At 42.8% G+C, this 96681-nt stretch carries 94 protein-coding genes, 1 pseudogene and 1 riboswitch; of the genes and pseudogenes, 74 read left to right on the forward strand and 21 right to left on the reverse strand.

The window, feature by feature from the left end:
* Positions 1 to 417: 417 nt before the first annotated feature.
* Entirely contained in the window at positions 418 to 2901 is a 2484-nt protein-coding gene (locus AAEZ00_RS10015) for a putative bifunctional diguanylate cyclase/phosphodiesterase (RefSeq protein WP_124012943.1), read from the forward strand.
* On the opposite strand, the gene AAEZ00_RS10020 is transcribed toward AAEZ00_RS10015, so the two are convergent.
* Positions 2873 to 3841, reverse strand: coding sequence for an alpha/beta fold hydrolase (locus tag AAEZ00_RS10020; RefSeq protein ID WP_124012944.1), 969 nt, complete (start codon positions 3839 to 3841; stop codon positions 2873 to 2875). The two genes, AAEZ00_RS10015 and AAEZ00_RS10020, sit on opposite strands and share 29 nt — an antisense overlap.
* Positions 3842 to 3904: 63 nt before the next feature.
* Positions 3905 to 5710: a DUF885 domain-containing protein gene (locus AAEZ00_RS10025; protein WP_124012945.1), complete on the reverse strand. Its 1806-nt coding sequence runs from the start codon at positions 5708 to 5710 to the stop codon at positions 3905 to 3907.
* 214 nt (positions 5711 to 5924) lie between these two features.
* On the opposite strand from AAEZ00_RS10025, the gene add reads away from it, so the two are divergent.
* On the forward strand, positions 5925 to 6920 hold the full coding sequence (gene add, locus AAEZ00_RS10030; RefSeq protein ID WP_124012946.1) for an adenosine deaminase: 996 nt from the start codon (positions 5925 to 5927) through the stop codon (positions 6918 to 6920).
* 101 nt (positions 6921 to 7021) lie between these two features.
* Here the strand turns inward: add and hemN are convergent, their stop codons facing one another.
* The 3 genes from hemN to AAEZ00_RS10045 all read right to left on the reverse strand — a co-directional run bounded on the left by hemN (position 7022) and on the right by AAEZ00_RS10045 (position 10979).
* The gene (gene hemN, locus AAEZ00_RS10035) at positions 7022 to 8398 is read right to left on the reverse strand and encodes an oxygen-independent coproporphyrinogen III oxidase (protein ID WP_101033495.1); all 1377 of its coding nucleotides are present in this window, start codon (positions 8396 to 8398) and stop codon (positions 7022 to 7024) included.
* A gap of 188 nt (positions 8399 to 8586) precedes the next feature.
* Entirely contained in the window at positions 8587 to 9336 is a 750-nt protein-coding gene (locus AAEZ00_RS10040; RefSeq protein WP_101033497.1) for an NRDE family protein, read from the reverse strand.
* A 56-nt stretch (positions 9337 to 9392) separates the two neighbouring features.
* Positions 9393 to 10979 (reverse strand): metal transporter, encoded by a 1587-nt coding sequence (locus tag AAEZ00_RS10045; RefSeq protein ID WP_124012947.1) that lies wholly within the window; start codon positions 10977 to 10979, stop codon positions 9393 to 9395.
* 319 nt (positions 10980 to 11298) lie between these two features.
* Between AAEZ00_RS10045 and AAEZ00_RS10050 the strand changes: the two genes are divergently transcribed.
* The 3 genes from AAEZ00_RS10050 (at position 11299) to AAEZ00_RS10060 (ending at position 15533) form a co-directional block, all read left to right on the forward strand.
* Entirely contained in the window at positions 11299 to 11898 is a 600-nt protein-coding gene (locus tag AAEZ00_RS10050; protein WP_101033501.1) for a YhgN family NAAT transporter, read from the forward strand.
* Positions 11899 to 12378: 480 nt separating this feature from the next.
* On the forward strand, positions 12379 to 12693 hold the full coding sequence (locus AAEZ00_RS10055) for a hypothetical protein (RefSeq protein WP_351088618.1): 315 nt from the start codon (positions 12379 to 12381) through the stop codon (positions 12691 to 12693).
* On the forward strand, positions 12693 to 15533 hold the full coding sequence (locus AAEZ00_RS10060; protein WP_351088619.1) for an immune inhibitor A domain-containing protein: 2841 nt from the start codon (positions 12693 to 12695) through the stop codon (positions 15531 to 15533). Before AAEZ00_RS10055 ends, AAEZ00_RS10060 begins: the two co-directional genes overlap by 1 nt.
* An 84-nt stretch (positions 15534 to 15617) precedes the next feature.
* Here the strand turns inward: AAEZ00_RS10060 and AAEZ00_RS10065 are convergent, their stop codons facing one another.
* Positions 15618 to 16202, reverse strand: coding sequence for a chorismate--pyruvate lyase family protein (locus AAEZ00_RS10065; protein WP_124012950.1), 585 nt, complete (start codon positions 16200 to 16202; stop codon positions 15618 to 15620).
* A gap of 126 nt (positions 16203 to 16328) precedes the next feature.
* Between AAEZ00_RS10065 and AAEZ00_RS10070 the strand changes: the two genes are divergently transcribed.
* Positions 16329 to 16730, forward strand: a complete 402-nt coding sequence (locus tag AAEZ00_RS10070; RefSeq protein ID WP_124012951.1) for a flagellar basal body-associated protein FliL — start codon at positions 16329 to 16331, stop codon at positions 16728 to 16730.
* The gene (gene rlmF / locus AAEZ00_RS10075) at positions 16730 to 17812 is read left to right on the forward strand and encodes a 23S rRNA (adenine(1618)-N(6))-methyltransferase RlmF (RefSeq protein ID WP_351088620.1); all 1083 of its coding nucleotides are present in this window, start codon (positions 16730 to 16732) and stop codon (positions 17810 to 17812) included. Before AAEZ00_RS10070 ends, rlmF begins: the two co-directional genes overlap by 1 nt.
* Here the strand turns inward: rlmF and AAEZ00_RS10080 are convergent.
* Positions 17809 to 18663: a formate dehydrogenase accessory sulfurtransferase FdhD gene (locus AAEZ00_RS10080; protein WP_124012953.1), complete on the reverse strand. Its 855-nt coding sequence runs from the start codon at positions 18661 to 18663 to the stop codon at positions 17809 to 17811. The genes rlmF and AAEZ00_RS10080 overlap by 4 nt on opposite strands.
* A 346-nt stretch (positions 18664 to 19009) precedes the next feature.
* Here AAEZ00_RS10080 and AAEZ00_RS10085 point away from each other — a divergent pair, with 346 nt between their 5' ends.
* From AAEZ00_RS10085 to AAEZ00_RS10180, 20 genes and pseudogenes are all read left to right on the forward strand, one after another.
* Positions 19010 to 19477, forward strand: a complete 468-nt coding sequence (locus tag AAEZ00_RS10085; RefSeq protein ID WP_101033515.1) for a DUF3305 domain-containing protein — start codon at positions 19010 to 19012, stop codon at positions 19475 to 19477.
* Entirely contained in the window at positions 19474 to 20133 is a 660-nt protein-coding gene (locus AAEZ00_RS10090; protein WP_124012954.1) for a DUF3306 domain-containing protein, read from the forward strand. Before AAEZ00_RS10085 ends, AAEZ00_RS10090 begins: the two co-directional genes overlap by 4 nt.
* Before the next feature lie 167 nt (positions 20134 to 20300).
* Complete coding sequence (locus tag AAEZ00_RS10095; RefSeq protein ID WP_124012955.1) at positions 20301 to 21980, forward strand: 4Fe-4S binding protein; 1680 nt, start codon at positions 20301 to 20303, stop codon at positions 21978 to 21980.
* A 10-nt stretch (positions 21981 to 21990) separates the two neighbouring features.
* On the forward strand, positions 21991 to 22656 hold the full coding sequence (locus tag AAEZ00_RS10100; protein ID WP_101033521.1) for a TorD/DmsD family molecular chaperone: 666 nt from the start codon (positions 21991 to 21993) through the stop codon (positions 22654 to 22656).
* A gap of 50 nt (positions 22657 to 22706) precedes the next feature.
* Complete coding sequence (locus AAEZ00_RS10105; protein ID WP_101033523.1) at positions 22707 to 22901, forward strand: formate dehydrogenase; 195 nt, start codon at positions 22707 to 22709, stop codon at positions 22899 to 22901.
* Positions 22902 to 22917: 16 nt separating this feature from the next.
* Positions 22918 to 25767 carry a formate dehydrogenase subunit alpha gene (locus AAEZ00_RS10110; RefSeq protein ID WP_124013016.1) on the forward strand — a complete coding sequence of 950 codons (2850 nt, stop codon included), beginning with the start codon at positions 22918 to 22920 and terminating at the stop codon, positions 25765 to 25767.
* 25 nt (positions 25768 to 25792) lie between these two features.
* Positions 25793 to 26389: a formate dehydrogenase FDH3 subunit beta gene (gene fdh3B / locus AAEZ00_RS10115; protein ID WP_101033528.1), complete on the forward strand. Its 597-nt coding sequence runs from the start codon at positions 25793 to 25795 to the stop codon at positions 26387 to 26389.
* A gap of 48 nt (positions 26390 to 26437) precedes the next feature.
* The gene (locus tag AAEZ00_RS10120) at positions 26438 to 27454 is read left to right on the forward strand and encodes a formate dehydrogenase subunit gamma (protein WP_124012956.1); all 1017 of its coding nucleotides are present in this window, start codon (positions 26438 to 26440) and stop codon (positions 27452 to 27454) included.
* A gap of 1014 nt (positions 27455 to 28468) precedes the next feature.
* Positions 28469 to 28876, forward strand: coding sequence for a VOC family protein (locus AAEZ00_RS10125; RefSeq protein WP_101033532.1), 408 nt, complete (start codon positions 28469 to 28471; stop codon positions 28874 to 28876).
* Positions 28877 to 28884: 8 nt separating this feature from the next.
* Positions 28885 to 29091 (forward strand): hypothetical protein, encoded by a 207-nt coding sequence (locus tag AAEZ00_RS10130; protein WP_101033534.1) that lies wholly within the window; start codon positions 28885 to 28887, stop codon positions 29089 to 29091.
* A 446-nt stretch (positions 29092 to 29537) separates the two neighbouring features.
* The gene (locus tag AAEZ00_RS10135; protein WP_124012958.1) at positions 29538 to 31244 is read left to right on the forward strand and encodes a BCCT family transporter; all 1707 of its coding nucleotides are present in this window, start codon (positions 29538 to 29540) and stop codon (positions 31242 to 31244) included.
* A gap of 159 nt (positions 31245 to 31403) precedes the next feature.
* Positions 31404 to 31742: a TraR/DksA family transcriptional regulator gene (locus AAEZ00_RS10140; RefSeq protein WP_124012959.1), complete on the forward strand. Its 339-nt coding sequence runs from the start codon at positions 31404 to 31406 to the stop codon at positions 31740 to 31742.
* A 148-nt stretch (positions 31743 to 31890) separates the two neighbouring features.
* Positions 31891 to 32286: a cupin domain-containing protein gene (locus tag AAEZ00_RS10145; RefSeq protein ID WP_101033542.1), complete on the forward strand. Its 396-nt coding sequence runs from the start codon at positions 31891 to 31893 to the stop codon at positions 32284 to 32286.
* A gap of 103 nt (positions 32287 to 32389) precedes the next feature.
* Positions 32390 to 32644 (forward strand): DUF5676 family membrane protein, encoded by a 255-nt coding sequence (locus tag AAEZ00_RS10150; RefSeq protein WP_101033544.1) that lies wholly within the window; start codon positions 32390 to 32392, stop codon positions 32642 to 32644.
* A gap of 786 nt (positions 32645 to 33430) precedes the next feature.
* Positions 33431 to 33820 carry a septal ring lytic transglycosylase RlpA family protein gene (locus AAEZ00_RS10155; RefSeq protein WP_101033546.1) on the forward strand — a complete coding sequence of 130 codons (390 nt, stop codon included), beginning with the start codon at positions 33431 to 33433 and terminating at the stop codon, positions 33818 to 33820.
* Between the two features lie 148 nt (positions 33821 to 33968).
* A complete protein-coding gene (locus AAEZ00_RS10160; protein WP_351078759.1) occupies positions 33969 to 34652 on the forward strand; it encodes a hypothetical protein in 684 nt (227 codons plus the stop codon).
* A 334-nt stretch (positions 34653 to 34986) separates the two neighbouring features.
* A complete protein-coding gene (locus tag AAEZ00_RS10165) occupies positions 34987 to 35160 on the forward strand; it encodes a hypothetical protein (protein WP_232772110.1) in 174 nt (57 codons plus the stop codon).
* 618 nt (positions 35161 to 35778) lie between these two features.
* A complete protein-coding gene (locus AAEZ00_RS10170) occupies positions 35779 to 36489 on the forward strand; it encodes a DUF8692 domain-containing protein (RefSeq protein WP_101033551.1) in 711 nt (236 codons plus the stop codon).
* A 95-nt stretch (positions 36490 to 36584) separates the two neighbouring features.
* Positions 36585 to 36686, forward strand: a pseudogene (locus AAEZ00_RS10175) (DUF1643 domain-containing protein); the annotation flags it as partial.
* 295 nt (positions 36687 to 36981) lie between these two features.
* Positions 36982 to 37563 (forward strand): antibiotic biosynthesis monooxygenase, encoded by a 582-nt coding sequence (locus tag AAEZ00_RS10180; RefSeq protein ID WP_101033553.1) that lies wholly within the window; start codon positions 36982 to 36984, stop codon positions 37561 to 37563.
* Positions 37564 to 38142: 579 nt separating this feature from the next.
* Here AAEZ00_RS10180 and AAEZ00_RS10185 read toward each other — a convergent pair.
* Complete coding sequence (locus tag AAEZ00_RS10185; protein WP_351088622.1) at positions 38143 to 38757, reverse strand: TetR/AcrR family transcriptional regulator; 615 nt, start codon at positions 38755 to 38757, stop codon at positions 38143 to 38145.
* Between the two features lie 111 nt (positions 38758 to 38868).
* On the opposite strand from AAEZ00_RS10185, the gene AAEZ00_RS10190 reads away from it, so the two are divergent.
* The 8 genes from AAEZ00_RS10190 to AAEZ00_RS10225 all read left to right on the forward strand — a co-directional run bounded on the left by AAEZ00_RS10190 (position 38869) and on the right by AAEZ00_RS10225 (position 45820).
* Positions 38869 to 39411 carry a carboxymuconolactone decarboxylase family protein gene (locus AAEZ00_RS10190; protein WP_101033557.1) on the forward strand — a complete coding sequence of 181 codons (543 nt, stop codon included), beginning with the start codon at positions 38869 to 38871 and terminating at the stop codon, positions 39409 to 39411.
* 896 nt (positions 39412 to 40307) lie between these two features.
* Positions 40308 to 40724, forward strand: coding sequence for a GFA family protein (locus tag AAEZ00_RS10195; RefSeq protein ID WP_124012965.1), 417 nt, complete (start codon positions 40308 to 40310; stop codon positions 40722 to 40724).
* Between the two features lie 389 nt (positions 40725 to 41113).
* Positions 41114 to 41905, forward strand: a complete 792-nt coding sequence (locus AAEZ00_RS10200; protein WP_124013017.1) for an EcsC family protein — start codon at positions 41114 to 41116, stop codon at positions 41903 to 41905.
* Between the two features lie 267 nt (positions 41906 to 42172).
* Positions 42173 to 42640 carry a hypothetical protein gene (locus tag AAEZ00_RS10205; protein WP_351088623.1) on the forward strand — a complete coding sequence of 156 codons (468 nt, stop codon included), beginning with the start codon at positions 42173 to 42175 and terminating at the stop codon, positions 42638 to 42640.
* Between the two features lie 149 nt (positions 42641 to 42789).
* Entirely contained in the window at positions 42790 to 43779 is a 990-nt protein-coding gene (locus AAEZ00_RS10210; RefSeq protein ID WP_124012967.1) for an alpha/beta hydrolase, read from the forward strand.
* Positions 43780 to 44078: 299 nt separating this feature from the next.
* Positions 44079 to 44795: a ZIP family metal transporter gene (locus AAEZ00_RS10215; protein WP_124012968.1), complete on the forward strand. Its 717-nt coding sequence runs from the start codon at positions 44079 to 44081 to the stop codon at positions 44793 to 44795.
* 69 nt (positions 44796 to 44864) lie between these two features.
* Positions 44865 to 45251 carry a DUF2306 domain-containing protein gene (locus AAEZ00_RS10220; protein WP_124012969.1) on the forward strand — a complete coding sequence of 129 codons (387 nt, stop codon included), beginning with the start codon at positions 44865 to 44867 and terminating at the stop codon, positions 45249 to 45251.
* Between the two features lie 116 nt (positions 45252 to 45367).
* The gene (locus AAEZ00_RS10225; RefSeq protein ID WP_124012970.1) at positions 45368 to 45820 is read left to right on the forward strand and encodes a GNAT family N-acetyltransferase; all 453 of its coding nucleotides are present in this window, start codon (positions 45368 to 45370) and stop codon (positions 45818 to 45820) included.
* A gap of 54 nt (positions 45821 to 45874) precedes the next feature.
* Here AAEZ00_RS10225 and AAEZ00_RS10230 read toward each other — a convergent pair whose 3' ends face one another.
* On the reverse strand, positions 45875 to 46045 hold the full coding sequence (locus AAEZ00_RS10230) for a hypothetical protein (RefSeq protein ID WP_164839424.1): 171 nt from the start codon (positions 46043 to 46045) through the stop codon (positions 45875 to 45877).
* A gap of 17 nt (positions 46046 to 46062) precedes the next feature.
* Here AAEZ00_RS10230 and AAEZ00_RS10235 point away from each other — a divergent pair, with 17 nt between their 5' ends.
* Positions 46063 to 46932 carry an EamA family transporter gene (locus AAEZ00_RS10235; protein ID WP_101033569.1) on the forward strand — a complete coding sequence of 290 codons (870 nt, stop codon included), beginning with the start codon at positions 46063 to 46065 and terminating at the stop codon, positions 46930 to 46932.
* Between the two features lie 224 nt (positions 46933 to 47156).
* Here AAEZ00_RS10235 and AAEZ00_RS10240 read toward each other — a convergent pair whose 3' ends face one another.
* Entirely contained in the window at positions 47157 to 48107 is a 951-nt protein-coding gene (locus AAEZ00_RS10240) for a LysR family transcriptional regulator (protein ID WP_332871111.1), read from the reverse strand.
* 49 nt (positions 48108 to 48156) lie between these two features.
* Between AAEZ00_RS10240 and AAEZ00_RS10245 the strand changes: the two genes are divergently transcribed.
* From AAEZ00_RS10245 to AAEZ00_RS10260, 4 genes are all read left to right on the forward strand, one after another.
* Positions 48157 to 48987, forward strand: coding sequence for a CmcJ/NvfI family oxidoreductase (locus AAEZ00_RS10245; protein ID WP_124012971.1), 831 nt, complete (start codon positions 48157 to 48159; stop codon positions 48985 to 48987).
* A gap of 159 nt (positions 48988 to 49146) precedes the next feature.
* Positions 49147 to 50271: an alkene reductase gene (locus AAEZ00_RS10250; protein WP_124012972.1), complete on the forward strand. Its 1125-nt coding sequence runs from the start codon at positions 49147 to 49149 to the stop codon at positions 50269 to 50271.
* An 85-nt stretch (positions 50272 to 50356) separates the two neighbouring features.
* Positions 50357 to 51364: a zinc-dependent alcohol dehydrogenase family protein gene (locus AAEZ00_RS10255; protein WP_101033575.1), complete on the forward strand. Its 1008-nt coding sequence runs from the start codon at positions 50357 to 50359 to the stop codon at positions 51362 to 51364.
* 582 nt (positions 51365 to 51946) lie between these two features.
* Positions 51947 to 52279: a DMT family transporter gene (locus AAEZ00_RS10260; RefSeq protein ID WP_101033577.1), complete on the forward strand. Its 333-nt coding sequence runs from the start codon at positions 51947 to 51949 to the stop codon at positions 52277 to 52279.
* 255 nt (positions 52280 to 52534) lie between these two features.
* Here AAEZ00_RS10260 and AAEZ00_RS10265 read toward each other — a convergent pair whose 3' ends face one another.
* Positions 52535 to 53698 (reverse strand): iron-containing alcohol dehydrogenase, encoded by a 1164-nt coding sequence (locus AAEZ00_RS10265; RefSeq protein ID WP_351088624.1) that lies wholly within the window; start codon positions 53696 to 53698, stop codon positions 52535 to 52537.
* 268 nt (positions 53699 to 53966) lie between these two features.
* Here AAEZ00_RS10265 and AAEZ00_RS10270 point away from each other — a divergent pair, with 268 nt between their 5' ends.
* The 6 genes from AAEZ00_RS10270 (at position 53967) to AAEZ00_RS10295 (ending at position 59422) form a co-directional block, all read left to right on the forward strand.
* The gene (locus AAEZ00_RS10270; RefSeq protein ID WP_101033582.1) at positions 53967 to 54836 is read left to right on the forward strand and encodes an AraC family transcriptional regulator; all 870 of its coding nucleotides are present in this window, start codon (positions 53967 to 53969) and stop codon (positions 54834 to 54836) included.
* 70 nt (positions 54837 to 54906) lie between these two features.
* Positions 54907 to 55230 carry a N(4)-acetylcytidine aminohydrolase gene (gene yqfB / locus AAEZ00_RS10275; protein WP_124012975.1) on the forward strand — a complete coding sequence of 108 codons (324 nt, stop codon included), beginning with the start codon at positions 54907 to 54909 and terminating at the stop codon, positions 55228 to 55230.
* Between the two features lie 333 nt (positions 55231 to 55563).
* The gene (locus AAEZ00_RS10280; protein WP_124012976.1) at positions 55564 to 56901 is read left to right on the forward strand and encodes a coproporphyrinogen III oxidase family protein; all 1338 of its coding nucleotides are present in this window, start codon (positions 55564 to 55566) and stop codon (positions 56899 to 56901) included.
* Positions 56902 to 57192: 291 nt separating this feature from the next.
* Positions 57193 to 58038 carry a PfkB family carbohydrate kinase gene (locus AAEZ00_RS10285; RefSeq protein WP_124012977.1) on the forward strand — a complete coding sequence of 282 codons (846 nt, stop codon included), beginning with the start codon at positions 57193 to 57195 and terminating at the stop codon, positions 58036 to 58038.
* Between the two features lie 292 nt (positions 58039 to 58330).
* Positions 58331 to 59023, forward strand: coding sequence for an MOSC domain-containing protein (locus AAEZ00_RS10290; protein WP_101033590.1), 693 nt, complete (start codon positions 58331 to 58333; stop codon positions 59021 to 59023).
* A 39-nt stretch (positions 59024 to 59062) separates the two neighbouring features.
* Positions 59063 to 59422, forward strand: a complete 360-nt coding sequence (locus AAEZ00_RS10295; protein ID WP_124012978.1) for a DUF4870 domain-containing protein — start codon at positions 59063 to 59065, stop codon at positions 59420 to 59422.
* Between the two features lie 95 nt (positions 59423 to 59517).
* Here the strand turns inward: AAEZ00_RS10295 and AAEZ00_RS10300 are convergent, their stop codons facing one another.
* Together AAEZ00_RS10300 and AAEZ00_RS10305 are read right to left on the reverse strand one after the other, a co-directional pair.
* Positions 59518 to 61437 carry a methyl-accepting chemotaxis protein gene (locus tag AAEZ00_RS10300; protein WP_124012979.1) on the reverse strand — a complete coding sequence of 640 codons (1920 nt, stop codon included), beginning with the start codon at positions 61435 to 61437 and terminating at the stop codon, positions 59518 to 59520.
* 412 nt (positions 61438 to 61849) lie between these two features.
* Positions 61850 to 63499 (reverse strand): electron transfer flavoprotein-ubiquinone oxidoreductase, encoded by a 1650-nt coding sequence (locus tag AAEZ00_RS10305; RefSeq protein WP_351088625.1) that lies wholly within the window; start codon positions 63497 to 63499, stop codon positions 61850 to 61852.
* 231 nt (positions 63500 to 63730) lie between these two features.
* Positions 63731 to 63863: riboswitch (molybdenum cofactor riboswitch) on the forward strand.
* Between AAEZ00_RS10305 and moaA the strand changes: the two genes are divergently transcribed.
* The 11 genes from moaA to AAEZ00_RS10360 all read left to right on the forward strand — a co-directional run bounded on the left by moaA (position 63851) and on the right by AAEZ00_RS10360 (position 72422).
* Positions 63851 to 64831 carry a GTP 3',8-cyclase MoaA gene (moaA, locus tag AAEZ00_RS10310; RefSeq protein WP_101033598.1) on the forward strand — a complete coding sequence of 327 codons (981 nt, stop codon included), beginning with the start codon at positions 63851 to 63853 and terminating at the stop codon, positions 64829 to 64831. (Overlaps the previous riboswitch by 13 nt.)
* 86 nt (positions 64832 to 64917) lie before the next feature.
* Complete coding sequence (moaC, locus tag AAEZ00_RS10315) at positions 64918 to 65394, forward strand: cyclic pyranopterin monophosphate synthase MoaC (RefSeq protein ID WP_101033600.1); 477 nt, start codon at positions 64918 to 64920, stop codon at positions 65392 to 65394.
* Positions 65395 to 65458: 64 nt separating this feature from the next.
* Positions 65459 to 65707: a molybdopterin synthase sulfur carrier subunit gene (gene moaD, locus AAEZ00_RS10320; RefSeq protein WP_101033602.1), complete on the forward strand. Its 249-nt coding sequence runs from the start codon at positions 65459 to 65461 to the stop codon at positions 65705 to 65707.
* A 1-nt stretch (position 65708) separates the two neighbouring features.
* A complete protein-coding gene (gene moaE / locus AAEZ00_RS10325; protein ID WP_101033604.1) occupies positions 65709 to 66179 on the forward strand; it encodes a molybdopterin synthase catalytic subunit MoaE in 471 nt (156 codons plus the stop codon).
* A 42-nt stretch (positions 66180 to 66221) separates the two neighbouring features.
* A complete protein-coding gene (gene modA / locus AAEZ00_RS10330; RefSeq protein WP_101033606.1) occupies positions 66222 to 67067 on the forward strand; it encodes a molybdate ABC transporter substrate-binding protein in 846 nt (281 codons plus the stop codon).
* Positions 67067 to 67747, forward strand: a complete 681-nt coding sequence (gene modB, locus AAEZ00_RS10335) for a molybdate ABC transporter permease subunit (RefSeq protein ID WP_101033608.1) — start codon at positions 67067 to 67069, stop codon at positions 67745 to 67747. The genes modA and modB overlap by 1 nt, the downstream gene beginning before the upstream one ends.
* On the forward strand, positions 67728 to 68840 hold the full coding sequence (locus AAEZ00_RS10340; RefSeq protein ID WP_101033610.1) for an ABC transporter ATP-binding protein: 1113 nt from the start codon (positions 67728 to 67730) through the stop codon (positions 68838 to 68840). The genes modB and AAEZ00_RS10340 overlap by 20 nt, the downstream gene beginning before the upstream one ends.
* A gap of 402 nt (positions 68841 to 69242) precedes the next feature.
* Positions 69243 to 69704 (forward strand): hypothetical protein, encoded by a 462-nt coding sequence (locus AAEZ00_RS10345; RefSeq protein WP_232772112.1) that lies wholly within the window; start codon positions 69243 to 69245, stop codon positions 69702 to 69704.
* A gap of 13 nt (positions 69705 to 69717) precedes the next feature.
* Positions 69718 to 70395 (forward strand): response regulator transcription factor, encoded by a 678-nt coding sequence (locus tag AAEZ00_RS10350; RefSeq protein ID WP_101034784.1) that lies wholly within the window; start codon positions 69718 to 69720, stop codon positions 70393 to 70395.
* A gap of 67 nt (positions 70396 to 70462) precedes the next feature.
* Positions 70463 to 71704, forward strand: a complete 1242-nt coding sequence (locus AAEZ00_RS10355; protein ID WP_101033613.1) for a sensor histidine kinase — start codon at positions 70463 to 70465, stop codon at positions 71702 to 71704.
* Positions 71705 to 71744: 40 nt separating this feature from the next.
* Positions 71745 to 72422 (forward strand): TIGR01621 family pseudouridine synthase, encoded by a 678-nt coding sequence (locus tag AAEZ00_RS10360; protein ID WP_101033615.1) that lies wholly within the window; start codon positions 71745 to 71747, stop codon positions 72420 to 72422.
* Positions 72423 to 72555: 133 nt separating this feature from the next.
* Here AAEZ00_RS10360 and AAEZ00_RS10365 read toward each other — a convergent pair whose 3' ends face one another.
* Positions 72556 to 73764, reverse strand: coding sequence for a GGDEF domain-containing protein (locus AAEZ00_RS10365; RefSeq protein WP_351077789.1), 1209 nt, complete (start codon positions 73762 to 73764; stop codon positions 72556 to 72558).
* Between the two features lie 153 nt (positions 73765 to 73917).
* Between AAEZ00_RS10365 and AAEZ00_RS10370 the strand changes: the two genes are divergently transcribed.
* Both AAEZ00_RS10370 and AAEZ00_RS10375 read left to right on the forward strand, forming a co-directional pair.
* Entirely contained in the window at positions 73918 to 74085 is a 168-nt protein-coding gene (locus AAEZ00_RS10370) for a YqaE/Pmp3 family membrane protein (RefSeq protein WP_101033619.1), read from the forward strand.
* Between the two features lie 188 nt (positions 74086 to 74273).
* On the forward strand, positions 74274 to 74405 hold the full coding sequence (locus tag AAEZ00_RS10375) for a DUF2986 domain-containing protein (RefSeq protein ID WP_101033621.1): 132 nt from the start codon (positions 74274 to 74276) through the stop codon (positions 74403 to 74405).
* A gap of 91 nt (positions 74406 to 74496) precedes the next feature.
* Here the strand turns inward: AAEZ00_RS10375 and moeB are convergent, their stop codons facing one another.
* Both moeB and moeA read right to left on the reverse strand, forming a co-directional pair.
* Positions 74497 to 75267 (reverse strand): molybdopterin-synthase adenylyltransferase MoeB, encoded by a 771-nt coding sequence (gene moeB / locus AAEZ00_RS10380; RefSeq protein ID WP_101033623.1) that lies wholly within the window; start codon positions 75265 to 75267, stop codon positions 74497 to 74499.
* Between the two features lie 8 nt (positions 75268 to 75275).
* Positions 75276 to 76529: a molybdopterin molybdotransferase MoeA gene (gene moeA / locus AAEZ00_RS10385; protein ID WP_351077785.1), complete on the reverse strand. Its 1254-nt coding sequence runs from the start codon at positions 76527 to 76529 to the stop codon at positions 75276 to 75278.
* Between the two features lie 134 nt (positions 76530 to 76663).
* Between moeA and AAEZ00_RS10390 the strand changes: the two genes are divergently transcribed.
* Positions 76664 to 76978, forward strand: a complete 315-nt coding sequence (locus AAEZ00_RS10390; RefSeq protein WP_351077782.1) for a GIY-YIG nuclease family protein — start codon at positions 76664 to 76666, stop codon at positions 76976 to 76978.
* Between the two features lie 8 nt (positions 76979 to 76986).
* Here the strand turns inward: AAEZ00_RS10390 and AAEZ00_RS10395 are convergent, their stop codons facing one another.
* The 4 genes from AAEZ00_RS10395 to hslR form a co-directional block, all read right to left on the reverse strand.
* Entirely contained in the window at positions 76987 to 78846 is a 1860-nt protein-coding gene (locus AAEZ00_RS10395; protein WP_351088627.1) for a M14 family metallopeptidase, read from the reverse strand.
* Between the two features lie 190 nt (positions 78847 to 79036).
* Positions 79037 to 80593, reverse strand: coding sequence for a phosphoenolpyruvate carboxykinase (locus AAEZ00_RS10400; protein WP_124012988.1), 1557 nt, complete (start codon positions 80591 to 80593; stop codon positions 79037 to 79039).
* A gap of 252 nt (positions 80594 to 80845) precedes the next feature.
* Positions 80846 to 81706, reverse strand: a complete 861-nt coding sequence (gene hslO / locus AAEZ00_RS10405) for an Hsp33 family molecular chaperone HslO (RefSeq protein ID WP_351088626.1) — start codon at positions 81704 to 81706, stop codon at positions 80846 to 80848.
* A 10-nt stretch (positions 81707 to 81716) separates the two neighbouring features.
* A complete protein-coding gene (hslR, locus tag AAEZ00_RS10410) occupies positions 81717 to 82130 on the reverse strand; it encodes a ribosome-associated heat shock protein Hsp15 (protein ID WP_124012990.1) in 414 nt (137 codons plus the stop codon).
* Positions 82131 to 82393: 263 nt separating this feature from the next.
* Here hslR and gspC point away from each other — a divergent pair, with 263 nt between their 5' ends.
* The 12 genes from gspC to AAEZ00_RS10470 all read left to right on the forward strand — a co-directional run bounded on the left by gspC (position 82394) and on the right by AAEZ00_RS10470 (position 93908).
* Positions 82394 to 83308 carry a type II secretion system protein GspC gene (gene gspC / locus AAEZ00_RS10415; protein ID WP_124012991.1) on the forward strand — a complete coding sequence of 305 codons (915 nt, stop codon included), beginning with the start codon at positions 82394 to 82396 and terminating at the stop codon, positions 83306 to 83308.
* 24 nt (positions 83309 to 83332) lie between these two features.
* The gene (gene gspD, locus AAEZ00_RS10420; RefSeq protein ID WP_351077773.1) at positions 83333 to 85465 is read left to right on the forward strand and encodes a type II secretion system secretin GspD; all 2133 of its coding nucleotides are present in this window, start codon (positions 83333 to 83335) and stop codon (positions 85463 to 85465) included.
* Positions 85466 to 85472: 7 nt separating this feature from the next.
* Entirely contained in the window at positions 85473 to 87017 is a 1545-nt protein-coding gene (gene gspE / locus AAEZ00_RS10425; RefSeq protein WP_372491462.1) for a type II secretion system ATPase GspE, read from the forward strand.
* A gap of 3 nt (positions 87018 to 87020) precedes the next feature.
* Positions 87021 to 88253, forward strand: coding sequence for a type II secretion system inner membrane protein GspF (gene gspF, locus AAEZ00_RS10430; protein WP_101033641.1), 1233 nt, complete (start codon positions 87021 to 87023; stop codon positions 88251 to 88253).
* Positions 88254 to 88353: 100 nt separating this feature from the next.
* On the forward strand, positions 88354 to 88788 hold the full coding sequence (gene gspG / locus AAEZ00_RS10435) for a type II secretion system major pseudopilin GspG (RefSeq protein ID WP_101033643.1): 435 nt from the start codon (positions 88354 to 88356) through the stop codon (positions 88786 to 88788).
* A gap of 1 nt (position 88789) precedes the next feature.
* Positions 88790 to 89362, forward strand: a complete 573-nt coding sequence (gspH, locus tag AAEZ00_RS10440) for a type II secretion system minor pseudopilin GspH (protein WP_101033644.1) — start codon at positions 88790 to 88792, stop codon at positions 89360 to 89362.
* Positions 89355 to 89762, forward strand: a complete 408-nt coding sequence (gene gspI, locus AAEZ00_RS10445; RefSeq protein ID WP_232772114.1) for a type II secretion system minor pseudopilin GspI — start codon at positions 89355 to 89357, stop codon at positions 89760 to 89762. The genes gspH and gspI overlap by 8 nt, the downstream gene beginning before the upstream one ends.
* Positions 89743 to 90417 carry a type II secretion system minor pseudopilin GspJ gene (gene gspJ, locus AAEZ00_RS10450; protein WP_101033646.1) on the forward strand — a complete coding sequence of 225 codons (675 nt, stop codon included), beginning with the start codon at positions 89743 to 89745 and terminating at the stop codon, positions 90415 to 90417. Before gspI ends, gspJ begins: the two co-directional genes overlap by 20 nt.
* On the forward strand, positions 90417 to 91403 hold the full coding sequence (gene gspK, locus AAEZ00_RS10455) for a type II secretion system minor pseudopilin GspK (RefSeq protein ID WP_101033648.1): 987 nt from the start codon (positions 90417 to 90419) through the stop codon (positions 91401 to 91403). Before gspJ ends, gspK begins: the two co-directional genes overlap by 1 nt.
* Before the next feature lie 50 nt (positions 91404 to 91453).
* Entirely contained in the window at positions 91454 to 92659 is a 1206-nt protein-coding gene (gene gspL, locus AAEZ00_RS10460; RefSeq protein ID WP_101033650.1) for a type II secretion system protein GspL, read from the forward strand.
* Position 92660: 1 nt separating this feature from the next.
* Positions 92661 to 93137, forward strand: coding sequence for a type II secretion system protein M (locus tag AAEZ00_RS10465; RefSeq protein WP_101033652.1), 477 nt, complete (start codon positions 92661 to 92663; stop codon positions 93135 to 93137).
* A gap of 9 nt (positions 93138 to 93146) precedes the next feature.
* Positions 93147 to 93908 (forward strand): type II secretion system protein N, encoded by a 762-nt coding sequence (locus AAEZ00_RS10470; protein ID WP_124012994.1) that lies wholly within the window; start codon positions 93147 to 93149, stop codon positions 93906 to 93908.
* Between the two features lie 179 nt (positions 93909 to 94087).
* Here AAEZ00_RS10470 and yrfG read toward each other — a convergent pair whose 3' ends face one another.
* Complete coding sequence (gene yrfG, locus AAEZ00_RS10475; protein ID WP_124012995.1) at positions 94088 to 94753, reverse strand: GMP/IMP nucleotidase; 666 nt, start codon at positions 94751 to 94753, stop codon at positions 94088 to 94090.
* A gap of 77 nt (positions 94754 to 94830) precedes the next feature.
* On the opposite strand from yrfG, the gene nudE reads away from it, so the two are divergent.
* Together nudE and cysQ are read left to right on the forward strand one after the other, a co-directional pair.
* Positions 94831 to 95418, forward strand: a complete 588-nt coding sequence (nudE, locus tag AAEZ00_RS10480) for an ADP compounds hydrolase NudE (RefSeq protein WP_101033658.1) — start codon at positions 94831 to 94833, stop codon at positions 95416 to 95418.
* A 116-nt stretch (positions 95419 to 95534) separates the two neighbouring features.
* A complete protein-coding gene (gene cysQ / locus AAEZ00_RS10485; RefSeq protein WP_101033660.1) occupies positions 95535 to 96344 on the forward strand; it encodes a 3'(2'),5'-bisphosphate nucleotidase CysQ in 810 nt (269 codons plus the stop codon).
* Positions 96345 to 96681: the final 337 nt, after the last annotated feature.

Here is a 96681-nt window from a genome sequence, read left to right on the forward strand (position 1 = left end):
TCGCGCCGATGGTAGTTTGGGGTCTCCCCATGCGAGAGTAGGTCATTTCCAGGCGCCTAATTTACTCGAAAGAGTAGTGAAACAGCCCGCTATTATATAGCGGGCTTTTTTACGTCTGCAATTTAACAGCTTCGCTGCAATTTATGGTGTAGAGTTTGTTACTAGCCAAAACAGGACAGCAGTTTGTCGAATATGCCCATGCGTGAGTAAATCCTTTCTATATATCAGATATGCTATATATGCGTAAATAAAATTACACTTACCAGTCAAACAGGGTAGAGTGTGTAGATCGATTTAAAGCTACTAATAAATAATAAGTTTTTATATTGTATGTGCTATTAGGAGACATAACTGTCTTTACTTATTGATAAGATTACCGCTAGCATATCTTCATATATTTCATTGGGTGGGTTTATTTTGCCTCGTTTGCCGAATCTTTCTCTGACTATACTGGTTCCTGTGTGTATTTTTATCCTTTACCTTGGTTTGGTATGTGGACAGTATTTCTATGAGCATGCGGAGCTAAAAGATCAGCTTGCATCAACACAATCAGAGCAAATTCAGAAAGATTTATTTAGAATGCGTCACGTGGTTGAATCATCTTTATTGATGCAAGATTTTGAACGGTTAGAGCAGGAGGTTGCTTTAGTTTCAACAGATCAAAATATGATGGTGTATGTGATACTTGATTCTGCTAGTGAAATTCAATTCGCTAATCATATTATTTGGCGTGAGAGTAATGCTACTAACGTATTGGAAGGCTATTCTGCTGATTTGCACGGAAGTGTTATCGCCAACAATAAACCTTACTTTAAGGTCAATTTCGATCGATTATCCATACAGGCTTATTATCCTTTAAACGCTAGTTCTCGATATAGTTATTCAAATTCAGTAGATCTAATTTATCTAGAATATGACATTGCCAATACCTTATCAGAATCGGTTGATCGCCTCTTAAAGCGCTTTATTGAGATCTGGGGGATTGGTGCTTTATTTTTGTCACTATTTTGCTTCATGTTGCATTACTTACTGATACGACCGTTAATTCAGTTAAGCCAAGCAGCTAAAAACCTTGATTCTCCGGATTTCAACACTGATATTATGTGTGCATCAACCGAACTGGTTAACTTACGTGATTATCTAAATCAGGTTAATGGTCGATTATCTCGAAGCAAGAAACGGCTTAATGATGCTGAGCAACGTTGGCTTTTTGCGGTTGAGGGCGCGCGAAATGGCATTTGGGATTGGTGTATTTCTACTGGAGATGTGTTTGTTTCTGATCGCTGGAAAGACATCTTAGGCTACCAACCTTACGAGCTTGATAATGACTATTCTGTTTGGGAATCTCGTTTACATCTTAGTGATAAGCTACAGGTATTAAATACTTTACAGAACTACATCAGTAACCAACATGAATATTATGAAAGCGTTCACCGGTTGCGTCATAAAGATGGCCGCTATATTTGGATTCTTGATCGTGGAAAAATAGTTGAGTGGGATGAGTTAGGTCGGCCATCGCGGATTATCGGCACCATTACAGATGTTTCTGGTGATGTTAAAAGCCAACGTGTTGCTAATGATAAGCAAGGTCATAATGGCCTTACCGATTTAATTAATCGTGATGTACTAGCCGATCAACTCTATGATTCACAGGTTTTAAGCCGCAAGACCGGTCAATTCTCTGCGCTATTGATGATTAATTTAGATAACTTTAAATTAATTAATGATGCTTTGGGTCGCCAACTTGGTGACAGATTGTTAATGCAAATAGCAGCGCGCTTATCAGCTACGTTTTCTAGTACTGGTTTAGTTGCACGCCTCGGGGCTGATGAATTCGTTATTCTGGCCAAAAACTTTGGTAATGAAATCGATCAAGCAAACAAGCGTGCACTAGCATTAGCAAGTGAAGTCAGGCAGCTAATTGGTCGTAGTTATACCATTTCAGAGCAAAACTTGTCTATTTCGGCCAGAATTGGTTTAGTGATTTTTGATGGTATTGAGTCATTAGAACCTCAAGTGCTATTGGCTCGTGCTGATAGCGCTTTAGAGCAAGCAAAAGACAGCCGCTCTAATGGTTGCGCCATTTATCGACCTGAGTTTGAGCAGAATCAAGTACAACCTTTTAAATTACAAAATGAACTAAAAGTTGCTATTCACAACCAACAGATGTCATTGGTGTATCAACCTGTTGTCGATCGGGCTGGACAACTTAATAGCGTTGAAGCCTTGATGCGTTGGTATCACCCTCAGTATGGCTATATTAGTCCACGTAAATTTATTGCTGCAGCTGAATTATCCGATTGTATTTTCGAGCTAGAGTTATGGGCATTAGATAAGGTTTGTGAGTTGATACAATTACTTCAACAAACCAATGCAACCATTCCATTAATGTCATTAAATATTTCTTCGCGCCACTTTCATCAAGATCATTTCGTAAATGTCATTATTAGCAGGATTAATGCTGCGCAAATATCACCGAAATTACTTCAATTTGAACTAACGGAAGACATATTTGTGGTCAATGCTAAGGTGGCAAAAAACAAAATTTCCGAGCTACAACGATACGGTATCAATATTGCGATGGACAATTTTGGCGGTGGTTCTTGTGCCGTTCATCAACTGCAAGGTATTGGCTTTTCACAAGTGAAGTTAGCTGCTATTTATCTTGAAGATATAGAATATAACCCCGAAAGCTTTAATATTGTTAGTGCTGTAGTTGAGTTTGCGACCAAATTGAACTTCCCTGTTGTCGCTAAACAGGTTGAAAATAAGCAACAACTCAACTTACTGACACAGGCGAAGTGTACTTGGTTTCAAGGTTATATCATTAGTCGGCCACTAGATCATGACGATATTATTCAGTTAATTAACACTAAGCTATCGTTGAGTGTTGTGCCATAAAATCGATAGTATGAGAAAGTGCAATATTACGCATGCTATCGCTCTCGATAAACACTTCGTGATATGCGCCTTCAATCACCACCTTATGACAATGAGTGCTTAATGTTTGATTTTGCGCCTTATTACAGACAATAGTGTCTTTTTCTGCTTGTAAGATGAGTATTGGGGTTTGGCTATGTTTAGCATAGTTGATACATCTGTGTGCTGCGCTCATTGCTTCAAGCAACCAATGATTGGTCGGTGAGCCTAACTGTACCTCGGTGGTATCCTCGAATACGTTGCGATAGTGCTGGTAGCGAAATGGGCTATGAGTGAGCTTGTTACGCTTAAAACTATCTGGTTGGTAATGCGTTCCACCTAGCACAAAGGTACTGTGTACTTTGCCTGCTTCAATGCGATTATTATCGAGCTTTTGAGCTAACCAACGGACAACCGATTGAGCAAAAGGTAGACGTATAGCAAACATAGGTGCTGAAAATACTGCTGCAGCAAACGTTTGCGGGTATTTATTTAGATAGTCACTCGCGATAGTACAACCCATTGAGTGAGCTATGATAAATAACTCTTCATGCAGCTGTGGGCGCACGACCTGATCAATAAATTGAGCAAAGTCATCCGTATAATCGGTAAATTTCTCAACATAACCCTGATGTGGATTATGGGTGAGTCTGTCTGACAGCCCTTGGCCTCGATGATCTAAAGCGTAAACGCTGAATCCTTGTTGATATAAGTCGTATATCAATTCTTGATACTTCACATAGGATTCGACCCTGCCATTACTGATCACTATTGCGCGTTGATTATTAGGATGTTGGATCATCGCATAAGCAATTTTTATTCCGTTATGGGTGCAGAAACTCGATTGGTGCACTTGTTGCCAAAAGTGTCGCTGATCACTGGTATTGAGCTTTAATTCGGATGAAAATTTCATGTAATGCATTGTTATAAGCCAGCTTGTTATAATCTTAAATAGTGTTTAATTTCGACGCGTTCATCTATATTGTTACACGCTGCTCGCTTCTTTTACCATTGCTTGTTGACGAGCAATAAACTCATCAACCATTTGCTCTAGTACTGACATCGGGATAGAGCCATTCTCTAAAACGGCATCATGAAACTGTCTAATATCAAAATCTTTTCCTAATGATTTTTCTGCTTTAGCGCGTAAGCGTTTTATGGTTAATTCACCAATTTTGTATGACAGTGCTTGGCCTGGCCAAGAAATATAACGATCTATTTCTGTGGTGACGTTGTGCATTGAAAGGGCTGTATTGCTGGCCATAAAATCTATCGCTTGTTGGCGGCTCCAACCTTTAGCATGCATGCCAGTGTCGACGACTAAACGGGCCGCACGCCACATTTCATAGGTTAAGCGGCCAAAGTTACTGTAGGGGTCTTGATAAAACCCAGCTTCTACGCCTAAATATTCTGAATATAAGCCCCAGCCTTCACCAAACGCAGAGATATAACTGTACCGCCGAAAGTTGGGTAAATTAGTCAGTTCTTTATTCAATGATATCTGTAAATGATGCCCTGGAACCGCTTCATGTAAGGTTAATGCTTCAAGCTCGTAAAGCGGTCGCTTATCTAAGGCGTAGGTGTTCACCCAATAATAGCCGGGCTCGTCGTCACGGTTTGAACCTGAGTAGCGTCCCGTTGTGTATTTTGGCGCTATTTCTGCAGGTACAGGTTCAATGCCATAAGGCGTCCGTGGTAATTTGCCAAAATATTTAGGTAATATAGCATCGGCTTTTTTGGCAATAAACGCCGCTTCTTTAAGTAATTCATTAGCTGTTTTAGGATAAAATTGTGGATCGGTGCGCAAAAAGGTTAAAAAGTCAGCAAAACTGCCTTTAAAGCCAACGTCTTTAATAACCTGTTCCATTTCTGCTCTTATACGAGCGACTTCTTGTAATCCAAGCTGATGGACTTCTTCAGCGGTCATTGGCAGTGTGGTGTAATACTCAACTCTGTTTTGATAAAAAGCCGAGCCATCAGGCAAGGCGGAAGCGGCAATGTTTATTCGTGCATTAGGAATGTATTCTTGAGTCATAAAATCATAAAACTGCTGATACAGCGGTAGTACGATTTGCGCTACAGTGGCTCGACCTTGTTGGGTCAGCGATTCTTTTTCTGACGCGCTAAAATGATCAGGGTAATGGGTAAACGGCGTAAAGTAACCGCTGGTTTCAACCGGAACAATAAAAGCGCTAATGCTGTCTTCAAAACCCTTTAAGGTGACTTTTGCTGGGGTGATACCAGCGGCTAAGCCTTGTTTGAGCCAATATATTTGCTGGGTAAAATGGCGTGGTAATTGTTTAAGTTTAGCTAAATAGTGCTGATAATCTTCAACGCTACTGAAGCGAGCTTTAGCAATCGATGCGATATATGCATGGAAACCACTTTCAGCCGTTATAGGTAAATAGTGGTCATGAAAACGATACAGGTCGACTTCATTTTGCAGCTGATCCTGCAAAATTTTAGCATTGATGACATCGGATTTTGATAACGGCTTTCGGTCAAGCTGTTTAAGTTTTTTGAGATTTTCGAGGGTCTGTTGGTATTTTTTCGCTAATGTTTGAGCAGATAAATCGTCAAGCATTCCTGCGGCAGAAGCGTCACCTAAACTGGCTGCTAACATCGGTGAATAAGCTAAATTAACTGCCCAACTCTGGTCTATAATCGCTTGTAAATTGGGATCTATCTGCGTTTGTTGGCGAGTGACGCGGCTATCAATCTGAGTCGTGGTAACACTATTACAAGCCGATAAAGTTAATATTATCAGTGCCGGTAGGATCAGCAAGCGCATTAATAGTCCTTTATTATTTAACCTTTTTGTCAGTATTAGAGTATGCCCGATTTAAGCATAAAAAACACATCACAAATTAGCATGAGTTTTTGGTGTGATAGATTCCAGAAAAAACATTGCTCATCAGAATTAGTCTCAATACATGTTAAACTGAAAACGATTCTCTGACCGACAAAATTAAACTAATGGCAGGGTAAGTTTATAGGGGTTAATTATGATAGATAAAACCATTCCGCTAGTTGATTTACATCGACACTTAGACGGTAATGTTAACGTAAAGACTATTTGGGAATTAGGCCATCAACATGGTATTCAATTACCCGCTAATTCACTAGAAGAGCTTGCGCCATTTGTGCAAATCCAAGGTAAAGAAAGCAACCTAATGGATTTTTTGAAGAAACTAGATTGGATGGTTGCTGTATTAGCCGATCTTGACGCGGTGAAACGTGTTGCCTATGAGAATGTTGTCGATGCAGCATCGCAAGGGTTAGATTACGCTGAATTGCGCTTTAGTCCTTATTACATGGCGATGAATCATAATTTAGCCATTGAAGGCGTTGTTGAAGCCGTTATCGATGGTGTGCGTGCCGGTGTCAAAGAGCATGATATTAACATTAACCTAATTGGTATTATGTCGCGTTCTTTTGGACAAGAGAAATGCCGTTTAGAGCTTGAAGGCATACTCGCTCACCGTGACAGTATTGTCGCGATGGACTTAGCTGGAGATGAACTCGGTTTCCCTGGCGATTTGTTTACAGAACACTTTAAGCGTGTTCGAGATGCGGGATTACAGATCACCGCTCATGCTGGTGAAGCGGCAGGGGCTGAAAGTATTTGGCAAGCTCTTAATGTATTAGGCGCGACACGTATTGGTCATGGCGTGAATGCGATTCAGGATCCTAAATTGATGGAATATCTTGCCAAACACAGGATCGGGATAGAATCGTGCCCAACCAGCAACTTACATACCTCTACTGTTAAAGATTATGCTGTTCATCCACTGCATAAGTTTATGGATGCGGGGGTATTGATTGGACTCAATACTGACGACCCAGGGGTGAGTGCGATTGATATTGCTCACGAGTACCGTGTGGTTAAATCTGAAATGGGTCTAAGTGATGGCCAGCTGGCGACATTGCAACGTAATGGTGTTGAAATGGCCTTTATATCTGATAGTGACCGCAAAGCGTTATATGCCAAAAAAGCGTAGTAGCGTCAACGACGATATAAAAGCAGTCTAATAAGATTAGTTTACAAAAACAGCCAGCAAATGCTGGCTGTTTTTATATTATATTGCTTATAAACAGTTGCTTAGATTACTCTTGAAAACTGTTGTTGACGGGCTTTTTGGCGATAATACACATCAAAGCACATGCAAATATTACGAATAAGTAGTCGACCGGTCGGGCTTATTGTTAACTTGCGATCTGTGATATCGACCAGTTTATCATTGATAAAGGTTTGTAATAATTTCAGATCTTCCACAAAATATTCTTCGAAGTTAATCGCAAACTTACGGTCAATTTTGTCCATGTCTAAATCAAAATGACAGATAATTTGTTTAATCACCGCACGGCGAATTTCGTCATCGTGATTTAAGCTACAACCTTTCCATAATGCATGACCATTGGCATCAATCGATTCGTAATATGGACGAATATCTTTTTGATTTTGGGCATAGCAGTCGCCAATTTGGCTGATAGATGACACCCCTAATCCAAGTAAGTCACATTCTTCTTGGGTGGTATAACCTTGGAAATTACGATGTAATTTACCGGTGTTTTGTAATTTTGATAGCTCATCATTGGGTTTGGCAAAGTGGTCCATACCAATAAATTGATAACCGGCACCCGTTAATGATTCTATTGTTTGACGTAGCATATCTAATTTTTGTTGTGGAGCCGGCATATCATGTTCTTTAATTTTACGCTGTGCAGCAAAACGCGATGGTAAATGTGCATAGTTAAAGACAGATAAGCGATCGGGTGAAAGCTCAATAATTCGGGCTATAGTTTTAGCAAACGTTTCTGGTGTTTGCAGCGGTAAGCCGTAAATTAAATCGACGTTAGTAGATACAAAGCCTAGTGCTTTTGCCCTAGCCATTAAGTCGAAAATAAATTGTTCGTCTTGCTCGCGGTTAACGGCAATTTGTACTTCTTTATTAAAGTCCTGCACACCAATAGACACTCGGTTAAACCCAGCTTCTTTTAAGGTATCCAACATACTTAACTCGATTTCTCGAGGGTCGACTTCAATAGAGTATTCACCAACGTCTGCAAAATTAAAGTGTTGTTTAATTAGCTTGCTCAGTTTAAGGATTTGTTCTGGGCTTAAAAACGTAGGTGTACCACCACCCCAATGCATTTGGGTTACCGTGTAATTTTTGAATAGTGGGGCACGTTTAATAATTTCAGTGGCCAGATACTCAATGTATTGGTCGGCTTTGTGTGAGTGACGAGTAATAATTTTATTACAACCACAGTAGTAACAAAGCTTGGCACAAAATGGAATATGTACATAAAGCGACAGTTTGTCTGATTTACTATTTTTAATTGATGTCAGTAAATTTTGCTCAGTAAAGGCATCGTCAAATTCTAGTGCGGTCGGGTAAGAAGTATAACGGGGACCGCTGTAATTGTATTTTTCGATCATCGACTGATCCCAACTAATCTGAGTGGGCTGCTTCAAGGCGTGTCCTCCAATGGGTAAATTAGCAACATACGAAGTATGCAATGTTCGTAATCAAATAACCTTGATCTAGGTTGTAAAAATGAATGTTGCTTATGGCGACGAGTGAAGTTTAGCGATAGCTGATATGGGATAATGACCAGACTGTGCAACAGATCACGGTTTGTATTTCAGACAAAGTAGATTTTTTAGGCAAGATTAATATGTTGAGTCCCTAAATTACGTGCCTTACCATCGTATCTCACTTCAGTAAATTGCACGTTACCACTGCGGTGTTTTAATACAATGCTGGTTGAACGAGTGCCGTATGCTTCATGTTGGATAAAAATAGAGGACAGTCGACGCTCCCATTCAAGGCTAATGCCCGTTTGAGGTAAATCTTGATCCCTTGGTTGCGAGGTATCGCGCATGATCGCCAGTAATTGGTCTATGCAAGGTGATTGCATCTGGTTGATATAGTTTTGAAGCTGCTGTTGACCTTTAGCCATCTTAGGCCATATATCATCTAATGCCCCGTTGCTCACGGCGTGAAAACCTGAAGTAAGCCGAGTCGTGGTTAACATCTTACTGTTAAAGCAAAAGAGTTGTTGGTGTTGTTCGAAAACTAAATTAAACGGATTGTAATTGTCTGCATGTTCAATGAGCCATTGGCTATTGATATGATGTTTTGTGAGTGCATCAACGACTAATTCACCGCGACTGCGAACGCCATCTTGTTGTTCGATTGAACGAATATTAGTTAACCCAGCAAATTGACCTTGTTCATTGACCCCAATCCATGTTCCGCCGGCTTGTTTATCTTGTCCTGCGATAATAGCTGGCATGGTTGCCCAACGATAGGCGGGTTCGGTTGCTCGGTGATGAAATTCATCGCGATTGGCACAGACGATTAAGGGATAATCTGGATGCGCCTCAACGGCAATAAATAAAATACACATAGCTGCCCCTTTAAATATGTCGACACCATCATCATAACCTAGTTCATAGATCCTGATTAATGATGATGTTTATGTGTCGAAGCTGAGTCGTGATGATGTGAGCCCTGGGTGTCTGAGTGATGGTCTTGATCATGGGTATGTGGTGCTGATTTTAAGTTAATCATCAAACGGCTTAAAAAATCTCGAGGTCCAAGTCGAAGTAAGCTGGCGCCAAACAATAAAACGATCGCCACTAAGCCAATAATATTAGCTGAATCAGGCAGTTGTAATGTTAATGACGAGCTCAGGGGTAATTGATCTGCCACCATTAGCCCTACAAGTAAAATACCGCCTAACATGAGTCCTTGTTTCCAATTCATTAACTTCAATTGGCTAATACTGAGTACGGGTGCGGCCAATAAGGTAAAGGCCACTGCAATTTGGCTCCAACCACTGTAAGCCAAAGCAAGGGCTAAAATCACCGTGCCTAAATTACAAAAACGCATCGGTAAAAAGACTAAGAGTAAAATAAACACTTGCAATGCAGGGTTTTGTAACGGAACCGATGGATGACCGATGAGGTTTGCCAATACTAAGCTGAGGATAATCCATGGTGCACTGCGGTCGACTAATTGGCTAAAACCAAAATGCCATGGTGACTCAGATAAGGTTGGATGCGGGTCCGTCAGATCCACTTGCGTCAGGGTCATTAGTGCCCCAATGGTCAATAACCCCAGCGCTTGGTAAAGCGCAAACCAAGGGCCTAACAGTAATAAGGTAATTAATAATGCTTCTGGTCCAGCTAAACGCTGTAACCAACGCAGCCCTAAGGAGGAATGAGATGGTCGTAATCCTGATGCGAACCGAGCTGTAGCAATAAAGTAACTGCCTAATAAAATAGGTGAAATTGTCAGTAACCAACTAACGAATTGTTCTGAACCATGATTTTGATGAGCATGTTCGTGGCCGCCGGTGTCCATGAGGAGTAATAAAGCCAATAGTCCTAGACCAAGTAAGCTGCCGATACCTGCCTGATACTGATATTGGCCCTGTTTATCTTCATCTTGGTGGCCGTGAGGCTGATGTAACACCACATGTAAAATTGAACCCGTAACAAAGGCTTGCAAGTAAACGGTGTTTTCAAGGCTTAATTGAGTCAATAAATGCTCGCCAGCAAAGTAACCGACACTGGTTAATATCATCATGGCAACTAAAACCACACTAGCCCACCGAGTGCCAACTTGAGGCTTGAGTAACCACCAAATAGCGACACCAACAGGTAAGCGATGCATGATCACGCCTAAAGCAAGGAGTGCCGAATTACCTTCTTGTTGTGCCAAGACCATGGCTCCACCGTCAGTCATGGTATGCAGCAGCAGTCCGCCAATACCTAATGTGAGGGTGATGTTGTGAGTGATCTCTGAATATCGATGAAACAGCTTTTCACTGGCCGTAGGGCCCCAAACGCCAAGCATGACAAACAATAGCGTGATAAACCCACCATGCTCCAATAGTTCCGGCAAAATATGAATGAGGACTAGTCCGCCAAGGGAGACGAAAATAAATCCATCTAAGCCCTTTTGAAGTCCACTACCTGACGAGAAGAAGCGGTAAAAAAGAGGCCCAAACAGTAATGCAATACAGCTAGCGATTAGATAGAGCATGTTATCCAGAAATCAATCGAAAAAAACAACGCAGTATAACATTCTAAACCAGTATTGTAGTGTGTGAATATTTCAAGCTGAAAAAATTACACTTGGTTAGTTGTGAATATAGATCGAGTCATTGAAGATAAAGTAGAAAAAAGTTCATAAGATCATTGCGTTGGTAACTGTTGGCTGGTTATTTATCATGTGAAATTGTTTACAATTATTAGCGGCTATAGCCCTAAAGTCATCAATAAATTGGCTATCTGCATCGCTTATGTTACTGCGTTGAGTATACAATGTAGCCCATATTTCGTTAATTAAAAGATTGTCGTCCATGGATGTTTTTTCTGCAGCCGTCATGCTGTTCTTGATTATAGACCCGCTGGGTAATTTACCTGTATTTGCTTCCATATTGCGCCATCTTGATCCCAAAAAGCGCCGTAAAGTATTAATCCGTGAACTGTTGTTTGCGCTGGTCATTATGTTGTCATTTTTGTATACCGGTGAAGCCATCCTTAATTTTCTGGACTTACGTACTGAGTCCGTCAGTATTGCCGGTGGTATTATCCTGTTCTTAATCGCGATCAAAATGATCTTCCCCTCGCCGGGTGGCGTTGCCGGAATGGCAGCAGGTGAAGAGCCTTTTATTGTCCCGATGGCGATCCCGTTGATAGCGGGTCCGTCTATTTTAGCGGCATTGATATTACTGGCGCACACTGACAACAGCCGTATGACGGATTGGACGATTGCGTTAGTTTCTGCCTGGGGCATGAGTGCGTTTATCTTAATGTTTTATAAGTTGTTTACTCGCATACTTGGTGAGAAAGGTTTAATAGCGGTAGAGCGGTTAATGGGAATGGTATTGGTGATGATATCAGTACAAATGTTACTTGATGGGATATCAAAATACATTACCCACAGTGGCTTAAGCTAATCCTTACCGAGAGATATAACACTGAGTTAACTCTAGGGATACTAAACGATTATCAAGCAGCCGTTTTCTCTCGCTCACTGCGTTGATGTCTCTTGTAATAGACTGACTATTGATAGGTCACCTCAACTCTGGATAATAAGCTGTGTATAAAACAGCCCTTTGTGCCGTGATCGAACGAGTATCGAGTTACAATAGGTCCCTATTGACGCGTCAATACGCCTCGTTAGCAAAAAAATGGCAAGTGTGCTCTGAAATGGATAAAAAGTAAGCCGCTTTTATCAATTTGCCACAGCACTTATTCCCAGTGAAGGTAAAAAGCCGACTCGACAGAGTCGGCTTTTTGTTTGCTGAAGCTAGCTTAATAGCCTTTTTTATTAATTTTTAATCGAACGGATACATTTACATTAAAGAATGTCTAACTTAATTGTAACCCAGCAGTTGCAGCTGTTAATGTTATGTCATTATTGTTTGGGGTGAATTATGAAATACATTATCGTCACGTTGGGACTGGTTTTTATGACCTTGCAAGGGTGTCAAAATCAGTCGGCAGCATCGGCAGACGAACAAGCGGCCACTGTTTTGGTAGTCAAACCGTTAGTTAAAGATTGTGGCCCTAGCGGGATGCCACCTTTACGTGATCGCACTAAATTAACTGAAAATTTGCGGGCCCAAGGGCTAATCACCGCCGATATGGATCAAGCACAAATAGATAAAATTGTTGCTGATTACATCACTAAACGCCAAAAAGCATTTGAAAAATGCCATAAACCAACACCCAATACAGGTAAGTCGTAATGAGTAAGTTGACTAAATATCAAGGGTTAGCCATTTCAACGTTATTGCTTGCATGCACTAGCATGGCAGTACTTGCGGCTCCGCAAACGGGTACACCTGCTGATGGCGGGTTAATTAATGAACAACAAGTGCTGTATTGGTTGATTAAACGTGGTGAAGTGAGCGCCGACGCCAGTGAGGCCGTTAAACAAGCCGCTGTTGATGCCTTTGTGAGTCGAGGTCGTCATACAAGGTTTAAACCTGCCACTATTGAAGTCAAAGCTGAGCAACTGCGCATTAAACGCTCAGCGCAAAAAAACACTAATAGTGCTCAATATGCCGCGGCCAATAACAAAGTCTTAGCCGATCAAGATATCACCAAAACAGTAAAGGTTTTAGCTGTATTGGTGGACTTTCCAGACTTACCACACGATGCTAACCAACTTGAGGCTGGTGATACCGACATGTATTACAGCAGCTTTCCAGCATCCCATTATCAGCAACTATTATTTTCAGAAAGCGGTTTTGTAGGCCCAAGTAATCAAACTCTGCAATCGGCTTATCAGTATTTTCAGGCCGTGTCGGGTAATAGCTTTTATTTTACCGGCCAAGTGCAAGACTGGGTAACCGCAGACAACAATGCCGCTTATTACGGTGGTAATGATGTTGATGAAAATGACAAGGCAGTACCTGAGCTCGTCAAAGAAGCGGTGACCAAAGCCGTGCAAAACATGACTGACCTTGAATTAGCCCAATACGATATTGAAGACCCTTTTGATATAGATGGCGACGGTAATTATGATGAAGCAGATGGTATTATTGATCACGTGATGCTATTTCATTCTAGCATTGGTGAAGAAGCGGGTGGCGGAGTGTTAGGTACTGATGCCATTTGGTCGCACCGTTTTTATGTCGATTCGAATACCAATGGTTATATCATTCCTGGCCGTGGCGGTCTTAAGGTGTTTGGTTATACCGTGCAGCCTATCGATTCTGCTGCAGGAGTATGTACTCACGAGTTTGGTCATGATTTAGGCTTGCCGGATGAGTATGACACCACTAATAGCGGCGACGGTTCACCCGTAGGTTCTTGGTCGTTGATGTCTGGCGGTAGCTGGACGGGTAGCATTGCGGGTGCTCAACCCAGTGGTTTGAGTCCGTATGCAAAATCCTTCTTACAGCAAAAATACAAGGGTAAATGGGTTAATGAACAATATATATCACTGGCCGATTTAACCAGCAGCGGTACCGCTGTGAAGCTTAATCATGCTGTTAATACTGATGCGGTAAACCAGCTATCAATCGCGCTCCCTGCGGAGGACATTACGTTTAAAGCGCCATTAACCGGTCAATATCAATATTATTCAGGTCAAGGCAACCTGATCAATAATGCCATGTCATTTGATGTGACATTACCATTAGCGACGCCGTTATCCTTATCTTTTCAAGCCCATTGGGATATTGAAGATGATTATGATTATGTGCAGGTATTGGTTGATAGCGTTGCCATAGAAGGTAACCACACGAACAATACAAATTCAGTTTATCCTACGGTAAAACATTCGATTAGCGGTAAGTCGAGCGACATCAGTACCGCGTATGGAAGCGATTCTTGGGTGGACCTAAATTTTGATTTGAGCGCATATGCCGGTCGTGATGTGCAAATCAGTGTGGTGTACAAAACCGATGAAGCCGTTGGCGATTATGGTATGGCGATTGATGATATTCAATTAACCAACCAAGACACGGCATTTTATCGCGATGGAGCCGAAACTAACGCCGTGGCAACCTTATCTGGTTTTAGCCGCATTGAAGATAACCTTCCTGGTAAAGCAAGACGTTACATTGTGCAATTACGCAGCCACCAAGGTGTAGACGCTGGGCTGGTTTATGACAACTATGAAGCGGGTATATTGTTGTGGTTAGAAAACTTTAATCAAACCGATAACAATGTGTCATCGCATCCCGGAAAAGGGCTAATTGGTGTGGTAGATGCAGACCAAAACCTGATTGGCAGTCAGCCTACCGATGTGCAAATTCGCGATGCAACATTTAGCTTATTTGCCCAAAGTAGTTATAGCGGTGACAACCACTTAGCGGCAGAATCACTATTTGATGACAATCGTGACTACAGTGCGCCGTTAAAACCTCAGTCAGGTATTATTTTGCCTGAGTTAGGCTTTACCATACAAATCACCGAGCAAGCCAACGACAGCAGTACAGCAACCATTGAGTTTGCCTTGTCTGATAGCAGCGTATTGCCACCCGTTACGCTTACGGCCGACATTAATGCGCAAGCCATTGGTGCTGATGTGAGCTTTAATGCGGTGGTCAGTGGCGGCAGTGATTACACTTACCTATGGTCGTTTGGGATAAATAGTGCCACCAGTACCGATACTGCGCCAAGTTACACATACTCTGTATCGGGCGACTATATTGTCAGTGTTATTGTCAAAGATGGTGCGGGTAATACTGTGACGGCAACAGAAACAGTACGCGTGGTTATTCAGCCTATAGCGGCATTTTCTTTATCTCAAACTGAATTTACTGTGATGTTGACTAACACGTCTAGCCAAGGTTTTGGTCATTTGACTTATCTATGGGATTTTGGCGATAACAGTACTAGTACGGCGCAAAACCCAAGCCATACTTATACAGCAGCAGGTACTTATACCATTACGTTAGTGGCCACAGACTCTGTTGGTAATGTTGTTACGGTCAACCAAGCCGTAAACGTATTAGCGTCAATAGAGACTGTTGCTACGCCAGTTACAACAGACAGTGATAGCGGTGGTGGTAGTTTGGGTTGGTTAAGTGTGTTGATGCTGAGCTTGTTAGGATACTGGCGTAAGCGGGTTTAATCCTAACAATACAAAAACGCCCATAAGGGCGTTTTTTGTTTTAAATTAATAACATTAGATTATGAGATAGGGTTAACGAGCACACTAAGCGCTTTGATTAATATAATCGACCGCCGCAGGCAGAAATATTTCGCTAACAATAAGTTGTGAGTCATGTAAATTAAAGTAGCGTCTACGGCCCCATAAGCTGCTGTTAACGTGTTGATTTAAGCTGGTGGCTAAGGCTGCTAAACGGCCACAGGTTTTAAACTGGGCGACTTCAATATTGCCTGGCGTAATGTCTGGGCTAGTAAACAATAATTCACCCAAAGACCGAGTGCCAAGGCGAGTAAAATCATTGTATTGATTGTCATTGCGCTGAGTGCTTAAAATGGTTTGTGGGATCAGTGTTCGGGCAAATACCCATGGGATACCGTCAAGACACAATAATACCTCACGGACCCAAACAGGGTCAGTCTGAGCCGGGAACTCATCTGCTAGAGGCTCAAGTAAATGCTCGCCTAACACTTTTACTTCAAAATGATTACAGTGTGTCTTAAGGCGCAGGGTCAAACTCCCCGTTGCTAATAACCATTCTTTAAGCTGGCTATCGGGCAATGAATCGATTTTTTGTGGCGAAAACCAATGAATTGATTCACCATAAGGAAAGCTAATACTGGTCACATTCATCTAAAACTCGTTACAATATATCTCAACGGCATTAGTCTATCATGTCAAAGATGAGCAAACACTCTAAGGGAGTGGCCAATATGGCTTATTTAATTAACGTTCCACATTGACGGAGTTTGTTTCACTATGAAAAAATTGGTTTCAACGTTAGTTATGCTGTGTTGTTTTGCATTTAATGTCCATGCAGCAGATGAGCAAGCCCTCGAAGATTATGCTTATTACGGCTTTGAGCCGGACATTGTGACTAACTATATTTCGAATCGAAAAAAGTTAGGTTTTGTTAAAATCAGTGTTGAATTGATGGTAAAAGATCCAAACGATTTAATGAGCTTAGAGCATCACGATCCTTTGCTACGTTCGGCCATTGTTGAAATTTTAGGTAATCAGTCCGAAGAAAAGGTTAAATCCTTATCTGGAAGAGAAGACATTCGCCGTGAATGCTATGAGACGGTCAATAGCCTAATGGAGCAAGAAGTCGGTCGCTCTATTGTGGTTAATTTATTATTCACTAAGTATTTATACGATTAATGACCCGTTCAACGACACCGCCAGTGCGAGCCAAACATGATACCGCTAAGCGTCCGCCAAGCCGGTCGACTGCCAACATTAACCGCGCCTCGGTAAAGTTGAGCAAGCCTGTCTTATCAAAAGCATTGCATCCGCGTAATGCCCATCAACAGGGTTACGACTTTGCCGCATTAATAAGCGCTATGCCAGCGCTAGCCTCTTTTGTACGTCCAAACCCTTATGGTAATGATTCTATCGATTTTGCCGACCCTAAAGCGGTAAAAAGCCTCAATGCGGCATTGCTGCTGAGCGAGTATCACATTAATGGCTGGGATATTCCTGACGGATATTTGTGCCCACCGGTGCCTGGTCGAGTGGACTATTTACATTACATTGCTGATTTATTAGCGGTCAAAGGCAAGGTGGTTAAAGGGGCGCGTATTCGCGGATTGGATATCGGCACCGGTGCAAATGGTATCTATCCGTTACTTGGGATCCAAACCTATGGTTGGCAATTTGTGGCGTCGGATATTGATCCTGTCTCTATCGCTAATGTCGCCAAGATTGCACAACAAAATTCAAAGATTGCCACGCATTTGCAGTTAAGATTACAGCATCAACCCGAGCATATCTTTAACGGTCTGATTGCTACCGATGAACAGTTTGATGTCACTTTGTGTAACCCGCCGTTTCATCGTTCACTCGCTGAAGCATCTGAGGGATCATTACGTAAAGTTAATAATTTAGCCAAAAATAAGCAACAAAACCAGGGGCAAAAATCGCGTAAGTTAGCGGCAAGCCAAGCTAAGCCTACGCTTAATTTTGGTGGTCAAAAAGCAGAGCTATGGTGTGAGGGCGGTGAGCAACAATTTTTAGCTAATATGATCAAACAAAGCCGAGATTATGCTAACCAAGTGCTATGGTTTACCTCATTAGTCTCAAAGTCAGAAAACCTCAAACCGTGTTATCAATTACTCAAACAAGTGAACGCCGTTGAGGTGAAAACCATCGAGATGACACAAGGTAATAAAGCGACCCGCATATTAGCGTGGAGCTTTTTAAGCCCTGCATTACGTCAACAATGGGTCGCATTGCGTCCTTAATCCTTCGCTGCATCAAATGTTATCGTTTCACTGCCGTGATACACCAAAAAGTGCCGCCCTTTGGCGCGAGCAATTAGGGTAATACCCATTTGCTGGGCTAAGTCTAAGCCCATTTGGGTCACGCCACTGCGCGACAGTAGTACCGGTATGCCCATCTTGGCAACTTTAATGACCATTTCAGATGTCAGTCTACCTGTGGTGTAAAAAATTTTATCATGTCCCGATTGTTGATCTAACCACATATCTCCGGCGAGAGTATCGACGGCATTGTGGCGGCCAACATCTTCAACAAAGGCTAAAATTTTCTCGTCTTTGCATATTCCGCAGCCGTGGACGGCGCCGGCATTTTTGTAGGTTTCATTATAGGCATTAATGTTGCCGAGTAAGGCATAAATAGTCGATTGCTTTAATGCCGGTGTCGGCAATGATATCTTATCTAAACCTTCTAAAAACCCCCCATAAACCGTGCCTTGGCCACAACCGGATGTGACGGTTTTTTCGGCTAACTTCTGCTCAATATCCTCAGAGACCTCTTGGGTGATCACCGCAGCTGAGCTGACATCCCAATCAACAATAACCGATTCAAGTAAACTTAACTCACTAATAAACCCTTGGTTTTTTAAGTATCCAAGCGTTAGGGACTCTGGTTTTGCACCCAAAGTCATTAAGGTCACAATGGGACGCCAATTTAAGTACACCGTTAATGGGCGTTCACAGGCGACAAATTTATCGACGACTTGACCTAGCTCGTTTACGGCTTTGACTGCAATGGTCAGCGGTACCTGAGTCTTGGTTTTAACAAATTTTATCGCGTTGCGCTGCAAAGATGTGGCTGAAACAGATTGAATCATAAGCGAGTTAGCCTCTAAGTAGGTGTTTCATTAATGGGAGGAGTAGGCCGTGTTTGCCTGCTTCATCACCTAATAAGCATAGCAATTATTATTCCCTTAACTTAAAACAACTTACCTAAGCGTGATCTGGCGCAAATCTTGACAAATTCAATGTTATTGGCGTGTATTTATGTCCCACCCCAAATTGCATAGTGGACATATTGTCCTATTATTACTAATAATTTCGGGATCTAGTTCAAAGTTATTTTTACTTTCTAGTTGGCATCATTTTTGCTGCTACTTTAATAATAAAGAAATCAATCTAGTGTATTTCAATACACATATTCATGTCAGAGGTAAGCATTCCATGCAACACACCGACACGATTTGGCCAATGTATGTTTCACTCAAAAAAGTGCAAACCCAAGTAGGGCGTTGGACATCAGTCCGTTGGGAGCTTGACCAAATGATTCCTGCCACGCTAGAACAGCCTGACAATGGTGTTTTGGTTAAATTGGCATTACACAAAGATGAACGTGGTAGTTATCGCATCAATCTTGATATGGATAATTCAACACTTTTTATCGTATGCGACGAACTGATTGATGGCACATGGGTTCCTGCGATGATTTCAGCTGACCAATATGTCAGCGCTGGCTGTCTTGAATCAGATACTCCGGTGCTCAATATCCCAATGCCTGGTGCAATAGCTTGTTGGATAGAAGCATTTATCACTCGTCACGGCGAGGTCGAGATCAGTGCCCATAGACGTAAGCATGTTAACCGTCGTAAAAATGAAGGACCCAGCGCTAATCACTCAGGGAAAATGCAATGAATGATAAGGCTGAAGGATTAATTAACCGGTGGGAGCTTAGGCGTCAGCGGGTCGCTGAAGAGGCTGAACAAGAAGCGCTGCTGCAGCACACGCTAGATCATGCTGATGACACAGACACGCTACCAGCGGAAACGCTGCAAGACGTTAGCACAATAGACCATGAGCCCGATGAGGTGACAGAGTCTGAGCCGTTACCTGACCCGAGTACTATTGAAGTTGGCGGCAGTTTTGCGCGTTTTATGGCCAAAAGTGTTGACCCAACGACTAAAGCCGCAGCGCTGCGAGCGTTATGGAAACAACCGCAATACGGTCATATCGATGGGCTACTTGAATATGCGCTGGATTATACAAATCAACCGTTACTCTCTGCGGATGTCTCAGCCGAGTTGGCCAATAAAGTATTTCGTTATGTCATTGAAAAAGAACAGCCTGAGCCAGAATTAGATGCTGACTTAGCACAAACCGATTTAGCACAAACTGACTTAGCGGAAACAGCACTGGCTGAACAAACCGACTCGATAACTGAAGAGGAGCAAATTGTTTTAGCCGATGAAAATGCACCACAGATTGCAGCGTTATCGTCACAAGAACAACCGCTTTGTCACGATGATGACCTGATAAAGCAAGCTGCCGCCAGCGATGAGGCGAAAGCGTAATACCGACAGTCACTAAATAAATGTGACACAGATAAAAGCCGTTATTTAACGATTTAGCACGAGTTAGAGTTAATTAATGATAGTCAATTAATGACCAGCAATAAGCGTCAACAGTGAACTGAGCTACCACTGTTAATGAGGTATAAAAACCGAGAATTGGGAACGCAATGAGTATTAGAAAAAACCAGCCACAGCTGAAACAAGCACGACAACAGGTAATGGCGAATACGCAGATTTTGCAAAATTTAATTCCGCCTACTGTCAGCTATACCACCAAGGGGCATGTGCTCGTTATTGGGCCTGAAGATCTGGCGCGTTTAGCGGCGGACAAATTGTCCACTATGGCAAGCCGGGTTATTTTGGCCAATGAAGCGATCACTAGCCAAGACGAAACCCACCTTGAAGCAGTAATGAATGCGGCCACTGATGTCGAAAGTTATTACAATAAATTGGCCAGCGTTAAAGGTTTTCTAGGACAGTTTCAGGTTAAAGTGGAAGGTGAAAGCGGTATCACAGAGTTAAGTGTGGTCGCCATTCGTCAAGCGCATTTTGATATCGTGCTCGATTTAAGCCACAGTCCCTGCATCAGCCTTGAAATGCTTCCACCGGGTTACTTTTATGTTGGCCAAGACTCCGCGTTACTTGCTGATGCAATTGCCAACATTCCAGACTTAATCGGTGAGTTTGATAAACCGCGCTATGTTCGGGTTAACAGTGATATTTGTGCCCATGACAAACACGGCTTAAACGGTTGTAACCGTTGTTTAAACTTTTGTCCTGCCGATGCCATTAGTAGCGTAGCGCATAAAATTGAAATTGATCCTTATCTTTGTCATGGCGCAGGCAGTTGTACCAATGCATGCCCAACAGGGGCGTTAAGTTACGATTTACCCACCCCAGCATCACTGCATACTTACCTTGAAAAGCTAGTCAGTCGTTATCGCCAAGAAGCACAAACTGCACCGGTTATTTTATTTCATGACAATGAAGCGGGTGCCGAATGGATTACGGAACAGCTCAGTGGTGACGTTTTACCTGTCGCAATGGAAGAAATCACCGTGGCGAGTATTGACCATTGGTTGGCAGCATTAGCTAATGGCGCACGGGAAATTTTAATCTTACAAACGCCGACAACAGCACCAACATTACTGCAAATGCTTAAAGGTGAGTCAGCATTAGCGAATCGTATTCTCGATCAAATGGGCCAGCCACAACGGATCCGGTTAATTACCCCGTCAGAGCTAAGCCAATTAGATGATGTGCTAGCGGTTAGTTTAGCTTGGCCAGTGATAATGCCGATGACCTTAAACGCTATCGAACCTAATACCAATGTGAAACGCAGTATCGTGTTTCAAGCTATTGACCACCTTAATGGCCAAGCCGCAGGTGTTGATGATGTGTTAGCCATGGCGAATATTCCATACGGTATGGTGAGCATAAACAGCGACAAGTGCACATTATGCATGTCGTGTGTGGCCACGTGTCCAACACAAGCGTTAAAGGATGGTGGCGATTCACCGGCACTTAAGTTTGTCGAGCAAGATTGCGTCCAATGTGGGTTATGCGAAGCCGCCTGTCCCGAAAACGTGATTAGCTTAGTGCCACAAATCAACTTCAATCAGTCTGCAAGACAACAAGTTCAAATGTTAAAGCAAGAACCCCCATTTGAATGTATCCGATGCGGTAGCGAATTTGCGACTCAATCAATGATACATAAAGTAATTGAGATGGTGGGTGAACATAGCGCATTTAGCGCTAATATTGAGCGTTTGAAAATGTGTGGCGATTGCCGTGTAAAAGACATGTTTGAAGACATCCTTGACGATCCAGAAAAGCAATTGCAATAAGAGATCTGCTATGACAGAAACAGGAAGAAAAGTAAGTGAGAATGATCAGTTAAGAGCCGATATATATCAGCTACTGGCTGCGTTATTACGCCGCCAACCAAGTGCTGAATTATTGCAGTTTTTAGCTGATTTAGAGGTAGAAGCCGAAGAAGGCAATACCATGAGCCAAGCATGGCATGCGTTAAAACTCGCGGCATCAAACAGTGACACAAACACATTAGAAGATGAATATTTTGCCATTTTCTTAGGCGTTGGCAGTGGCGAGATTATGCCTTATGGCAGTTGGTTTATGACCGGGTCGTTAATGGATAAACCCTTGGCGGCATTGCGTAATGACCTAATGCAACTGGGTTTTGAACGTGAAGATAACGTCAAAGAGCCAGAAGACCATGTCGCCGCGTTATGTGAAGTCATGGGCTGCCTAATTTTAGAGGCGCCAGGTTACCGCCAATTAGCGTTTTATCAACGCCATATTGGCAGTTGGATTATGCATTTTTGTGACAATTTAGCCAAAACACCAAGTGCTATTTTTTACCAAAGCGTAGCACAATTAGCTCAAGCATTTTTCACCGCTGAAGCCAATGAATTTGAACAGCTAAGTTTAGATATTCCGGTGAATTGTCCAGGTAGTGCTGATTTAGATCCGCTTGAACAAGAAGTTGTACAAATTAATTAAACCGGGTGATGGCATATTCTGCCTCATCTTTTTATCAACAAGGAGACAATATGAAGAAGCAAGCTTCCGACATGGGTCGTCGTCAAATGCTAAAAGCATTAGCGCTCGGCAGTGCGGCAGGTGCTGTGGCCAGTGTCAGTGCACCCGCACTTGCGCAAGTCACTAAACCGTCTGCAGAGCCTACGAGCAGTAACTATCGCGAAACTGAGCATATCCTTAACTACTATGCTTCGTTAAGAAAATAACAAAGGAGAGTGTGTGATGCGATTAACCCGCAAAACAGACACGGCCGCCAAAGCTGAAAAGTTAGGCCTAGGTCTCAACCGACGTCAATTCCTCAAGTCTGCCAGTTTGGCAACGGGTGGAATTGCTGCGGCTTCAATGCTTGGCGCTGGAATGATGCGTAAAGCTGAAGCGAAAGATGTACCCCATGATGCACCAACAGAAGTAATACGGACTATTTGTTCACATTGCTCGGTTGGTTGTGGTGTTTATGCCGAAGTTCAAAATGGCGTGTGGACAGGGCAAGAGCCTGCGTTCGATCATCCATTTAACGCTGGTGGACATTGTGCCAAAGGCGCGGCATTGCGCGAGCATGGTCATGGTGAAAAACGTCTTAAATATCCAATGAAACTTGAAGGAGGAAAGTGGAAAAAACTTTCTTGGGAACAAGCGATTGAAGAAGTTGGTCAACGAGCCCTTGATATCCGTCAAGAGTCTGGTCCTGATTCAGTTTACTTTATGGGTAGTGCTAAGTTCTCAAATGAACAAGCTTATATGTACCGCAAATTAGCGGCAATGTGGGGCACGAACAACGTCGACCACTCTGCACGTATTTGTCACTCTACCACGGTAGCCGGTGTTGCAAACACTTGGGGTTACGGTGCGCAAACGAACTCATTTAATGATATTCGTAACTCGAAAGCGATGATGTTCATCGGTTCGAATCCTTGTGAAGCTCATCCAGTTGCTATGCAACACATCCTTGAAGGTAAAGAGCGCGGCGCGAAAATTATCGTTGTCGACCCTCGTTTTACCCGAACTGCAGCTAAGTCTGACGAGTTCGTGCATATTCGTCCTGGTACGGATATTCCTTACATTTACGGATTATTGTGGCATATTTTTGAAAATGGCTGGGAAGATCAAACGTTCATCGACCAACGTGTATACGGTATGGAACGTATCCGTGAGGAAGTGAAGAAGTGGAACCCACAAGAAGTTGAACATGTTGCTGGCGTACCTGAAAAGCAAATGTATCGTGTAGCGAAACTGCTTGCAGAAACTAAGCCAGGTACAGTGGTTTGGTGTATGGGTGGTACTCAACATCACATTGGTAATGCTAACACTCGTGCATACTGTATCCTTCAGTTAGCGCTAGGTAATATGGGTGTTTCTGGTGGCGGTACTAACATTTTCCGTGGTCACGATAACGTTCAAGGTGCAACTGACTTTGGTCTATTGTTCGATACGTTACCAGGTTACTACGGCTTAACCTCCGGCTCATGGGGCCATTGGTGTAACGTTTGGGACTTAGACTTTGATTGGGTTAAAAACCGTTTCGACCAAGAGCAGCATTTAGAGCAAGATCCGATGACGTCTACAGGTATCCCATGTTCTCGTTGGCATGATGGTGTACTGGAAGATAAATCTAAGATTGCACAGAAAGATAACATTCGTATGGCATTCTTCTGGGGTCAATCTGTTAACACCGAAACCCGTGGCCGTGAAGTGCGTGAAGCATTGAATAAAATGGACACAGTCGTTGTTGTGGATCCTTTCCCAACAATGGCCGGTGTTATGCACGAACGCCAAGATGGCGTGTATTTATTACCTGCGTCAACTCAGTTTGAAACTTACGGTTCAGTATCTGCTTCAAACCGTTCACTACAGTGGCGTAGCCAAGTCATTGAACCATTATTCGAGTCTAAGCCTGACCATGTGATCATGTACAAGCTGGCGAAGAAGTGGGGCATTGATGCTGAATTCTGTAAGCATATTAAAGTGAATGGCGATGAGCCGTTGATTGAAGATATGACACGTGAGTTCAACAGAGGTATGTGGACCATTGGTTACACTGGCCAAAGTCCTGAACGTTTGAAAATGCACCAAGAAAACTGGGGCACTTTCGACATTAACTCACTTGAAGCACCTGGCGGCCCAGCTAAAGGCGAAACTTATGGTTTACCTTGGCCATGTTGGGGCACCCCAGAAATGAAACATCCAGGTTCGCAAATCTTGTATCGCACTGACCGCGAAGTTAAATTCGGTGGCGGTAACTTCCGTGCTCGTTATGGTGTTGAGCATAATGGTACTAACATTCTTGCTGAAGGTTCTTTCTCAAAAGGTAGTGAAATCGAAGATGGTTACCCAGAGTTTACTGCAGACATGCTTAAACAGCTTGGCTGGTGGGATGACCTAACTGCTGAAGAAAAAGTTCATGCTGAAGGTAAAAACTGGAAGACTGATATTTCTGGTGGTATTCAGCGCGTGGCAATCAAGCATGGTTGTATGCCTTACGGTAACGCTAAAGCGCGTTGTGTTGTTTGGAACTTCCCGGATGATATCCCGATTCATCGCGAGCCGTTATATACCCCTCGTCGTGACTTAGTGGCTAAGTATCCAACTTATGAAGATCGTATGGTGGCTCGTCTACCAACACTTTATAAGTCTATTCAAGAGAAAGACTTTGCTAAAGACTTCCCTCTTGCAGTAACAACCGGACGTTTGGTTGAGTTCGAAGGTGGTGGTGAAGAAACCCGTTGTAACCCATGGCTTGCTGAACTACAGCAAGAAATGTTTATCGAGATCAACCCAGCAGATGCTGCAGATCGCGGTTTACGTGATGGCGATGATGTGTTTGTCCACAGTCCAGAAGGTGCCAAAATTACCGTTAAGGCAATGGTGACACCGCGTGTTATTGCGGGTGAATGTTTTATGCCATACCACTTCGCGGGTGTGTTTGAAGGCAAGAGTTTAGCCGAAAACTACCCAGAGGGTACTGTGCCTTACGTGATTGGCGAAGCTGCCAATACCGTCATGACTTATGGTTATGACGTCGTCACGCAAATGCAAGAGACCAAAGCTAGCTTGTGTCAGATAAGCAAAGCCTAAACACTTGATGAGGAGATAAGCCATCATGGCAGTCATGAAATTTCTGTGTGACACCAAACGCTGCATCGAGTGTAACGGTTGCGTCACAGCATGTAAAAACGAAAACGACTCTGCTTTAGAGTGGGGTATTCAACGTCGCCGCGTGGTGACACTTAACGACGGCGTTCCTGGAGAAGCGTCAATCTCAGTCGCATGTATGCATTGTACCGATGCACCTTGTATGGCGGTATGTCCGGCCGACTGTTTCTACCGTACCGAAGACGGCATTGTGCTGCATAACAAAGATACGTGTATCGGTTGTGGCTATTGCTTCTATGCTTGCCCATTTGGCGCACCACAGTTCCCTCAAAAGAGTGCATTTGGTAGCCGTGGCAAAATGGATAAGTGTACTTTCTGTGCGGGTGGCCCAGAAGAAGATCATTCAGAAGCCGAGCGCTTAAAATACGGTTCTAACCGTATTGCAGAAGGCAAATTACCCATGTGTGCTGAGCTTTGTTCAACCAAAGCGTTGTTGGCCGGTGATGCAGGCATAGTGTCTGATATTTACCGTCAACGTATGGCCGCTCGTGGTAATCCAAATGTGATTTGGGGCTACAATCCTAAAACAGGCGAAATGATCTAACCCAGAGCAATGGCTGCGATAATTATCGCAGTCATATAAGGAGTGACAATGTTAACTTTAACGTTAAACAAATCACTGCGCAGGATGTTTGCTCTGTTGGTTCTGTGTATGGGATTGGGATTGGTTATGTCGCCGGTGTATGCCGCCGATGAACAATCAAGTCAGCAACAAGCAAAGTCTAAAACCAGTGATGCAGATCTCTGGCGCGCAGTAAAAGCCGGCGAACCAGGATACAGTACAGACAAAGGTCTTGATGCTGATGTGCTGATTAATGTCGCGGGTAATGAAGGTAAGATATTACGAAATACTTACCTAAAACCCGCACTTGGTTTAGCCTTTATAGGGGTTTTTGCGGCCTTTTTAGTGTTTTACTTAGTCAATGGTCCATCAACACTGAGTAAAGGCTTTTCGGGTAAAATGGTACTTCGCTGGAGCAAAAGTGATCTTTGGTTACATTGGACGATGGCGATATCTTGCCTAATCATGATGCTAACTGGATTGGTCATTATGCTTGGGCGGCATGTCTTAGCCCCTTATGTCGGTGACGGCATTTGGGCGGGGGTCATCGCCTTTAGTAAGTTTTCCCATGATTGGTCTAGCCCCATTTTTATGGTGTCTTGGCTGTTGTGCATCATCAAGTGGATGCCACTACAAACCTTCAAAATGTATGACTTGAAATGGTTTTTATTGGTCGGTGGTTACATTAACTTTGGCCCATTTAAAGGCAAGCACCCAGACAGTGGGTTTGCCAATGCGGGTGAAAAAATGTGGTTCTGGACCTTAGCTATTTTCGGTCTTAGCATCAGTGCCACAGGGATAATCTTAGTATTTCCCCTGCTCGATTTACCACGTGAGCTGTCAATGCTCGCACTCCTTGTGCATGGCGTAAGCGCAGTAATTTTAATCGCGTTTACCATCGTGCATATTTGGATGGCGACCGTACTCAGTGAAGGTAGTATGGAGAATATGGTGTCAGGCTATTGCGACGAAAACTGGGCTTCGCAGCACCACAATATGTGGTACGACGAAATCAAAGCAGATGGTTCGTTAAAATACAAAGAGTAAAGCAGTCATACTGGTGTTAACACACTCGTATATTGCCGAAATAAAACACCTTGTTGGGTAACTAACAAGGTGTTTTTTTGTTTAGGTTCTTTCTAAGGGCGGATCAATAGCATTTTGGTGTTGCCCGCAATGTGAAACTGGGCGGTAGCCGTTTATGGGATTAATCTCGCTATTAAAAATAGTCGAGCGTGAAGCTGTTCTGAGGCTGTTGGGTTAAATGCGTAAAATTGAGTGGTGTGCCCTATGAAAAGGCGTGCTTAGTTAATACACAATTAGCTGAGACGACAGCACACATCATTACGCAGGGAAATTATGATGCAGTACAGTAACAGGACAATAGAAAGTGATGAAACAGCTCAAAGCCTAGCTTAAAAGATGTCATCAGAACAAACGATTAGCCGAGTTTTTGTACAAAAACTACCGACAAAAAAGCAAATTTCTATAGCATCTTACGCTAAGTAAGGCGTTACCGATTAATGTGGCTGTGGCATCGGCCAAATCCAATAAACAATGTATGCATCGCAAACAGCGCAACGCATAAATACTAGAACGTTAGGGTTCTAAGGGTGGGATCATTTGAGTGAATTTATTACCGCAATTTGGCCATTACTCTGTCTTTCGATGTTTCCTTTGGCTTTATAGTATTTGGTGGCGGCTAAACGTGTTTTAAATCTCTTGGAGTCTGCCCCTCCGAAGTTTGGCTTGAACGGGGAAACCTTCAACTTATCAAAAATAAACCCATCAGTAACTCTTATAAGTTTATGGTGTTTATACTAGAAGCAGATTACAGTTTGCTCAAGGATGAAAGCTATCGAGGAAAGGTCATTTACTCAGGCCTCTTTTAATTAGCGGGCGTTTGATCCTAGTTTTTGCATTTATAGCACCAATAGTCATTGGCCGACAATAAATATAACACGCTGCTAAATTCATATTCACTAAGGCTGTTATGCCGTTTGCTGAGCAAATCGCCCGCCAGCACTTGGTTCACTTATTAGCAGGGCGTTAGACCCTAAAATGAGAAATAAAATCATGAAGATAATGAGTCTTGATCATGTTGGTATTCGAGTAATGGAGTTTGATAGAGCGATCCGATTTTATGAAAAACTGGGGTTTTCGGTAACTAGGCAAGACTCGAAAGAGCATGTTGTGGTACTGAAACATGACAGTGGAGTAGAAATAAATCTCTTGGATAGCGGTAGCAATGATAATAATCAGAAGAACGTACTAATGGATGTTGAAAACAAATATCCTGGTTATACGCATTATGCATTAGAAGTTAACTCTGCTGTAAACGCGAAACAGTACCTAGAGTCTATTGGATTAGTCGTTACTGAAGGACCCGTTACCTTTGGTGATGGTAAAACATCTATTTTCATTCGCGATCCAGATAAAAATGTTATTGAATTGACACAACTTCCATAGGTACAACGATGGCAACTAAAAATAATGATGATAATCCCGTTGATAATAGCTTTGAGTACGCTATGTCGCAGCGAGGCAATCCGGTTGATGATCCACTTGCGGCCATTAAAACGATGCGTTTAGAGCAACTGGCGGTATGTCGCCTAAAAGCAGTAAAAGAAATGCAAGCTATGGGCGATAAAGCGACAAAGAGTAAAGTAAAAACCGATGACTAAGAAGCTGTAACTCACGTTGTACTATTACTTATAATATTGAGCTGTCAGTAAATAATAAACATTGGTCTAGTCTTTAGTTTACTTTATTTGCAGGAAAATGAGGATAACTATGGCTAGGTTTAGCTTGCTGATGGTGCTTAACACCTAACCATTCTATTTTATGTGCCTATTTAGCTTGATTGATATCAAGCTTATATTGCCGGGTTAAATCCGCTATTTCCTTCATTTTTCATCTTCCTCTCACTTCATAATGCTCAATCTGCTAAACAATATTCCCAATTTATCAACTGGAATAATCGAAGACTATCGTAATGAATGCTGAAAGAGACTATGTTGAATACTATAACAATGAATGGCTTAGTTTAATTTGTCGCTAATGTTACCGATTATAACAATGGATGGCTTAACTTAGCTGCTTGTGAATAGCCAGAAGGTTAAGGAGTAGTATGTGCAGTGGCGTAGGAAAGCTTAAGTGCTGGGTAAATCGACTGCTTGGGGATGTGGGGGTGGTTTTTTATCTATCAATATTTCTGATTGTTGCCTTTTTGACGGTTGCGGCTGTCGAACCTGATGAAACACAAAGGTTGGCACAGAAAGCATTGAATGCGACGACGAGCAATTTTGGTTGGTTGTATCTTCTGACCAGTAGCGGTTTTGTGCTCTTTACTTTGGGCTTGGCTTTTTCTCGGTTCGGTATTATTCGCCTTGGTCTTGATGATGAACCTCCTGAATTTAGTTTTAGCAGCTGGCTGGCGATGATCTTCTCCGGTGGAATGGGGGTTGGTTTGGTCTTTTGGGGGGTAGCAGAGCCGATACTTCATCTTAGTTCACCGCCTTTAGGAATAGGCGCGCCAGGCTCAGTAGAAGCTGCGCAGACGGGTATGCGTTATGCCTTTTTTCATTGGGGCCTGCATCAGTGGGCCAACTTTACGGTGGTGGGGCTGGCCATTGCCTATGTGAGGTTTCGTCACAACAGTCGTGGTTTAATTAGCGAAACTTTTCGGCCCTTGTTGGGAGACCGTGTCGATGGCGGTTGGGGAAATGCGATTGATATTTTGGCGGTGCTTTCTACTATTTTTGGTGTGGCAACGACGCTCGGGCTGGGGGCGTTACAGATTAATAGTGGTCTGTCTCGGCTCTCTGGTATGCCTTACGGAATCACTCCCCAGTTACTGATCATTGCCGGACTCGGCTCGTTGTTCATACTGTCAGCCATGACGCCATTAAATCGCGGCATACGTTACTTGAGTAATGCCAATATGGTGTTGGCTGCAGGTCTATTGCTGTTTGTTTTAATGCTTGGGCCTACGGCTTTTATCTTCAGTGAATTGACCCAAACTATGGGCGAATACGTGGGTAATATTATCCAGATGAGTTTGGTAACGACGCCGTATTCTAGTGCGCATTGGGTGCAAGAATGGACCATTTTTTATTGGGCTTGGGGCCTTAGTTGGGCACCTTTTGTCGGCAGCTTTATTGCCCGTATTTCTCAGGGACGCACTATTCGGGAGTTTGTTTTAGGCGTTATGATTGTGCCAGTGCTATTGAGTATGCTCTGGTTTTCTACCTTTGGCGGCTCCGCTATTTATTTTGAGCTGTTCGAAAACGCGGGTATCGCTGCGGCAGTGGCGCAGGAAGTGCCCGCAGGGCTCTATGCCATGCTAGATCAATTACCCGGTGGCTTTTATGCGGCGATTGTTGCGGTTCTTTTGGTGTCTATGTTTGTGGTGACATCTGCAGATTCGGCTACTTTCGTGTTGGGTATGTTTACGTCGAAAGGTGTTCTTAATCCTACCCGCTTTGTGCGTATTTTATGGGGTGTGTTGCAATTATTGATGGCGGGAGTGCTGCTGCTTAGTGGGGGGCTGCTGGGGTTGCGGACGATCTCTATTGTGACGGCTTTTCCTTTTATGCTGCTGATGGTGTTAATGGCTTATTCGCTTTATCGAGATTTGTCTTTGGAATGGCAGCGAAGGCAAAAAAATGACAACCTTTTGCATGAGCGGATTGAGTCGATGTTGTTACGAGAGTCCGAAAGAGAAGCCGCGCGACAGGCGGAAGAAAATGCTCACCCCTCGGCGCCAGAACCTACAGAAGACGCTGATGTTGGAGAAGCTGTAGAACATAAGGAAGGGGACAAAATTGGTAACTAGCTGCTTTGTTGGTCAATTATTTATTAGCTTTGATTTGCCAGTCTTGAATAAACACGTTAATCAACTGGATTAAACACCGCGGGTTATTTTTGCTACGCTCAAGTTTAGTCCACAATTTTTCGCCAGTTATTAATGCGATAGAACGGAGTGCATACGCAGATGGACGAAACGCAAATCAAAAATTTCAAACAGCAGTTGCTGCAACTGCGGTCTGAACTCATGAGCCTAAGTAGCACGTCTGACGACGCAGCAAAGGCCGTGGAACTGGATCAATCGGCCGTTGGTAGGCTAAGCCGAATGGATGCGATGCGTGCGCAAAGCATGGCGATTGAAGCAAAAGTGCGGCGTGAACATCAGATCTTAAGCATTGAGGGCGCGTTGCGCCGAATTGCCGCTGATGATTTTGGCTTTTGCCTCACCTGTGGGGAAGAGATAAACATCCGCAGACTAGAGGTGGACCCGTCTTACTCGCTATGCATCAAGTGTGCAGATAAGTGATTGATAGAGTGACCTTTGATTGATAGATTTATCTTTAATACGTTAATCAATAGGACTTAAAACCGCGGACTATTTTCGTTACGATCACGTTTAGGCCACGACTTTTCGTCAGTTATTAAGCCATTATATAGCTACAAGGATCCCGTAAGTGTCTAAATCTATAGCAATCACAATTAAAGATGCGTTGTCGAAAGTTAAGTTTCTCAAAAATAGAACAGCTGAAACGACTGCCGATGAAGCAAAAGATGCTTTTACTTTGTTATCAGAATATAGAGATGGCGGAATATACGTGGCTCATTACTCAGGTTTTAGTGAGTGGGAAAGGCACCTTAATGGTGACGAATTCGTTCAGGTGTTAGGTGGTGAAACAACCTTGATTTTATTAAACCAACATCAACAACAGCGTAACGAATTATCATCGGGTCAAATATTAGTCATTCCAAAGGGGATTTGGCATCGCTTTGAATCACCGGACGGAGTTAAGGTGATGACGATAACGCCACAACCAACAGAACATAGCACTGAGTGCCCAGTCGAGACATAACAAAAATTAAACAGGGACACTATATTCGTCAATTACATGTTGCTTCTACATAAAGCATTATGTTTTTTAACTCAATTTAACCCTAGCGATATTAAAGGAAGCTATGAGTATAAAACCTACAACAATGGCTATTTCAGCAGCAATTTCTTTTGCATTACTTTGGGTTATTTGTAGCGCCACGGTACATTTTTTTCCGGAACCTATGATGTTAATCTCGGGGCACATGGTGCATGCTAATTTATCGGATATGAATTGGACTCTAACGTGGTCTGGTTTCTTTATCGGTCTAATTGCTTGGTCGGGTGTTGCTGGCATAAGTGTATGGTTAGTAGCCGTTATCTATAATATGTTAAAATAAACATGATGTTAAAATAACCGTGATTTTCAAATAAACATGGACGCCTATTAGTGTTGGCGGATAGTAAAGCATTAGTCTGTTATTACCTTTCTTCAATGGTAACTGATATTGGTCAATGCAAGACAAACGATAGTGGGTTTGGATAACTCGCCTTCTCCCGGCAGATGGAAAGTTGCCACAGCTGTTCAGGTGTTGTGGGTAAGCATTGTTGTGTGATATCGATAATATGACAACTGATAATGTGACAACTGACAATATGACAACTGATAATGTGACAACTGACAATATGACAACTGATAATATGAGCATCGCCGCGATGGGGCTTATCCACGCATTCTTGAACTCGCGATTATCTTTGTGATTGACACCCGTGCGTATGCACTCTTGTTAATGAGCGGGGAGCCATCACTTGCCTGTTTCGCTTAATGTGAATGCTGATGAAAGAGGCTATGTTATTGATGATAACCATGGCTGGCTGTAGCTTTCATTCGGCCAACAAACAGTGAATACCTAATGGCAGATTTATTGTCTCGTTGGTAATATTAAAAAGTTAACACAAGCCTGAATTGGCAGAACGTCAAGGTAATAGTTTGCCAAATTGCTCACCGATAACCCCACCGAAACCCTTTCTAGGATACCAAAATGGTGTTCAGCGTAATGATCAATGAAAATAGCGGTTTCATTTGAATCACTATTCAAAGTCAGTTAGTGTTTATGACATGATTAAATGACAACAAAACGAGTTATTCTTCAGGCTCGTTATGTGAACACACTAAAAGACAAAAAATGGTAGCCATTTCACGAAAAATTCAGTTTTTAACGTTTTCCTGTATTTTAGCAGGTTGTACTTCGATTCAGCCTGGTGCTGGTGACAACTGGATAGGCTTCACTGAGTCTGGACAAGCCTCATTCTATGCAGATAGATATCAAAACAGAAAAACAGCTAGCGGTGATCTATATAAGCACAATCAAAAAACAGCCGCGCATAGAGATTTACCCTTTGGTTCAAATGTAAAAGTTACCAATACCAATAATGGTAAAAGCGTTATCGTTAAAATCAATGATCGTGGCCCATTTGTTAAAGGACGCATCATTGATCTTTCAAAGTCTGCTTTCAGCAGTATTGGCAATATATCTAATGGTGTAATTAACGTTAAAATAGAAATAGCCCGGTAGCACATAGCGATTGCATTATATGGCTTGGTTTAGCCTTTATTAGTGGGGTTTTCATAACAAGCCATTGATATGTAAGGTTATTAATTCCACGTTTGTAGCGCTTTAACTTAACCCGATTGAACTGATATTGAGAAGTGTTGCTAAAGATATGATAGAGATTGAATATTCTATTGGTGAATTAAAAACGTCGATGCTTGTTGTAGAAGAACATCGTTTTTACCTTATTGCTGAGGCTTGGATAAAGGCTGTAGATCTCAATGTGGGTGACAAAATAGTAGCCTGCAGTGATGCCGTAGCTGAGATAGAAAGCATAAACAACGTTGAAGATTCACACTATTGTCGTGATTTAAAAATCAGTCACAATCATAATTATTTTGTAACCACAGCGCGCCCAGCGTTTCACGATACTCTCTGCGATCGCGCCCCAATAGACAAGCTTGAACTCATAGCCTACGAGCAGGCAAATAGGCCCTCTAATTTTCCTGATGGCAAGCCAACGGGTTACCACGGTGGTCCTTGGGTTGCGGCTAGATATTTACACAGCGATCCCAGCAAGGAAACTATAGGTTGGGGGTGTGCAAATGACAACATGTGTGCTGAAGATGTCGCGGTAAGTGATTTGAGGCAAAAATTGGGCGATGCTATTGGACTAGATCGACAGAATGTCGAGATTTCACATGCTTATTTGAGAAAATATACTAAAAAAGGCCGCTTCGTCAACAAAATGAGCCCTTGTGTTCATTGTCGTGATAATTACGGCAGCGCGCTAAATGACGAGACTGTAGGTGTGAGTAATTTAGCTAAAAACGGCCGTGGGTATTTACCCCCATAGGGAAATGACTTATAGCTAGAGGTATCCATTTTTATTGAAATGACTAGGCCTATCTAACCCATATCTCCCAGAGGGAGGTCATGGGTGACAATATCCCCGCGTCACAGTACTAAAATATATAGATCTAAGCGTCAACGCCGAATGTTGTCTGTTAGACGGAATTACTACGTGTTTCCACATCAATGAACCGACTCAATTTTACGATTGAGTGTCGTTTCTAAAACAGATCTCGCCTGGTGTCTATCATTGAGCCATTATGATAGTCGGTAACATCTCGAACAAAACATTAACGCATTGCCACAGCAAAGCATTGCCACCCAAGATGGTTAGCTTCATGTTTAGCGTCAAAGGCTACATTGTGCTGGTAGACGATACGGGCCGAATTATCTGTGAAGATAAAAGCTCAAGCAGCCAACCCATTCTAGATAGGCTCAACATCCCAGTAGAGAACAGGCTTAACATTATCATCGATTTGGGGCGTTTATTTAACGGTGCGGTTAGGGCTTGACGGCATTAACTGAGTACAGTGAGCATTTAGATCGAAAACGGCGCTTCAAATTGCCAACCTTGGCGGTGTGTTTTATCTATAATACCTGAAACCAGTAACCCTATTTCTATTTGATTGATATCAAGTATCTTCTGCTAAGTTGAATCAGCCGTATGACTTATATTTTTCTGTCTACACTCCATTTATTGATAACTCCCGTTCAATTTGTACGTTTAAATAATCGTAAAAGACTGTCGTAAAAAAAACTAGCGTAATAAATGTACAAAGAAGCAATGTTATTTCATTAGAAAAGATGGGCTTATATAAGTCGTTCCGATGGCGCCCTCGCTTGACACTTTACATAATTGGATGGGGCAATAATTTTTCAGAGCGTGTCGATGAACGCCTAGCGTATATCAGGAACAATATATCATCCAAGGTTTAGGATGAGTCTGTTGATGCGGTAGAGGACAAGCTAATGTATAACAATCAGATTGATGAAGCAGAAGGTGATGGCATAGTCTATTCTTTTTACGGGTTTGTCTTCTCGTCGGAATGATACGTTGAGATTACAGCGCCCTCACAGCCGGTGCCGTTGAGCATCGGCGTTAGGCTTACTAGAAAATGGAGATTTCTGTGATGAAAAAAATACCTAGTAGACAATTGTTATTTACTTTTATTGCTTCTATATCTGCATTAGTAGTGGTAGCGGAGATGAGCTTTATTTTTGACGTTGATATTCCTCTTATGACGCGAGATGTTGCCGCGATAGGTAACATCCATCCTCTTTCTGGGTTTCTTTCAAGTCTGGGCATTCTTCTGTGGTGCGCGGTCGTGTCAATATGCTTTTTTATGGCAAGGGTGCTTCGCCATAGCAACCAAAGAGAGATAGTTAATTTTTTATATTATTCAGCCCTATTGACGCTTTATTTGATGCTTGACGATTTATTCCAATTTCATGACTCATTAGTATCTCAGTATCTTGGATTGAATGAAAAGGTGGTCTACCTGATTCTGGGCGTTGCGGTATCGGCTTATCTACTCACTTTTAGATCGCTTATTTTGAAAACAAATTACTATTTTTTATTGTTGGCGTTAGTATTTCTTGGTTTTTCTGTTGTTATTGACGCTATTCTTCCGCCAGAGTTGTGGCGGCTTCTAGGTCATTGGGAATATTTTATCGAAGACGGTGCAAAATGGTTAGGAATTGTAGCTTGGTGTAGTTACTTCGTGAATACATCACATCAATTTCTGGAGAGTGAATTCAGCTCAACCGATCCATTCAAACGGATGCTAGTACCTAGCGCCGCTGATGGCGAACTTGGGGTTAATCAAAGTCTTTTGCAATGATAATTAGCTTAAATCCATCAACAGTAAATGAAGTTGAACACCATCCTACCATTACATGTGGTATCCATTTTGCGAAGCCATAGGGCTATAGTGGTGTTTGGATGACAAATTTATTTGCATATCGTGCTACAGAGCCAAGTGAGATCAACATACAAGGTGATCCCATTGGTGCAGGCAACGATAGCTGTCTCAATTAGCTAAGATGGCGGTGTTGTTGTCTTATGGGGCAATGAAGACGGTTACTTAAATTGTGCTTATGCCGTTAAAGGTATGCCGGCAAACTTCATCTTCTGAAGATGAATTAATCTAGCGGGTCTGCACAGGCATTTTATTTAAAAGCGGATTTAAACGTTGATTTAAAAACTGCACTAATGGACGTTCAACAAGTCAATTAATTGAAGTAAAAACCGCGGGCTATTGTGCTTCACTTCATTTTAGCCCACAATTTTTCGCCAGTTATTAGGTGTTGAGCAATATTAGGCCACAGATATTATGAATACAGATACAGCTTCTGAGAGCGCCAGCGATCTAGAAGGGGCGACAGTTGTCATTACCCATAGAGTGCGTGAGTGCAAGCACGCTGAATACGAAAATTGGTTTAATGAAATTGCGCCCCTTTGCAAAGCCTCGCCAGGCCATCTGGACTGGCACATCGTCCGTCCGATTTCTGGACTAACCGGAACATACACGATCATTATCCGATTCGACACACGATCACATTTGCAGCAATGGATGGAGTCGCCGACTCGCTCTCGTTTGATCGAAAAGGTTAAGCCGCTATTAGCTACTGGCGACGACTTCTTTATAAGTAGTGGACTGGATTTCTGGTTTACCCCAGAAAGGGCCAAAGCTAAAGTACCCGTGCGCTGGAAGCAGTACATAGTGACATGGTCCGCTATCTACCCTTTAGTGCTGGGTGTTCCGATAGTTATTGCACCAGTGTTGCGACTCTTGCACGTTCCCGATAATCATTTTATAACGACGCTTGCCGTAACAGGGACCGTGGTTTTTCTTATGGTCTATTGGGTCATGCCTCGTTACACACGACTTATCCAGCGATGGTTATTCCGTTGAGACACTCTATGGCCCAACCGCGGGCTCATATAGTCTGAAGCGGAGCGGGCACTATTAAGTGTTAGATATGCACCTTGAAAATCGAAAATACATTATCGGTAATGAAGTGAGCATCGCAGATCTCTCTGCCTAGGGGGATTGATAAAGCAAAGGCGGTACTTGGCGATGATGGGTTAGCGCCTTACCCAAATCTTCAGCATTAGTTTGGTGGTGCGAACAGTCGTGTTACGGGAGACAAAAGCGCGCAATATTGGTCAAGACCTTGAGTTTAAATATGATTTTGACTCTGTTGCACAAAGCTCTCTTTATCGGTAACATTTTTCTAAAGCGTCGTTTTAAGGATCAATGCAAAGGCTTTGAGGTAAGGTTAACAACCGCTGTCCGCTTCATTCAGTTAAGCCACCCATGGTTTTTTTGTCAGCCACAGGTTTTCGAATTGCCAGACTTGCTTCATGATGGCAGCCCAATTACCGCCTGTTGCTTATTGCTTAGATGAGATAGCGTTTAGCCCTGCCATACTCAAGTTAAAATTTATTACTTAACATCAGACATTAAAACGATAGCATTTATCTGCCATTTTTATTCAAAAAATTGAGCCGGGAAAATTGATAGGTTTTTCATCACGGTAAACATTTGATTGATCATCGGTTGAGCTAATGGCTCAACGCCAGGCCGGTTAACGTAGCCGCGTAATCCGGTAAAATGAACCTGAAAAAAGCGCGCGTACTCTATTGCCGACAACTTATCGCTTAGCTCATTATGCTCAATGGCTTGCTCAAAAATAGCCGTAAGATAGCCTTCAAATTTAGCGGCTAAATCTACACTCAGTTCATATAAATGGCTGTCTTTATCGGCAAATTCACTGTTTGCTTTTACTAGCATGCAAATGGCACTTGGGCTGCAAGCTTTGGTTTTAATCAGCACATTTTCTACAAATGCGTGCAACCCACCGACTATAGAATCGGAAGTCGATAAAAAGCCTTCTATTTGGTTTTTCATATCTAGGGTGTAGTCTTTAAGCGACTCACAATATAGCCCTTCTTTAGAGCCAAATGCAGAATAAATACTGCCAGGACGCATGTTAATGGCGTCTTGTAAATCGCGCGTAGAAGTAGCATGAAAACCTTTTTCCCAAAACAGTTGGCTAGCTAGGCGAATGACATTCTCGCGCTCAAATTTAACCTTGTTTACCATGTTAATTCCAATCAATTTGAACAATTGCTCAATTTTAACTTGAGCAGGCGCTCAAAATCAAATAGTATTGTTGTCACGTTACTTATATTTATATTTTTATTGGAGCCAAACATGGCAGAATTTACGTTATACACAGCCGAGACCGCACCAGAAGAAGCAAAACCTTTACTCGCCGATTCGGTAGCCGCATTTGGTATGTTACCTAACCTACATGCAATAATGGCTGAAGCACCGACCTTACTTAAAGGTTACCAAGTACTGCATGAGCTGTTTCAAAAAACATCATTCAATGCACAAGAGCTAACCGTGGTATGGCAATCAATTAATGTTGAGCATAACTGCCACTACTGCGTCCCCGCTCATAGTGGCATTGCAGCGGCAATGAAAGTAGATCAAGACATTGTTGATGCATTAGTTAACAAAACCCCACTTGCTAACCCTAAGCTTGAGGTTTTACGTGAAACAACACTGGCAATGACGCGCGAGCGCGGTGTGATAAGCGATGAGCAAATAGAAACATTCTTTGCGGCAGGTTATGGTAAACAACAACTTTTAGAAATTATTGTTGGCTTATCTCAAAAAGTAATGAGCAACTACACTAATCACTTGGCAGATACGCCGGTTGATGAAGCCTTTAAAAAATACGTAAAATAATGAGATTTTTTAAATAACGAAAGGCAGCCTAGGCTGCCTTTTTAGTATTCGCACTATTCCCCAGGATGCCGAAGATAGCTTATTGCCGTGACGAGGCGCCTAGTGAGTTACCGAATTGCCATGGGGGCGCAACAAGGCAAGAACGTATTTACGCGACCAATAAACTGAGCCATATACGGACGCTCTCGGTGAGTCTAGCGACAGTTTTTGGCCTTTATCTTTTATTCAACCGTTCAGTCTTGTCATTGCTTTTGATACGAATCATGTCCCGCTAAAAACGCTTGTACTGTGCTGATGTTTATAATCGATACGGGCTTAACAGTCTAGCGGCCCCTAATGAAATCCGATCCACTACGCCTAAAAATGTGCAACACCCTTGCGATGCAGATCAGCCTCTGCCAACTCACTTCTAGCCTACGCCTCATATGATGTTTATCAGCTCGCACTCTTTAAACATTTATTGTGCTAGCGGCCTCAATCCGTTATCGCGGTCAAGCCCTTCCCATTGGCTAATCGTTAACGCTTAATAACGATAAGTTAGCTTAACGATGATCTTGCTGCAGAGGACTTTTAACTCATCAGTTGATGCCCATGCTGGGCGTACATCAGTCAAAGCACGCATTTTTTATTCCCCAAAAGCCGGCCAGCGTCAGCAAGTTGGTGTTTAAAGTGCGAGAAGGTGATGAAGAGGCGAGCATTTACAGATAGAACTTTCAAGTCTAAGGTTACAAATCTCTACATTCTTGAAGCCATCTCTAAATTGTTGAAGAAATCCAGAATATCGATTGATGTAGACTATGATTCGATATCCAATAACTCGTTATGCAGCACTTGTCAGTGATATGGATGCTTATTACTCGGACATTGACAATGATTAATTACCCAGGAGAATGACGATGTCAGATGTAAAAAACAGCAGTGGAAGTTGCCTTTGTGGCACCGTTAAATTTGCCGCTCAAAGTGGCAATAGCGTGGGTGTTTGCCATTGCAGCATGTGCCGCAAATGGAATGGAGGACCACAAATGGCTGTTTACTGTGGTGATAGTGTCTCGTTCGAAAATGAACAGAGTATTTCAGTCTATAAGTCGTCTGAATGGGCGGAACGTGGGTTTTGCAAAAATTGCGGTAGCCATTTATTTTATCGATTGCAGGGTAATCAGCATATGATCCTAGCGGGTGCTTTCAATAATAATGAATATTTTATTGTTGAGAATCAATATTTTATAGACGATAAGCCTTCGTTTTATCGGTTCGAAAATGAAACGGTAAACCTGACTGGTGCCGAAACTGCAGAAAAAATGGGACTGAGTTAATAGACCGGTCGTCTCGAGAGGTTGTTTCGAAAGTAAGGCAAGCGTATAGGAAGCATAATTGAGTATTGCTTATCAATAATTGATGCGTCAATGTACTTCTAACGATAAGGATAGGCCGCGCGAAGCCGCGTCCTATCCCGAGAGCTGAACATGCCCGAAGTGGGGCGTGACTAAGAGGCTTTATTATGTCACTGACCGATCGAAATTCCGACCGATTTGACGTGACATTTTTGGATACGATTTGCGTGTGGCGGCGCTCCCTTTGCGGGTTGCTAAGGCTGATTTTCTCTCTGGTCATGATGGAAAAATCATGCCCGCGATAGCCAGCATCAGTTGAATACGCAATGCAGAACCGCTTGCTTGTATTGCTTCACCATAAAGGAGTTTATTTGAATATTTCAGAATCACATAAAAAAGAGCTTTTAGTGGCCAAATCATTATTAGAAAACCCTGGGCTCGCGGTAAAAATAACTCATTTTATAGGTACCCCTATTGAAAAAGGTTTAGCCTTATTACCTGATAATTGGCATAAAAATATCGCTAAAGTGACAGAGAAATCGCTGCTCAAAGCGTCTGAAGCGGCAATCTTTACCATGAAAGATATTCCCGGAGAAGAATCGTCTAATCATTGGCATAAATTTGGCGCAGCAGTGAGTGGGGGTGTGGGGGGATTCTTTGGCTTGGCAGCGATAGCTGTTGAACTGCCTATTTCAACATCAATAATGCTGCGTTCTATAGCTGATATTGCCCGTAGTGAAGGAGAGTTGATTACCACACCGGAAACAAAAATGGCTTGTTTAGAAGTGTTCGCATTGGGTGGCGAAAGTGATTTAGATGATAGTAGTGAATCTGGCTATTTTGCCATCAGAGCCGCTCTTGCAAAATCAGTCTCTGAAGCGGCTGAATTTATGGTTAAAAAAGGTATTACCGATGAAGCCGCTCCTGTGTTAATTAAGCTAATTTCTAAAATTGCTGAAAAGTTTGGTGTTCAAGTTACTCAAAAAGCCGCGGCTCAAGCTGTACCTGCTATAGGCGCTGCGGGTGGTGCAATCATCAATACTTTATTTATTGACCACTTTCAAGACATGGCGAGAGGGCATTTTATTATTCGAAAATTAGAGCGTGTATATGGATATGATACAGTAAAGAATGCTTATAATGTTTTACCTAAAAATGGTTAACACATTGTTGAACCGATACTAAATGGTTTATTGTGCTCGCTGCTCACAAATCATAGCTAACTTTTCCCGCCGTTTAACGAGGCATTAAGGCTGTCACATTTCTCTAAAACCTATTTTACCTTGTGCGCGACGTTAAAAAGAGTGAGCTTGAAGAGTGAAACCTATTAAGCATCATTTTCATTTTTGACATTCTATAGTCTCGTTAGGGCGCTACTCGATGTCAGACAGGGCCTCATTTGTTGATAAATTTTTAAAGGTCAAAAAAATATGAAAAAATTGTTTAATACTATATTCGCTGGCGTTCATTTGTTCGCGGCTGTGGTCCTTATCATCCTATCCCTGATAATTATGCTGTGGTCTGTTTATGATGTCATTTCCGCTATAAAGGATGACTCTGGATTTATTCCATTAATGCTTCAGGCTGTAGCCGCTATAATAATCGCGGCAGCCATTATTGATGTTGCACAGTATATGATGGAAGAAGAAGTCTTTAAGGACAAAGAGCTGCGAGACCCTAAAGAAGCAAGAAGAACCATTACAAAAATAATTGTAATCATTACTATTGCCGTCAGCATTGAAGGGTTGGTTTTTATATTTAAAGCAGGTACGAAAGACATTAGCCTTTTACTGTATCCGGCTTTGCTCATCATGGTATCCGCAATTTTAATTGTGGCGCTCGGTATATATCAAAAATTAAGTGCGACTATAGAAAAGACAGAGAAAGAAGATGCATAACACATCATTGAGAATTATATGGCCATATGATTTAGATAAGTCTTTACTTGGGGCATATTGCGGCATTAGTCGCATAAAATGACTGTGTATGCCACTTTGGTAGTTTTATTATTCTAATGCTCCAGAACGACTTAAATAAAGGAAATTTTATGAAGTTAAAATCGATGCTTATGAATATTGCGGTAATATTGCCATCAATTTTTTTGGCTCATAATTTACTCGCCAGTCCATTAGAGCAATCTAGCGAAACGTTTTTCTCACTTGCTGAGATAAAAGAGGGTGATAAAAAGCCGCTACAGCCTGTTGAATACATATCAGCAACTGATAATGTGTCTTTAGCATATCGCGCGTATCTGCCACTAAAACCGCAAGCAGTTTTGATTTTTTATCATGGAGCGGGTGCTCATAGTGGGCTGATCTATAACCACATTGGTGTTGGATTACGTGATGATTTTGATATAGCGGTATATATGCCAGATATTCGAGGACATGGTAGTTCACAAGGTGATCGAGGTGATGCCCCAGATGTTGAACAAGTGTGGGCTGATATTAATACCATCGTCAGAGTTGCGCGTGATAAATATCCAGATATGCCTATTTTTATTGGCGGGCATTCCAGTGGTGCAGGCCTAGCGCTTAATTATTCGAGTTGGGATCAAAGAGCGGAGGTTGAAGGGTATGTGTTTCTTGCTCCGTATTTTGGCTTTCGTTCAGAAACCAACTACGACAAGGGTGAAAATATAGGTATTGAGTTTTCTACTGTGAAAACGTCAAACTTTATTATTAATACTATAAGTGGCGGTTTATTTTTAGGTCATTCCAAGGCGGTTAGATTCAATTTCCCCGATGCTGTGTTAAGCAAAAACCCTGAAATCGTTCCATTTAACACCGTAAATATGTCAAATGCGCTTACCCCACACTCTCCTGATCTTCAGTTATCTGATTTACAGCAATTTGGATTATGGATTGGAAAGCAAGATGAAGCGTTTGACCCCATAAAAGTGACCCTGTTTGCGCAAAATAATAGTGACAACAAAGTGCGCAAGGAAATTAAAATCGTCGATAAAGAAAATCATTTTTCTATCATTTTGAATGCACACAATCTTATTGGGCCGTGGCTTAAAAGAGCGATTAAGTAGTCCTATTGTATGTCTAACCAATAAGGATAGGCCGCGCGACGCCGCGGGCTTATCCCAAGTGTTGAACAAGTCCGATATTGGCTGTGACCAAGACTGTTTTTATCCAGTGGTTAATAACCGTTCGAGAATGTAACCGACTTGCAGTAAGGTTTGTCGATGTCTTTTGTGCCCCACGGCGACTTAGCTCAATAAGCCATTCAAACGGAAAAATACCGTTGGCTGTTTTCACTCAGTCCAATATGTTAACCCTCTATATCTAGACACTTAATGTGGTGTCATACCCCTAAAAGGATCAAATCATGTCTTTGCTGCTAACTGTTTTAGCAACCACACTGCTTGCTGGTTTGGCTATGCCGTTAGGTGCTTTAATTGCCCATTTTGAGAATGTGAGCAGTGAGTGGCTTGAACAGGAATTTAGGCACAGTGTCATGGCTTTTGGGGGCGGGGCATTATTGTCAGCCGTTGCTTTGGTTTTAGTGCCAGAGGGCATAGCGCATCTTGATCCATTATCGGCTTGTATGTGGCTTATGGTGGGCGGACTTAGCTTTATGGCCCTTGATATTTACCTTAACAAAATAGATACCCCAGCCACTCAACTAGCAGCCATGCTAGCGGATTTTATTCCTGAATCAATCGCACTAGGTGCGGCGTTCGCCACGGGAAGTAACAATGCGTTCTTACTGGCAGCGTTAATCGCGTTACAAAACGTGCCTGAAGGGTTTAGTGCCTATCGTGAATTAAATGCCTCTTCTGCTTATAGGCCCCAAAAAATTATCATCATGTTTTGTTTAATGGCTGTGCTTGGGCCTATAGCAGCAATGTCTGGCTATTTATGGTTATCAGAGTCGCCAAAAGTGATTGCCGCAGTCATGCTTTTCGCATCGGGTGGTATCCTCTATTCAATATTTCAAGATTTAGCGCCTCAGGCAAAACTAGAAAATCGTTGGGCCCCGCCAATGGGGGCGGTATTTGGGTTTGGTCTGGGTATGTTGGGGTTAATGTTAACCACATCATGATCACAGTGCTACATAGCATTGCTAATTAATTCTGCAAGCATCAATCTCGCTAACAGGGAGTAAAACAAAATGGATTACATCAACTTATCCTATCTGCATTTAGTTACTGTAGTGCCGGCATTTTTCATTGGCACTTATTTACTTGCTGTTCGAAAAGGTACACCTAAGCACAAAGCATTAGGCAAAGTGTATATGGTGCTGATGTTGTTTACTGCCATAGTGTCACTGTTTATGCCTGCTCAACTCGGAAGTAGCTTTTTGAATCACTTTGGCTATATTCATTTGTTAAGTCTTCTAACGCTTTACGCTGTTCCTGCAGCCTATTTTTATATTAAAAAAGGCAATGTTCGGGGACACAAACGAAGCATGATTATATTGTATTGTGGTGGTCTCATTGTCGCGGGGACCTTTGCTTTTATGCCTGGTAGATTATTGAATAGTTGGATTTTCAGCTAACTTGTTGATTGACTGTAATAGGTTTTTAAACATCATTATCCATGATGAGTTGAGATCTGAAAATGAATGATATGGTTTGCAATAAACGTTAAACACAATGCATAAATGGTGGACTCATGAAATACCAATTTGGTTCAGGGACGGTATCAGATATTTTGGACGTCTTAGCGTTAACCCCAGAGTTTGCAAATGTCATATTTGCAGACAGCATTGGTAACAGATTGGCTGGGAGAAACCATTTAATTCTAGTTGCTCGATTTGAGTTCAAGCCTGTTGGCTTTAAAGTGGGTTACGAGCTGGCTGGTGGTCAGTTTTACAGTTGGTTAGGTGGTGTTATTCCTGAACATCGCCAAATGAAAGTGGCCTCTCAATTGCGCCAACTTCAAGAATCTTGGGCTGTTGAGAATGGCTTTAATTCTATTAACGTTAAATCCATGAACCAATTTCCGGCAATGTTGCAGATGCTGATCGGAAGTGGCTATCAAATCTGTGGTTATGAGAATAACGGTTCAATAACCGACAGTAAGATCGAATTTATTAAATTTTTGCAGCCACAATCAAACAAGTAAGCCGACGAGAAGCCGTGTTTATACAGTAGGCGTGAGTCTACCTTATATGACCTGTTACTCAGACTCGCAATTAGGTAAATGAACATTAAACACCATTATGAGGATCTCTAGGTAAGTTAACGGTTGCCACAATTCACTCAATGGTATGACTTCTGTGCCTAGCAGTAATAATTGCTGCCGTGTTTGACTTGCCTCAGGTAGAATGCCGACACATAGTTTTTTCATTTTTTGGCGTATTCTATATGCAAATCAATCGTGTACTTCTGACCGCTGTTGGTAGTGTTTTGTTGGCGATGGTGACCATTCAGTCTGGCGCTTCGTTAGCAAAACAACTTTTCCCCTTGGTTGGGCCAGAAGGCACCACAGCACTGCGTTTAGGCTTTGCCGCTGCGGTACTTTGGCTAGTATTTCGTCCATGGCGGGCATTACCTCAAGGCAGAGATTGGCAGAGCATTATTATTTATGGTCTGTGTTTAGGCGGAATGAATATCTTGTTTTATTTAGCCATTGAACGTATTCCGTTAGGGATTGCGGTTGCGCTTGAGTTTACCGGCCCCTTGGCAGTAGCCTTGTTTGGCTCAAAGCGCAAAAGCGATCTATTTTGGGTCGGTTGTGCCATTGCGGGGATTTTACTGCTGCTGCCTGACTTATCCAGTGCACAAGGGCTTGATATTACGGGCGCATTAATGGCACTTGGGGCCGGGGCGTGCTGGGCCGGTTACATCTTGTTTGGTACGCGCACCGGCAAGCAAGCATCAGGTGGAATTACTGTGGCATTAGGCATGACGGTAGCAGCCATAGTGCTAGTACCCGTTGGCGCCGTGAGCCAAGGCTTAGCGTTATTGAGCTGGGAAGTACTACCGCTTGGGTTATTGGTGGGGGTGTTATCCAGTGCCTTGCCTTATTCGTTGGAAATGGTGGCGCTTAGAAATATGCCCACCCAGGCCTTTAGCGTGCTGATGAGTTTAGAGCCTGCCATTGCCGCATTGGCAGGTCTTATGATACTAAGTGAGCAATTGACCTTGTTGCAGTGGTCTGCCATCGGTTTGGTGATTATCGCTTCGGTAGGGAGTAGTTTCACCCCTAAAAAAGCGATAGAGATGGGGGTGTGATCTTGGTTGGTAATTCTTGTGTATTAATGTCCACATTGTTTTATAAGTTATTATTTTAAATCTAATTATATGGACAGTGTTTTAAAACGGCGCCGATAATTTTTTAAGCAAATGCCGCAAACATTTATACAGAAATAAGCAGCAAGGCGCTGTAAATGACCAACGCTGGCTATAGGGTTAACTTTCCAACTGATCCGCACGCTTAATTAACATGCTACTTTGTGCTATGAATGAAAAATATCATCAAGGATATTCAATAACCATCGATGCAACGGATTTTTTTCTGAACGTTTGTGCCAAGCGACAATAACATCAAAGCTGGGAGGGCTCTGTTCAATTTCAATGGCAACCAACCTGGGGTCAGGTAATAATCTCGCCGGCAGGAAAGCAATCGTATTTGTGGCCTCTATTATGGTAGATGCTGACGAAAAGCTGGGTACTGACATTAAAATATTCCTTTTCAGGTCTTTTTTTGCAAACCAGGAATCATGAGAGCCTTTCAGATTGGGTCTAGAAGGTGAAATAACGATTTGCGGTAGCTGCGCGATTTCTTTCAGACTGTATTTCTTATCACGATAAATTGAGTTTTTTCCTGTCACACAAACATGGCGATCTTCAAATAAGCGCATATTTGGGTAATCTTGCGGAATAAATTCTGGGAAGGTGAATACGAGATCAAGCTCACCAGTGACCATTAGCTGATGTAAATTGTCCGATTCAAAATCCCTAATGATAACTTTCAGGTTCGGAGCTTGTTTATTCACCTGTTTAAGTAACATCGGCAAAATAGTCACTAAGGCATAATCTGAGGCGCTTATCTGTAAAACCCCCGATAGTTCAGCCGGGGTAAAGTGATCACCAGAGATTAAATTGTCAATATCAGCCAGTATATTATTGACCTTATGCTCCATTTCTTCCGCAACATGGGTGGGCGTCACGCCATTGCTGGTTCTAATAAACAGTTCATCATCAAAGGTATTTCTTAGCTTTTTCAGTTGCTCACTAATGGCTTGCTGAGTTAAGCCCAATAAATTTGCCACTTTAGATAAATTTCTTTCCTGAAGTAACAACTGGAGAATACGCAGTTGTTTTATATCAAGTCTATTGATACCACTAATATTTGTATCCCCAACAAGTTTATATTGTTTTTTTTTGTATTGAAGAGAGTTTAGCATACATCCCATCTAATTCATTAGCGGCAGTATTTCGCACGGAGGATCCATTATGTTGTTGGATGGGGTAAGTCAAAAACAGTCATCAATTAAAGCAGAAATTAATTATATAAAATCAGATTCTAGTGCCATTTTTGATTTATCAACCACAGCAAAAAGTGCGAATAAGCTAACGGAACATGTTGATACTCGACTCGTTGAAATAGCTAATGCGCGCTTATTGAATACCCCTCCATCACTCAATAATGATGGCTTTGGTTTAGCTAAAAATGATTATGTTATTGCGAACTATTTTGACGATAACCTTGTTCAAACAGAGCTTTATCCACAAATAATAAAGCACCTCTTGGATCTAACCAATGCCAGCCAATGTCTTGTTTTTGACCATACCATTCGCTCGGTTGAAGATCATTTAACGCGCACAGAAAAGCGCGCTCCTATTCATACCGTACATAACGATTACGTGGCGAGTTCAGCAGAAAACCGTCTTAACATAGAACTGAAAAAAAGCGGCCTAAATGCAAGTGATTATAAAAAGTTTCAGTTTATAAATACTTGGATCCCTTTAGTTGATGTAGTACTCGATAGTCCTTTGGCACTTGGAGATGCAAGAACATTTCACCCCGAACAATCTCAAAAGTTACCGGTGGCTTATCCTGATCGTATCGGGGAAATAGAAGCTTTTAGTTATGACGATAATAATCGTTGGTATTTTTATCCTCAAATGACATCGCAAGAACAACTCAATTTTAAAGTCTTTGATAGCGACCTAGATAGCGCTATTTCAAGGACTCCTCATAGCGCGTTTTCATTGCCAATGAGTGATCAAAAATCAGCTGTGCGGATAAGCATTGAAGTCAGATGCATAGTGTTATTCGACTAAGCTCGACCCTTTTGCCGTTGTTTGGTATGACAAATTAGGTATTGGTCGAGAAACGCCTCAACCCATGCTTGACGCATATAGCCAACAGAAAAATAGCTTGATCAACTTACATAGATCACCGATAGGTCTATTTTAATCACATTCTCGGAGTCACATAAAATGAAGTTCTCTCACTTATTTAAACAAACCCAATTAGGTCCATATACCTTAAGAAATCGTATTGTTTTACCACCACTGACACGTTCACGAAGTGATCAGCCTGGGAATATTCCTAATCAACTGATGGCGCAGTACTATGCTCAACGCTCGGGCGCTGGTTTCATGGTGACGGAAGGAACACAAATTGAACCTAGAGGGCAAGGATATGCGTGGACACCGGGCATTCATAGTGCCGAGCAAATTGCGGGCTGGAAACAAGTCACCAAAGCGGTACATGATGCAGGTAGTATTATCTTTTGCCAATTGTGGCATGTTGGACGCGTCTCTCACACCTCATTACAGCCAGATCAGCAAGCACCTGTTGGCCCATCTGACCTTATAGCAGACACCGTTAAGGTGTTTATTGAAACGGCTCCAGATCAAGGCGCCTTGGCCGACCCAAGTGAGCCAAGATCACTGTCTACCGCCGAGGTTGAAGAGCTTGTACAGATGTATAAACAGGCGGCAATTAACGCCAAAGAAGCTGGATTTGATGGCGTTGAATTACACTGCGCTAATGGCTACCTTGTTAATCAGTTTATCTCTGAGCATACCAATAATAGAACCGATAAGTACGGTGGTACTTTAGCGAATCGTTTACGTTTTCTAAAAGAAATAACCGAAGCGGTTGCCAGTGTTATGGGGCCAGATAAAGTCGGAGTAAGGTTTGCGCCATTATTTGAAAGTACCGACGAAGTCAGAGTGTATTTAGGGTTAGTTGAAAGTGACCCTCACCTAACCTATATCGAAGCGATTAAAATTTTAAATAATATTGGCATTGCTTATTTATCGCTTGCTGAAGCTGATTGGGATAATGCTCCAGATTTACCTGAAAAATTTTATCAAGAAGTCAGATCAACCTTTGATGGCTTAATTATGTATGCAGGTAAATATACCCCAGAAAAAGCGCTTCGAATATTGACTGAAGGTCATGGTGATATTTTTGGTTTTGGCCGGCCATTTATTGCTAATCCAGACTTACCTGAACGCATTAAATACGAATGGCCATTAAATGAAGCCGATCCATCGACTATGTACGGCGGAACCAACAAAGGCTACACAGATTACCCCGTATACATAAAGTAGACAGCTTGTTGCTCAATGCTGAGAAAAGTTGTAGCACTAATTCTGCTATACATTTCCTATACATGAAATAATTAGAGGACTTAATATGAAAAGCATGACCCTTTCTACACCGGGCGGTCTTGACCAGCTCAAGCTTAACCATAGCGCGGAACCTGGCGAACCGGGGCCTGGCGAAATACGAGTACGTATTCGAGCCTGTTCTCTCAACTTTCACGATTATGCAGTGGTTGTCGGAGCCATCTCGACCGAAGACAACCGCATCCCCATGGCGGATGGCGCCGGCGTTGTAGAAGCCATCGGTGAAGGTGTCAGCGAATTTAAGATTGGTGACCCTGTCGTGTCGACATTCTTCCCTGATTGGCTAACTGGCCCCGCTCTTATTGGAAACTTCAGTACCACACCCGGTGATGGCCAGGATGGTTACGCACGCGAGCAGGTTGTCCGCCCAACGAACTGGTTCACCCACGCCCCTAAAGGCTACACCCATGCCGAAGCCGCCACATTGACCACCGCAGGCTTAACCGCATGGAGAGCGCTTGTTGTTGATGGCGGCTTAAAAGCAGGTGATACCGTGCTCACGATGGGCACCGGTGGTGTGTCTATCTTTGCACTGCAGTTTGCCAAGATGATGGGCGCTCGGGTTATTTCTACGTCGTCTTCAGACGAAAAGCTGGAACGGCTCACCGCACTGGGTGCCGACCACACCATCAATTACAAAACCACACCGGCCTGGGGCACTAAGGTTCAGGAAATAACTGGCGGCAAGGGCGTTGACCACGTTATAGAAGTGGGTGGCCCTAGCACTCTGCCAGAATCTATTGATGCCGTGCGCATTGGTGGCCATATCGCGCTCATTGGGGTGTTGACTGGCTGGGCTGGGGATATTCCAACCGCAAAACTGATGGCGAAACAGGTCCGCCTGCAAGGACTGATTGTGGGCAGCCGAAACCATCAGCAAGAAATGATCCGCGCGATTGAAGCAAACGACATGCACCCGATCCTTGACCGGTCATTTGCGCTGGAAGAGATCGCTGACGCGTTCCGCTACCAAGAGTCTGGCAAGCACTTCGGTAAGATCTGCCTAGCGTTTTAATCCGAGCAATATATGGCCAGCCACTTGTGAAACCATTTTTTTGCATCTAATGGGGAATGCGCAAGTTGGTTATGGTGGGCTTAGTCAATCCAATCCGCAGCGGCTTATGGGCCACTGCGGCCTTATAAAGTTGGATTGAGTCTGCGCCACAAAGCAACTATTTTTGCCGGGTGTGGCGCTTAAACAACAGCATCGATAATTTTTTACCGAATGCCGCTAACATTTATGCAGATATAAGCGGCAAGACTATGCACATTGCCAGCACAGGCCATGTGCTTAACTCTTTAACTAGATAGCGTCATTCTCGATTAATAGCTATCAAGTCTATGTTACTGTTTTGAATGAGTCATATTGTTTACATTGAATAGATGAAAGCTTAATTCATCGAGAAACGAATTCAATATTTTTTGTGTCAAGAGTCAAAAAAGCTATGGTATTGATTAGAGAGTAGAGCGGTTTCGTAAGGTATTATATGATGACTGAATGTACAGATGATCAGACATAGAGATAACATGCTAGGCTGTTTTTTTTATTATTTAGTCTTTATACTGCGCGGCTGTTTTGTCTGCGTAGAAAGTAAAAATGAAAAGTTGGATATTTTTAAGTGTGGCTATTTTAACTGAAGTTGTGGCAACTTCTGCACTTAAAGCAAGCGATGGATTTTCAAGAATAATGCCTTCAATCGTGGTTATTGTGGGGTACGTATTATCTTTTTATTTTCTATCCTTGGCGCTAAAAACTATTCCTGTTGGTATTGCTTATGCGACTTGGGCTGGATTGGGTATTGTGCTCATTACGGTGATCGCTTGGGTGATGTATGGGCAAAAATTAGATTTAGGTGCGCTAGTGGGAATGACGTTAATTTTAGCGGGTGTTGTGGTAATGAACTTATTCTCAAGCGTTACTCCGCATTAGTATTAGCGTTAGTACGCAACCAATAACATAGACATTGCGTAGCCGAATTTTTGTGTTTTTATTCACTTTTCTCTCCAAATTTCGAGCCGACGGTGCCCATTTCTAACTAATGCGCAGCGTTTTTAGGCACAACAAAAAGGGCTTAACAATGATAGTCATTGTTAAGCCCTTTTTGTTTAGTGTTAGTCATAGTCTTGGATATAGCCGCTCAAGCCTAAGCGATGAATGGGTTGATCGCCTAGGCTGTAAGCGTTATTACCACGCCATGTCTAAAATCTTACGGCTGGTGGCTAAATCGACTTGGCCGCTTTCAGATAATGCGGTCATGCCATGAGCTTCTAATGCATTAATCACTAGGCTGATTTGATCTTGGGTTACACCGTGATCGCGTAAACGGGTTGGTAAACCCACTTGCTGGAAGAAAGCTTCTGTTTTGTCAATGGCTTGATCCACTCGGCTAGCTTCATCACCTTCAGTGATATCCCAAACGCGTGCTGCGTATTGCACTAATTTAGCGTGTTTTTGTTCTTTCAATACACGCCATAGTGATGGCAATACAACGGCTAACGTTTGTGCATGGTCGATATGGAATAGTGCGGTTAACTCATGGCCGATCATGTGAGTAGACCAATCTAATGGCACGCCTGTACCTATCATGCCGTTTAGAGCAGATGTAGCACTCCACATTAAGTTAGCGCGGGCATCGTAGTTTGTTGGCTCTTCAACGGTAATAGGACCAATTTCAATAAGGGTGCGCATAATGCCTTCTGCCATGCGGTCTTGTACGCGGGCATCAACGGGGTAAGTCGCATATTGCTCAAGCACATGCACAAACGCATCGACAACACCGTTTGCCACTTGAATTTTGGGTAAGCTAAAAGTTAATTCAGGATCTAGCATGGCAAATGTTGGGTAGGCACATGGGTGATTTACTGGGAACTTACCGCCTTGATAGCTTACTACTGCAAAGGCGTTCATCTCAGAACCGGTAGCCGGCAGGGTAGCAATAACGCCAAGTGGGATGACGTTGTCATTAGCCACTGGAACCGGTGTAAATCCGTGATGTAATAAACTTGCTGTGTCACCGTCAAACTGAGTCGCTAGGGCGATAAATTTGGTGCCGTCCATAACCGAACCACCACCGACAGCCAGTAAGAAGTCGATGTTTTCTTTACGGGCAACGTCAACGGCTTTTATTAGGGTGCCGTATGTCGGGTTTGCCTCAATGCCGCCAAACTCAAATACAATGCGGTCACCTAATGCGGCTTTGACTTTATCGAGTGTGCCGAAACGTTGCACGCTGCCGCCACCGTAAGTGATTAATACTCGTGCATTGGCTGGAACAAGTTGGTCTAACTCTGCGATACGGTCTTTGCCGAAAACAACATGAGTAGGGTTACGATAATCAAAATTGAGCATAATGGACGCCTTTTGGTTGAGCGGTGAAACAAAGAGTTGGCTGATTGTTGATGCATAAGTCATTTATGGAAAAGTTTTATATACACAACAACAAGGATAAATTATGTGATTATGATAGCTGATTGAGTCAAAATAAACAGACACAGAGCTATCGAGTTCATGCCTATTCCTATCTATATTGTTTAAATAAGGTGGTTTTTTGGTTAATTTGATACCTTTTACTGCTTTTTTGATAGTATTGGTATGAAGGTTTTTCTAAGGGGAAGGTATGAGTGAAGCAGCAAAATTAATGGCACAACTTGCCCCAACTGAAGGGGTTAATCATACCCATTTATCCGGTGTGCATGTGTTTCGTAGCTCACGGTATGGCGCGCGCGGACCCATGTGCTATTCACAAGGCGTGCTTATTGTCGGCCAAGGTAAAAAACGGGTTTACTTAGACAACCAAAGCTTCGATTACGACCGCCAGCACTCATTAGTGATGACGGTGCCACTGCCGGTAGAGTGTGAAACGTTTGCCAGTATTGAAGAGCCTGTATTAGTATTGATGGTTGATATCGATTTAGTGCAGCTTAATTACATTATCCGACTGATGGATGAGCATCATCAGATCCCTAAAGATTTAAACGAATCGCGCCAGAGTGGCTTTTTTGTTGCTGATAACACTGAAGACATGGATTGCAGCGTTATTCGGCTATTACAGGCGTTACAGTCGCCATTAGAAGCCAAAGTAATGGGTGAGGCGTTAGTGCTTGAGTTATTGTATCGTTTATTAGACTCGCCCAATGCCGCACCGCTTTATGCGTTGTCGCTTAGCCACACTCGTTTATCGAGGGTCGAAAAAGCCCTTAGCTACATTCATAAACATTATGGTGAGTCGGTTGAAGTAGACACTTTAGCTCGTTTGGTCAATATGAGCCCGTCGGCGTTTCATCGTTGCTTTAAAGAGGTCACCGCCTCATCACCGATACAATACTTAAAGAAGATCCGCCTGAATAAAGCCAAAGCGTTATTACAAGTGCAGAATTTGAAGGTTAAAGAGGTATCAACTCAGGTGGGGTACGAAAGCACGGCCCAATTTAGCCGCGAGTTTAAACGCTACTTTGATCAAAGCCCAGGCGAGTGCGGGAGGTTATAATGGCTATTCCTATTCCGAGTCAGTCATGTGCCCCGAGTGGGTACGTTATGTTTTTAGTTAAGGCCACCTAATGATGACAGTACCCACGGAAATGACCTTTTTTGAGTTTTTAACGCCGTTAGTTGCATCAGGGCGGAAGACGATTACTATCCGCGATGCCAGCGAAAACCATTACCAGCCGGGCAGTCACGTGCAGGTGTTTACCCTTGAAAGCCATACCAAGGTGTGTGACATCATTATTTTGGCCGTTGAGCCATTAGCATTTGATGACATTAATGAGTTTCATGCTAGTCAAGAAAGCCTGCCATTAGTTGAGTTAAAGCAACTGATCCAAACTGTGTATCCTAATCAGCAAACCTTGTTTATGATTTCATTTAAATTGCTTGCTGATTAATACTCATTATTATCAAAAAGTTATCAACTAAGATTTCTTCTGCTGTTGATATGCGTGTCCGACTTTGGTTGTAGGTTCAGCTTGCTTTGTTCTATTTTCTGGTTTTAGCCGCAGCATTAGCCCCTCATCAGTAACTCAATAAGCAATACCTAAAACATGACCTGCTTAACAAATGTGCACCAATAACCGTGTTAGTTTGCATATCTATTAGCTAGTTCACATTTTAGCTATCTCTAAAGTGATATTTTGGTTTCCTGCTTAGGGTATGCGTATTTTATTTAGCGCTTTTTATCAATGGTTTTGCTCTCAGGGCTCATTCAGTTAGGATTTTTTATGTCTCCAATTATTCAATCAGCCAGCCAGGAGTTGATTAAACCTTATCAATCTAATATTACCGTACCCAATTGGATGATCAGCTCTATGGAGCGGGTCATGCAGTTTTATGTTGATAAAAACCTGCGCCTCGACACCATTTCTACTGACCGCATGCCTAAGCCCATCGAAGGCAAAAAATACATGTTGTATGCGCACATTCCGTTTTGCCATACTTTGTGTTCGTTTTGTACCTTTCACCGGTTTTTATTCCGCGAAGATAAAGCGCGCGAATACTTTGTTGCGCTGCGTAAAGAAATGCAAATGGCCAAAGATTTAGGCTATGAGTTTGAATCTATGTACATTGGCGGTGGCACCACCACAGTGCTTGAAGATGAATTAGCCCGCACCATCGAACATGCAAAAACCCTATTTCCTGGCATTAAAGAAGTGTCTTGTGAGTCTGATCCGCAGCATTTGGCCAACCCTGAATTTAAGCAATTAAAAGGACTGGTCGACAGAATGTCGATTGGGGTACAAAGCTTTGATGATGGCATTTTAAAAATGACCGATCGCTTAGACAAGTTTGGTTCTGGCCAACAAACCTTTGACAATATTATGGCGGCCAAAGAGCTGTTTCCTATTATCAATGTGGATTTAATTTTTGGTTTTCGTGGTCAAACGGATGAAATTATCCAGTCAGATCTTGAAATTGCCTCAAAACTCGACCCACGCCAAATTACTACTTATCCGCTAATGATCACTCACCAAACCCGTAAAAGCGTTAAAAATCAGCTGGCTGCACCCCAAGGTGAAATGGTCAATCAGTACCGACAGATTTTAAACCACTTGACGGGGCAATACACACAGTTATCGGCTTGGGCATTTGGTAAAACTAATAACGAAGGCTTTGATGAGTACGTTATTGATTATGATGAGTATCTCGGTGTAGGTTCTGGTTCATTTAGTTTTTTAAATGACACGCTATACGTGAATACATTTTCGCTGAAAAAATATCAACAACGTATTGCCGAAGGCCGTATGGCGGTTGAGCAACAGAAAAAATACCAGCTAAAAGAAGTCATGCAATATCGCTTTTTGCTGGGTATGTTTTCTGGGCGTTTATCACGTAAATATTTTCGCGATACTTTCAACGTTAATTTAGACACCGCCTTGTTTAAAGAAATGGCCTCAATGAAAGCGATGGGGGCACTTAAAAATGACCCAGTTAACCCAGATGAACTGATTGTGACCGATAATGGCAAAATGTTGGGGCTATTGATGATGAAGGAGTTTTACTCCGGCATGGACAATGTGCGTGCCCAATTGCGTCAACCACTTGCCACTGGTGATATGTAATCTCAGTTCGGGATAATCAACGCTTATCAAAGTACCATTTGCCTTGTTATCTGCGTTGTATTGACTTGCAATAGACCCGCTATTGATGCTGCTATTCACGCGTGAATACGCCTTGTTAGCAAAAAAAATAGCAAGTTTGATATAAAATTAACTTAAATATTTTTATGTTAGTTTAATAATCCCATCTCTTAACCCGTATTGAGATCATCGAGATAACCAAAGGCCGTGTTAATCACGGCCTTTTTGTTATACTCAAGGTTCTTTTTATCGACGCTTTTTTAGGTGAGTTGCATGGCCAATATTCTTTTACTTGCCAATATCAATTGTGATCGCATTCTAGTGCTTGATAAGCCACTAAAAACCGGTGGCCGTTTTCATTATCAAGATGGTGGATTACGTTTAGGCGGTGGTGGTGCGAATACCGGATTGGGCTTAGTGTGGGCTCAACACAAGGTGTCACTGGTGAGTGAAGTCGGTAGTGACGACATAGGTGACTGGATTTTAGCTAAGGCCAGCACCTTAGGGCTCGATTGTCGTTTGGTGCACCGCTTTAGTGGCAATACTTGTGAAATGTTACTGGTGATGACACCCGATGGTGAACGGACCATTATTCGACCACAGCGACCTATTTTTGAACTTCCCGCGCCACCCGACTGGCAACATTGGGATGCTTTTTATATTAACTCCTCAGCAAAAGGTGCCGGCGCTTGGGCGGCAAATGCTATTGCGTCTAATCCTAACTGCAAAGTGATATCTCAACTGGCAAAAGATGAGCGCAACCGTCCTTGTCATGTGCTGATCGCATCGATTACCGATATGCAAGGTCGTTGCAACCAAGATCCATGGTTGTTTGCGCAAGCGATTGGCGGCGATGCATTAGAATATTTTATTGTTACCGATGGCGACCAAGGGGCGATGGTGTATAGCGCGGATGGCAAACAACATGTTCCAGCCGTTACAGCCGATGTGGTCGACACTACTGGTGCTGGCGATGCCTATGCCTCTGGGGTGACCCATGGCTTATGTCAGCAGATGTCGATTACCGATGCAATGCATGAAGGAGCTTTGTGGGCATCGTTTGCTGTTGCAACCAAAAGCTCAATTCCAGGCGAGGCACTAAAACAGTATCTAGCCTAAGGTCAACTTGGGTTAAGTTAAGGTTTGCAGGCGAACGCTGCGCATTGCTAAGTATATGCGGATAACTAAAATAGTATTGGTTTGTCATTTTAGTGTCATTGTTGGCCTTTATGATGAGCCCGTCTAAACAACTTTTATAGCATCCAATGGTTCAGACCATTTTTAGCTATTATTTTTGCTATATTATCTCCCATTTTATTGATGGCCTTACTCTTCTACAGTAAGGCTTTTTTTTGTCTGAAAATTGGGTATATTGGCACTGTGTAATCATACTTAAGCAAGGACATGCTGGATGAGTGAGCGATTGGTAAAGTGTATTTCTGGGCTGTATTTAGGTGACCAAGTGCAAATGCATAACGGAGTTGCCAGTTGTATTAATCAAAAACATGCCGTTAAGCTTTTGACCGTGCAGTTTGACCGGGTAGTAGGCAATCGTGAGGCCGACCCTAAACATCACGGTGGTCTCGACAGAGTGCTACATCATTTTCCGCGTGAACATTATGGCCAATACCGGCGCTGGGATTTAATGCCAACCTTTGGTGATGCACCTTCAATGGGCGAAAACATCAGTACAGTTGGCCTTAATGAAGCACAGGTTAATATCGGCGACATTGTCCAAATTGGCGATGTTACCTTACAAGTCACTCAGCCTCGCTCGCCTTGTTTTAAACTCAATTTACAGTTTGGTCAGCCTAAATTTGCCTTAGCCATGCAAGAAAGTCGCATGTGCGGTTGGTTTTATCGGGTGCTGTCTGAAGGCGATATTCGTTCTAGTGATAGTATTGTATTGCTGGAGAGGAAAACGGATATTAGCGTGGCTAAAGCCATGCAGATTTATTTTTTAGCTGAATTTGATGCTGCGCAATATCAGCTGCTGCTTGAATGTGACGGTTTAGCGCAAAGTTGGGTTAATTCATTGCAGCGCAGACTTGATCAGCAAAGCATAGAAGATTGGGCAATGCGCTTATATGGCAAAGCGAGTTAGAGAATAACAATATAATAAAAAAATGATAAGGAATATCAAATGGCCGAACCGATAAGCGAAGTTAGCAAGCAAGCGAGAGATATGGGTTTATTGATCCATGCAGCCAGTTTTGTGGGGTATGTTTTTCCTTTGGGCAGTGTTCTAGGACCTTTAATTGTCTGGTTAATGAAACGTGATGAATTTGAGTTTGCCAACCAATGCGGAAAGAATTGTCTTAATTTTAAATTGAGCTTAATGGTTTATGCCCTGGTATCAGCAATATTGATTTTGATTGGCGTGGGAGTATTACTGTTAGCGGCGTTGGCATTGCTTGATATTATTTGTACCATTATCGCGATGGTGAAAGCTAGCGATGGCATCGCTTACCAATATCCGCTCACGATTCGGTTTCTGAAGTAACCCGTACTATAAACATAAAGTGATGGCCAATAATCATAAGCTTTAAAAACGCCACTCAAATGAGTGGCGTTTTTTTATGGCTATTGATTAACGCATTACACTTTAAAGCGCGCCACTAGGGTATCAAGACGAGTGGCTAACTGATTCAATGATTTGCTTGCATGCGCAGCCGCATGAGCAGTATCTGCTGTACGTTGAGTAATATCGTTGATTTCAGTCACATTGCGATTGATGTCTTCAACTACGGTTGATTGTTCTTCTGTCGCGGCAGCAACTTGAATGTTCATATCGCTAATCAGCGCAATACGTTGACTAATACCACTTAACGAATGACTTGCCTCATCAACAGCTGTAACACCTTCGAGTGAGCGGCTACGAGATTGCTCCATCGCATTAACGGCACGACTGGTTTCTGATTGAAGCTTATCAATCATGGTTTGCACTTCGTTGGTCGATGCAGCCGTTCGAGAAGCCAAGTTACGCACTTCATCTGCAACAACAGCAAAGCCTCGTCCGGCTTCGCCTGCGCGAGCGGCTTCAATCGCCGCGTTAAGTGCAAGTAAGTTAGTTTGCTCTGATATGGCACGAATAACATCTAAAATGCTGCCAATTGACTTAGTGTGCGTTGCTAACGACTCAATCACTTCACCGACTTGTTCAACATCTTTAGATAATTGATTAATAGTTGAACGTGCACGAGTGACCACTTTTTGACCATCAATCGATTCGGTATCAGCATCTCGAGCGGTAACCGCTGCTTGAGCTGCATTGGTCGCAATTTCATTAACCGTAGCACCCATTTCGTTAATTGCGGTGACAACCATGATGGTGCGGTCTTTTTGTAATTGGCTATCATCTAACGTTTGATGGGCTTGGTTTGATACATCAACTGCCGATAAACCTAGCTGCTCGCTGGTTTTGGCCACTTCGACTACCGTATCTTGAATTTTGCTGATAAAACTATTAAAACCACGGGCAAGCTGGGCTATTTCGTCATCTCCAGTAACAGGGAGTCGTTGGCGTAAATCACCTTCACCTTCACCAATGTTACGAAATAGCTCGGCAATATGGGCAATCGGACGACTGACCGAACCGGCAACGACAATCGAAATCGCAATAAACACCGCTGCGATAAGTATTGTCCACAGTAAAATTTGATACGCAGACTCTTGTAGCAAGGCAAAGACTTCCGCTTCAGGCACTTGAGCAACTAAGTACCAGTCCATTGATTCAATGTAGCTGCTGGCGATCAGCATATTCTGGCCATCGACTTCCGCTTTGACCAAATTAAAGTCTCTTTGGTTTAACAGCTGGTTAGTATTGGCGTTAGGGTACAAGCTGCTAAGTTTACTCTTACCCACTTTACGCGTGTCTTGATGCAGTTTTACGTCACCCTTGGCATCCACTAAATAGACAAAACCGCTATCTTCTATTTTAAATGAAGCCAGTAAATTAACCATGTCATCTAATGATTTGGCTAAACTAACAAGCCCACGACCATTGGGTTGTTGGTAACTAATAAATAGTTTTACTTCACCATTGGCTTCGGTAAAGATACTCAGCATTCGCTCTTGTTTGCTATCACGGTAATCAAAAAACCAGCTGTCTTGCTCTGGGGTTAACACGCGTAAAAACCCGTCTTGGGTATAATAGGCTGCACTTTCACGATCGGCATAAGACGCTTGAGCCAAGCCGAATTGATCTTTTACGTCATTAAGTTGTGCAATCACGAGACTTTCTTGGTCTGCTGGACGACCATTTTCAAGCCATCCAAGTAACATTCGGCTATTAGCGAGTTGTTCCGAAGCATTTATTAAACCACTAATTTCGAGGTCGACTTGATTGCGGATTTGCATAAGCAAGCTCGGCATTTCTGAGTTTAACATGCGCTGTTCGACGATTTGTTTTGCACTTCGTTGGCTCAGCAGTCCGACTAACATCGTCGACAGCAGTACAGCGAACGTTACCGTAAGCAAGATTTTTTGCTTAATGGTAAGGGTATTAAATGTATTCATCTACAACAGCCTCTTGGGAGTATCTTTATGATATATGGGAATATTATGGCAATAAATTGATAGTTATTTTGTCAGCAAACGCATTGAGTCATTTCAGCGTTAAATAATAAAGGCATATTAAACTGTCGATGTATCGATAATAGTACTGAGTTCACATGCAACAGGCTCGCAATTAGCTGCGTGAATCAGTCTTGATATCAGCATAACGTTTAAGTTTGAAATAACCGGCTTTACGCCAAGTCGATTTCACTGCGTTAACTTATTTCTCTATTTGAGTACGGAAACAAAATAGTCTTTTTGTGTAGGTTGTTCTGATTTTATGTGGCGCATGATAGTCGATAAAACAAAAAAAACGCACTACTATTTTGTGTGCGTTTTTTTGACGGTGCCAATAATTTAGCTATTGGTTAACTTACATATTGGGATAGTTTGGCCCGCCGCCGCCTTCTGGTGTAACCCAAGTAATATTTTGGCTCGGGTCTTTAATGTCACAGGTTTTACAATGAATACAATTTTGAGCGTTAATGACAAACTTTTTGTCACCGGCTTCTTCAACGACTTCATAAACACCTGCCGGACAATAACGTTGTGCGGGTTCATCAAATTTGGCTAAATTGACCGAAATAGGGATGCTTTTGTCTTTTAGATGTAAATGACACGGCTGATTTTCTTCGTGATAAGTGCTCGACATATACACTGACGATAACTTATCAAAGCTCAATTTCCCGTCAGGTTTAGGGTAATCAATTTTGGTGTAATCGCTGGCCAATCCCATTGTGGCATAGTCTGGCGTCGTGTCTCTAAAGGTCACTGGAAACTTGCCGCCAAACCAATTTTGGTCGATATAGTTAAAAGCGCCACCCAGTAGAGTACCAAACTTGTGTAATGCGGGACCAAAATTACGCGATTGGTATAGTTCTTCGTGAAGCCAGCTCTCTTCAAAACGTTGTTGGAAGCAATCTAGATCTTTACCACCTTCTAAACCTGCAATTAAGCCTTCACCTAAGGTTTTAGCCGCGATAATACCGCTTTTAATTGCAGTATGGGTGCCCTTAATTTTGGCAAAGTTAAGCGTGCCAGCATTACAGCCAATAATTAACCCACCTGGGAAACTCATTTTAGGCAATGAATTTAAACCGCCTTTGGCAATGGCCCTTGCACCATAGGATAAGCGCTCACCACCCGTTAATGCTTTGGCAATAACGGGATGAGTTTTATAGCGTTGAAATTCATCAAATGGACTGAGATGAGGATTTTTATAATTCAAATCGATTATCAACCCGACAGCGACTTGGTTGTCTTCCATGTGATAGAGAAATCCACCTCCTGATGAGCCATTCACCAGTGGCCAACCGCCAGTGTGAACCACTTTACCCTGTTGATGTTGCTCGGCAGGAACCTTCCAAATTTCTTTAAAGCCTAAGCCATAGTGCTGCGGCGTTTTGCCATTGTCTAAATGATATTTTTGGATCAATTGTTTACCCAAATGACCACGACAGCCTTCTGAAAAAACGGTGTATTTGGCATGTAACTCCATACCTGGCATGTAGCTGTCTTTAGGTTGGCCGTCTTCACCGACGCCCATATCACCGATTAAAATACCTTTAACACTGTTGTCTTCATTAAACAGCAATTCACTGGCGGCAAACCCTGGGAAAATCTCTACGCCCATGGCCTCTGCTCTGTTGGCTAACCAACGGGCTAAGTTAGCAACACTAATAATGTAATTGCCATCATTGTGCATTGTTTTAGGCACTAAGCTATTTGGTATTAAGCGTGATTGCGTTTCTGAATTAAGCAAATAGATTTCGTCATGTGTGACTTTGGTGTTTAGCGGGATATCTGAGTCACGCCAATCATTAAACAATTCGTCTAGTACATCGGGTTCAAATACTGCACCCGATAAAATATGTGCGCCAACCTCAGAGCCTTTTTCTACCACGCAAACGGTGATTTCTTTATCGGCATCTTTAGATATTTGCATTAAACGACAAGCAGTTGCTAAACCCGCTGGGCCTGCACCGACAATTACTACGTCGAACTCCATTGACTCGCGTTCCATGTTCTCACCTTTCCAAGTTTCCCGTTCATCGCGGGTTTATTGTTTTTATATAATGATAAGTAAACGATCGTTTGTTCTTTACTCACCTTACCGCAAAATTCGCTTTTGTCACAGTAGCAAACACAATCTTGTCAGCGTGAGTCGAGTCACAAAAAAATAACCCTATAGTCTTTTAAATTAAGATATTCACCTAAAGGGGTATTTGTGAAACCGCAATTAGGCCTATAATTGGATCTGACGGTTCTCCGAGCTTTTTGCCCTACGTCAATGATATGGGCAGTTAGCCGTGGTAATTTTGCCACCGGGGTGAGTAAAGAAATGCACTCACCTCCCACACTTGGAAAGGTTAACATGTCCCAATTACAAGACAGCTTTGGTCGAAGATTTCACTATTTGCGGATGTCAGTTACTGATGTTTGTAATTTCAAATGTTCTTATTGTTTGCCCGATGGGTATAAACCCGATGGCAAGCCTAGCTTTTTAACGCTTAATGAGATTGAAAATCTCGTTGCAGGCTTTGGAGAGGTCGGCACTCAAAAAGTTCGAATCACCGGTGGTGAGCCCACTCTGCGCAAAGACTTCACAGATATTGTGCGGATCGTTGCCGCAAATCCTAATATTAATACCGTAGCAATGACCACCAATGGTTATCGTTTACAGCAACATGCTAAAGAATGGTATGACGCTGGTTTACGGCGTATTAATATCTCTGTTGATAGCCTAGATCCTAAAATGTTTTATCAAATTACCGGCGAAAACAAATTCGACCAAGTGATGCGGGGTATTGATGCCGCACTTGAGGCGGGGTTTGAGCGGGTTAAAGTCAATGCCGTGTTACTTAAAGGCTTAAACGATAGAGATTTACCACGTTTTTTGCAGTGGATTAAACATACACCTATCGATTTACGTTTTATTGAGTTAATGGAGACGGGTTTAGGTCACGATTATTTTAACGCGCATCATCTAGCTGGTGTGGACATAAAAAAACAACTTGAGCAACAAGGCTGGTTATATGATCTGCCAAGTGTTGATGATGGTCCTGCGCAAAACTTCAGTCATGCAGATTACCAAGGTCGTATTGGGCTAATTATGCCTTACGCTAAGAATTTCTGTGCCAGCTGTAACCGCTTACGTGTGTCTGCAAAAGGTAAATTACATTTATGTTTGTTTACTGAAAATGGCGTCGATTTGCGTGATTTATTGCAAAATCCTTCGCAGCAAGATGAATTAATAAGTCGTTTACACGGTCAATTAGCCCAGAAAAAAGAAACCCATTATTTACATCAAGGTATTACCGGTGTGACTCAGCACCTTGCTTCTATTGGTGGTTAAGCGGTTATTGAGCTAAACAGACGGATGACGCACAATATAGTGGTGCTCAGTCGATAGAGATTGAATTTGATTAAGGCAATTACAGTATGAGCAATCGTTTTACCCATATTAACGCCGATGGCAATGCCCATATGGTCGATGTGACTGAAAAAGCGGTCACTGAGCGTGAAGCCCGCGCTGAAGCCTTTATTGATATGGCTCCTGAGACTTTAGCCATGATCATGAATGGCAGTCATCACAAAGGTGATGTGTTTGCGACCGCACGTATTGCCGGGATTCAAGCGGCTAAAAAAACGGCTGATTTGATCCCATTATGTCATCCCTTGATGCTGACTAAGGTGGAAGTTGAGCTTGAAGCTCAGCCTGAGAATAACCGCGTGCGCATTACCAGTTTGTGTAAATTGTCAGGCAAAACCGGTGTCGAAATGGAAGCGTTAACGGCGGCATCTGTCGCCGCATTAACCATTTACGACATGTGTAAGGCGGTACAAAAAGACATGATTATTTCTCAAGTTAGGTTACTGGAAAAACGCGGCGGTAAATCAGGCCATTTCCAAGCTTAATCGGTCAATGATTACTCGGGTAAACCTCGATAGATGTTATGAATAAAGACAGTGAGAAACCACTATGATCCAAGTGTTATTTTTTGCGCAAATTCGTGAGTTATTAGGCAGCGCTAAAGTTGAGCATACTGCCGAGAATATTGATACCGCTGAAGCGTTACGTGCAGCGCTTGCCGCCACTGATGACAAGTGGGCCAAAGTGTTGGCATCAGACAAATTACTGGTGGCAATTAATCAAACCATGAGTCAGTGGGATTCACCGGTGAAAGACGGCGATGAAGTGGCCTTTTTCCCTCCGGTTACAGGGGGGTAATATGGAACAGTGTAATCCTCAAATTAATGTGCGTGTTCACACTGAAGATTTTTGTGTCGCCGATGAGTATGGGTTACTTGCCTGCAATAATCAGGACGGCGCCGTGGTCAATTTTGTCGGTAAAGTACGTGACTTTAATGATGGCAGTGCCGTAACCGATTTAACCCTAGAGCATTATCCTGGGATGACCGAGTCGGTATTAATGCAGATTAGCCAACAAGCTTGCGATCGTTGGCCATTAAGCAAAGTGACAATTATTCATCGAGTTGGTACTCTGATGCTTGGCGAACAAATCGTGTTTATCGGTGTGACCAGTGCTCATCGTAAAGCGGCATTTGCAGCTTGCGAGTTTTTAATTGATTTTTTAAAGACCAAAGCGCCTTTTTGGAAACTTGAAGCCGGTGATACTGGCCGTAAGTGGGTTGAGGCGCATGATAGCGATCAGCAAGCCGCTAAAATGTGGCAAAAGTAGTATTTATCCATATTACTGGTACATAGCAAGGATAAGCCCTCAATGTCTTTCATTAACACCATTATTCAGATTTATTATCGGCTTTTGCAGCGGCTTCATACCAGTGGTATCGCGGCGTTGCTCGCGATATTACTGGTGGGATTCAGTTCAGTAAGCGTGGCCAATGACGCCCCCGCCATTGCCGCCGCGGCCAATATTCAGTTTGCTGTAGACGAGATAGCGATACGTTTTCAACGGAAAACGGGGTTGGCTGTGCGGGTAAGTTATGGTTCATCGGGTAATTTTGTTACTCAAATTCAGCATGGTGCACCGTTTGAAATGATGCTCAGTGCTGATGAGAGTTATATTGATAAGTTACATCAAGCGGGTTATACCCAAGATAGTGGGGTTATTTATGCTATTGGCCGACTTGCCCTTGCTGCGCCTAAAAAATCGCCGTTAATTTTGGACGCTAATTTAGTTGGGCTAAGGCAATTAATCGACGATGGAAAATTGTCTCGTTTTGCGATAGCCAATCCCGATCATGCCCCCTATGGTGAGAGCGCGCGTGAAGTGCTCAAAGCAAAAGGCTTATGGGATATGTTGCAGCCCACCCTGATTTTAGGCGAGAATGCTGCACAAGCCACCCAATTTACCATTAGCGGCTCCACTCAAGGCGGGATAGTGCCGTTATCCTTAGTGCTAACGCCTGCATTTGCTAAGCGCGGAAACTATGTTGTTATCCCTGATTCGTTATATCAACCTCTCAATCAACAGATGGCATTAATGCCTAATGCATCTAAAACTACCGAGCGATTTTATCAATACATGCAATCAGCTGAGGCGCAGGAAGTGTTAACTCAATTTGGGTTTAATTTACCGCAACCTACTATTAAGAAGGGTGCTTAATGGATTGGCAAGCTCTGTGGCTGTCGGTCAAACTGAGTTGTTTTACCGTAATATTATTAATTCCGTTGGCCATTATGGTTGGACGATGGTTGGCGTACCGGCAGTTTAAGGGTAAGTCATGGCTTGAGGCTTTGATCATGGTGCCGTTAGTGTTGCCGCCGACGGTTATTGGCTATTACTTGCTGGTAGGGTTAGGTAATCAGAGCGTGATAGGCCAATGGGTTGAACAATTAACGGGCCAGCAGCTGGTGTTTCATTTTTCAGGCTTAGTGATCGCTTCTATCATCGTCAATATCCCTTTTGCGGTTCAACCTATTCAACGTGCTTTTGAAACCATTCCCATTGATATTCGTGATGCTGCGGCCTGCTGTGGCATGAGTCGATTACGTATTTTTCTTCGAGTCGAATTACCTATGATATGGCCTGGAGTATTAACCGCAGTGGTGCTGTGTTTTTCTCATGTACTAGGCGAGTTTGGTGTGGTGTTAATGCTGGGCGGTAATATTGCCGGTGAAACCAAGACTATCTCGATAGCAATTTATGACAGTGTGCAGGCATTTGATTTTGATTCCGCAGGAATGATGTCTTTGGTATTACTCTTGTTTGCAGTGAGTGCTTTAGCGCTGACTACGAGTATGTCGAAGCGTTTAGGAGGGCATTATGGTGCCTCGCAGCGCTGATCTTATATGTGATATTTCACAAACTTCTCCTATTCCACTTGAAGCGCATTTTAGTTGCCGCGCCGGTGAGGTATTAGCGGTTGTTGGTCCTTCCGGTGGTGGTAAAACCACCTTGCTAAGAATGATAGCCGGTTTGAGCTTACCTCAACAGGGACAAATCCACTGTGGTGATCTGCTATGGTTTGATGCACAACAGTCGATTTCGTTAACGCCACAGCAACGGCATATTGGTTATATGCCGCAGCATTTTGGTTTGTTTCCGCATTTATCAGCGTTAGATAATGTCATTTCTGGGCTTGACCATGTCCCCAAAGCATTGCGAAAATCGCGTGCTTTAGATTGGTTAGAGCGCGTCAACTTGCAAGGTTTGCCTGATCGCTTACCCGCTCAATTGTCTGGCGGACAACGTCAACGAGTCGCGCTGGCTCGTGCACTGGCTCGCGAGCCGACTATTTTGCTGCTTGATGAACCCTTTTCTGCCGTAGACAAAGAAACTCGCGAGCGCTTATACATTGAGTTAGCTCGCTTAAAACAACAATTATCTATACCTGTCATCATGGTAACCCATGATATGCATGAGGCGTTGTTACTGGCCGATAAGATGATATTGATTAGCCAAGGTAAAATGTTGCAACAAGGCAAGCCATTTGAGGTGTTATCTCACCCCAATGACGAAGCGGTGGCCAGGCAGATGGGCTTGAGGAATATTTTTGATGGTCAAGTTGTAGAGCAAGACATTGAACGCAACATGACCAAGTTTACTTTGGGTGATGAACTCATTGTCAGCGACAGTGCACCACGATTAACCATCGGCCAATCTATCCGCTGGGTGATCCCAAATCAAGGTATTCGCTTTAACGCCATTAGCAGTGGTCGTTTGTGTAAAAGCTTAAATAAATTAGAGGTATTAATTGAATCTGTACTGGTGATGGGTGAATCATCACGGGTGATAGCATCTGTTGTCGGTATTGGGTCGATCATCAATACCGATGTGCCGACTCATTTGGTGCATAAATTAGCCTTGGCGGCAGGCGTGCAAACGACTATTGCTCTCAAGTCAGATCAAATTCACATTTTAAGTGTGCAGTCTTGATTTTGATAATAAAAGCAAATAAAACAATAGTTTGATCGCGTTTTGGCGCTATTTCTGAATAATAACATGACCATTGACGCGTCAATATGGCTTGTTGGCAACATCAATGACGGGTTTACGATAAAATGTTGCCATTTGTGCCATTTGTGCCATTTGTGCCATTTGTGCCGTTATTATCGATTGACCTGACCTCTTATTTCGAGAAAATGTTATGTGACGACGGCCCATCGCGCCGAAAAATAATATTTATGATCAATTATTAATCTTAGATTTCTTGGGACTTCGTCTGCTCTTAGGTAGAGTGGTCATGTAATACCATTTTCAATTATATAGAGGCTCGTGATGGTTCGGTTGCTGCTAGCAATATGCTTTCTTCCTTGTGCCGTGATGGCGACACCGTCTATGCACTCTTTATTGATCAATGGCGACTTTTTAAAGCCAATAACGGTCATGGAACAATTAGAGCAACAAGATGAAGGCACCATTTGTGACTTTGATGTTGATGTTGAAGAAGGCTTGCTGGTGTATAAAATTTCTATGGTTAACGTAGAGACACACCGAATACATAAATACCAATACCGAGCCTTAGACGGTACATTATTAGCTGAAAAATCGTCAACTTATGCCTCTGATGATATTGGCCAAGTGAATGCGGCAAAAATGCTCCAAGCCAAGCATATGAAGTTTTCAGAATTAGTGACTCTCGCGATTGAAAATCAGCAAGGATATTTAACACAGGCGGAATTGGACCACGATTTGTCAATTAGTTATCTCGAACTAAAATTACTCAATCAAGATAGTAGAAATACCATTGCTTTCGATATTGAAACCCTACGTCCACTACCTTTGCTCAAATGGGATTAAAGACTCTATGACTATGCGTATTTTATTGGTTGAAGATGATGCTACTACATTAAAGTATGTAGCCGATGGATTTACTGCTCAGAAATATCAAGTCGATAGTGCGACGGATGGTCAAGAAGGGCTAACGTTAGCGAAACATAACCAATATGATTTGTTGATCCTCGATCGTATGCTACCTAAGTTAGACGGCTTAACATTATTATCTGCTCTGCGTACCAGTGGGAATAATACTCCGGTACTCATTTTATCGGCATTAAGCCACGTTGATGAGCGTGTAAAAGGTTTGCGTGCGGGTGGTGATGATTACATGACTAAGCCATTCGCCTTTGCGGAATTATTAGTGCGTGCTGAAAAGCTTATTCAACGCAATGTGGTTGAACCTGCTGCCACAGATATTGAGGTTGGTAGTTTGAAGATGGAATTACTCACCCGTAAAGTTACCCTGGATGATAGCGAGTTAATGCTACAACCAAAAGAATTTCAATTGCTTAAATATTTAATGGAACACCCGAATCAAGTGATTAGTCGGACATTATTATTTGAAGCAGTATGGGACTACCATTTTGATCCTCGTACCAACGTGATTGATGTGCACATCGCCAAATTACGTCGCAAATTTGAAGAACTTGGGCATGGTGAGCTAATTGAAACCGTAAGAGGGGCTGGTTATCGCCTTTGCAAAAGGCATTAAGCCTTACCAAAGTAGTGCGTGGCGGATCACGCTTATCTTCTCGACTTTAGTCACCATACTCATTGTTATGTTGGTGCTCAGTCTCTATCGACAGTTAGTTATTGAGCAACAAAATCAGGTAGACAAACATCTTTCTGCAGAAATGCAGCGCTATCAGCAGTTAGCATTAACGGTTAACCGTCGTAGTTTTGCCGCTCAAATTCGTGCTGCCGATCCAAAAACGGCATTGATTGCCTGGCGCAACAGTGTCGATATGGTTGGCGCACTGACTTTCTTACCCGAAAACATGCCACAACTGCCCGAAACCAAAGATTTCCCTATTTTTACTGGCGGCCCAGATAAGCTGCATATCCTGACTGGCGGTCTAGTCATTACTCGTTATGGCCCAGTACTCATTGCTACGCGAACCGATCAGCTTGCAGCGTTAATTGAGAAATTTATTAATGCGGCGTTTTGGGCGGTGGCGTTTACGTTAGGGCTCACGCTAGCATTAGGTTATATTTTCTCTAAAGCCATTCTTAGGCGACTGGTCGAATACAACCGCTTAAGTGAACAAATTGAAGCTGGACATTATGAAACGCGTTTGCCGGTAAGTGAAAGCCAAGATGAATTTGACATGCTTGCGCGGCAATTTAATTTGGTGCTCGACACTTTAGAGCAAAACTTACGTGCCGTTCGCGGCGTCAGCGATAACATTGCCCATGATTTACGCACCCCGCTATCGCATTTGCGCATAGGCATAGAACAGTTGTCGCAAAAACCTACGTCTGAGCTTGCAGATGCCACTGCTGAGTTGCTAGAAGAGTTAGACCATTGTCTGGGGACATTTGATGCCATGTTATCGTTAACTCGCATTGAAGAAGGCCAGCAAATGCTTGATTTACAGCCGGTGAGATTACAGCAAATCTGCCAAGATTTATTTGAGATGGCTGAGGTTATTGCAGAGAGTCGCGATCAAGTGCTGAAAATCAGTTTAGAAGGTGATATTCACGTTAATGGTGATAAGTATTTATTGTTCCAAGCTTTGTTTAATCTAGTGGATAACGCGATAAAGTATTCACCCGAGGGTGCTACAATCAGTATTATTCAGCACGGTAAACATATTCAAATTAGTGATAATGGACCGGGTATTATTGACGAAGATAAAGAGCGGGTATTTGACCGTTTAGTCCGCTTAGACCCAAGTCGTCATTTCAAAGGCACGGGTTTAGGCTTGTCGATGGTAAAGGCTATTTTGTCGCGTCATAAAGCGACGATTTCATTACATGATAATAACCCTGGTTTATTGGTGAGTATTCACTTTAAATAATCCTGCGGGTATCCCCCCTTTAATCCTTGTTGGATAATCTATGTATCAAGTGATCAGTGACCAAACAGACTTTATTGTCATCAGTAAGTCCGTTAATGTTCATTTTCATAGTCAAGATGGCAGCGCTGGGGTGATTGCTCAGGCAGAGGCTGATTTAGGTTATAAGCTTTACCCTGTTCATCGTCTCGATACTCCGACATCCGGTTTGCTGGTGGTGGCTAAATCACCACAAGCTGCTAGTGTGTTTACCCAAATGTTTACTCAGCATAAAGTTCAAAAATATTATCTGGCAATCGCTTGCGGTAAACCTAAAAAGAAACAAGGTTGGATTATTGGCGACATGGCTAAGTCGCGTCGCAGTATGTATAAATTACTGCGGACCAGCAGCAACCCCGCCGTAACGCAGTTTTTCAGTCAGAGTATTGCCCATGGTATGCGGCTGTATTTACTGAAACCGCTCAGTGGCAAAACCCATCAATTGAGAGTGGCTTTAGCCAGTATTGGAGTGCCTATTTTAGGCGATCAACTCTATGGCAATGAGCTTAGTGACAGGTGCTATTTACATGCTTATAGTTTGCATTTTACTTATCGAGATCAGGCTTATGTTTTTCAACAACCGCCCTCATTAGGTCAACAGTTTTTGTTGTCAGCATGCCAACAGCTTATGGCTAATCAATGGCAATCACCTAATGATTTACCGTGGCCGAGTAAAGACTAGTTGTCTTTTATTAGCCTGTGGCACCGCCGGTTTATTATCCCGAGCAGAGGTTACAGAGAGGGTTAATAGGCTGAAGTCTTGTTAATGGGCTAAAGTTTATGATGTGCAAAGGCAGGTGAAACGCTTGTATCGATTAAGATTGCTCTATTGAGCTAGCGGCAATCGATTCATCTATTGAGTCCATTGAGCAAATCGTATTACGACCTTTGCTTTTAGCAAGGTACATGGCATCGTCAGCGAGCTGTAATAACTGTTCAATAGTGAGGTGAGTTTTACAGGTTGCATAGCCAGTGCTTAGGGTCATATTAATGGTGTTTTTTTGCCAAATAATAGATAAGTCGTTTATTCTATCTTGCACTTTCTCAGCAACTATTTGGGCTTCATCTGTATTAGTGGATGGCAATATAACCAGAAACTCTTCACCACCATAACGGCAGATAAAGTCGACTTTACGTAATGTCTGCTGTAATACTTCAGCAGTTTGTTTGAGCACTTTGTCGCCGGCTAAATGTCCGTATGAGTCATTGATAAGCTTGAAGTGATCTAAATCGAGCACCATTAGAGTATAAGCGAGTCCATTACGTTGCCACAAGGCATCAACTTGTTCGAGTTTGTCCAATAATGCATGTCGATTCCATAAGCCTGTCAGTTGATCTTTGTTGGCTAACCGAGCGACTTTGAACACTAAACGAGTTAGAGCATTACCAAATAATACTAAATTAGTCAGTAATAACAATATGATGTAGCTCCACATCACCAATGATGAGTTAAGCTTGTCAGCGGCAGAAATGTTGGCAAGTTGGTCGGGGGAAAACAACAGAGCCATGGCGCGGATGATAAATAGCAAACCTATGGTAAAAAAGGGTATGTTTAACAAAGTCGCATAATACAGCGGTAGGTGTTTTTTCACTGCCCGAAAGTTATCAATACCCGTTAGAGTGATAAAGGTCGCTGCAGTAATACTCATGACGATCACTAAGTACACTGCATAGGTCAGGGAGGGGGGGACTAGTAGCATTAATAATGCCGTGGTCGCCAGTAATATAAGATCAAATCGATAAGTTAAAGGTTGTTTAAATAAATGTTGGCAGCCCCAGCGCACCAGAGCAAAACCCAGTAGTATTGTCATGTCTGCAACAAACCAGTATAAATAGTTAATTGCTTCAGTACGTTGGGTATAAAGTAAGAGACCAATAAAAGTGAAAACGTTGGTCGCCGCGAAACACCAGCTGGCTTTAGGTGCAATGCGTAATAGATGAGCAAGCAATGTCCAGGCTAGTGCACAGCTTAGCGCGATTAAACTAAAAAATTGAACAAAAACAATACTCTGACTATGTTCCATATGACTCATTAGTATCGTGAAGAAGATGACTCATGATGCAATAACAAAATAAGTGCACAAAAATAGAATAATGATTCTAGTTAACAAGTTGTATCGTATACTATTTTTATAATTTTTGTCGCTAAATTAATCAACTTAAATAAGGTAACTAACATGGATTCTAATAAATTATTACTGGTCATCCTTGCGATTTTGCTCCCACCAGTAGCGGTACTGCTCAAAAATGGTATGGGTAAGGACTTATTAATTAATATCCTATTATGCCTTTTCTTTTTTGTACCTGGGCTTATCCATGCGCTGTGGGTGGTATTACAAGAATAATCGTGGTTCTGAGCGATGCTATTTGGTTTTTGATGTGCTGCAATCATTAGAGGTTGGGCAGGTTTGAGGCGATCATTGTCTCGTAGACAGGTTGTTTTGTATAATGATTTTTTTGTATCAAACTCAGATGATATAAACCGTAGATGATATAAAAAAACACCGTCAACAAATGCTATCAAGAGACCCATATGAACCGTAAAAAGAAAATCAATCAAACCCTGAAAGCCAAAGCAAAAAAAGCCAATGCGAAGCTCCATGCAACCAATAAACCCTCTTATGTTGCTAAAGCTGACCGCGAAAGGCTTACGCAGGTTGAATGAGTTGCAGCGCCATTAACAGATTTTGTTGATAGCGCTGACTGAGAGAATACTCACGTCTGTGCTATTACCAACGTCTGAGTCTAGTATCACTTTAGACGTTCACACCACAGACGTTACAGTGGGGTTGTTTAGGCAAGCGCATCTGCCTAAACTCCATGGTCATCGCATCAATCATTAACAACTTCCCCGTTAAAGGCAGTCCGATACCTGTGATGACTTTAATGGCTTCTGTTGCTTGGATACAACCAATCATACCGACCACAGGTGCAAGAATACCCGCTTCGACACAAGTTAACTGTTGCTCGCCAAATAAGGCACTAAAACATTGATAACAAGGACTGTGTTGTTGATAGTCAAATACCGTTACAGTGCCTTCCATCCGAATCGCTGCGGCCGATACTAAAGGCACCTGGTGCTCAAAACAGCTTTTATTAAGCTGTTCTCGTACTAACATATTGTCGGTGCAATCAAGAATTAAGCTATGCTGACTTACTTGCGCGTTAATCTCATCATCATCTAACAGGGCATTAATCGTATTAATCTTAATTAGCGGATTTAGTTGCATTAACGCCTGTTTAGCCGATTCAACTTTTGGCTGCCCAATATTGGTATCATGGTGTAATACTTGACGCTGTAAATTAGAAAGTTCTACCGTATCAAAATCAACTAAGGTGATTTCACCCACCCCAGCCACGGCAAGATATTGGCTTGCTGCACAGCCTAAACCGCCAGCACCAATAATTAATACCTTAGCAAGTTTCAACTTTTCTTGGCCATCAATATCGATAGCTTTAATGGAGATCTGACGGCTATAACGCAGCATTTCCGTGTCGGTGAGTATCTCTTGATCAAGTGAGTCCATATTTATTCCTAACACAACACATGATTAAATGGTTCTATAGTAACTTGGGTTCCTTGGGCGGTGTCACCTTGGTCTTGATCTAATATCACAAAGCAATTCGCTAAACTCATTGACGTGAGCATGCCAGAGCCTTGGCCGCCGGTAATGGCTACCTCAAGCTCACCCAACTCATTACGACTGAGTATGGCGCGTTGGTATTCGACTCTGCCAGGATGTTTGCGTATGTCAGTCAGTAACCGTGCTTGGCAAAATAAAGGCGTAACCGGTTTTAGTCCCTGCATTTTATGTAAAATAGGCAACACCAATTTATAAAACGTCACCATCGATGAGACTGGATTACCGGGTAAACCGCAAAAAACAGCATTACCTACTTTACCAAATGCAAACGGCTTTCCTGGCTTAATAGCCAGTTTCCAAAAGGTGATGTGACCTTCTTCTGATAAAATTTGCTTAATAAAATCGGCTTCACCAACCGAGACTCCGCCTGATGTTAATACCATATCAGCTTGGCTTGCTGCTTCTCTAAATGCGCCACGAATAGCTTCTTTATTGTCGGCTATGACGCCTAAATCAATCCATTCAACATGGCTTTTACTTAATAAACCTTGGATTGAATAGCGGTTAGAGTCATAAATTTGTCCTGGTGCCAGTTCACTTCCCACTGGGCGTAATTCATCACCAGTGGAAAAGAAAGCGACTTTCAATTTACGTGTCACTCTAACGTGGCTAATACCGATGGTGGCGAGTACGCCCATTTCTGCAGCACGGATAATGACACCACGGTGTAAGACTTTGGTACCCGCAAGCAGTTCTTCACCGCGACAGCGCACATTTGCGCCTAATCGATGCGGATGCTCAATGGTAATTAGGTTTTGGTCTGCTTGGGCTTTTTCTTGCATTTGCACGCTATCAAAACCCACAGGCACAGGTGCACCGGTCATAATACGAATACAGCTATTGGGTGGTACTTGGCCGTTGAAGGGGTGACCCGCAAAAGAACTACCCATTAGGGTGAGGGTTGTTTTATCCTGTGATGGGGTTAAGTCAGCAAACCGAAATGCGTAACCGTCCATTGCTGAGTTATCAAATGGAGGTAAATCAATACTTGAGGCGAGATCTTCGCCAAGTACTCTGTCGATTGCTTGGGTTAATGAAACGAGCTCGGTATCTTGGGTTGCTTCAACTTGAGCTAAAAGTTGCTCAATCGCTTGATCGGGATGAAGCAATGCTGGTTGAGCGCAAGGGTCTTGATTATTGGACATCAGCATTTCCTTAATGAATAGCTAAAATACCATGAGCAGCGTTATGGGCTGAAATAGGTGTTGGCTTTTTAATGGTGTTTAGTATGCCATGATGACACAAGAATTTTATGATCACACTTAAGGTTTTATATTTTATGTCGCAAAATAACGCCAATACGGCTTGGTATTTATACATTATTCGCTGTGCCAATTCACATTTATACACTGGCATTACCACGGATATTGCGCGTCGCCTTGCCGAGCATCAAACAAGCGGCCCTAAAGCGGCTAAATACCTAAAAGGTAAAGGGCCGTTAACCTTGGCTTACCAAGAGCAATTGACTGACCGAAGTGAGGCTTCAAAACGTGAAATTGCCATCAAGAAATATTCGCGTTCGCAAAAATTATCATTGATTGAACAGTATAAGCTAAGCCGTCACTCTACAAGCACCAACGCACTTGTAGAGTGATAGCGATATTATTTAGAGGCTCGTAATACTGGGTACTTCATGTATTCCTTATCGTAGTAAGGGCTGCGTTCATAAAACCAGCGTAATCTCGCTTTGCTATCTTGAGCAAAATCCGGATCCTGTAATGCTTGATCAAATTCGGCTTTTAGTGCCGGATTGTCGCTAAGCATTTTTGCTGCTAAAGGCTCAACTGCATAGTCTTCAATGTATTCTGTACGGGTAAAAATGGTATTAAAAAATCCCCAGTAAAACAAAGAATCCTCAGCTTGAGGTTCAAGTAATAGCATGGCTAAATCACCTAAAGGCTGGTCGGTTGGGATACGCACACTCCCAGCAGGAAGATGGGTGGTGATTTTGTGAATGCTTGTTTGCGCCGACACGGTTTGATGGCCTTCATAATCAGCACTTGAGAATATGGGCTTGCTGAATTGATATTGCTGCGCAGTAATCGATGTTGGTTTATTCAGTCGTGTCATTCTGATGCCATGTAAAGATAAACGATTAATAACCTCAGCCCACTGTGGCGGAATGTAATAAGCCACAGGACGAGTGACAGTGATCACTGGCTGGGTGTTCGCAATAACAGGTAGGTTACGGTATAGCTTAGGTTCTTCAGTCCAACGAACGACCTTATCGCCACTGATCGGGCTTTGCTCGATACGGTAATCCATACCTTTAAAGTCTCTACCTTGTGCCAAGGTTTCTTTTTGCCAACTGATCGTTAGCTTGCTTGGGTTTCGATATTTGTCTTTATTAATGGCAGTTTTTAGTTTAGTGCTATTTTGCGCCACCGTTTTAAGTGTTTGTTCAAGCATGACATAGGTGCCAAGGACTCGTTGCTTATAGGGTTTAAGGCTATGGTTTTCAATTAAAATAGTTGGTAAATGGCGCGCATCACCATAGCCATTAGAAAATCGCGGGCTAGGATTCCACAATGACAGACCTTTGCTCATGTCGGTGTTATCGTTGGCAAACACCAATGACCCCGGAATATGACCTTGTTCGGTTAAGGCTTGTTCAACGGCAGGACGGTAAATGGACTCCAGCCATGCAAAAATGCTTGGGCTATGTCCCTGCTCAACGTTGTAGCCAAAGGTGACATCATATTGGTAGTCAATGCCATCGGTCACATGGATATCAATGTATAAATCTGGCTGCCAAATAGTAATGGCACGGATAAGGTGCTGCATTTCTAGCGCATCTGCTTTGGCATAGTCGCGGTTTAAATTAAGATTCTTAGCCGTGGTGCGCCACCCCATATTCACCGGTCCACGCTGATTAACCCGGCTAAATTGACTGCTGCGCTCGTGAGCATCGACACTAAAAATGGGAATAAACAGTAAATTGACGTTTTTAAGTAATCCGCGTTTATTGCCATGGCTGATATCACGCAGTAGCATCATGCCAGCATCTTTACCGTCAATCTCTCCCGAGTGAATCCCCGCTTGCACTAAGACGGTTGCTTTACCATTATCGATTAATGCTGTTGCCGTTGATCCCCCGTCTTGCGATGCAACAATCATCCATATATCTCGTCCTTGGGGGCTTTTACCAATACTGACTTTTTGCAACATGTCACTGCTGTCGACGAGTTTATCTAACCATTCCATGGTGTCGTGATAGTTTGGGCTAGAAATATAGCCTTGCTGCTCAAAGGGGGTTACCCAAGGCTGATTTGCGCTTAACAGTAACGACTCACTCGCGCCTGACCAAGGACGCATTGGAGGCAGTATGCTGTCGTTTTCTAAATGCGCCATTTTCTCTGTCGGTACCAGGGGCGTCGACTGCGCAGTATCGTTAGCATGAGCGGATGTGGAACTGATGAATAATAAACTGACCTGTAAACTGGTAAGAAAAATACGGCGCATGAATACCCCTGTGAGTAATGATGGTGTTGAAACAATTACGTTAACGACATCATAGCATTGCACATCATCAGTTTCAGAGGCTTTTATGGTGATAAGTGAACTGAATTTATAGCGATAAAAAATCCCAACCGGAGTCGGGATTTTAGGCGTCATATTACATTAAGTGGACGGCGAAGAGTCGATGTATTGCTTATACGTTAGGGCCGGCATTTTTAATGGCATCAGACACGTGATATTTTGCAAAATTATCACTGAACTCTTGCGCGAGTTGCTGAGCATATTTGTTGTACTCAGCTTTGTCTGCCCATGTGTTAACAGGGTTCAACAATGCGGTGGTGACGCCTGAAACACTAACCGGTACATGTAGATTGAGCTTATCAATATAAAGCGTTTCAACATCTTTGAGCTCACCGCTAACAATGGCATCAACAATGGCTCGCGTTGTTGGAATATCAAAACGCTTACCTACACCATGTGGACCACCGGTCCAGCCAGTGTTGACCAGGTAAACTTGGCTGCCAAACGACTCAATGCGTGCCATTAATAACTCGGCATATACGCCTGCAGGGCGTGGGAAGAATGGTGCACCAAAACACGTCGAGAAGGTTGACTGGATTGCAGAAGTAGAACCCATTTCGGTTGAGCCTACTTTCGCGGTATAACCAGACAAGAAGTGATACGCCGCTTGCTCTTTACTTAACACCGATACTGGCGGTAATACGCCCGATACATCACAGGTTAAAAAGACGACCGCATGAGGTTCTGCGCCGCGATTACTTTCTTTACGCTGAGCTATATGTTCTAAAGGGTAGGCCGCGCGACTGTTTTCAGTCAGGCTGGTATCTTTATAGTCAGGCACTCGCTGTTCATCAAGTACGACGTTTTCTAATACAGTACCAAAACGGATAGCGTCCCAAATAACAGGTTCATTTTTTTGGCTTAAGTCGATACATTTTGCATAGCAGCCGCCTTCGATATTAAATACGCCACCGGGTGCCCAGCCGTGCTCGTCATCACCAATTAAAAACCGTTTTGGATCGGCAGAAAGAGTGGTTTTACCGGTACCAGATAAACCGAAAAACAAAGTAGTATCACCATCGTGGCCGACGTTAGCCGAACAATGCATTGGTAACACACCTTTTGCTGGTAATAAGAAGTTCTGTACCGAGAACATCGACTTTTTCATTTCTCCAGCGTACTTCAAGCCCACAAGAAGTACTTTTCGTTCGGCAAAGTTAAGAATAACGGCCGCTTCAGAATGGGTACCATCGCGTTCTGGTTCGCAAACAAATCCAGGCGCATTGATAATTTGCCAGACATCTTTGTTGCCACGATTAAATGTTGTTGGAGTGATAAATAAATTACGCGCAAAGAGTTGATGCCACGCATACTCAGTGGTTACATGTACTGGAATATAATGCTCGTCATCAGCGCCCACTTCGAGTTCAGACATAAATAACTCTTTGTCTGCAAGGTAAGCTTCTACACGACCCCATAATGCATCAAATTTACTGGCATCAAATGGACGGTTTACTTTGCCCCATTCAATATCAGCTTCGGTGTTTGCCTCTTTGACGATAAATCGGTCATTGGGTGAACGACCTGTTCTTTCCCCTGTTTTGGCCACTAAGGCACCATTTGCGGTGAGTTGACCCTCTCCACGAAGAAGCGCGATTTCTACAAGCTGTGCTGTCGTAGGATTGAGGTGAACGCGGTTTGATACATCCGCCATAGTGTTGATCTCCATGTCTTTTAGGTCGTGTTTCGCAATGAATCGCTATTGGGGTTAGGTGTTGAAACTTAGTTTGATATTTTGCTTGCGCAATGGCTATAAACTAATGTAGGAGATTGTAACGCAAGTTAACGCTCTGGTAACGAACAGTTTGGTTATTTTTTTGATGGGTTTTTGGTTGCAGGCATTTTTATCGGTGTTTTAGGGATAAAAAAAGCGCAAAGCGCGCTTTTTTTGTAATTTGTTACGTATCTATTACGTCATTGGTTACTGTTTTGATTGGCTGCTGTGGCTACCGGAATATAATGCCGCTATATCGATGGCATCAAAAGAGTATTTTGCTGTGCAGTACTCACAATCCATATCAATTTTGCCTTCCTCGGCCAAAATCGCTTCAACTTCAGATTGCGGCAAGGTTTTAATGGCCGCGCCACTGCGTTCATAAGAACAGCTACATTTAAACGTCACATCAACAGGATCAAATAAGCGCACTTCTTCTTGATGATACAAGCGATGTAATACTTCTTCTGCATCAAGAGTGAATAACTCTTCTGCTTTGATGGTAGACGTCAATGTTGATATATGTTCAAAGTCATCATTTTGCTCCGACTTTGTTGGCAACACTTGCAGAAGCATACCTGCGGCTTGTTTACCGTTAGCAAATAACTGAATTTGAGTGGGTAATTGTTCTGATTGGTTAAAATATTCTTCTAAGCATGCAGCTAGGTTGACATGATCTAGCGACACAATCCCTTGATAACGCTCACCGTCATCAGGAGTTAGGGTAATGACCATATAGCCTTTACCAAACATTTGTTGCAAACTTGTATCTGTAGCAATATCGCCGTTCCAACGTGCTACACCACGTAAGACTTGCTTATTATTACCATTAATTACCGCCAAAGAGACTGGGCCATCGCCCTGTAATTGTACGCTAATGTCACCGGTAAACTTGATGGTTGCCGTGAGTAACGATGTCGCGGCCATTAACTCACCGATTAGACACTGTAATGCGACCGGATAGCTATGTGCAGAAAGCACTTCTTGGTAGCAGCGTTCTAATTGGACTATCTCGCCTCGCACATCGGCATTATCAAAAATGTAGCGCTGTAAAATATCATTGTTCATCTGTATTCTCTTACTCTTTGGGCGCTGAGTACTCTTTAAAGCGCATAATCTGTCGTCGTTGTTTTTTATCCGGCTTATGATCTGGGGCCGGATTATTTAAAATGTTGAGCCGTCGAGCTTCTGCATTGATAATACGTTTGCTAATGCTTTCAGGTGTTTCTTCGTATAGCGTTTGCGCCACACTCGCGCTTTGTCTATGTCCAGATAATTGGAGCACAATAATCTCTCGATCATCATGACCTTGACGAAGGCGGATTTTTGCACCGACTTCAGCATTCTTACTGGATTTAGTCCGTTGGCCGTTGTAATGTACTTTACCGCCATTTATCATGTCTTTGGCGATGGCGCGGGTTTTATAAAATCGTGCTGTCCATAGCCATTTATCGAGCCGGATAAAGCTTCTTTCGGGCTGAGCGTTAGTCAAATGACCTCCAAAACTGGGATGATTTCACAGACTGAGTAACCTAATTGCCATACAATGTGTATATTATCGTAATAAGGGCAATATTATGGCCTTTTTATGGGCGCAAAGTTAGCATATTTGATGGTGATCCGCCAATCGATATGCGCTAGGGTTGTTGCTTTATCCTGTGTGAGTTAGCATAACGGCTAAACATCTATTTAACGCATATTATTAACAACTAGAACAAAGACCTGTACCAACATGTATAGAGAGTCCAATAGCATATGGATGTATTAGATAAACTGATCGCTAACGCCGCAAAAATACCACATAAGCCATTGAGTATTGTTGTATTTTGGCTTGGAATGATCACACTGTTGCTTTTAGCCGCACAGATAACATGGAAGTTGATGCCAGCATCATCGCAATCTGCGATGTGGCAACCATCCCCCATTTCAGCAGGCACTGCTAAGCGTATTGAGCTTGCTGGTGTACGTAACCTATTTCTTTTTGGCCGCTTAGATAATAATAGTAATAAACCCAAAGCTGAAGTCGTAGAACAAATCACTGACGCGCCTAAAACAAACTTGTCAATTCAGTTGAGGGGGGTTGTTGCGTCGACTGCGGAAGATCAGGGGTTAGCCGTTATTGAGTCAAGCGGGCAACAAGAAACCTATAGCTTAGGTGATAAAATTAAGGGAACTTCAGCTGCTTTAAAAGAAGTTTATGCTGATCGCATCATTATTAGTAACGGCGGTCGTTATGAAACCTTGATGCTTGATGGCCTTAAATATTCCGCGCAAAGTGACGCAAATACTCATTTACAACAAGCGAAAGTCGATCAACAAGTGACCCGAGTTGATCGTCGCGATAATCAACGCTTTTCTGAAGAACTGTCTAATTCTCGTGAAGAGTTATTAGCCGACCCCAGTAAAATAACTGATTTTTTAGCTATCTCACCTGTACGTAATGGTGATGAATTAGCTGGTTACCGTTTAAATCCTGGTAAAGATGTTGCGTTGTTTAAGCAAGCGGGTTTTCAGGCTAATGATTTAGCCAAATCAATAAATGGATTTGATCTGACCGATATGGGTCAGGCATTAGAAGTGATGGCACAACTGCCTGAGCTCACCGAAATGGCTGTCATGGTTGAGCGTGAAGGGCAGTTGGTCGAAATCATGTTTAGTTTGCCAGAATAATTTGGCGTTAGAGGATTGAATAAAATGAATAAAAAAGGGATCCGACATAAGATTATTGCTGGAATGCTGGTGGGCGCTGCGATGATAGCGGCACCGAGTGCTTGGTCGGAACAATATGCCGCCAATTTTAAAGGCACTGATATTCAAGAGTTTATTAATATTGTTGGTAAAAACCTCAATAAAACGATAATTGTAGATCCAACGGTACGTGGCAAAATTAATGTCCGCAGTTACGACTTGTTGAATGATGATCAATATTACCAATTCTTCCTTAACGTCCTTCAAGTGTATGGCTATGCAGTGGTTGAAATGGATAACCACATCATTAAAGTGATTAAAGATAAAGATGCCAAAATGGCCTCTATCCGTGTCGCCGATGACAATGCGCCTGGCGTTGGTGATGAAATGGTCACCCGTATTGTTCCGTTATACAATTCTGAAGCTAAGCAACTTGCACCGTTACTGCGTCAGTTAAATGATAATGCTGGTGGTGGTAATGTTGTTAATTATGACCAATCGAATGTATTAATGATTTCTGGCCGTGCAGCGGTAGTGAATAAGCTGGTAGAAATCGTCCGTCGAGTGGATAAACAAGGTGATACAGACGTGCAAGTGGTGGCATTAGACTATGCCTCTGCGGGGGAGATTGTCCGCATTATAGACACCCTATATCGCACGACAGCTAACCAATCACAACTGCCTGGTCAAGCACCTAAAGTGGTGGCTGACGAGCGCATGAATGCCGTTATTGTCAGTGGCGATGAAAAAAGCCGTCAACGTGTGATCGAGCTAATTAGACGACTAGATGCAGATCAAGCGACTACCGGCAATACCAAAGTCCGTTATTTGCATTACGCCAAGGCGGAAGACTTGGTTGAAGTATTAACTGGGTTTGCACAAAATTTACAAGATAATAAAGACGGGGCTGGCAGCCAACAAGGCAATTCAAGTAAACGTCGTAGTGATATTAACATTATGGCTCACAGTGATACCAACGCGCTGGTTATTAGCGCCGAACCTGATCAACTGCGGACGATTGAAAGCGTCATTAATCAGCTCGACATTCGCCGTCCTCAAGTACTCGTTGAAGCCATTATTGTTGAAATCGCTCAAGGCGATAACGTGGGGTTTGGGGTGCAATGGGGCAGTGAAGCCGGTGGCTTAACTCAGTTTAACAACATTGGTGCAACCATTGGAGAAGTCGGTGCCGGAGTCTGGGCTGCTCGTGAAGAAGATGGTACTAGCGTGACGACCATTGACGGTAATGGTAATCCAACAACCACAACTAATCCAACTTCAGACGGTGACTATACCTTGATCGCGCAAGCGTTGGGGAAAGTGAATGGTATGGCATGGGGCTTGACCACAGGTAACTTTGCAGCACTTATCCAAGCTGTTTCAAGCGATACCAATTCAAACGTATTAGCAACCCCATCTATCACCACATTAGACAACCAAGAAGCCTCTTTTATTGTCGGTGATGAAGTGCCGATCCTTACTGGCTCAACCTCAAGTTCAAGCAATGACAATCCTTTCCAAACCGTTGAGCGTAAAGAAGTCGGTGTTAAGTTAAAGGTTGTGCCGCAGATTAACGAAGGCTCATCGGTTAAATTAACCATAGAGCAAGAAGTCTCGGGTGTGAATGGTAATACCGGTGTGGATATCAGCTTCTCTACGCGTCGTTTAACGACCACTGTTATGGCTGATTCTGGGCAAATTGTGGTTTTAGGTGGATTAATTAACGAAGAAGTACAAGAAAGTGTTCAAAAAGTACCTTTCCTTGGCGATATTCCTTTTCTAGGTCATTTATTCAGGTCTTCATCGAGTAAAAAGATCAAGAAAAATCTAATGATTTTCATTAAACCCACCATAATCCGTGACGGCATTACAATGGAAGGTATTGCAGGTCGTAAATACAATTACTTCAGAGCATTACAGCTTGAACAACAAGCTCGTGGTATTAATCTAATGCCAAATACTGATGTTCCTGTACTGGAAGAATGGGATCAAGAGGCATACTTACCTGATGACGTTAATGAAGTGCTAGAGCGTTATAAAAGCGGCCAAGGTTTAGGAACAAAAATGCGTGAAACCGATCCAGCATTGCGTTCAATTGATGAAAGCATGCAAAAGGACAAGGCTCAAAATAATGACTGATAGCGTGATGACCGAGCCATTAGCTCAAGTATCAAGTGACGTCGCCATGGAAGTTGTCGAAGGCGACGGGGTTTTTCACTCCAATAGCAAAGAGCGTTTGCCGTTCGCCTTTTCACACCGTTTTCAATTGGTGTTAGCGAAAGAGAACGAGCAACTTTGTCTTTTCTATACCGATAACACACCACTCAGTGCCATGTTAGAAGTGCGGCGCTATGCCGATGTCGAGTTACCTTTAGTCAAGCTAGAGGTGACTCATTTTGAGGCTAAACTCACTCAAGCGTATCAATCTAATTCTTCAGAAGCCCAACAGTTAATGGAAGATATTGGTAACGAAATGGACTTGTTTACCCTGGCTGAAGAACTGCCACAAACTGAAGACTTGCTCGAAGGTGATGACGACGCGCCGATTATTAAATTAATTAATGCATTATTGTCGGAAGCGATTAAAGAAGAAGCATCAGATATTCACGTCGAAACTTATGAGAAACAATTAATTGTTCGTTTCCGTATTGATGGCGTATTAAAAGAAGTGTTAAAGCCGAATCGTAAATTATCGTCCTTGTTGGTGTCGCGCATTAAAGTGATGGCACGTTTAGATATCGCCGAAAAACGCCTGCCTCAAGATGGTCGTATTTCGTTACGTATTGCCGGTCGTGCCGTTGATGTTCGGGTATCGACCATGCCATCAAGTCATGGTGAACGCGTGGTAATGCGTTTGCTGGATAAAAATACCGGTAACTTAGACTTAGAACAACTGGGAATGACGCTCGGCATTCGCGAAAAATTCGATGAGTTAATTCGTAAGCCACACGGGATCATTCTAGTGACAGGCCCAACCGGGTCAGGTAAAAGTACCACCTTGTATGCTGGGTTAACGGAAATCAATTCTAAAGACACTAATATTTTAACGGTTGAAGATCCGATTGAATATGAGTTAGAAGGCATTGGTCAAACTCAGGTTAACACTAAGGTTGATATGACCTTTGCTCGTGGGTTGCGCGCGATTTTACGTCAGGACCCCGACGTAGTGATGATTGGTGAGATCCGCGATTTAGAAACTGCGCAGATTTCAGTGCAAGCTTCATTAACCGGCCACTTGGTTATTTCAACCTTACACACGAATACGGCATCAGGGGCGATTACCCGTTTGCAAGACATGGGGGTAGAGCCCTTTTTAGTCTCATCAAGTTTACTTGGCGTGCTCGCTCAGCGACTAATCCGTACATTATGCCCCATTTGTAAAGAAGCACACGAGCCCGATGAGCGTGAACGTGAATTACTGGGTATTACCGCAAACGACACTCGGGTCATTTATCGCGCTAAAGGCTGCAAAGCCTGTAGTCAAAATGGTTATCGCGGTCGAACTGGTATCCATGAATTGCTCATTGTTGATGATAATGTCCGTGAATTAATTCATGGCGGCAGGGGTGAGTTAGCCATTGAAAAACACGTGCGAAAATCGATTCCAAGTATTCGTCATGACGGCATGAGTAAAGTACTCGCCGGTGTGACGACGCTAGAAGAAGTATTACGCGTTACACGCGAGGAGTAATCAATGGCGGCGTTTGAATACAAAGCCCTCGATAGTAAAGGCAAACAGCAAAAAGGTGTGATCGAAGCTGATACCGCACGCCATGCTAGAGGCCAGCTGCGTGAGCAGCACCTTATGCCACTGGAACTCCAGCCGGTCAATGAGAAAGAAGCCCGCTCACAGCGTGGTGGCTTTAACCTAGCGAATTTGTTTAAGAGACGGATTTCAGTTGCCGAACTTGCGTTGATCACTCGCCAAATCGCGACACTGGTGGCAGCGGGTTTACCGATTGAAGAAGCGCTAAAAGCGGTGGGACAACAATCAGAAAAAGATCGTTTAGGCAGCATGATTATGGCTGTGCGTTCTCGGGTGGTTGAAGGTTACAGTTTAGCGGACTCAATGGCCGAGTTTCCGCACGTTTTTGATGATTTATTCCGTGCGATGGTGGCCTCGGGTGAGAAATCAGGCCATTTAGAAGTGGTGCTTAACCGATTAGCTGATTACACCGAGCGTCGTCAACAACTCAAAACAAAGCTAACTCAGGCAATGATTTATCCTATCGTATTAACCGTGGTCGCTATTGGTGTCATCGCCGTGTTACTTGCTGCTGTGGTGCCGAAGGTGGTTGGGCAGTTTGAGCACATGGGGCAAGAATTACCTGGAACGACCCAGTTTTTAATTCTTGCATCTGATTTTGTGCAACATTGGGGGGTGTTGGTTGTACTGCTCATCTTTGGTTGCATGATTGTTTTTCAGCGTATGCTGACCAATCCAGTAATGCGGATGAAATTTGACACTGCACTATTGCAAATGCCAGTGATTGGTAAAGTCAGTAAAGGATTAAATACCGCCAGATTCGCGCGCACATTAAGTATTTTGTCAGCGAGTTCGGTACCGTTACTTGATGGAATGCGTATCGCCAGTGAAGTGTTACAGAATGTCAAAGTGCGTGCCGCTGTCGATGATGCAACGGCCCGAGTCAGAGAAGGAACTAGTTTGGGCAATGCGTTGACTAATACTAAGTTATTCCCTGCAATGATGTTGTATATGATTGCATCTGGAGAAAAAAGCGGTCAATTAGAGAATATGCTTGAACGCGCCGCAGATAACCAAGACCGAGATTTTGAGTCGAACGTGAATATAGCTTTGGGGGTTTTTGAGCCCATGCTAGTCGTCAGTATGGCATCGGTTGTATTATTTATTGTAATGGCAATTTTACAGCCTATTTTAGAGTTAAATAATTTGGTTACCGGCTAGGTTTTAGACTGTGTATATCTTGGTAGACTAAACATGTAACCAAGCGTAAGAGCTGATTTTTACGCTTGAATATAGAGACAATTTTTAGAGGAAGTAAGCAATGCAACATAATAATATGCAACGAGGTTTCACCTTACTCGAAGTAATGGTAGTAATTGTTATTTTAGGTATTTTAGCGTCAATGGTTGTGCCCAATCTCATGGGTAATAAAGACAAAGCCGACCAACAAAAAGCCATATCAGATATTGTTGCGCTAGAAAATGCATTGGACATGTATAAGTTAGATAACAGTATTTATCCAACGACGGAACAAGGTCTTGATGCGTTAGTGCAAAAGCCTAACTCGTCACCAGAGCCGCGTAATTTCCGTGAAGGTGGTTATGTTAAGCGTCTACCTCAAGACCCATGGCGCAGTGACTATTTACTCTTAAGCCCTGGTGAATATGGAAAGATTGATATTTTCAGTGCAGGCCCAGACGGACAACCAGGTTCTGAAGATGATATCGGAAGCTGGAATTTACAAGATTTTCAATAAAATGATTCAACATCGTCAAGCCGGCTTCACCTTACTTGAGGTGTTGATCGTGGCATTGCTCATGGGGTTGGTGGCCTCAGCGGTAACCTTATCTATGAATGTTGCTGGGCCGGAACAGATGCTCAAAAAACCAGCGCGACGTTTTATCGCCGCGACTGAGATGGTGCTTGATGAAAGTGTGTTAAGCGGCCAGTTTATTGGTATTGTGATTGACGAAGATCAATATGAGTTTGTGTTTTATCAAGAAGGTAAATGGATGCCTGTTGAGCAAGATCGGCTATTATCGGCCGAAAAAATGGATGCCGGTATTACCTTAGATATTGTGATCGATGGTATGCCATTAGTTCAAGAAGACGAGCAAAATGAGTCTTGGTTTGATGAGCCTTTTATCGACGAAAAGAGCGAAGAAGAAAAAAAGAAACACCCTGAACCGCAAATATTATTGTTTCCCAGCGGTGAGATGACACCATTTGAGCTGGGTTTTAATATGATAAATGACGACAGTCAGCCGGTCAATGTACTGGTTGTTGGTGACGCGTTAGGCCGCTTAACATTAGGGCGTGTAGATGAATAAAGTAGCCTTCAATCGACACCCTATTCACATGCGCGGTAAAAGCCGTGGCATGACCTTACTTGAGGTGATAGTTGCTTTAGCGGTATTTTCAATTGCTGCGGTATCGGTGACAAAAAGCTTGAGTGAGATCATGGCTAATATGCCCATTTTAGAAGAACGAACTTTAGCGCAATGGGTGGCCAGTAACCAAATGGTCGACGTGCGATTGCCTGGTACCTTTCCTGATATAGGCCAAAAAACAGGTCAGTCAGAACTCGCAGGCCGTGAATGGTATTGGCGCCAAGAAGTGATTAAGACGACAGATGATAAATTTAGGATGATCCGTATTAGCGTCAGTGACGATGATAAATTTAACCGTGTGGCTGCTCAGGTAAATAGTTATGTGCATAACAAAGGTTAAGCATTTAAGCGGTTTTACCTTACTCGAAATGCTTATCGCGATTGCAATTTTTGCCATGTTGGGTATTGCGGCTAACTCAATATTATCGACGGTGATGAAAAATGATGAAGTCACCAAAGAGTTCGCTGATCGGCTTAAGTCATTACAACAGGGTTTTGGTGCGTTAGAACGCGATTTGGGCCAAATGGTCGCGCGTACACCCAGGTTAATTGACGGCCGCGGCAGTCAATTTTTTCAAGTGGGTGGCAATATTCTCGACTCAGAGACCGAAGCATTGATGTTTTACCGTTTAGGTTGGTTAAACCCTGATGGTATGTTACCCAGAGGCAGTTTGCAGTCGGTGGCCTATGTGGTCCAAAATGGCCGATTAGAACGCTGGTATTATCCTTATCCAGAGCCAATATCAGGAGCCGAACCATTAAAAAGTGTCGTGATTGACCATGTCTTATCGATTGAATATTCGTTTTATATGGATGATAAATGGCAGAAGAATGTTGATGGAACTGTGATGCCAAAAGGGATCGCGATGGAAATAGAGTTAGAGGGTTTGGGTAAAATCCAACGTCGATTTTTATTACCTAAAGGTGCTCCAGCGACCAAGTCTACAGCGGACGATGATAAGCAAGGCAATAACAACAACGGCGGGTCAGTATAATGGGCGGCCAAAAGCAACGAGGTGTTGCGTTAATTGTGGTGATGTTGATTGTCGCTATGGTAGTGATTATTGCTACCAACATTAGCAGCCGTAATCAGCTTTCAATGCGCCGAACGCTTAATTTAGCCCAATATGACCAGGCTTACTGGTATGCTCTTTCTGCGGAAGAATTGGCGATGAAAGTACTCAAGCAAGATTTTGAAGACTCAGAAGGGACGGTACATTTACAGCAGTACTGGGCCTTAGCCAATGTCGCTTTTCCGGCCGAATATGGTGAAATTGTTGGTGAAGTACAAGATATGCGGGCTTGCTTTAATGTTAATGCCGTTGGGCAAGCTTCAACCCAGACCGATAATGGTCAGCCCAAAATGACGGTAGCAGCAAGACAGTTCCAAGCGCTACTGATCAGTTTAGGGGTAGGTGATTTTGGTGCAGAGAAACTCACTTATACCCTTAAAGATTATATCGACCAAGACACGTTATCTGCACCATATGGGGCTGAAGATGCTGAATATGAGTCGCGTAATGTGCCATATCGTGCCGCCAATACCTTGATGCAGCATCGCAGTGAGTTACGCGCAGTATTAGGGTTTAGCCAAGATGTTTATCTGAATCTTTCACCTTATGTGTGTGCAATACCCGGTGAAGATAGCCAGTTATTGAATGTGAATACCATTAAGGTTGAGCAGGCCGCTTTACTTGCTGGGATGCTTGAAAATAAAATTTCAGTGAGTGAAGCTGAAAACATTATCAATAATCGTCCCGCGGATGGGTATGAAAAAATTGAAGAGTTTTGGGAAAGTTCGTCACTGAGTGGCATCAATTCCGAAGCGAATGCAAAGTCGAGTTTTGTCGTTGATAGTCAGTACTTTTTATTGAAATCTGGTGCTAAAGTAGATAACGCATTATTTCGAATGGAAAGCGTACTTAAGCGCAATGGTAACAATTTAGATGTGCTCACCCGTCAGTATGGTGGCCAACAATAATAACAAATTCATTGCGTAACAATGCGTATTGAGATCGGTGGAGAATAACAGTGTCTGAACGGCTATTTATCCGGTTAGGAAAAACATCAGAACACCCATGTTCATGGCTGGTATGGTCTGAACAAGCGCAAGAAATTATCGCTTCTGGTGAGTTAGCTGATGCCGCTAGCCTCAGCAGTTTAGCTGAGCGTGCGGGTAATCGTCCTGTTGATGTACTTGTGCCTGCGGCCAATATGACATTGACACAAATTATGTTACCCGAAAAAGGCCAACGCCAAGCATTAAAGGCGTTGCCATACATGCTGGAGGAATCATTAGCGACGAATGTAGACAATATGCATTTTGTGGTTGGTCCTCGCGAAGGTGAGCAACTTAATGTGGCTGCTGTAGCGCATGAGCAAATGCAACTATGGCTTGAATGGCTGCATCATGCAGGCTTGAAAGTGAAACGAATTGTGCCAGATTGTTTGGCATTACCGTTAGATCAATGTCGCTGGGCAGCAATGAGTGTCGGCAGCGAATATTTAATCAGAACCTCGGAAGGGGGCGGTGTCAGTTTACCTAAAGCATGGTCTGCAATTGCATTACCACGGCTATTGTCTCAAGTGGTGCAGACCAATGATGACCCTATTAGCATGGCCAGTTATAGCGACGATATCGATTTTTCTGGGGTACAAGTTGAATCTAAGCCGTTAGATTTACCTATGATGGTATTAGCAAAGGGCATTTTAAATGCGCCGATTAATTTATTAAGCGGTGTATATAAGCCCAAGAGTGAATACAGCAAACAGTTATTCATTTGGAAAAATGCTGCGATAGTGATCATGCTTGCCATAGTATTAGCGTTAGTCAATAAAGGTTTGGCAATACATCAACTCAACAACCGCACTGCAGAATTACAAGCCCAAAGTGAAGTCATTTTTAAGCTGTCGTTGCCCGCGGTTAATCGCATTGTCAATATGCGCTCACAAATGGACAGTCAGTTACGCAGTATGCAAGGTCAAGGTGGTGGTGCAGTATTTTTTGAAATGTTAGACAACCTTAAACCTGCATTTAGCAAGGTGCCAGAGTTAAAACCCAATACATTGCGTTTTGAAGCCAATCGTAATGAATTACGCATGCAAGTGACGGCAAAAACCTATGGCCAAATTGAAGAGTTTAAAGCGTTTGTCGCCAAAGACTACCAACTAGATGGTGGTGCCATGAACAGTAGCGAAGACAGCGTCACCAGTACGCTGACGTTAAGGATTAAATAACATGGAAAATATGCGTATTTGGTGGCAAAGTTTAGCTATTAGAGAGCAACAGCTGGTTGGTTTTTGTGCCGTGGTACTTGTCATTGGTATTGTTTATTGGGGTATTTGGGCACCTATATCTAATGCTCAAGAAGCCGCCGAGCGCGATAACATCGCCGCACAGAAAACGTTAAATTATGTTAAACAAAGCGCGAATAAAATAACGGGTCTAAAACAAGCTGGTGCGCAAGCGAAAGTACCTGGAAGTTTAAGCTCTATCGTCAACCAAACCGCGGGACAATATCAATTAGAAATCACCCGTATGCAGCCGCAAGGCGATAAGATCCAACTCTGGATGGATGATGTGCCATTCGACGCACTCCTGGGTTATTTACATGACTTAGTGACGCAGAAAGGATTAACACTGGACAGTGTTGATTTAACGGAATCAGACGTTGCTGGCTTTGTAAAAGTAAGACGTATTCAGCTTTCACAGTAAGGGTTTTTTGTGAGTTTATTTTCAAAAATAGTCATTGGCGTCATTATCTATATGATGTTTTTATTGGTATATTTACCTGCAAATTGGTTAGTCAGTATTGCCCCATTGCCAAATAATATGGTGATAAGTGGTGCTGAAGGTACACTTTGGCAGGGGAAAGCGGCCTTAATCACGATTGATCAACGACAGATAGAACGGGTTAGTTGGACGTTAAGCCCGTGGGGATTATTTGTTGGTCAAGCCAATATCGATTTTAATGTCGGTAATCGTGCCACGCCAGTCAGCGGTAAAGGCAGTCTTAGCTGGTCATTATCTGGGATGAGCGCGAAAAATATTCGTCTTGATCTACAAGATAGCTTTATACTAGCGGGTGCTCGCTTACCTTTTAAAACCCAAATTGACGGTGATGTGAGCATAATGGTTGAAGTCTTAAAGCAAGGTAAACCATGGTGCGAACAATTACACGGTAAATTATTTGTAAATCACACTAATGTCAAAAATCAATTTGGGGTATACCCTTTGGGCAATATCACATTGGGATTGAGTTGTCTTGACGGGCAATTACAACTGGCCACTGATGAAACGCAAAACGTATTGGGCTTAACGGGGACAGCTATTTTAGGCGAATCAAACTTGGTTAAGGTCAGTGCTAAAATTAAACCGACAGATGCTCAACCTAAGGATTTACGTGAGGCGTTACCATTTTTAGGTCGACAAGATACTCAAGGGTATTATCCAATTAACTATCAAGGTGTTGTGCCTGGTTTGTAATACCTATAAAGAGATTAATAAAAACGCCTTGATACCAATATCAAGGCGTTTTTATATCATTCACATTTGATTCAGCAATGCTAGCTTAACTATAATGGCCACGCTTAAAAATCAATCGCTACTCGGCGGTCATTCAACTTAACTTCAATCCCTTCGTTGTTTCTATGGCGACAATATTGCTAAATGGCTTGAAGTGTCTGTAATAGTAGGTGGTAATCGGTAATCGCTGGGAAATTGGCAAATTCAAGCTGAGGTTTTTGGCTATCTGGATTCTTTATTCCGAGTTGATAACCTACCCCCGCTTTTTTTGATGCCGCTAAAATGACTTCGCTGTCATCAATAAATAAACACCTCGACGGATCTACGTTAAATTTATTAAATGCATATTGCCAAAATTGTGGATGCTCTTTGGGATAGCCGCTTTCATGGCTCGATAGCATGTCGTCTAAACCATCGGCTAAGTTGGTATGGGTTAACTTAAGGGCTAAACTTTGTGGGTGAGCATTAGTAAACAAGATGCGTTGCTTATTTGCCCCAGCTAATGCCTGTAAAAAAGGCATGCTGTCTTGGCGAAGCTTAATCCTGTCCGCCGATGCATGGTGTAATGCCAAAATATCGAGTTTTAAATGGCGTTGCCAGTAATCAAGACAATACCAATCTAAGGTGCCGACCACATCATAGCAAGCTTGTTTAGCTAATTTATTGGCTTCATCCAAGCTTATTTGCCTCTGTATGCTTAATTGTTCAGGCACTATATGCAACCAAAAGTGGTTATCAAAATGAAGATCAAGCAAGGTGCCATCCATGTCGAGTAGGACTGTATCTATTTTATACCAAGGAAACATGTAAATTCCGGTTGTAGAATATACCTAGAATAGTAAGATTGTACCTTGTCTATATTAATTCGTCACATGGGGCTTCAATGACACAGCGGCATAAAAAGCCGGAGATCCTGCATACCGAAATTGTTGCTAAAAGCCGACTGTTTCAAATCGAGCAGGTACACCTTAAGTTTTCTAATGGCGTAGAACGTCAATATGAAAGAATGAAAGGCGGTAGCAGGGGGGCTGTGATGATGGTGCCTATTCATCAAGGTAATTTGTTATTAGCCAGTGAATATGCCGCTGGCACCGATAATTACGAACTGGGTTTTCCTAAAGGATTGATTGATCCTGGTGAAACAGCGATTGAAGCAGCCAATAGAGAGCTCCAAGAAGAAATTGGTTTTGGTAGTTATCAATTGACTCATTTAAAAGAGCTATCACTTGCGCCTGGTTACTTTTCCAGCAAAATGCATATTTTTGTGGCCGAAAAACTGTATCCCAGTCGTTTGGAAGGTGATGAGCCAGAGCCGATCGACGTGATCCCTTGGCCATTATCTGATTGGCAGTTATTACTCGATAATGTCGACTTTTCTGAGTCTCGCAGTGTGAGTGCGCTTTTTTTAACTCAGCAATATCTGAGTACATCAACGGATAGTCTTAAACGTGAGCTAAACGATGTAGAATAGATAAATTACTCGGCGTATTGTGTTAGCCATAGAACAGCAACATAGAATAGGCGATAGCCTTGTTTATTGGTGTCCTTGTCAGGTCATCTTTCTCGAATCCAGCAATTGGAGTAGTAATGAAGCCAGAAGATGTAATTGAGCAAGTCATAGACATTGCAACGGAAGCTGGGCAAACAATTCGTGACATTTACCTTAAAGGTAACTTTAAACGCGAAATGAAGGCAGACAATACCCCGGTGACGTCTGCCGATTTAGCTGCGCACGACATTATTTGCCGTCAGTTAGCTGAGCTAACGCCTGATATTCCTATTTTAAGTGAGGAGGCGGCGGATATTCCATTAAGTGTGCGTGAAACATGGAAACGCTATTGGTTAGTCGATCCATTAGATGGTACTGGTGAGTTTATTGCGGGCAGTGGTGATTTTTCAGTCATTATTGCCTTGGTTGAACATAATCGTCCTATCATGGGTGTGGTTTATGTGCCGATGACGAAAGTGTGTTACTACGCGATCGCGGGGTTAGGAGCTTATAAGCGTGATGGTAAGAATGAGCTACGCATTACCAGTAAACAATTAACCGGTGATGAACCAGAGCATTTGCGTTTAGCGGTCAGTCGTCGTCAAGACCCGCAATCGGTATTAAAGCTGCTTAATAAACCCAATCATTGTGAGTTAGTGGTGATGGGAGGCGCTGCATTAAAGAGTTGTTTAGTGGCCGAAGGGCGTGCAGATTGCTATGTCCGCTTAGGGCCAACTGGTGAGTGGGATACGGGCGCGGCGCAGATCATTATTGAAGAAGCGGGTGGGGCACTGATTGATATTAATTTGCAGCCTATGACCTACAATGAGCGTGAAACGCTCGAAAATCCTAATTTCATTGTGGTCGGCAGTACCAATCTCCCGTGGGATATGTTGCTAACAAATTGATTAATAGTTATTTTACTTGTTTTGAATTAATGGTTCTGTTTGTCTGTTTTTTAGTCGACGGCTGATTTTGACTCATTTTATGGGTTGAGATTAGCTAATATGTCTACCTGAAACTAGGATGGCGCTTTACTTGATAGCATTAGCTAACCAATGGCGAGTTGCTTTATTGCCAGCATAGATATTGCTTGGGCTACTATGGCAGGTAAGGGTTAATTTTAATGCCGAAGACCATGAGATCCCAAAAAACGCCACTCATTTGAGTTAATGCTATTCGGATAAGCACTATTGTTTATATCTAAGTGGATAGCGACTGGGTATGTAGAGCACTGAGCGTGGA

Origin of the sequence: Shewanella sp. S1-49-MNA-CIBAN-0167, assembly GCF_040310145.1 — a bacterium.
Taxonomy (GTDB): Bacteria; Pseudomonadota; Gammaproteobacteria; order Enterobacterales; family Shewanellaceae; genus Shewanella; species Shewanella psychromarinicola.

Coding starts and splice junctions, on each gene's coding strand:
- gspC (WP_124012991.1), top strand. CDS start 82,394: ATGGATGTATTAGATAAACTGATCGCTAACGCCGCAAAAATACCACAT.
- yrfG (WP_124012995.1), bottom strand. CDS start 94,753: ATGTTTCCTTGGTATAAAATAGATACAGTCCTACTCGACATGGATGGC.
- AAEZ00_RS10070 (WP_124012951.1), top strand. CDS start 16,329: ATGAAAAAATTGGTTTCAACGTTAGTTATGCTGTGTTGTTTTGCATTT.
- gspJ (WP_101033646.1), top strand. CDS start 89,743: ATGTGCATAACAAAGGTTAAGCATTTAAGCGGTTTTACCTTACTCGAA.
- AAEZ00_RS10110 (WP_124013016.1), top strand. CDS start 22,918: ATGCGATTAACCCGCAAAACAGACACGGCCGCCAAAGCTGAAAAGTTA.
- AAEZ00_RS10395 (WP_351088627.1), bottom strand. CDS start 78,846: ATGCGCCGTATTTTTCTTACCAGTTTACAGGTCAGTTTATTATTCATC.
- AAEZ00_RS10055 (WP_351088618.1), top strand. CDS start 12,379: ATGAAATACATTATCGTCACGTTGGGACTGGTTTTTATGACCTTGCAA.
- AAEZ00_RS10250 (WP_124012972.1), top strand. CDS start 49,147: ATGAAGTTCTCTCACTTATTTAAACAAACCCAATTAGGTCCATATACC.
- AAEZ00_RS10135 (WP_124012958.1), top strand. CDS start 29,538: ATGTGCAGTGGCGTAGGAAAGCTTAAGTGCTGGGTAAATCGACTGCTT.
- gspF (WP_101033641.1), top strand. CDS start 87,021: ATGGCGGCGTTTGAATACAAAGCCCTCGATAGTAAAGGCAAACAGCAA.
- AAEZ00_RS10120 (WP_124012956.1), top strand. CDS start 26,438: ATGTTAACTTTAACGTTAAACAAATCACTGCGCAGGATGTTTGCTCTG.
- AAEZ00_RS10090 (WP_124012954.1), top strand. CDS start 19,474: ATGAATGATAAGGCTGAAGGATTAATTAACCGGTGGGAGCTTAGGCGT.
- AAEZ00_RS10155 (WP_101033546.1), top strand. CDS start 33,431: ATGGTAGCCATTTCACGAAAAATTCAGTTTTTAACGTTTTCCTGTATT.
- AAEZ00_RS10370 (WP_101033619.1), top strand. CDS start 73,918: ATGGATTCTAATAAATTATTACTGGTCATCCTTGCGATTTTGCTCCCA.
- AAEZ00_RS10165 (WP_232772110.1), top strand. CDS start 34,987: ATGTTTAGCGTCAAAGGCTACATTGTGCTGGTAGACGATACGGGCCGA.
- AAEZ00_RS10235 (WP_101033569.1), top strand. CDS start 46,063: ATGCAAATCAATCGTGTACTTCTGACCGCTGTTGGTAGTGTTTTGTTG.
- AAEZ00_RS10065 (WP_124012950.1), bottom strand. CDS start 16,202: ATGAATGTGACCAGTATTAGCTTTCCTTATGGTGAATCAATTCATTGG.
- AAEZ00_RS10245 (WP_124012971.1), top strand. CDS start 48,157: ATGTTGTTGGATGGGGTAAGTCAAAAACAGTCATCAATTAAAGCAGAA.
- gspG (WP_101033643.1), top strand. CDS start 88,354: ATGCAACATAATAATATGCAACGAGGTTTCACCTTACTCGAAGTAATG.
- add (WP_124012946.1), top strand. CDS start 5,925: ATGATAGATAAAACCATTCCGCTAGTTGATTTACATCGACACTTAGAC.
- AAEZ00_RS10180 (WP_101033553.1), top strand. CDS start 36,982: ATGAATACAGATACAGCTTCTGAGAGCGCCAGCGATCTAGAAGGGGCG.
- moaC (WP_101033600.1), top strand. CDS start 64,918: ATGAGCAATCGTTTTACCCATATTAACGCCGATGGCAATGCCCATATG.
- AAEZ00_RS10285 (WP_124012977.1), top strand. CDS start 57,193: ATGGCCAATATTCTTTTACTTGCCAATATCAATTGTGATCGCATTCTA.
- AAEZ00_RS10025 (WP_124012945.1), bottom strand. CDS start 5,710: ATGCGCTTGCTGATCCTACCGGCACTGATAATATTAACTTTATCGGCT.
- AAEZ00_RS10375 (WP_101033621.1), top strand. CDS start 74,274: ATGAACCGTAAAAAGAAAATCAATCAAACCCTGAAAGCCAAAGCAAAA.
- AAEZ00_RS10080 (WP_124012953.1), bottom strand. CDS start 18,663: ATGATTCAATCTGTTTCAGCCACATCTTTGCAGCGCAACGCGATAAAA.
- AAEZ00_RS10130 (WP_101033534.1), top strand. CDS start 28,885: ATGGCAACTAAAAATAATGATGATAATCCCGTTGATAATAGCTTTGAG.
- yqfB (WP_124012975.1), top strand. CDS start 54,907: ATGATGACAGTACCCACGGAAATGACCTTTTTTGAGTTTTTAACGCCG.
- AAEZ00_RS10050 (WP_101033501.1), top strand. CDS start 11,299: ATGGATGTTTTTTCTGCAGCCGTCATGCTGTTCTTGATTATAGACCCG.
- AAEZ00_RS10465 (WP_101033652.1), top strand. CDS start 92,661: ATGGAAAATATGCGTATTTGGTGGCAAAGTTTAGCTATTAGAGAGCAA.
- AAEZ00_RS10355 (WP_101033613.1), top strand. CDS start 70,463: ATGTTGGTGCTCAGTCTCTATCGACAGTTAGTTATTGAGCAACAAAAT.
- AAEZ00_RS10170 (WP_101033551.1), top strand. CDS start 35,779: ATGAAAAAAATACCTAGTAGACAATTGTTATTTACTTTTATTGCTTCT.
- AAEZ00_RS10365 (WP_351077789.1), bottom strand. CDS start 73,764: ATGGAACATAGTCAGAGTATTGTTTTTGTTCAATTTTTTAGTTTAATC.
- AAEZ00_RS10205 (WP_351088623.1), top strand. CDS start 42,173: ATGAAAAAATTGTTTAATACTATATTCGCTGGCGTTCATTTGTTCGCG.
- cysQ (WP_101033660.1), top strand. CDS start 95,535: ATGAAGCCAGAAGATGTAATTGAGCAAGTCATAGACATTGCAACGGAA.
- AAEZ00_RS10045 (WP_124012947.1), bottom strand. CDS start 10,979: ATGCTCTATCTAATCGCTAGCTGTATTGCATTACTGTTTGGGCCTCTT.
- AAEZ00_RS10140 (WP_124012959.1), top strand. CDS start 31,404: ATGGACGAAACGCAAATCAAAAATTTCAAACAGCAGTTGCTGCAACTG.
- moeB (WP_101033623.1), bottom strand. CDS start 75,267: ATGGACTCACTTGATCAAGAGATACTCACCGACACGGAAATGCTGCGT.
- rlmF (WP_351088620.1), top strand. CDS start 16,730: ATGACCCGTTCAACGACACCGCCAGTGCGAGCCAAACATGATACCGCT.
- moaA (WP_101033598.1), top strand. CDS start 63,851: ATGTCCCAATTACAAGACAGCTTTGGTCGAAGATTTCACTATTTGCGG.
- AAEZ00_RS10350 (WP_101034784.1), top strand. CDS start 69,718: ATGCGTATTTTATTGGTTGAAGATGATGCTACTACATTAAAGTATGTA.
- gspI (WP_232772114.1), top strand. CDS start 89,355: ATGAATAAAGTAGCCTTCAATCGACACCCTATTCACATGCGCGGTAAA.
- AAEZ00_RS10280 (WP_124012976.1), top strand. CDS start 55,564: ATGTCTCCAATTATTCAATCAGCCAGCCAGGAGTTGATTAAACCTTAT.
- AAEZ00_RS10020 (WP_124012944.1), bottom strand. CDS start 3,841: ATGCATTACATGAAATTTTCATCCGAATTAAAGCTCAATACCAGTGAT.
- gspK (WP_101033648.1), top strand. CDS start 90,417: ATGGGCGGCCAAAAGCAACGAGGTGTTGCGTTAATTGTGGTGATGTTG.
- moaD (WP_101033602.1), top strand. CDS start 65,459: ATGATCCAAGTGTTATTTTTTGCGCAAATTCGTGAGTTATTAGGCAGC.
- AAEZ00_RS10265 (WP_351088624.1), bottom strand. CDS start 53,698: ATGCTCAATTTTGATTATCGTAACCCTACTCATGTTGTTTTCGGCAAA.
- AAEZ00_RS10345 (WP_232772112.1), top strand. CDS start 69,243: ATGCACTCTTTATTGATCAATGGCGACTTTTTAAAGCCAATAACGGTC.
- AAEZ00_RS10400 (WP_124012988.1), bottom strand. CDS start 80,593: ATGGAGATCAACACTATGGCGGATGTATCAAACCGCGTTCACCTCAAT.
- AAEZ00_RS10040 (WP_101033497.1), bottom strand. CDS start 9,336: ATGTGTATTTTATTTATTGCCGTTGAGGCGCATCCAGATTATCCCTTA.
- AAEZ00_RS10305 (WP_351088625.1), bottom strand. CDS start 63,499: ATGGAACGCGAGTCAATGGAGTTCGACGTAGTAATTGTCGGTGCAGGC.
- AAEZ00_RS10390 (WP_351077782.1), top strand. CDS start 76,664: ATGTCGCAAAATAACGCCAATACGGCTTGGTATTTATACATTATTCGC.
- AAEZ00_RS10220 (WP_124012969.1), top strand. CDS start 44,865: ATGGATTACATCAACTTATCCTATCTGCATTTAGTTACTGTAGTGCCG.
- hslO (WP_351088626.1), bottom strand. CDS start 81,706: ATGAACAATGATATTTTACAGCGCTACATTTTTGATAATGCCGATGTG.
- AAEZ00_RS10270 (WP_101033582.1), top strand. CDS start 53,967: ATGAGTGAAGCAGCAAAATTAATGGCACAACTTGCCCCAACTGAAGGG.
- AAEZ00_RS10100 (WP_101033521.1), top strand. CDS start 21,991: ATGACAGAAACAGGAAGAAAAGTAAGTGAGAATGATCAGTTAAGAGCC.
- AAEZ00_RS10295 (WP_124012978.1), top strand. CDS start 59,063: ATGGCCGAACCGATAAGCGAAGTTAGCAAGCAAGCGAGAGATATGGGT.
- AAEZ00_RS10360 (WP_101033615.1), top strand. CDS start 71,745: ATGTATCAAGTGATCAGTGACCAAACAGACTTTATTGTCATCAGTAAG.
- modB (WP_101033608.1), top strand. CDS start 67,067: ATGGATTGGCAAGCTCTGTGGCTGTCGGTCAAACTGAGTTGTTTTACC.
- AAEZ00_RS10340 (WP_101033610.1), top strand. CDS start 67,728: ATGGTGCCTCGCAGCGCTGATCTTATATGTGATATTTCACAAACTTCT.
- AAEZ00_RS10060 (WP_351088619.1), top strand. CDS start 12,693: ATGAGTAAGTTGACTAAATATCAAGGGTTAGCCATTTCAACGTTATTG.
- gspD (WP_351077773.1), top strand. CDS start 83,333: ATGAATAAAAAAGGGATCCGACATAAGATTATTGCTGGAATGCTGGTG.
- moeA (WP_351077785.1), bottom strand. CDS start 76,529: ATGTCCAATAATCAAGACCCTTGCGCTCAACCAGCATTGCTTCATCCC.
- AAEZ00_RS10210 (WP_124012967.1), top strand. CDS start 42,790: ATGAAGTTAAAATCGATGCTTATGAATATTGCGGTAATATTGCCATCA.
- AAEZ00_RS10190 (WP_101033557.1), top strand. CDS start 38,869: ATGGCAGAATTTACGTTATACACAGCCGAGACCGCACCAGAAGAAGCA.
- AAEZ00_RS10185 (WP_351088622.1), bottom strand. CDS start 38,757: ATGGTAAACAAGGTTAAATTTGAGCGCGAGAATGTCATTCGCCTAGCT.
- fdh3B (WP_101033528.1), top strand. CDS start 25,793: ATGGCAGTCATGAAATTTCTGTGTGACACCAAACGCTGCATCGAGTGT.
- modA (WP_101033606.1), top strand. CDS start 66,222: ATGTCTTTCATTAACACCATTATTCAGATTTATTATCGGCTTTTGCAG.
- AAEZ00_RS10160 (WP_351078759.1), top strand. CDS start 33,969: ATGATAGAGATTGAATATTCTATTGGTGAATTAAAAACGTCGATGCTT.
- AAEZ00_RS10255 (WP_101033575.1), top strand. CDS start 50,357: ATGAAAAGCATGACCCTTTCTACACCGGGCGGTCTTGACCAGCTCAAG.
- nudE (WP_101033658.1), top strand. CDS start 94,831: ATGACACAGCGGCATAAAAAGCCGGAGATCCTGCATACCGAAATTGTT.
- AAEZ00_RS10125 (WP_101033532.1), top strand. CDS start 28,469: ATGAGAAATAAAATCATGAAGATAATGAGTCTTGATCATGTTGGTATT.
- AAEZ00_RS10150 (WP_101033544.1), top strand. CDS start 32,390: ATGAGTATAAAACCTACAACAATGGCTATTTCAGCAGCAATTTCTTTT.
- AAEZ00_RS10240 (WP_332871111.1), bottom strand. CDS start 48,107: ATGCTAAACTCTCTTCAATACAAAAAAAAACAATATAAACTTGTTGGG.
- AAEZ00_RS10230 (WP_164839424.1), bottom strand. CDS start 46,045: ATGAAAAAACTATGTGTCGGCATTCTACCTGAGGCAAGTCAAACACGG.
- AAEZ00_RS10290 (WP_101033590.1), top strand. CDS start 58,331: ATGAGTGAGCGATTGGTAAAGTGTATTTCTGGGCTGTATTTAGGTGAC.
- gspE (WP_372491462.1), top strand. CDS start 85,473: ATGACCGAGCCATTAGCTCAAGTATCAAGTGACGTCGCCATGGAAGTT.
- AAEZ00_RS10195 (WP_124012965.1), top strand. CDS start 40,308: ATGTCAGATGTAAAAAACAGCAGTGGAAGTTGCCTTTGTGGCACCGTT.
- AAEZ00_RS10215 (WP_124012968.1), top strand. CDS start 44,079: ATGTCTTTGCTGCTAACTGTTTTAGCAACCACACTGCTTGCTGGTTTG.
- AAEZ00_RS10225 (WP_124012970.1), top strand. CDS start 45,368: ATGAAATACCAATTTGGTTCAGGGACGGTATCAGATATTTTGGACGTC.
- AAEZ00_RS10085 (WP_101033515.1), top strand. CDS start 19,010: ATGCAACACACCGACACGATTTGGCCAATGTATGTTTCACTCAAAAAA.
- AAEZ00_RS10095 (WP_124012955.1), top strand. CDS start 20,301: ATGAGTATTAGAAAAAACCAGCCACAGCTGAAACAAGCACGACAACAG.
- AAEZ00_RS10260 (WP_101033577.1), top strand. CDS start 51,947: ATGAAAAGTTGGATATTTTTAAGTGTGGCTATTTTAACTGAAGTTGTG.
- moaE (WP_101033604.1), top strand. CDS start 65,709: ATGGAACAGTGTAATCCTCAAATTAATGTGCGTGTTCACACTGAAGAT.
- AAEZ00_RS10105 (WP_101033523.1), top strand. CDS start 22,707: ATGAAGAAGCAAGCTTCCGACATGGGTCGTCGTCAAATGCTAAAAGCA.
- AAEZ00_RS10300 (WP_124012979.1), bottom strand. CDS start 61,437: ATGAATACATTTAATACCCTTACCATTAAGCAAAAAATCTTGCTTACG.
- gspH (WP_101033644.1), top strand. CDS start 88,790: ATGATTCAACATCGTCAAGCCGGCTTCACCTTACTTGAGGTGTTGATC.